Genomic DNA, 105,538 nt, shown 5'->3' on the forward strand with positions numbered 1-105,538 from the left:
TTAATGAGTATCGAATATAGCTCTGAGTTGAGAAGAAACTTAATCAAATTGGTATTAATATCAATTCTATTAAGTTTGCTTTCAAGGGTCAGTTTAAAAGCTTATGCCGCGATATTGATTTTGTGAACAGGTTTAAAAGTATTTAAATCTAAAAAACCAGTAGCTATGCTACTGGTTTTCTCAAATATATTTAACACATATTTAATGGGAGTTAAGCGATAACATTATTTGTGTAACAAACTGGGTATCACTTCTAAATACAGTTAAAAGCAATATTAGGCTGTTGAAACTTTATCTGCTTCTGCTTTTTTAAAGAGGTCTTTGATCTCGTCTTTATTATCGCTGTTATATTTAACACCAATTAAAATTGATCCTTTCTCAATTGCATCTTCATAGTATTTAATTTCATGTTCTGGAATAAAAGCACCAATAACTGCACCAATTGCACCACCCGCTGCTGCGCCTGCGCCACCTGCTGCTAACGCTGCAACCATAGGGCCTGCAACTAGTAATCCTGCACCACCTGTAGCTACTGCACCTACTGTAGTAAAACCAGCAACCAATGCAGCTATTATACCTGTTGATGTAGCTCCAATTACGCTTCCTTCAGCAGCTTTAGTTCCTTCGTCAACAGCAAAGTCTTCTTTAGAGTATGAGTCGTTAGCGACAACACTTACTTCATCAGAAGTAATTCCAATTAACTCTAGCTTTGAAATTGCCATCTTTGCTTTTAATGGGCTTTCGAATAAACCTGTAATTACATTACTCATAATTATTCCTTATTAAATTGGTTATAAAAAATGATTTAGAATCATATGTTCGGTTGTACGCTATTAATAAAGCAACAGCCAAGCCAAGGTATAATTATGCTTACTTTAATTTTCTTAAATATGATTAAACCTTGCTTTTACTGAGCTGTAGAGAATATAAATTTTAAAGATTGTTTTTTAAATTTATATTCTCAAGAGGAATTGAGTTAATTAGTTGAGCTGTTTATGTAAAACTTACGTTAATGGGCGTAAATATTACTTAAATAACCTGAGATCCCTAATTATACCGTAGTACCTATCAGCGTTTAGGGTGAAGAAGAATAAATGAAGTAACTAAAGCGTATAATGTTACTAAGATCTAACGGCTATATAGATAAAATATTATGCCAATTTATTTGCAAATATAACAACTTATGTAATGCTTAATGGAAATTAAAAATATAATAAATCACTTGGGGATACCTATGACATGTCGTTATGTAATTGTTGATGTTTTTGCCGAGAAACTATTTGAAGGAGCACAAATAGCCGTGGTGCTTGATGGAGATACCTTATCGGATGAAACGATGCAAAAAATTGCCACGGAGTTTAATTTATGGCGAACTGTATTTTTAAAAACAGAGAATAATAACAGTAGTTTATCAATCCGTACCTTTAACCATAAACGAGAATTTGATTTTGGCGGTCACGCCACTATTGCAGCAATTTATACCTTAGCTCAACAAAACATTATTACTCTAACTGAAGGAGATAATAACTTTGTTTTAACCGAAGCTTGTGGTGATATTAACTGCACCGTAAGTATTAAAAACAATGAAGTTGTTTTTAATAAATTTGTTAGCCAAACCAAGTTAGTAATCGATCGTTTTACTCCAACACTTGATGAGTTAGCAAGCATACTTACAGTGAAACCTGAACAACTAAAGGTTGAAAGTTTTCATCCAATGCTAGTTGCGTCGCATGTACCCTATTTATTTATCCCTGTGGATAACGTGGCAACATTAGAGTCTGTTCACTTTGACTACAAAGCTTGGGCAGCTTCAACAGCGCCAGCAACTTTTGCTAATGCGATATTTCTCTTCACCACTAGTACTCAAAACGAGAAATTATATTTTCATTGCCGCTTACTTGGCCCTAACTTTTCAATACATGATGATCCACCTATTGGTGCTGCTATTCCTGCCTTTTCAGGTTACTTGAATCAATTTATCAAACAAGATTTACCGTTAAAATTTACCGCGCAACGTGGTAGTGAAGCAAGACGTGTAAGTGTGATTGAAGCTGGGCTTTTGTCAGTAGTTGAGGATAATGTAGAGGTTAGCATTGGTGGTAATGCCATATTAGTAGCTGAAGGAAAGTTATACCTTTAATGATAGTTTTAGTGATAGCTTAGGTTTACAGCGTCATCACTGTTAACCTAACCGATTAGACTCAGGATTGACGAAACACCAGTAATAAATACATAAGAAAAGCGACTTCTATATGAGTAAGTCGCTTTTTTGTTATTGAAAATTTTGTCCTGAAATGAGAATTAGCTACTAAGGCTATCCCACTAAATCATCAGGTAACTTTAAGATTATTCAACCGTAACTGATTTAGCTAAGTTACGTGGTTGGTCAACATCAGTACCTTTAATAATAGCTACATAGTATGAAAGTAGCTGTAACGGTAAGGTGTAAACAATTGGTGCAATAATGTCGTCACAATGCGGTACGTTAATTACTTTCATAGTGTCGTCGCTTTCAAAGTGTGCGTCAACATCCGCAAATACATACATTAAACCACCACGAGCACGAACTTCTTCAACGTTTGATTTAAGCTTTTCAATTAAATCATTTTTTGGAGCAACCACAATAACTGGCATTTCAGCATCAATTAACGCTAGCGGACCATGTTTAAGTTCGCCAGCTGCGTATGCTTCAGCGTGAATGTATGAAATTTCTTTCAGTTTTAACGCACCTTCCATCGCAATTGGATATTGATCACCACGACCTAAGAATAATGCGTGATGTTTGTCGGCAAAATCTTCTGCAAGATCTTCAATTGAAGGCGCTAACGTTAGCACTTCTTCAAGTTTATTCGGTAATGTTTGTAATGAATTAGCAATGCTTTGTTGTTGCTCAATTGGCATACCATGATGCTTACCAATGGCTAAGGTCATCATTAATAAGCCAACAAGTTGCGTGGTGAAAGCTTTGGTTGAAGCAACACCAATTTCTGCGCCCGCTTTGGTCATAAACGATAAATCTGATTCACGTACTAATGATGAACCCGGTACATTACAGATACTTAAACTTGAGGTGTAGCCAATTTCTTTGGCTAAACGTAAAGCTGCTAGCGTATCGGCTGTTTCGCCTGATTGCGATAAGGTTACAATCATTGAGTTTTTAGGCACAAACGATTTACGGTATCTAAATTCACTGGCGATTTCGATATTACACGACACGCCGGCAAGCTCTTCTAACCAGTAACGAGCAACCATACCTGAATGGTAACTAGTACCACAGGCAATTATTTGTACGTGGTCAACATTTTTGAATATTTCATCAGCGCCATGACCAAAAGTGTCGATATTCAGCTCAGTACCTGATAAACGACCTTCTAGGGTGTTACGTACTGATGTTGGTTGTTCGTAAGTTTCTTTTAACATGTAATGACGGTATTCACCTTTATCACCACTGTCGTGCGATACATTAGCTTCTGTCGCTTCACGCTCGACTGGTTCACCGTAAGTATTATAAACCTTCACTTCAAAGCGGCTGATTTGTGCAACATCGCCTTCTTCAAGGTAAGAGAATTTACGGGTAACAGGTAATAATGCCATGATGTCTGAAGCGATGAAGTTTTCGCCTAAACCATAACCGATAACTAATGGGCTGCCAGAGCGAGCAACAATCATGTTGTCTTTATCGCGCTTATCCATAACTACTGTGCCGTAAGCACCTTCAAGTTGCTTAACCGTTTTTTGTACAGCTGCTAATAAGCTATCGCTGGTTTTAAGCTCATGATGAACTAAGTGGGTAATTACTTCGGTATCAGTTTGTGAAACAAATTCATAACCCAAAGCTTGTAGTTTTTTACGTAATTCGTCATGATTTTCAATAATACCGTTGTGTACTACTGCAATGGTGCCGTTTGAAAGATGAGGATGCGCGTTTTCTTCACTTGGCACGCCATGCGTTGCCCAACGAGTATGCGCAATACCAGTACCGCCTGAAATAGGGTTTAGCTCTAGTGCTTTCGTTAACTCTTGTACTTTACCTACACGTTTAGTCGTCAATAATTCATTGTCGTTACTAATAATCGCCACGCCAGCAGAATCGTAGCCGCGATATTCTAATCGCCTTAAGCCTTCTACTAAAATTTCTGATACATCACGTTGCGCAACTGCGCCAACTATTCCACACATAGTTTCGATTCCTTTATGTTTACGCCATGTGACGCAAAATGATTTAATGTTGTTGAGTTTGGTTAAATCTGATTATTAATATTCATTTCAGCTAAAGCTAAAAACAATTTGAAATTATAAGTTAACCTTCGGCGATAATTAAGTTTACGCCTTGTTCAATAAGGGCTGTGCGCATTTCATCTGACAAACCGTTGTCTGTAATTACAGTATGAATTTGCTGCCAGTTTAGTTCTAAATTCGGTATTTTTTTGGTTATCTTGGCTGATTCAACCATCACGATAACTTCTCGCGCCACTTCAGCCATAACACGGCTTAAGCCTGTTAATTCATTAAAGGTGGTAGTACCGCGTTTTATATCAATGCCGTCTGCGCCAATAAATAACTGATCAAAGTCATACGACCGTAAAACCTGTTCGGCCACTTGTCCCTGAAATGCTTCTGAATTTGCATCCCATGTGCCGCCGGTCATCAATAAGGTTGGCTCGTTTTCTAACGCATGTATTTCATTAGCAATACTTAACGCATTAGTCATCACAACTAAACCTTTCTTAGTTGCTAATTCTGCTACTAATGCTGAGGTTGTTTGTCCGCTATCAATAATAATGCGGTTGTGATCACGAATAAGCGTTGCCGCAGACTTAGCTATCAGTAGCTTTTGCTCTGATAGCAAATCAACTTTTGCTTCGGTAATTTCTCTAGGTAATGCAATAGCACCACCAAAACGTCTGAGCAACAACCCGCTATTCTCAAGAGCGGCAAGATCTTTACGAATAGTGACTTCAGAAGTATCAAATTGCTTGGCTAAACCTTCTACACTCACTTCTCCACGGACGTTTAAGTCTGTAATAATGTTATGACGACGTTGTTGAGTATTGCGTTTAGACATGATTTTTTACTTTATATTATTGGAATGATTTCATGATAATTGCTTTCAAAAGCATCATTAATAAAATTTCAATCTGTAGCACTTAGTTTCAAAGTTGTGCGAATTATCTTTCATTTCGAAAGTTATTGCAATTATTGTTTAGTTTCCACCATTAAGTATTAAATTAAATAGAGTAGAAGGAAGAGAAAAGGCTAATCACTAACACTATCTGAATATTACTTATATACTTTGTTAGTATTGCTAAGCACTCGCTTACGTGAGGGCAAATTAACCGTTTTGAGAAAATATGAATATTGTTGTAACACGAACCTTTCTACTCATCTTTAGTTGTTTATTAACGCTATGCTCATCGATGGCGGTTGCAATAGACGTTGTTAAATTATTAGGACCACAATCTGGTTTTGATAACAAAGAAGCACATAAAGATGCCGTTATTAAACGAGCCTTAGAGATTACTATTCCCGAATATGGCGCTTATGAAATAGAAAAAACAAGTCAGTCTGCTGTAACAGGACGTGCGCTTAAAATGATGCAAGATGGCGAACTTGTTAATCTTTGTATAAGAATCGCGAATGAGGAATGGAACCAAAAAACGATTCCAATAAAGCTCCCACTGCGCTTTGGTGTAAATAGTTACCGGCTACTATTAACAAATAAAGTAGATCTACCTAAATTTGCTAACATTCAAACACTTGAAGATCTAAAAAAGTTACGTGTCGGTTTGGGTCGTGATTGGACAATAACTAATGTTTTCAGGGTTAACGGCTTTCAAACAGTAGAATCTTCTAATTTTGAAGGTACGTTTTCAATGTTAGCACATAGGCGTTTTGATTATATTCCTCGCGGTATTAATGAGGTTTTTGAAGAATTATCAAAGCGAAAAGACAATCTTGACACTGTTGTTATTGAGCCAACGCTTGCTCTTGAGTTAAAGCTAGCAACATACGCCTATGTTGCCCCTAATCAACCGCGCCTTGCAAAACGACTTCAATCTGGCCTAACTATGATGCTAGCAAACGGTGAATTACGACAGTTGTTTAATGATTACTATTTAGATGAAATAAAACACGCCGGCATGCGTAACAGAAAAGTTATAAAAATAGATAATCCACTCTTTGTTGACAGTGAGTTACTCGATGATCCAAAATTCTGGTTATCGCCTAACGAGCTATAAATAACACTAGACTTAAAACATAAGAAAAACATTAAGCTGAAAAATAATACTTTATAAGTGAATAAAACCAACTTACTTAAATTGGTTTTATGTGCTATAAAAGTCAGCTAAATTTAATTAATATATTCACTTATTCTTACATTAACATCACAAAAGGATTTCCTATGATGACACTTTCAAATAAAAAATTATTCAAAGTAACCGCTATTGCAGCAGCAATTTCATTATTAACAGCTTGTGGAGGCTCAGACTCAGTAAAAGATGCTGCTGATGTCATTGAAGATAAGATAGATGATCTGATAGACGAAAATAAAACTCTTGAAGGTACCTTTATTGATAGTGCTGTTGCTGGTATCAATTATGAATGTGGTGATAACTCAGGGGTTACAGATGCTGAAGGTAAGTTCGATTACAAACTAGGCGATGCATGTACCTTTAAACTTGGCGATCTTGAATTGGGTTCTATCGCAAACATGACAGTAGAAAGCCCTATCGTAACGCCATTTGATATTGCAGAAGATAGTGAGAAGGCCATAAAAATAGCCTCACTATTACAAACCATTGATGCTGACGGCAATCCTGAAAATGGTATTGACCTAACAAGTTTTGATTCTACTAAGTTAACCGCTGATATTTTAAATTTAAATGGAAACGATTTTTACCAAGAAGTTTGGCAAGTAACTGGTGTTGAAGCAGTAACATTCGAAGCCGCGCAAAAACATATGGAGCAAAGCTTAGCACAATCAAAAGGCTATCATAGTACCGCCATTGAAGACGTAATTAGTAAAGTAGAAGCTGTTGATAACGTTGAGCAACTTGATATAGAAAGTTTCTTAGCAGAGATTAATACTATTTTAGCTACCGATGACGGTAGTAACAAAAATGATATTAACGCATTAAAAGCAATTTTTTCTATTGTTGAAATTTTAAATGACCCTCGCGTGCAAAACCGTATAACACTTTCTAATGACTCAGGTTATACCGCATTTTTGCCGCAAATTATTGATGCCTCATTAAATGCTTCAGACGCAATGTTAAAAGCATCTACAGGCTCTACTGAAGATATTTCAGGCTTATTTTTTGAAATGAGTACGCGTCTTGCTGCAGCTAGTGACACATTAGGTCAAAGCTTTGAAGATCCTAACTATGTTGCTAATTATGGCGCAAAAGCTAATTTAAACTTAACGGCTGAGGCTGCCTATGCAATACAAGCTATAGCGCTAGGTTATTCAAGTGTATTAAGTTATTTTAGTGCTTATAATTATGCATCCGATAGCTATTACCTACCACAGTCATTTGCTAAAGAGCTAGACGTTATCGATTATAGTTACGTTTATGATGTACAGTTGCAGGAATATATTGAAGAGTATAGCGCTAGCACTATTAATGCTGAAGCAGAATATACTACTGCTGAAATTAGCCCTGATCTACTCTACAAAGACGACAACTTTGGCCGTTTACATAGCGATCCTAAATATCTTACTTTAGCGAAAACTAGTTTGATTAAAATCGTTGAAATAGGAAAAAAAGAATATAGTTTAAATAATGATGATACTACTGCTGAACAAGAGAAGAATATTGCAATCATTGATGCCTTTTTAGCTAACTTAAATGCTGAAGATGGCAGTAAATCTCCTATTGATTTAGCAGATTATAGTAACACTGTTGAAGGTAAAGTTAATTTACAGGCATTCTATTCACCTGAAACAGCGCTAGACCGAGATGATTTTAATATTAGCGCAAGCATTGATTGTGGTGATTTAACCTATTCTGAAGACTATTCAAAACTTATGGGTTCTCCGATGTGTTCATCTGGAACATACGTTGATGGTGAGCCTGTAGACTGGGATTCGAGAACTACCCTTGATTACAGTAATAATGATGCTGGTTACAGTGCTACTATGATTTATGCAGTGCCTGCAGAAATTAATATTGATATTGAACCAAAGTCAGAAGCCGTGCTTGATAACTTTATTTTAGAGTGTACAGAAATTGATGACAATGCTGTGAAAAGTGATTGCGTAATAATTGATTAATTTCATCACGCTTTTTGCTTTATGTGCATTACAGCTTACCTCGGTAGCTTTGGCTACTGAGGTAAACTCAGTAATGACAAATACTAAACATAAGTTTTACCGTAAAACAGAAGATAATAGAACCAAACTAAGCTTCGAAATTACCGCAGAACGCTTTATTGAAGACTTTAGCCAACTGAACAAAAAGTCTTACTTCTTATTTTCACACCTCAGCTCAAAGAAAGTCACCACATTTGAACAAGGGACTCTCTACCTTAAAAATAGTCATTTACACTTCAATCAAGCTTTTTGGCATCAAGGAAAGTTAGTATTAAAAGATACCTCAGGCATTATCAACAACCAAAAATTTAATGCCCCCGAAATCCGCTTTAATAAAACGAAAATGGACGTAATAGCCAAAAAGATAACATTAAAAAGCAAAAATAAAATATCACGTAAATTAAATTTCCAACAAACGGTTGAACCTATTACTTACCCTTATCAAAAAGTCTCTTTTTTTAGCCCACCGCAAATACCTTAAGTAGTTTGATTAGCCTGAGATCGGGGTAACGAAATACAGTATGGCAATAATATCAACTGTTTAGAAGTTCACCTCTACAATAGTTTTAATGATTAGTGGTACAAGGGGGGTTGTAGCATTTTGCTTACCCCGAACTCAAGTTGATTACTATACTCGTGAAATTGTAACTAATGGCTCTCTCTCAAGCATTATAAAGTTACAGCACTTGATTACGCTTATCCGTTAAAATAAAACATGATACATATAGCATTTTGTAATATATTGTCACTGCGAGTTAGCTTCGTCTTAACTGCTGTTTAAACTAATTGCGCTATTAACTACCCATAATTAACTTAAAGCTTGGGTAATCAATATAAAGGATTAAATGAATCATGAAAAAATTTCACAAATTAGCAGTCGCAAGTGCTTTTTCGCTTACTTTACTGGCTGGCTGTAATAATACTAACGAGGATACATCCTCTGCTGCGTCGCCAGCAATCAAACCAGTTTCACAACCAGTAACTTTAGGTACAACTGGGCTAACGGCCGAACAAATTAAGTCGATAGCTAAAGAAGCCTACGTTTATGGTTATCCTTTAGTGGACAACTACCGGGTTCAGTATGCTTATTATATAGACAAAGATAGTGCTGACTACAAAGCCCCCTGGAATGAAATAAAGAACATTAACAATGTGTTCACGCCAGCAGATACTACTGTACAAACGCCAAATTCAGATACCCCATATTCATGGCTAGGTTTAGATCTTCGTGCAGAGCCTGTTGTATTATCAGTACCTAAGATTGAAGAAAATCGTTATTACGATATACAAATGTGGGATGCTTATACATATATTATCGGCTACGCTGGTTCAAGAACCACAGGCAACGACGCTAGTAATGTAATGATAGTGGGCCCTAGCTGGAAAGGCGAAACACCTGAAAACATCAAAAAAGTTTACGTTTCTGATACTGACTTTGGTGTTGTTGTGTTTCGTACACAATTATTCGATGCTGACGACATTGACAATGTACGCAAAATTCAAGCTCAATATAAATCACAACCGTTATCTGCTTTCTTAGGTACAACACCTCCTCCTGCAGCACCAGTGATTGATTTTATCAAACCGTTAACCAAGCCTGAACAGAAAACATCACTAGATTTTTTCAATATAATGAACTTCGTGCTTAGCTACAGCCCTGTAGTACCGAGTGAAAAAGCACTAAGATCACGTTTCAATAAAATTGGTATAGGCGCCAACTTGAACTTTGACGCTGCAAACCTTTCACCAGAGATGAAATTGGCCATTGAACAAGGACGTGCAGAAGCATGGAAGGAATTTGCTGGTGGCGTAGAAAAATTAGTTAAAGGAGAAATCACCTCAGGTGATGTTTTTGGCTCTCGTGAATACTTGAAAGACAATTACTTTTACCGTTGGATGGGTACTATTGGCATTTATGGTAATGCAAAAGAAGAAGCTATGTATCCAGTTTACCGCTCTGATAGTGAAGGAAATCCACTAAACGGTGAGAATAAGTACACAGTGACCTTTGCACCAGGTGAACTGCCTCCAGTCCACGCGTTTTGGTCTTTAACTATGTATGACTTACCACAGAGTTTGTTAGTTGCTAACCCAATTAATCGCTATCTTATCAATTCACCTATGTTACCGAACATGAAAAAAGGTAGTGATGGCTCATTAACTCTTTATATTCAACATGAATCTCCTGGTAAAGAACTGGAGTCCAATTGGCTACCAGCACCAAAGGGTCCATTTGCATCGTACATGCGTCTTTACTGGCCTAAAGAAGCTGCACTTAGTGGTACTTGGACTGCGCCAAAAATGTATAAAAAGTAGTTAATGGGTTAATAGGCTGTAGTTTAGAAACTATAATTATTAACACCAGATCCATTAATTAAATGATCGATTTCATACGTAGTAAAAATGGCATTCAAATTAATTTTTGAATGCCATTTTCTTAAAGTATTTAGAAAAACATAGATATTAATCAATAAACACTAAATATTCCCTTAACTTTATTCTCTTTCTTTTGACTTTGAGGAAAATGCCTGCTTATACTATTTTACCCTCGCTACAATCTCTTTTACATCAACGGTGAGCGGTAAAATAAGGGATTAATTAAACTGATTGATGACTCTTTATGAACCGCATTTTGGTATTCATAGAAAGTAGCTGATTTCGTATTTTTCGCATGTACGAATCACTTGCTACCAATCAACTTTACTAAATAACTTCAACACCACTATATTGGAAGATAAGTATGAAAAATAAGATTATTTTTGCATCACTGATTGCATTTGCTGCAATAGGCACTGGATGCCAAGCAACCGCCGAGAAATCAGCCGTTAATGAAGAACCTGTTGTTGGCACTTATACGCAAACGACAAATATTCCTGAAGGAATTTTAACGCCTGATGTAGTAGAAACATCTATTGGTACATTGAACTTTTTTGATGGTACACCAACAACTGAAACCGTGCAGTTGGTTTATGACAACCTAGATCGTTCTCGCGGCGTTGACGCCTTTTTAAAAGGTATTCAAGGTGCATCAGTTAGAGAATTAATTGAAGGACCTAAGGCCATTGGCGCAAACGTAAAATTCAATGACATTCTAATTTTTGAACAGCTACTCGACTCTAAAGAAACCTTTCTTACCGGAAACACTTCTACTTTATACGTTATTCCTTCATTAGACCTGAAAACCAATGGTCCAATGGTTGTTGAAGCTCCTCCAGGATTATTAGGCGGTTTTAACAGTGCTTGGTTTGAATACATTAGCGATATTGGTGTTTTTGGACCAGATAAAGGTAAAGGTGGTAAATTCTTAGTATTACCTCCTGGTTATGAAGGCGATGTTCCTAAAGGTTATTACGTAGTGAAATCTCCAACGTACAAAGTATGGAATTTCATGCGAGTAAATATTGCTGGTGGTTTAGAAAAAGCGGTGAAATTAGCTAAAGAAACTGTAAAAGTTTATCCGCTGTCTATGGCTGATAATATTCCAGAAATGAACTTTGTAAATGGCTCTGAGAATCCATTCAATACAATTCACCACAACGACTTTACCTTCTACGAGGAAATTAATAAAACCATTCAAGAAGAGCCACTTGAAATGCTAGACCCTGAAACACGTGGTTTATTTGCTTCTATTGGTATTCAAAAAGGCAAGCCATTTGCACCAGACGCTAGAATGAAAAAGATTCTAACGGATGCCGTTGCTATTGGTAATGCTACTGCACGCTCAATTGTTTGGTACCCAAGAACTAGCGGTAGTGTTGATAACATGAAGGGTATTCAAATTTACCCAGATACAAACAGTTCGTGGATGATGGGCTTTTTAGACAAGAATGTTTTCTTTAATGGTAAAGATGGTCACACAATGAACAGTGACGCGAGAGACTTCTTTTACTATAGCTATACTGTTGTAACACCTGCCATGGCTGTTTCTATTCCTGGTAAAGGTTCAGATTACGCGGTAGGTTTTGTTGATGAAAACAAAAAAGCGATGGACGGCTCTAAAACCTATAAAGTGACTTTACCTGCTAATGTTCCAGTAAATAACTTCTGGGCATTTACGCTTTACGACACGCAAACAAGATCGCAATTACAAACCGATCAACCTAAACCAAGTGTTGGTAGCCAAACTGAAGGCTTTAAAGAAAATGCCGATGGTTCAATGGATGTATATTTTGGACCTAAAGCACCTAAAGGCTTTGAAGGTAACTGGTTACAAACCATTCCAGGAAAAAGCTGGTTCACTATCTTAAGAATGTATGGACCACTTGAACCTTGGTTAAAGAAAACTTGGCGTCCAAGTGAAATTCAACTTGTTGAATAACTCATAAAATGATTGATTGAGCAGCGTTAAGTTAAAGGCGCTGAACTATAAACATTGAGTTAAGCTAAATAACCTGAGTCCATACATCGAACTCAGGTTAAATATAATGGCATCTAAATTTATTTTTAGGTGCCATTTTTTTAACTCACTAGCCTGAATTGGGGAAAAGCAAAATAAAGACTGCCAATAAAAAAGCGACTGCGTATTGTAAGTGAATTTACAATACGCAGTCGCTTTCTATAATAATGAACTTAGTTACTTCTAATTACTATAAGTTAGACATTAACTATTAGCTATTTTTAACCGGACGTTGCCAACCACTCACATTACGCTGTTTAGCGCGGCCTAAGCCTAAATGGCTGTCTTCAACTGCTTTGGTAATTACTGATCCCGCACCTGTTGTTGCCGAGGCGCCAATAGTTACTGGTGCTACTAATGAACTGTTAGAGCCGATAAAAGCATTGTCGCCAATAACCGTAGTTGATTTATTTACACCATCGTAATTACAGGTAATAGTACCTGCACCAATGTTTACCTTAGCGCCAATTTCAGCGTTGCCAAGATAACTTAAGTGCCCTGCTTTGCTGCCTTTACCTAAGGTAGTTTTTTTCATTTCAACAAAGTTACCCACGTGTGAGTCTTGCTTCATGATTGAACCTGGACGAATACGCGCAAATGGACCAACAGAGCAATCGGCCTCTATAACTGAATCTTCAATAATAGTGTTAGGCTTAATTTCAACATTTTCGCCAATAGTACTATTAATAATAATACAGTTAGCACCAATTACCACGTTATCAGCTAATGTTACCGTACCTTCAAAAATACAGTTTACGTCGATATTTACTTCAGTGCCTGTGGTTAATTTACCACGAACATCAATGCGCGCAGGATCACGTAAACTTGCGCCTGCAATCATTAACTCTTCAGCGATACGTGCTTGATAAGCACGCTCTAACTGAGCAAGCTGCACACGGTTATTTGCACCTTCAACTTCTATTTCGGTGTCAGGGTGGGCTGTTGCTATAACTTTGCCTTCACCGTGTGCTGAGGCAATAATATCTGTAAGGTAATATTCACCTTGCGCATTATCGCTTGATAAATTACTTAACCAGCGTTTTAAATCGCCGCCGTTGGCATATAAAATTCCAGTGTTTGCTTCGTTAATTTTTAATTGCTCTGCACTGGCATCTTTTTGTTCGATAATGCCAACTACTTGATGTTCGCCATTAATTTCTTGACGAACAATGCGGCCATAACCCATTGGGTTGGCTAAATTTACGGTTAATAACGACATGCCGTTTTCAGGCTTAACCGCTAATAAAGCCTGTAAAGTAGATACCTTAGTTAAAGGAACGTCACCGTAAAGTACGAGTACATTTTCATCATCTTTTAAGAAAGGTGATGCTTGGTCAACAGCGTGACCTGTGCCCAATTGCTCTACTTGCTCAACAAATGTTAAATCATCACCAGTAATACGCTGTTGTAATACATCACCACCAAAACCATAAACAACATAAATATTGTCTGCGCCAAGTTGACGAGCACTGTCAATAACATGACCAACCATAGGCTTGTCTGCTATTGGATGAAGTACTTTAGGTAAAGATGAGCGCATACGAGTACCTTTACCCGCGGCAAGAATAACAACTGAAAGTGACATGATAAATCCATTAAATGAGCATAATTGAAGAGCGCACATTGTAACCAAGTTAACGACGCTTTTAAATAAAATGAATAAAATGAATTAAATGATTATAAATAAGTGAATAGAAATCCCACCAAGATTAGGATTTCAATTGGACTTTGTTAATATCAGCGTGAATAAATTTCCGCCTACAACGACAGGTATGTGAAGTAATGGAACTTATCCTTAACTGATAGCTAAGCAAAGTTTCAAAGCCGGTAATTTTAAAACCAGGTAATTGAATGGAATTTAAAACTCCCGCCTCATTTGAGTTACAACATAGGCGGGAACTTGTTTGCGCTTGTTTAAATCTAAAAACTAAACCGCTATTTTCATAATTACATCGTCAGGTTGATATTGGCGAATTAAACTCGCTAATTCTGGCTTACATGAACCACACTTAGTGCCGCATTGTAATTTTTCGCCTAGTTCATCAACACTTGTACAACCTTGTTCAATAGCGGAAATAATACTTTTTTCACCCACACTATAACAACTACAGACTTGCTTACCTTGACTAAACTCCTCACTGGCAATACCAAGCAATAATGATTGAATAGTAGCAAATTCAAGACTTGGTTCGGCAAACACATGATCAAGCCATGCTTGTTCTATTTCCGGCCAACTGTTTGAGAAGTAACTTAAAAAGACTAATTTACCCGCTTGTAAACAAACAACATACGAAAAATCGTCTTGCTCGAACATCATCCATTCACCAGATAAACCGCTAATTTGTTGACTAAACGCCATTGCATCAACAGTTGGTTCATCTAACCCCATTTGATAAGCAGAGCCGTATTCAGTGGCACTTTTCACCCAGAAATCAGCAGTTACATTGGTATCACTAGCAGTATGTACACTAACGTATTGTTTAAATGATTTTTTACTTAACGCAACAGCGCCATGCTTACTTTCAGCTTGTCCTGATAGCGGGTCAACAATGCTTTGATATAACGCACTAACATTTCCGTGTGAGGCAAAACTTTTGTTCCAATGAATTGGCATAAAACATTCGCCAGGGCGTTGTTTATCATCCACTTTTACGTGCGCAATTGCCGCACCTGTACTTGCAGTAATTGACAGCATGTCATCATTTTCAACGGCTAAGTTAGCTGCATCGGTTGGGTGTAAATACAAATACGGTTTGTCAGTATGCGCCGACAGCTTACTTGTTTTACCCGTGCGAGTCATGGTGTGCCATTGATCACGTAAACGACCACTATTTAATAAAAATGGAAATTCAGTTGAGGTACGTTGTACTGGCAACTGTGGTGTAATAGCAATTAACTGGGCTTTACCCGAAGTGGTATTAAATTTTCCGTCAGCATAAACACGAGCACAGCCGTCAGGGTGGCGTGCATTCACGGGCCATTGAATTGGCGTGAGATCGTTATATTCTTTTGCTGTTAACTGAGTTAACCCACTTAAATCAAGTAAGCGTTCGCCGTCATTTTCAAATTGAGTTAATTGCGCATGCTCTTTAAAAACATCACTAACATCATCAAATTCAAAGCCACTAAAGCCCATTTTTTTAGCAACTTCCTGAATAATCTGCCAATCGTGCTTTGCTTCACCTGCAGGAGTTACTGCATTGCGTTGACGAGAAATACGACGTTCTGAGTTAGTTACCGTACCATTTTTTTCTAACCAAGGCGTCGCAGGTAACTTAACATCGGCAAACGCTAGGGTGTCGTTACTGTCTACACAGTCGGAAACGACTACTAATTCACATTTTGATAAAGCTTCGCTAATTTTTTCACGGTTCGGCAAACTTACCATAGGGTTAGTTGCCATGATCCATACTGCTTTGATATCGCCCGAAGCTATTTTGTCGAACATATCAATGGCTTTTTCACCCGCCTTGGTTGCCATAGTAGGTGACTGCCAAAAACGTTGAACTTTGTCTTGATGCTGAGGATTGTCGATATCCATGTGCGCAGCAAGCTGGTTAGCTAATCCGCCCACTTCTCTTCCGCCCATAGCATTAGGTTGACCAGTAATAGAGAAAGGACCTGAGCCTGCTTTACCTATTTTACCACTCGCTAAATGACAGTTAATAATACTCTGACATTTATCAACACCTGACGATGATTGGTTGATACCCATAGAGTAAAAGGTGATCGCTTTTTTACTGCTGCAATATAATTGATAAACGCTTATTAGCGTTTGCTCGCTCACTTCACAAAATGCCGCCACTTTAGTAACTGACCATTGTGCCGCTTCAGCTAATGCCAACTCAAAACCTTCAGTAAATTCAGCAATGTAATGTGTATCTAAACCGTCATTTTCACTTAAATAATTTAATAAACCATTGAAAAATGCAGCATCTGTACCTGGTTTTAATTGAATAAAGTTATCGGCAATTTCACAGGTTGCTGTTTCACGAGGGTCAATCACCACAATTTTCATTGCAGGATTAATTTTTTTAGCGCGCTCAATACGTTGGTATAAAACAGGATGAGTCCAAGCCGCATTAGAGCCAGTAAGTACTAATAAATCAGTTTGCTCAAGGTCTTGATAAGTACAAGGTACTACATCTTCGCCAAAAGCACGTTTATAAGCGGTAACTGCTGATGACATACAAAGACGAGAGTTAGTATCTATATTGCCAGAGCCTATATAGCCTTTCATTAGCTTGTTAGCTATATAATAATCTTCTGTTAATAACTGACCTGACACATAAAAAGCCACAGAATCTGGGCCATGCAGTTTAATAATATCATTAAATTTTTGCGCAACATGATCCGTTGCGTCATCCCAGCTCACTTGTTGTCCCGCAATTTCAGGAGATAACAAACGACCTGTTAAATCAATAGTGTTAAGCAAGTTACTGCCTTTAACACATAATTTACCATTGTTTGCAGGATGATCTGCGGTGCCAATTAAAGACACAGCTTTATTATCAGTTACGTTAATATCAACACCACAACCTACGCCGCAATAGGCACAAGTGCTTTGAATAAGTGACGGCGTACATACTGTAGCGTCAGGTGAAACGTGCGTTGAAGCAGTGCTTACGCTGCTCATACTGAACTCCTCAAACAACTTAACCATAGATCAAGAGAGTTCATTTGAACTCTCTTGTAATCGTATTTACCAAACGAATAACCTGTACTACTTAACTTAATAAAGTATTTGTACTTGTTCGTTTTCGATACGGATCGGATACACCGATATGCTTTTATCTTCTTGCAAACATTTTCCCGTTCTTAACGAGAAGTGTTGCTTGTATAAAGGCGAAGAAACCACAGGCTCGTCTTCAATACTACCAACTATGCCGCGATATAATACATTGGCGTTACCAATAGGATCATAGTTGCCCACAGCATATATTTTCTCTTCACTGTTAGGAATGTGGAAAATGGCAATTTGCTCATCTTCTCCAGCAGCGTTAGCAATTAAGGCACTGATACCAGAATCTGTTACTAGATCAGTTGTATCACAAATAGTTTTCCAAGATTTATCAGTTAATGTAGTCATTGTGGTGCTCTCCTATTACGCTGTTTCTGCAGCTGCATCGATATAAGTTACAGCTATTTTTTCTTCGTCACGTGCCGGACGAATTTGCTCTCGCTCAGTAACAAACTGAATATTGCTATCAGTTTTATCTGAGTTAACAAATGATTTGAAACGTTTTAACGCTTCTGGATCTTCAATGGTTGTTTTCCATTCACATTGGTAAGTACCAACAATATTTTCCATTTTAGCTTCAAGCACTTCGTTAATACCGATGCTGTCATTGATTACTATTTCTTGTAGATAAGCTAAGCCACCTTCTAAGTTTTCTAACCAAGTAGAAGTACGTTGTAAGCGGTCACCTGTTTGTACGTAGAACATTAAAATACGGTCAACGTATTTAACTAAGGTTTCATCGTCTAAATCGGTAGCAAATAAGTCAGCGTGGCGAGGTTTCATACCACCGTTACCTGCTACATATAAGTTCCAACCACCTTCAGTGGCGATAATACCAATATCTTTACCTTGCGCTTCAGCACACTCACGAGTACAACCAGACACTCCGAACTTAATCTTATGTGGAGCACGTAAGCCTTTGTAACGGTTCTCTAATTCGATAGCCATACCAATACTGTCTTTAACGCCGTAACGACACCAAGTAGAGCCGACACATGATTTAACCGTACGTAATGATTTACCATAGGCATGACCTGTTTCAAAACCAGCGTCAACTAACTCTTTCCAAATTGGTGGAAGTTGTTCAACACGCGCACCGAATAAATCGACACGAGCACCACCAGTAATTTTGGTATAAAGATTATATTTTTTAGCTACTTCGCCTAAAACAATAAGCTTGTCTGGAGTGATTTCACCACCAGCAATACGAGGAACTATTGAGTAAGTACCGTCTTTTTGCATGTTACCTAAGTAGGTATCGTTAGTATCTTGTAATGATAAATGGGCTTTTTTCAGAATGTAGTCATTCCAAGCTGAAGCAAGCACTGAACCCGCTAACGGCTTACAAATCTCACAACCTAAACCTTTACCGTGTTTTGACAATAATTCATCAAAAGTTTTAATTTTTTCTGCTGTTACAATGTCGTATATTTCACGACGTGAGTATGCGAAATGCTCACAAATGTCTTTTTTAACTTCAACACCGCGTTTTTCAAATTCGTTATCAGCAACACTTTTAACTAACGCCGCACAACCACCACAACCAGAGCCAGCTTTAGTACAACTCTTAACTTCAGCAACAGTACAAGCACCTGCGTCAATTGAATCAATAATGTCGCCTTTAGTTACGTTATGACACGAACATATACTTGCTGTGGCAGGTAAAGAATCAACACCTAGCGTAGGTTTGTCACTACCCATTGGTAAAATCAAACCTTCTGGCGATTCAGGTAAATCAATACCGTTAAGCATGTATTGTAGTAATGTGTCGTAATCGCCCGTATCACCAATTAATACCGCACCTAACATGCGAGTTTTATCGGCAGATACTACAATCTTTTTATAAACGCCTTCAGGTTGGTTTTCGTAGGTATAAGTTAAAGCTCCTTCGGTTTTAGCATGTGCATCACCAATTGAGCCAACTTCTACACCCATAAGTTTCAGCTTGGTACTCATATCAGCACCAGTAAATTCACCTTCTTCACCAGCAATGTGTTTTGCTGCAACTTTAGCCATGTTGTAACCTGGCGCAACTAAACCAAAGATAAAGTTGTTCCATAACGCACATTCACCAATAGCGTAGATGTTTTCGTCTGATGTTTGACATTGATTGTTGATAACAATACCGCCACGTGCGCCTATTTCTAAGTCAAAGTCACGTGCTAGGTTATCGTACGGGCGAATACCCGCTGAGAATAAAATTAAATCGGTTTCTAGCTCTGTACCGTCGCTGAAACATAATTTATAACGACATGTGTCACCTGCAACAATTTCGTTAGTTGCTTTTGATGTATGTACTTTTACGCCTAGCTCTTCAATTTTTGTACGTAATAAGCGACCACCGCCACCGTCAACTTGCACTGCCATTAATTGTGGTGCAAATTCAACTACGTGAGTTTCTAAACCAAGTTCTTTTACGGCTTTTGCTGCTTCTAAACCAAGTAAACCACCACCAATTACCACACCTACTTTACTTACTTTAGCGCTAGCTTCAATGGCTTCTAAATCTTCAATAGTACGGTAAACTAAACCATGTTCAACATCGCCACCAGGAATTGGCGGAACAAAAGGATAAGAGCCCGTAGCTAGAATAAGTTTGTCGTACTCAAAGGTGTCGCCACTCTCAGTAGTAACTACTTTAGCTGCTTTATTAATGTCGACTACTTTAGCGTTAGTTTTAAAGGTAACACCTAATGCGTCATAATTTTCAGGAGTAGTTAAAGCAAGATCTTCTGCTGTTTTACCTGCAAAGTATGAAGATAAATAAACACGGTCATAGGCTAATCGTGATTCAGCAGAAAGCACTGTGATTTGTGAATTAGCATTTTTTGCCATTTCTTCAACAAAGTGATGGCCAACCATGCCATTACCTACTACAACTATTTTAAATTTTGTATCTGTGCTCATATTGTTAATCCTACTTTTACTTACTAATTCGACAATGAATTAAAATCGCTTAGTTACTCACGGCGCAACGAACTACGATTATTCTCAACATGCCATTAATAGAGCAAATGCGGTGCCAATTTATTTTTTAATTAAATAACAACAGCTTGCATTATAGTGCACTAAATAGGTTCGAGTTTTTGCACTAGGTTGATCATTAGCAGGCACTGACAAGGTGCAAACTGTTACAAAATATAATCGACTGTGTAAAGTGGTTGAAAGCCAATAAAAATAGGAGGTTTTGTTAACTTCTCTATGACTAATAATAGAAAAATCAAAGGAGTGACAGGTTTGTGGCAAATAATTAGCAATTGAAGTATTAAATCAATTACCTTCAAGTGATATGAGTTGGTTTGTATGCTTATTACTAGCAATAATGTAAACGCTATTATAAAAATACTGTTGTGCAAATAAAAAAGGCTACCTTAAATAAGGCAGCCTAGTTTTTGATAATTAACTCAATTAGTAATGCAGCTTGTGCATAACAATCAGGTAATTATAGATAATTACGCAGATTTCTTTCTACGAGATAAACCAATACCTGCTAAGCCTAAACCTAATAAAGCAATTGAAAGAGGTTCTGGAACCGACACTGCAGGAACCGCCAACGCAGTACCACGAAGCACTACATTATCAATAAGTGCACCTTCAAAATTACCTGACAAAAAATCTGTTACATCAGTACTAAATCTAAAAGTAAAAGTACTCAAATCATCTGCGCCAGTAATAGCACCAACTGAAACAGATTCAAAACCTTGTGAACCACCTAAGCCAGTAGTCCAAAGGTTGTTCCAATTTGTACCATTGTTAGACCAACTTAAAGAGAGAGTATCATTACTATCTGATGGCCCTAATTCATCCCAACTAAAATCAATATAAATATCTTTAAATGATTCGGTTGAATTAGCATGAGCTGCTTCTGCATCTACACTAAACCAAATAAAGTCACGTAATCGTAATGCGCCGTTAACGATGGCTACATCATTATTATCATCTTCGATTGTAGACCAACCGTTTCCAACAGTATTACTATCTGCACGGTTAAAGTCATCTTCAAAGATAATTGTCGCTGATGCACTAGCGCAAAAAAGAGTTAATGCTGCTGCGGTAGCTATATTTTTAAATATTTTTTTCATAAGTAAATTCCATTATGTAATGTTATGAATTGTTAGTTTATTTATGTATTTGGTTGAGTCTATAGCTCTTCTCAAATATTGTTCATTCAGTTCCATTTGTTAACATTTAGCTTTTATTAGTTACGACTATCTAAATATTAATTGCGATTAACAGTAGTTCAATCTAAAAACTTTGAAACCTACTTGATAAAAAGCACGAATCAAGCCAAAAAAATTTATACACTAAAAATCAATGGTATAGGTTTTTTGTACAATTAAACTGGTTTGATGTGTAAATAAAACAGACACTTTAAGATGAAATATATCTATGTAATCAGTATGTTAAATATATGTGTTACTTACTACTAAGTAACACAATTTGATAAAGCGAAAAAGTCATATCACTTTGGGTAACCAATAGCGTGAACTGAAGTTAGTAATGACGGTCAGCTACAAGTTTTTTATTCTAAGTCACGATAGTAAATTTTTTCAAAAAATCATTCGCAGGCATTGGTCTGCCAGTAAAGTAGCCTTGAACATAATCGCATTGTTCAGCATATAGATATTGTAATTGCTCTTGCGTTTCAACCCCCTCAGCCAGTACTTTTAGACCTAAAGAATGACCCATATGGATAATTGCTCTCGCAATAGATTTACTGTCTATATCATTTTCAATTTCTGCAATGAAACTGCGATCAATTTTTACTTTTTGAATAGGGAAACGCTTTAGATAACTGAGTGAAGAGTAACCTGTGCCAAAGTCATCCATTGCCAACTGAAAACCAGCATCTTTTAAGTTTTGCATCGTGATAATAGCTTCATCAACATTATCCATTACCGCACCCTCAGTAATTTCTAGTTCGATAAAGCCAGGGCTAACATCTTGTTCTTGTAGAATACGTAACATATTTGAGACAAAGTCTTTACGTCTAAATTGCACTGGCGATATATTAATAGCGATTCTAATGGCTAAAATGCCTGCACTTAAAAAGCGTTTCACTTCTCGACATGCTTGCGCTAGTACCCAATCACCTAACTCATGAATTAAACCGCTTTGCTCGGCAATTGTTATAAACACATCAGGCGGGATCATACCTTTTTCCGGATGATGCCAACGTATTAAAGCTTCAGCGCCTACTAAGGTATTATTGTCGATAGTGAACAGCGGTTGATAGTACAGTTCAAAATGGCCCTGTGTTAATGACTTGATTAAATCAGCCAATATTTCTTTATTTTGCTGTAATTTAGCGTTCATTTCTTTAGTAAAGAAACGAGTGATATTACGACCGTCATTTTTCGCTTGATACATGGCTATATCTGCATTGCGTAATAACTCTTCACTGCTCTGAGCATCCTCAGGATAAATGGTAATACCTATGCTACTGCCAATATGAATATCATTATCGTTAACCATTATGGGTGTTTTCAATAATTTATTGATACGCTGCGCCACAACCATAGCGTCTTCTGCTTTGTTAATTTTGTTGTTTATAAAAGCAAATTCATCGCCACCTAAACGTGAAACTGTGTCTGTTTCTCGGCCAATATCCGATAACATCAGCGCTACTTTTTTTAATAATTCATCACCGGCATCATGCCCCATAGTGTCATTAACTATTTTAAAATTGTCTAAATCTAAAAAGAACACCGCAAATTTTTGAATATGCCGTTTAGCCAGCGCAATAGATTGTTGTAATCGGTCTTGAAATAGCAACCTATTCGGTAAACCTGTTAAAGGATCGTGCAAGGCTAAATGCTTTAATTGATATTCAACTTCTTTACGTTCTTTGATCTGTAATTCTAAATGATGGTTTTTGGCATCGAGCGCCATTTTAGTTTTATTAAAATGATAGGCTAGTAGGCCAAATTCATCTTGCCTGCTGTCATCCAGCATTTTTTTCGGGTTAGCTTTATCTTTTATGGGGTGTTGCAGTTGATTGACCATTTCATACATAGGAACAATCAAGCAACGTCGACAATAGAAAAATCCTAGAAATGCCGCAATAATCATAATACCGATAAGTAGAATTAGAATCAGGTTGGCTACTTTACTTGCACTATCTATCGCTATTTTTTGTGGGGTAACAACCACAATTTTCCATAATGTTTCAGGGATAATAAATACCGACACATGCACTGGCTCATCTAGAATAAAGTCATACTTATTGGTAACTGATACAGTTTTAATATTTTTATGCTCACCTTCATCTCTGAGGATTAACATATTGGCGACAATTAATTCAGCGTCTTGTTGTGATATTTGTTCGCTTTGTTCGGCTATTTTTTCTGCGAGTAGCTTATTCTTGTCTTTTACTGACGTAATTAAACCTAAATTCACCTCCTCCAAAATATCTGCGATAGGTTGAAATAGCTCTAGCTTTTTGGCAAGTTGATTAACGGTAATATATTCTTTGGTATAGTTATCTTTATTGCGACTAGTTATTTTAGTTAATTGTTCATCAGGAAAAGACAGAAACTTATTATGACGGTCAACAGCATAGGCATAGCCGCCTAATTTAGCGCTACTTTCAGCTAGTATGCTTTTAAGTTGCTGTAAACTTACATCAACAGTGGCATTGCCTATAAATTCTTGTTGTTCAAACATTGCAACGGTACAAGTTACCATGGGCGCTAAAGTGTAGGGATCCATATATGATTTAGACCACAAACACTCACCAGGCTTGCTATAACGAGACGGAACATACCATTCTTCAAAATGATAACCGCTACCTGCTAGGTCATTATATTGGTCAAAATATTGTAATTCGCCATTATTATCTCGTCCCCAAAAAAAGCTTCGTTGCTTAACACCTTGAGTAAACTTATTAGGCTCAGGCCATATACCACCACCTACTATAAGATTTTGGCTCTCTTGCAAAGCAAGCATTTGTGGAATAACGCGATCGAATAGTTGTGGATTTTTAGGTAGGTTTTCAGCAACTGTAGCTAAATTGCGAGCTAAGGTTTCCGCAATACTAATATGTAGTGAGATTTCAGACACAATGCGTGAGCCAGTTTCATCAATCAATTCTTTATTTTTACTAATTAGATGATCTTTAGCAACGCGGTCTACCACAATATAAGTAGCGGTAATCATGACTAAAAAAAGTAAGCTCAAACCTAAAGAAAATTTAATTAAAATGGTATTTTTTGATCTTACTTCTGTTCGAATAGAAGACATCCCTTCTCCTTTATTTGTAGCCCTTAAATCTCAACAAAATGTATTATATATTCAGGGGGGGGTATAACCATTTTCTAAGCATAGCAAAGACTTGTCATATCATCGTAAAATAAGTTTATGTATTTTAGAAATAAGAAAGCCATAATCGTTGAGATTATGGCTTTCTATTGATACGCAATGCTTAATTAGTGTAGCTTGAGGCTAATACATTTAAGATTATTCAGCCTCAGATTAGAAATTAATGAACTTGAATAAGCTCAACCGTACCATCTTCTCTGATTTCAGTAATAGAACCCTTTGGTTCCTGCATAAACAGTAAGGTAACAAAACCTACAACCGCTGTTGCAGCAATCACTAAGAAGAATGTTTGGTAACTAACCATAGACAATACAGTTAAATACACAACCGCACCAACGTTACCGTATGCACCAGTCATACCCGCTATTTGACCTGTTAATCGACGTTTGATTAATGGTACTGCAGCAAATACCGCACCTTCACCCGCTTGTACGAAGAACGAACAAGCCATAACAATAATTACTGCTAAAGGAAGTGACCAAGTACTATTAATTGAAGCCATAGCTAGGTAACCCAAAGCTAAACCAGCAGTTAATATTAATAAGGTTTTCTTACGACCATATTTATCGCTCAACCAACCACCACCAGGACGAGACATTAAATTCATAAAGGCGTAAAGTGATGCAAGCATACCCGCATAAACCATATCTAAACTGAACGTTTCAGCGAAGAACAATGGCAACATTGAAACAACCGCCAACTCTGAACCAAAAGTAGCAAAGTATAAAATGTTAAGTACAGCCACTTGTTTGAATTGATATCTGTGAATTTCTGGAACTTCTTTAGTAAATAAATGGCCATTTACTTGGTAAGTTTTCCAAACTTCAAGAATGAATAACAATACCAAAGATACATAAGCGATAATTGTCATAGCGTCTGAAAGTAAACTAACGCCTTGCGGTGATAATTTCCAAGTAAGCAATCCTAACGCACCGTACATTGGTAGCTTCATGATTAATAACAAATAAAAATCGCCAACACTAGTCACTTCCATAGCGCCCGTTTGCTTAGGTTTAAAGTAAGTAGAGCCTTTTGGTGTGTCGGTAACATTAGTGTACCAAATGAAACTAAAACCTAAACTTAGTAAACCTGTTAGGGCAATCGAGTAACGCCAAGCGTCTTCAATACCAAAAGTGCTACCAATATAAAGCGTAACTAGTGGTAATGACATTGCTGCAGCGGCTGAACCAAAGTTACCCCAACCGCCATAAATACCTTCAGCAGTACCTAATTCATTAGCTGGGAACCACTCACTTACCATACGAATACCAACAACAAAACCAGCACCGATAAAACCTAGTAAAAAACGGGCTAATGCTGCTTGTTCAAAGTTTTGCGCAAAGGCAAACATAAAACAAGGAATACTACAAACACCTAAAATAGCTGCATAAGTTAGTCGAGGACCATATTTATCGGTGAGCATACCGACAATAATACGCGCAGGAATCGTTAACGCGACGTTTAATATAAGTAGGGTTTTAATTTCGCTACTGCTCAAACCTAATGTATCAGCTATAACAGCCAATAACGGAGCATGGTTAAACCACACCATAAATGTGATGAAAAATGCCATCCAACTTAAATGCAAAGTTTTCATTTTCCCTGTAAATGACAATAATTTAATACCCGGCTGACTACTCATTGTATTTTTCCTATAAAATGTATATAAATTTAATAAGAGCAAACAAAGTGCCAACTATTTGTTTATTTTTATATCATTAAATATCAACAGCTTAATGTTAAATTATAATTTATTAAATAATATTTTTTGCACTTCAGTGTAGAACTGCACCAAGATCATGCATTGTATTAATTTTTTTACCTTCTATTAACGTTAATATGTTCATTGAGATCGTAAATGACTTTAAATATGTACTACTCTCACCACTAACTTGAGCACTAACTTGAGTAAGATAATTATAATCTTGTATACTTCCATCATCCGAAAAACAGACAACTACCTTGGTTTTTAAATGAATTTTTTATCTCTCTTATTACTCGGAGCAAGCTTAACTTTATTGTCACTTAGCTTAAGTGCTGAAAGTACCAAAAAATCGGCTGCTAGAGATATTAGTCATTTAATTTCTAAAGAAGAATTCCTAACTTATCAAGATGTTGCAGATTTTATTGAACAGTCACCTAAAGTGATGATCATAGTACCTGCATCGGCAGAAGATATTGAAAAATATGGACCACAAGTGGCAAAGTCGTTAACCGGCTCAGACTGCGATAGAGATGGTGAGATGGATGACAACCCAAGGTGTAATGCTGTTTTCTTTAAATTGTGGATGAAATATGCAAAATAGTGACGGTTAACTAAGCTGATTTTGAGTGAGTAATTCTTTTACTGTCGCACTGACGGCGACACAAAAAAAACAGTATAAACTTAACATATAAACCTATTCTGTAACATTTAAAAATCGCGCCATTTCCTTTAGCATTTCTTCATAATAAGGATTATAAGTTAATCTTTGCATAGGTATATCACGCAACAGGTTTATTTGCGTAACCTCTCCTTTATTCACCTGCTTATTATGCTTACAGGCATGATAACTTTCCACGTCGCTAGCATAGTGGCCGCAATTTCGATATTGCCCTTGCACACCATAATGTGGATTATCGGGTGAATTAGTCGTTGAGATATGAGAAACATCAAAAACCTCACTACACAGACGTTCCGGCGAGCATTCAGGTACAATAACCGTCATCACTTCAGTCATGTTTTCAGGCAAATTTTCTTTGTTGCCATAATAAACTAGTACGCTTTGCTTCATCTTCTCTGGGGTTGAGGTTGTCTGTCGCTGTTGAATTAATTCCAAGGTATACTTGGTATCTATGGTTTCGTCATGCTCACTGGCGACTACGAACAATGGAATATGCTGTAATGCTGTATTAACCAACGATTTCTCTGCTGCAACTAAGCTCATTATTCCTTCAACTTGCGCCGCAGCGTTATAGGTAAAAGATTCATACTTAGCAAAGTCAATATCGGCATCTAAGTCAAGCCAATCAACAAATGGAATTAAATCTACGTATTGCGCTAACCATGCTAAATCATTTTTAGCTTTTGACGCAGGAGACCACAAAAACAAGCCTTTAACTTTTTTATCTACCTCTTTTTGTTGCCTAAGGTAATTAAAAATAAGCGCTCCGCCGGTAGATAATCCACCTAAATAAACCGTATCAAAATCATTTAGCGTTTGCTCAATAGCGAAGCTAGTTGCTTGCTGCCATTGACTATATTCAACGCTCAATAAGTCTGAGGGCGCAGTACCATGCCCAGGTAACAACAAGGTACGTACGGTAAAACCTTGTTGATAAAAAAACTGGCTTAAATCATGGAAAGAAAACGGCGAATCAGTTAAACCATGAATTAATAAGATACCTTTGCTGCTTTTACTTTTAACGGTTTGCGTCAACTCATACGGGGCAACGAGTTGACTAACAGTGGGAGTTGCCGACCAGTTATTTTGCTTTGCTAATTGCTGATAGGTTTCAGTAATAATAGGGCAAGGCATGCTAGCGCGTGGGTTTTTATTATTAATTAACTGAGTGGCAGCAGTAACATACTGTTGATAGTTTTCCAGTTTATTAAAATCAATTTCGCGGTCACTATTAACGCTAGACGCCTTGGTATAACGATATTTTCCAGACTCTGTTAACGCAACATAATTATTTTTAATATTTACACAGTCATCTTGTAATTTATTTTGCGATTCAGCAAACGACCAAGTACTAAATAAGTAAGCAAACAATAATATAGACTTAGTGATAAAAAACATGATGACTCCTTGTTCTGATTGTTCAATATATAACGAAAACAGTACCAACAAAACTATAACGACCTTGAAACTCCCGTTTCAAAGCCGTTAAAAATATCAATCCGCACTCTATAGCTTAAATACCGTAGTTTTTACGGTATTCTTTAATACTGGCTAAGTTTGCTGCTAACTCAGGTTGACTCGCAACTTTTTCTTCAAGATAAGAAACAAGATCACCAAGCGTAACAATAGAGGCAACCTGCGTACCAAAATCACGTTCAACTTCTTGAATTGCTGACAACTCACCTTGGCCTTTTTCTTGGCGATCTAAAGCAATTAATACACCTGAAAGCTGTGCACCGTGTACTTTAATAATTTCCATTGATTCACGAATGGCAGTACCAGCAGTAATCACATCATCTACTAACATAATTTTACCCACAAGATCTGCGCCCACAAGTGAGCCACCTTCACCATGAGTTTTCGCTTCTTTACGGTTAAAGCAATATGGCACATCAATATTATGATGATCGTACAGTGCAACTGTTGTTGTTGTCGCAATAGGAATACCTTTATAAGCGGGGCCAAAAACTAAATCATAATCAATTTTTGAGTCAACTAATGTCGCTGCATAAAACCGACCTAAACGCGCTAAATCTCCACCCGTTTTAAACAAACCCGCATTAAAAAAGTATGGGCTAATACGACCAGATTTTAAGGTGAATTCACCAAAGCGTAATACCTGTTTTTCTATCGCAAATTCAATAAACTCGCGTTGATAATCTTTCATGTTTATATTCCTGTTCTTTTTACTTAACTGTTACTTTAGTTATAAGTTTTAGTTATAAGTTTTAGTTATGAGTTAAAGTTTTAACGGTGACTTTAGCCTAAAATGGCGTGACTTAAACTAACGCTGCTTTTTGAATATCGAATAATTCATTAATACCATTTTTAGCTAATTCAAGCATGGCTTGCATTTCTTCAAAGCTAAATGGCTCTTCTTCAGCGGTACCTTGTACTTCAATCAATTTACCTGTGTCAGTCATTACCACATTTAAATCGGTATCTGCTGCTGAATCTTCAGGGTAGTCTAAATCAGCAACTGGTTCGCCTTTGTAAATACCAACCGATACCGCAGCAATCATGTGCTTAAGTGGGTTAGTTTTAATGATATTTTTCGCGCGCATATAGTTCAGCGCATCAACTAATGCCACACAAGCACCGGTAATAGAAGCAGTACGTGTACCGCCATCAGCTTGAATTACATCACAATCGATAGAGATAGTGTTTTCACCTAAGGCTTTTAAATCAACCGCTGCGCGTAATGCTCGAGCAATTAAACGCGAAATTTCTAAGGTGCGACCACTTTGCTTACCTGTTGCAGCTTCGCGGCGCATACGCGTATGCGTTGAACGCGGTAACATACCGTATTCTGCAGTAACCCAACCTTTACCTTGCCCTTTTAAAAAGCGCGGAACACCTACTTCAACGGTGGCAGTACAAATTACCTTAGTTTCGCCAAACTCAATTAATACTGAGCCTTCTGCATGACTCGTGAATTGACGGGTAATGGTAACAGGGCGAATTTGCCCTAATGTTCTGCCGCTTGGACGCATAGCGTGTTCCTTCCAATATAAGGTTTAGTGTAAAAGTTAGTGGAGACTGATAATTTAATTGCGGCTATTATAGTGCCTATAAGATTTATTTGAAATTTTATTTGAAATATAGTTCAGGCAATCAAGGTCATGTTATCGTCTTTTAAAAATTATTTAGAGCCTCAAATGAGATTTATCAACACACTGCTTATCAGTTTATTTATGAGTAACCTAATAGTTACTAGCAGTAACGCGTTAGCTAATAACTCAACAACTGACATTAGTAAAGCCTTACCCATGTACAGTAAGGTTTATGATGATCAACGTGACCCCTTTAAAGACGCTAATGCCGCACTTGCCTTGGCGCAACAAACCAACCGTCAAATACTTATTGAGGTTGGCGGTAACTGGTGCAGTTGGTGTCATAAAATGGATACTTTTTTATCCAACAATCCAGAAGTGTATAACGCCTTACACAGTAAATATGTGTTGTTAAAAATAAATGTTAGCGACAGTAATGAGAATGAAGACTTTATGAAATCACTGCCACCAACACAGGGTTATCCACATATGTATATTTCAACAGCCCAAGGTAAAATGATTTTATCAAAAGATACCGCTGAATTATTAGAAGATAACAATTATTCAAAAGCTCAGTGGTTAAGTTTTTTAGAGCAGTGGTCAGTTCAAAATACCCTTACCCAAACGCCAATAGCCAATAGTACAGCCAACCAATAATAGGTTACCTTTAATGGATTTCACTCAATGCCTGTCATTTTTTGATAAACAATTTAAAACACCAAAGTTTATTGTAAATAAACAGCAAACGGCACAAAGCCGTCGTGTATTTTTAAAATCCGCCGCAGGTATGGGGGTATTAACAAGCTTACCTGCTTTTAGCCTGTCGAAAACAGCACAAACGTCTTTAGATGCACAGGTTAATAACGCGATTAAAACAGATCCTTGGCTAACGCTCGATGCAACCTTAAATCAATTATTACCTGAATCAGAAACTGGCCCAAGCGCTCTTGATATCGCGGCAATCACCTATTTGTACGGAATAATGACGGTTCAACCAACCGAGCAAGATGAAAAAGACTTTATTCTCAAAGGTGTTGGCTGGTTAAACGGTTACGCTAACAGCGAAAAATCAAAGAATTTCGTGTTACTTAGCTTTGATGACAAAGAACAACTGCTTCGTGGTATTAGTAAATCTAGAGCAGGACAAAATTGGTTAAACACCTTACTCAACTATATTCTTCAAGCTATGTTAACGCCACCAAGCTATGGCGGCAATCCTAATGGTATTGGTTGGCAATGGCTAGAACATCAGCCGGGCTTGCCACTTCCTGAGCAAGGTCAACGCTATTTTGAGCTGCCAAACCGAGCACGTATAGACTTAATCAGCCGCGTTGACTATACGCATAAGCGTAAGGTTGCAAACGTTAACCAAGCGGCTCAAGGAACACGAAAAGCATGAGTATGAGCTTAAACACAAAGTACGATATTTGTATTATTGGTAGCGGCGCGGGTGCATCGCCTATTGCACACCAATTATCACTTGCCGGTGCTAAAGTATTGGTACTTGAAAAAGGTCCTTGGTTAACCGAAAAAGAATTTTTTAAAGATGAACTAACCATTAGTGTTCATGACGCTTATAATCCTAAGTTAATCAATGAACAACACGTTATTGAAGAACAATATCTTGATGAAAACAACAAACCTTTTTGGCATGGTGAAAAAACCAGTGACTCTGGCTGGAGTTGGTGGAATGGCAATGTTGTTGGCGGCTCATCAAATTTTATGAGTGGTTATTTTCATCGCTTAAAACCGATAGATTTTCGCTTAAAATCTGAGTTTGGTACAATTAAAGGCGCGAATGTCGCCGATTGGCCGATAAGTTATGAGGAACTTGAACCTTATTACGCCAAAGTAGAACGTGAAGTTGGCGTATCTGGGCGTGTAGTTAAGCACCCTCACCAAGAGCCGCGTTCAAGTGATTTTCCTTATCCGCCAGTAGCCGAATCCCCCATATCATCATGGATAGATAAAGCGGCTGCAGATATTGGTTATCATGCTATTCCCGTACCGCGTGCTATTTTATCTCAACCAGCAATGGGCAGAAAAAGCTGCGAATATTCAGGATATTGCAGCAGTTACGGTTGCTCGTCTGGCGCTAAAGGCAGTGGCCGTGCCGCCTTATTAAATAACGCCGTGGCATCAGGTAATTGCACGATTATCTCTAACGCCAAAGTGTATAACATTGCTAGCGACGAAAATGGCAAAATAACCGGCGTACATTATTACGATAAAATCGGTCGTAAAAAATCAGTGACCGCTAAAATATATGTGGTTGCTTGCCAAGCGGTTGAAACATCTCGATTATTACTATCTTCCAGCAGTAAAAAATTTCCTAATGGTTTAGCTAATAACAGCGGACAAGTTGGTAAAAATTTATTATTTACTGGCGGCGGTGTTGGTGAAGGCGACTTTAATTATGCTGACTTAACCACTGAAAAAGTAAACCAACTCAAAGTAGTAGGTCCTTTTATTAATCGCGCGTTACAAGACTGGTATCAAATTTCAGACAAAAATTTCAACGGTGCTAACAACGATGGTCAAGCTAAAGGCGGTACTATCGACTTTTTGTTTCACCAAAATCCTATTGCTAGATCTCGTGGTTCACAGTGGGGAACCGATCAAAATGGTAACGACCAATTAATTTGGGGGGAAGCATTAAAACAAAACTTAAAACAAGAATTCACTAGCTATAAAACATTACGTTTTGAAGTATTTAACGACTGGTTACCGACCGATGATTGTTTTGTTAGTTTAGATAAAGAAGTAACTGACCAATGGGGCGACCCTGTAGCCAAAGTGCGTATTGGCTATCATGAGCATGATTTAAAGGTAGGTGAGTATTTATCACAAAAAGCTGAGAAACTACTCGAAGCATTAGGTGCTAGCAACATTTCCTCGTCGGTAAGTGGCTCTCCGTCAACAAACTTAATGGCGGGCGGTTGTCGTTTTGGTAATGATCCTAAAACCTCAGTACTCAATAAAGATTGTCGTGCCCATGAAGTAGATAATTTATATGTAACTGACGGCTCATTTATGCCTACAGGTGGTAGCGTACCTTATACTTTTACTATTTACGCCAACGCCTTTCGAGTTGCCGATAAAATAAAAGCGCATTGGCAAAGTATAACTGTGTAAAAAGAAAACGGCTCTAAAGCTACTCTGTCAATTTACCTATTAAATCAACACAACTAACCTAACCACCAATGAATCGGCGCTAATATCGCAAACAATAAAGGTTGATGAACAAGGTATATAATTAAACTATGTTTACCCGGCCAAGCTAGTCGCTGCATTATTGTATTATTTTTGACGTTATTCAATTTAAAAATATCGCGGTTAAGTGAGTTGCTATGAGCTAGAGATATACCCAATAAAACCACCCCTAACCACGGAAAGAAAGCGACATAATCTACGGTATAATTTGGCAAAGAGTCGGTAAAATAAGTAATAGGCCATCGTCTACCTAAGACTCCAGAAAATCCTAAAACAATAATACTAATACCGGTAATTAATGAGAGTCTAGGGTAAGGCACAAATAACAGTGCACATAAGCTAGCAACAAAAATAAAATGTAATACCCCAAAAAACACCCAGTTTTTCGGAAACATTACCAAGGACATTGCAGTAATTAGCCCTGCGCCAATCGCTATTTGGGCTAACCGTTTCAGCAAACTTTGCCAATTAATTTGTTTGCCGTGACTATAAAAAAGCCCGATACCAACACAAAGAAAAAACAAAGTTAAAATAACATAGCGAAATTGTTTCCAACCATCACCATCAGGAATATGCCAAGTAACCCAACCAAAATATCTTAAGTCATAGCAAAAATGGAAAATAACCATCAAGAATATGGCCAGAGTCCGCATTAAATCTACGTTGTAATTTCGCTTTATGGCTGTCATTAATCACCGAGACTTATAAAAGGTTGAAAATACTTGTATACAAGATGTTATTGATACAACTATATAGTATTCGCCTGGGGTTATGAAGTTTTAGCCATGATTAATGAAATACTTATTAACCTGAGTTCGAGATAATCAAACCGTAAAGCCTAATAATATCAACCATTTGAATTCAGGTTTATTACCAAGCTTAACAGCTATTTATCAAGCTTTATCTAGTAGAGATAAAACAAACTGATGAGTAGCTTTTTTTGATGATTCTTTATTTTCTGCTGCTTATTTCAATTTACGTCTGTGACCATTGACGTAGCATATTATGGTAAACGCCCGTTAATTGAATTATTTCAGGACTATCATTCACTTTTGTTCGTAATGACTGAATAGCCATATCCATGTCATATAAAATACTGCGTTTTTCATCACTATTCACTAAGCTTTGTAACCAAAAAAATGATGCCAAACGTCTCCCTTTGGTAACCGGAGTTACATGATGTAGGCTAGTTGAAGGATACAAAATCATATCGCCAGCAGCGAGTTTTACTTTTTGTGAACCAAATGTATCTTCAATGGTTAATTCACCGCCTTCGTACTCGTCTGGCTCAGAAATAAATAAAGTCATTGACAAATCTGTTCTAACTTTTACATGCGTACCAGGTACTTGCCGTATGGCGTTATCAACATGTACACCAAAGTTACCGCCGCCTTGATAACAATTAAATAACGGCGGAAAAATTTTCAAAGGTAAAGCCGCAGACATAAACATATTACTTTTAGCCAATGCCGATAAAATTAAATCTCCCATTTCTCTAACCAGCGGAGAATTTTCGGGGAGTTGTAGGTTATTTTTAGCCTGCGAACTTTGATAACCGGCAGTAATATTTCCGTCTGCCCAATCCGCCGCCAACATTGCTGTTTTAATATGTTTTATTTGCTCTTTACTCAGTACGTTTGGAATGCGAAGTAACAAGGTATGATTCCTCTAAATAAATGAATGAATGAATGAATTAATAAATTAATAAGGTTTTAAAAATGACAAAAATTGACTCTATTTTCATAGAGTCAATTTCAATAATTACGGTAAACCGATTTTTTTAGCTATATATAGTTTCTTTCTTAAAACGAATAACTAGCAGTCAAGCTAAAGTAACGTCCGTCACCTGGTACAAAATGTCCGCCACCAAGCTGGTCAGCATATTTTGCATCTGCTAAGTTTGAACTATTAAACTGCAAGCCAAATTTATCAGTTACTTGATACGATGCCATAAAATCTAACAGCGTGTAACTTGCCGCAAATTCTCTACCACCTGGATCTGAACTGTTATAACGGTCGTCCATGTACTCGGCACCAAAACCAATATCAAACTTCTCAGTTATGTTGTAGTTAACCCATACCGAAGCTGAATTTTCTGGCGTTCTTGGTAGTTGTTGACCAACTTGAACTGCATCGTCACCCGTAGCTTCAGTCACTTCACTCTGTTGATAGGTGTAAGCAGCGGTTACCGATAAATCATCCGTTAGTTGACCTACTGCGCTCAACTCTAGCCCTGTAACTTCTTGTTTACCATCAAGAGTTTCATCGCTCGTGTCGGTTGCAAAAGGGTCATCAGTACGGGCATTATTTTTCTCGGTACGAAACACTGCGGCGCTCAATAATAAATTGTTATCAATTAAGTTCCACTTAGTACCTATTTCATAACTAATGGTTTCTTCTGGGTCTAAGTCTGCCGCATTACCGCTTGTAGACATAGTTAAACTTTCGGCTGCTGGTGTAAATGCATTACCCGCGGCAACATATATACTGCCATTTTCCGAAGGCTTGAATACTACGCCTAAGTTCCAACTTAATACGCCTTCATCAGCGGTTAATTTTGCTGACGGATCACCACCATCTCCTTCTAGATCATAATAATATTCTGTATCAAATGAATCGTAACGTAAACCAGCAGTAATTTGCCATTGCGGATTTATAGTTACTGTGTCAAATGCGTAAATAGCGGCAGTTTTGCCCGTTGATTCATTACTTTTATCGGTACGAGCGTATTGTCCAGTAAAAGGTAGGTGGGCATCAGGGTTATAAAGATCAACCGTTAGGTCTTCTAAGTTATCTGCTACTACATCCTCATAATTCCAACGCTCAAATTTTTCTTGAGAATATTCAATACCCGTAACAACATCATGAGTCATTCCGCCAAGCTCGTATTGACCAACTAAATCCATTTGAATAACAGACATTGAGTTTTTCGTATCACGTGTTTTTTCACCACCTGCATTAATTTCTTCATCTGCGCCGTAAATAGTTACATCATCTACTTTGGTTGAAGTAAAACGTGGTGCGGTTACAATTGACTGTCTTGAAAGGCTACCAGTACGACCTAACACTCTTATTTGAGTTGCTGCTGATAAGTCTTTTTCATATTTAAGTGTAATTGACGAACCTTCAATATCTTCAAAATCACGATAAACATTTCCGTAGAAGTTGCTGAAATCAACTGGCGCTGGGCCGCCTTCATAAGCAGCTAAGTTACTGGCTATGACTCTATCAGGAGTTGTTGAATAATTACCTACCCAAGGAATACCGTAATCAGGCATGTTATCTTGTTGTTGATAATCGGCATTCACGCTAAAGCGAGAATCAGTGCTTAAACCGTAAGTATAAGCAAGTGCGATAGCTGCATTAGAGTTTTCAACTTCGTCACGACCTGGTACATCACCAGCATCAGCTAATACATTCACACGTAAAGCAGAAGTTTCACCAACAACAAAATTACCATCAACTTGCGCACGATAATCACTTTCAGTACCAAGGCGTAAACTAAGATCAGTAAAGTCGTCTAATTTTGCAGACTTAGTTTGCAAGTTAATAACACCACCTGCACCACCTCTACCATAAATAGCTGAGCCAGGGCCTTTAGCTACTTCTATTGCTTCAACGTTATAAGTATCGCGATTATAACCAGCAATATCACGCACACCGTCAATCATCAGGTTGTTACTGGCATTAAAACCACGAATAGACATACTGTCACCCGTAGGTGCTCCACCCTCACCTGCGGCAAAACTAATACCCGGAACATTACGTAGCGCTTGACGTAAATTGTCAACGTTACGATCTTTCATTACGGCTTCTGAAATAACGGTAATAGTTCTTGGTGTATCTACAAGGTCTTGCGTATATTTTTCAGACGTTGAGCGATCCACTTTATAGCTTTTTTCACTTTCAGCTGAAGCAACTGACATATCTAATTCATTAATTTCTTCCGCTTGAACAGCTCCAACTTGTAACGTGGCGGCAATAATTAAGGTTAACGCGCTTAACTTATACCCTTTTTGGCTGGGTGATATCGTCTCTAAGTTGTTCATCATTTATTTTAAACTCCATATGTTGCTTTTAATTTATTTATCATCAGAAATGATTAATTATTATTACTAATCAATATTTTAACTACATTTTCATTTATTTATCATTTACACTTAACTTCAGTATTGTTATTAAAATTTAGGGCAAATACTTTAAATTTCGGACGCATCATAGCAAAGATACAAATAAGATCAAATGATAATCGTTCTTGTTTGCATTATTGTTGCGTTTTATGTATTATTCTCCCGAAATTTAACGCAGACACAGAAAGTTACAAACACACCTGCTGTCGCTATTTAAGTATTAAGGAAAATATTGTGGGTAAAAAAGCGCTTAGCGTCGTAGTAAAAAATATATTAATTGATGGTTTTACATCAAAACTACGAGCTAAATATTTTTCAGTAATGGGTAGTACGTGCGGCTGCTTGTTAAGCTTTTCGGCACTTGCCGTAAACACCGCGCAAATTGAAGATCTAACACAACAATGGTTGGATATTGAAAAACAAAGTGTGCAACTACAAACAAATTGGCAAATGCAACAACCTATATTGCGCCAGCAAATTACCCTATTGAACGAAGAAAAATCCCAATTAACAAAAATGTTGCAGGTAGATAATTCAAGCCAGGCTCAAGTAGAAGTAAAGCGCAGCGAGTTACTGCAACAACAAAACGAGCTTGAGCAGCAACAGCAACAATTAACTAATCAATTAATTGTATTAAATAAACAGTTGCTCAACTTAAACAACCTATTGCCACCACCACTTACGGATGCTTGGCAAAGTGAAGATCAAGTTTTAGATGCTGAACCGACAACATCGCAACAGTTACAAGTAAGTTTGGCTAAATTAGACAAGTTAAATGCTTTTAATCAACGTATATCGATACATGAAAAACCTTTAACGGCACCAAACGGTAATGAAATTTTAGTTAAGCAATTTTACTTAGGCCTAAGCAGCGCATGGTTCACAAGCGCTAATGGCGAATACCGAGGTTGGGGACAAGCGACTGACAATGGTTGGCAGTGGTATTTTGATGAACAATTAAGCGCCGATGCTATTCAGCAGGCTATTGCGATATTTGAAAAGAAACAACAAGCCGATTTTGTTGCTCTACCTATGGTGCTGCAAAACAAGCCTGTTAATACAACCAATGCCCTTGGTAAAAATTCAACTACAACCGAGAGTGCATTATGATCAGCCATATATTGAGTACACTACTACTTAGCAATAAATACAAAAAGCTATGCTTATTAACGCTTTTGTCATTAGCGCCCTTTACTGGGTTAACTGCTGCGTTACCTGCAGATAAACAAGTAAACACCTTATCTGTAATAGAAAGCGAACTGGTTGATAAAATTTCGCAAGCAAAAAATAGGCTTTCAAAAGTAGAACAAAGTGTCACTAAACAGCGTGTAGCGTTAGCTAATAAAATTAACAAACTAGAGCGTGAAGTAATTGCATTACGCAATGAAACTGCCATAGCAACAAGGCTCGCCGACGAAAAAACGCTGAGTATTACCCAACTTGAAGAGCGACTTTCAACTTGGCATCAACAAAATATTTATCAAAAAAACCTATTGCACAGGTATCTGCAAAATAATGCCAAAAATCACACTAACAACAACCAAGTATCGCAGGCTAATTCAGCCACCTTTAACGCTAACACAGGGGTAAGCAACCAATTAGCACGAGTACTTGAATACAATAAACATATTAATCAGCAATTTTATCCACAATGGCAGTCAAATAAAGTGATCATGCCAAACGGTGAAATGGTTACCAACCCTACCTTAACATTAGGGCCTGTTACTTGGTATTGGGATGAAAATTCAGAGCAAGCAGGTTTAGTTGGTAATGACCAAAATGCTGTATTTCAACATAAGGTTTATCTACAAAATAGTGACTCTATGGCGATGTTACGATCTACGCTAAAGGGCGACATAGTTTTTGATCCTACCTTAGGGCAAGCCATCACTCGAGAGCAACAAAGTGAAAGCGTTGTTGATCATGTAATTAAAGGTGGCGTATGGGCCATTCCTATCCTGCTATTTGCGTTATTCGCCATAATTATTGCGTTATTAAAAGTAGTTCAGCTAGCACGACTACCTAAATTTGTTCACTTATCACCATCAGTTTTAGTGTCGATAGTTCGAAATAAATCAGTAAATTCAGAAAATGAGGAAAACATAAGCCCAGATTCACCTAACGCACTTAACGCACTTAACGCAATAAAAGGTATGCAAAAAGCATTACTGGATATAACCACTAACCACTCATTGTCTAGCCAACGAGACGACTTGCTTTTCATCAAGTTGCAAGAGTGCAAACAAACATTAGACAAACGCATAAGCGCCATTGCTATTACAGCTGCAATATCTCCACTTTTAGGGTTGTTAGGTACAGTTAGCGGCATGATAGAAACATTTAAAATGATGACATTATTTGGCTCAGGCGATCCTGAAGTAGTTTCAGGTGGTATTGCGCAAGCATTAGTAACCACCGAATTGGGCTTAGTGGTAGCAATACCTGCGTTAATTTTAAATGCGGTGTTATCACGTAAAGCTAAAGCGTATTACGCAGATTTAGAAAATTTCGCAATTTTAGTCAGTAAATCAGACGAACAGAAAAAGGAGAATTCACATGATTGAACAAATAGCTAACAGCACCATTTGTTGGGTTATTCTGCTACTTGCCCTGTTTACTTATCAACAATTATTTCTTCAATATTTAACAATTGCTAGCTCAACGGTTTGCAATAAAATGAGCACTAATGCCAATAACAGTGCTATTCAACATAACTGTTATAGCCAATATCAGCATGAATTTACTAGCATATTAATTGGTGCTTTACCTTTACTTGGTTTACTCGGCACAATTGTTGGCTTACTACAATGCTTTGCTGGTATTGCTAGCCAAGGAGCTAATAGCCAAGTAATGAGTGCAGGTATTTCTGACGCGCTATTAACGACCCAACTTGGCTTAGTGTGCGCGGTTCCTGCTTGGCTTTTACAAGCTTGGGTACGTACGCAAATACAAAATAAATTGCGCTTAACGGCAGAAAACACCCTGACTAACAATCAACCGGTTAACCATCAAACGGCGAACCATCTAACAGGAAACAAAGAAAACGTGACCCGCGATGAAACAGCAGACAAAAAATCTGCCTATGCCACTACCACTGTTGAGGCTGCTTAATTATGCCCACTCGATTACAACGTAGGCTTGAGCAGCAACACAACGAATCTATTGATATGTCGCCGCTTTTAGACGTGGTGTTTATTTTATTAATATTTTTTATTGTCACCACGGTTTTTGTTAAAGAAACAGGTGTTGAAGTAGACAAACCACAAGCTATGACTGCTCAACAACTTGAAAAAACCGTGATATTACTCGCCGTAACCGATAGCGGTGAAGTGTTTTACGATGCTAGCGCAATTGGCGTAGCAGGCATTCGTGGCACCCTTGAACAATTATTACGTAGCCAAGAGCGCCCTGTTGTTATTCAAGCAGATAAAAATGTGCCTACCCAATTATTGTTAGAAGTAATTGATGAAGCCAAACTTGCTGGGGCTGTTAGTGTTAACTTAGCGGCTTTAGCGCCTTAAGGTTTTTGTGTATGACTCATAAAATGAACCCACAACTTACCGCAAGTTTAGTGAGCTTAATAATTCTGTCTGCGGCATTGTTAATATTATGGATTGGCAGCAATACATCAATAACAATTGAACCTAAAGTGCTAGTGCGCGAAGTGTCAGTTATGCCTGCAACACCGCCACCGCCGCCACCATCGCCAACCCAAAGAGCTGTTGAAACGCCTTTGAATGTACAAGTGCAAGGAGCTGGCCCGGCAATACAAATGTCTTTGGCAGATCCCAAAATACAAATGAACAAACCAGATTCACTCAACATTCCCATGACAGAGCCACAATTTCAATCATTGGAGGTTGACTGGCAAGCGTTTGAGCTGAACGACTTAGACGGTTTACCGTCGTTGTTAACACCTTTAAAAATAAAATTTCCTAAAAGTTTAGAGCGCCGAGGTATTGAACGTGTACTGATAAAGTTAGATGTGGTGATTGATGAACAAGGCAAACTCACCTTAGTGAGCATTATTACTAACCCTCACCCTGAATTAAAACCAGGCATTATGCGCCTACTACGTAATACCCGTTTTAGTCCGCCAAAAAAAGACAATAAGCCTGTACGTGCGCGCTTTATTTGGCCTATAGAAATAACATCTTAAAGAGAACCTTATGCCATATTTACCTTATATTTTTACTAAAGCACCTGCGCTAACTCTCGCGCTATTAATTGCTAGCAGTTGTATCAGCACTAATGTTTTAGCCAGTAATTCAACTACAGAACAGCACAAAAATGCTAATACAGAGTTCAACACAAATATCAAAGTAGTACTGCAACAGCCACAATGGCAATTTTTATTACAAAACCAGCCTCTTGAACAAACCGAAGCGCGTATAGCGCCTAACGAAAGTGGCTTCGCTAAAAGAATTCAGCCGTTACTTGATAAACAAGATTACAACACAGTAATGCAAGCTTTTGCAGAGCGCGATTTAAAACAAGACAGCGCAGCCTTATGCCAGCTACGTGGACAAATTCAATTAATATTAAAAGACTACCAAGGCGCAGAGCAAAGTTTACAGCAAGCACTTACCTTATCGCCTTCTTTAGCATTAGCACACCGCAGCTTAAGCATGGTGTATATGGTTAATAAGTCTTATAAAAAGGCGCAATATCATCTGCAACAATCGATTCAATTAGGTGCTGAAGACGCTCAAGTATTAGGTCAACTGGCTTTTGTTAATTTACAGCTAGGACAAGCAGCTAGTGCCGTTTCGGGTTATCAGCGTGCATTATTTCTAGCCCCTGAAGACAAGCAATGGCAGCAAGGATTACTCTATGCATTGCTCAACAGCCATGCCTTTGACCAAGCACAGGCTTTGCTCGAAGAAATGCTACAAAACGATATGAATAACAGTGAGTTATGGTTGCACCGAGGACAACTCGCATTAAAACAAAATCGCTTAGCACAAGCGATCACAAGCTTAGAAATAGCCTTGATATTAGGTAACAACGACGTTGAAAACCTTGCCACCGCCGCTAAATTACATATTCAAGCAGGAAGCCCAAACCGTGCGGTTGAAATTTTGGTTGATAATTTACCGATATTTTTCGGACAAATCTCTGCTCAAAATACAGCTAAAACCTCAACTAAAGTTACAAGTAAAGCTACAAGTAAAAGCACTGCCACGTCGCAAACAGTTAAGCTGGATATAGACACTGTTGATCAAATAAGTGCGTGGTTGGCAAGCCAACAAAACTGGAATACCCTAGCTTTATTGCTCGATGCTGTTGATAAATCAACACAAGTAAGTCAGCAAAACCAAAATGCGCGACCTCTACCAGCAAAATATCAAGCAAGGTTCGACGTTTATCATGCACAAATGGATATCGCTAACAATAACCTAAGCAGCGCTCAAAAACGTTTAACCAGTGCACTAAATAGCGATCCCACTCATGGCGAAGCTTTACTCAGTTTAGCGACATTACTAAATAGCCAAAACCGCGACGAACAAGCTTTACAATACTTTATACGTGCGCAAGCACTAACTAACTATAAAGAACGCGCTTTACTGGGACATGCGCAACTTGAAATTGATCGACAAAATTATGCTCAAGCCATTACCTTGTTGCAACAAGTGATGCAAATAAATCCTGCTCGGCATGACGTGCTCGCCAATATAAAAACCTTAAAAAGTATCGAACAAAATAATATTTAACCTGGGCTAGGGATAATTAATCCCAGATAATTTTAAGAGCAATTTAAAGAGAAAGAGCTAAATGAACAATCGTTTAGCAAACTCTGTCAATCTAGGCTTTAGTCGGAACATTACTTTACATGAACAAGCTTCTAACCAAACTTCACCGCTGGGTAGGTTTTCCTGTCGGTATTTTATTTGTGATCACTTTTGCTACGGGTTTTCTTACCTCGATTGATGAATTAGCCATACGTTTTAATCAAAGTATGACTGTCGCGCCTCAATCAAACTTGACATTAGAAACAGCTGAATTATATCGCCCACTTAGCTTACAAGAAAATGCCGAAGCATTAGCAACAATAACAACTAAAAATAAAGGCGTAACACGTATTAGCCTGCCTAGCGAGCAAACGCCGTATTATCAATTAGAATCAAAAACTGATCAGTGGTTGTACAGCCTTAACCCACCCTATATTGAAAGCCACATCACCATAGAAAACGATGGTTTTTTTCGTACAGTTTTGCAATTACATCGTAATTTTCTATTAGGAAAAGAGGGCTTTCTTAGTATTCAAGGTAAACATTATGCGGCTTGGGTTGGTTTAATTGCCGTTATTTTAAGTTTAATAGGTTTGTGGCTTTGGTGGCCTAAACGCCGACTCTTTAATATTAAAGACATTTTTCCGCGTGGTAAAAAGCGCAAAAACTTATACGGTAATCACACTTCTGCAGGAGTTATTAGTGTTTTAGCCATCGTTATTTTAGGGTTAAGTGGCGCTTCAATAACCTATAAAGACGTCGCTAAAAACCTATTAGGTGTTGACGTAATCAAGAATAGTAAACCGACAACTACTACAGCCAAAAAAGTGAATAACCAAAGTGCGAATAAAATCGAGAACAGCAATAATTGGGGTAATTGGCTACAAACAGCTTACCAACAAATGCCTGAAGGTTCGGTACTTACAGAAATAAGATACCCAAGAAATAAACGTCAAAAAGAACAATCAAATAACGATAAATCAATAATAAAAGTTAAAAAAGAGCAAACCGCTAAAGTGCTTACTTTTAAATTCATCACTCCAGACAGCTGGCTTGGTTTAGCACACAGTAGTGTTAGTATTAATACCAAAACAGCTGCTGTGGATAAGGTGACTTTATTTAACGACTTCACCACAGGTGAAAAAATATATGCGTTATTAAAGCCTTTACACACAGGTCACGGATTACCGCTTTTCTATGTTTTCATTCAATTCATGTTTGGCTTAATCGGCAGCATTATGGTGGCTACAGGCGTGATAATGTTTATTACCAAGCAGCGGAGAAAAAAGTAAAAAAATTTAATTTGTGATACTTCTGTGAATAAATAATGTCATTATCAGGTCTTATAACTACGAGCTAAATATTGCTGCAAAAACGCAGCTATTTAATTCAATCTTATTTAATAAAAGATTGATAAGAATTTGATATGAAATTGGAGACACAAATGTCCTACAAATTATTGTTATCGAGTACTCTCATATTATTACTTACGGCATGTGGATCGGGTGATAACAACACCTTATCTCCTGGCGCCTCTACTGATAATTCACCCGACGATATAACCCCATCATCTCCAGAAGAAACCGTTTATACCGGTGTATTTTTAGATTCAGCCGTACAAGGTTTACATTACACAACCGCCACACAAAGCGGAACTACCAACGAGCAAGGTGAATTTGATTTTCAAACCGACGAAACAATTACTTTTTCAATTGGTGGTATAACCCTTCCGCCAACGCCAGCAAAATTATACTTAACACCATTATCTTTATATCAAACCGATGATATTAACCAACTGGAAGTGGTTAACCTTATTCGCTTATTGCAAACCCTTGATCTAGATGGTGATGCCAGTAATGGTATTGAAATAACAGAGCAAGCTCATCAATTAGCTACCAACTTAAATATTGATTTTTCAGGCGATGATTTTGATCAACAGGTAGCTGATTTTATCAACCAAGCAGGTAGCGCTCACCAAACATTACTAGCAAATGACGAGGCCATTGCTCATTTTCAATTAACCCTTAACGACATTAATAATAAAGAATTAAACAGTTGTACAAGCACACATGAAAAAATAGGCTACTCAGGTTTCTTTAACACGATATCGCACAATGTTTCTGGCAAAGCGACAATTATTGATGATTGCACTATAGAAATTAGTCAATTTAGTTATGATGGCGGCGGCCCTTTGGTGTATTTTTATGGAGCTACTGACCATGAATATGCTGGTGATAACGCTTTTCGCCTTGGAAATTTATTAACGGGCACCATCTTTAACGACGCGACAATCAGCATTACCCTGCCGCAAGGGAAAAGCTTAGACGATTTAACAGGCTTGAGTGTTTGGTGTGTTGATTTTAATGCTAATTTCGGCCAAATGGAATTTACACCTTAGGTTATCCTTAGTAAACGCATTAGCTTACGTCTTAATACTAGGCTAATTGCTCGCTTATCCTAACCATTAACTGCCCCTAGCTAGGCGCACTAAGATCAGGCATAATCCCAAACAATTTATTTACTTTATAATAACTTTTTTGTTTGGGTATTAACTATGATTTACAGCATGACAGCGTTTTCACGCGTAGAAATTAAAGGTGACTGGGGTAACGCAGTTTGGGAAATACGCTCAGTTAATCAACGTTTTTTAGAAACTTATTTCCGCCTGCCTGAACAATTTCGTGGCATCGAGCCTGTTTTACGCGAACGTTTTCGTAAACAACTTAATCGTGGCAAAGTAGAATGTAACTTACGTTTTAACGCTAATGTTGAAAGCAAAGGTGAACTAGCCTTAAACGAAAAATTAGCACTACAACTTATCGAACACGCCAACTGGATTAATGAACAAACACTTAACAGTCAAGTAAACCCGCTTGAAGTAATGCGCTGGCCAGGTGTTATGGAATCTCCAGAAGCTGACATGTCAGCTATTCAAGCGGAATTAATTGCCGCGTTTGACCAAGCGCTTAAAGACTTCATAGCTGCTCGCGCCAGCGAAGGTGAAAACCTTAAAGTCATGATTGAACAACGTCTTGATGCAATTTCAGCCGAGGCAGACAAAGTACAAACATACATGCCTGAAGTGATTGAATGGCAACGTAACCGAATTATTGAAAAATTCACCGATGCAAAAATAGATTTAGACTCAGGCCGAGTTGAACAAGAGCTAGTGTTACTTGCGCAAAAAATGGATGTAGCCGAAGAGCTTGATCGCCTAAACAGCCATGTGAGCGAAACCAAGAAAATCTTAAATAAAGGTGGCGCTCAAGGTCGTCGTTTAGACTTCATGATGCAAGAGTTTAATCGCGAAGCGAATACCCTTGGCTCAAAATCAATTAACACCGACATCACCGCCAGCGCGGTTGAATTGAAAGTTTTAATTGAACAAATGCGCGAGCAAATTGCCAATATTGAATAGTAAATTATTAATTGTTCTTGTAACTAAAAAACCTCGTTATACGAGGTTTTTTAGTTTTTAACGATGGAGTTAAACGCTTATATATTTAACCCACAAACATTAATACTGATAAGAAACCGATAATCTAACCGTTCTTGGTTCAAGTACGTGGTAGTGAATATCATCAACACCTTCGCCACTAGGATCAGAGCTTAAACGTGAGCCGTAGTAGTAATCTATGTCGTGGTCATCGCTATCAAGTAGGTTGAAAATATCTACTTTGAATACCCAATCATTTACTTCATAACCCGCTCGCATGTTCACTACGGTACTTGGCTCTGAGGTAACTGAACCATCTTCAACTAATGGGCGTTCGCCAAAGTAACGTACTCTGACATTACCAAACCAACCATTGTCATATACTGCACTAACGCCAGCTTGAACCACTTGGTCTATTGCGCCGGGAATTTCATTGCCTTCAATACTAAAGTCACTGAATTCTGCGTTGGTGTAGGCGTATTCTAAATCAGCCGTCCAAATATCTGAAATATGGTAGTAAGCGGTTAATTCTACTCCTTGGCGATCTGAGCCACGACTTGCTTCTGTGCCGCCAGCATCTCCAATAAAGAGTAATTCGCTATCTAGCTCTAAATGCCATAAGGCAATTGAGGTATTTAAGCGGTCGGTGATAAAACCTCGTAAACCAATTTCATAACCTAGTGAGGCAACCAGTGGGTCAACACTTTCTACTGAATCTCCACTAATAGGATCTACTTCAATAGTAGTGCCGCGGGCATCGTTTGAATGGAAGCCTTGGCCAATAGAGAAGTAGCTTTCCCATTCATCATTAAGTGTGTAAATAATGCTAGCTTTAGCAGACAATATTCCGTCATTATCTTTGCCGTCATTTTGAGTTAAGTCAGTGCCGTAGCTATTTTCATCAATTAACGTGTTAACATCAAAGCTGTAATAGTCGTAACGTAACCCTAATACGGTACGGAATTTATTGTTCCATTCAATTTCATTTTGCCAGTATAAACCGATACTTAACTCATCAACTTGATCACTACGTATTGATTCTAAACGTTGTCTGTCTTGCGAATGATACAAACCCACTTCAGCAATATCGTCATAACGAAGATCTAAACCAAACAGGTTGTTCATTGGTTTACCGAAGAATTTGTTGTCTTGTATATACCTGAATGTACCGCCGTAAATATTACGTTCATCACGTTGTTCAAATTGATCGCCGTTGGTTTCATTTTCTAAATAGTAGGTGAAGTTCGACCAAAGCGTCATGTCATAGCCAATAGCATAAGCTGACACATAAAAATTATCATTTTCCCATGACGTACTTAAGCTGTAACGACTTGATTCACCACCTACGGTTTCATCTAACGAGCCAAGCTCATCAATTATGCCGCTATCCACCGCGCGTGTTGGTATTTGGTCAGCGCTGTTCCAGCTGTTGTCATAGCCCATAAAGGTTACGTTAAAATCACCGTCATTTAAGCGACGTGTATGCTTGAGTAATACGTTAACTTTACTTAAATCTTCGTCGATATCTGTCCATGGGCCATCATTAGTATTTAGTTCTAACGCATAAAGCCAATCACCGCCTGCGGCATTAAAGCTGTCTTGATTAACTAAGCGTGCGTAATCATTTTCGCCCAAAGTTAACTCAACAAAACCTTTTTCTGTTTTATCAAGGGTGAACATTTCGGCGCTACCTGCACTGCTAAAGTCACCCACTTCGGCGTAATAAGCGCCCTTTTTATAACTTAGGGATTCAATCGTTTCCGAAATAATAAAGTTAAGATCTGTATAGCCTTGGCCGTGACCATGAGTACGCATATTAACTGGCATACTATCAATGAAGGTAGAAAAGTCAGTACCGTGATCAAGGTTAAAACCTCTTAAAAAATACTGATTAGCTTTGCCTGTACCGCTATGCTGAGTAACTACCATACCGGGTACCAACTCAAGTACATCACCGGTTTTTAATAAAGGTCTTATGGCAATTTCTTCTTGCCCGACTATGCCTTGAGAAGCTGAAATAGCAGAGCCAAGTAAATTAGTATTTCGCCCGGTAACCGTTATTTGTTCTACGTCATTACCCACTGTATTACCTACTGTATTACCTACTGTATGGTCATGATGATTTTCCGAACCAACTAGTTCATTGGCCTGACCTAGTGTTGATAATAATAAGAAGCTACTACAAAATGCTCGTTTCATTTCTATTCCTGTAAAGAGAAAAACGTTGAAAAGTGATGTTATTTTTTGTTGTTTCAAATAAAATATTGAATTAGTTATGATTAGCGTATCAACAGATATGAATACCGAGAATAGGTCGGTTTTACATGGTTTCAAAAATTGCTTCTAAAAATGGCGGTCTTATTGGCTGGCTAGGTATAAAAAGACAAGCATCTTCGACACCCGTATTAGGTGAGCGGGAATTAGCGGTACTTGAAACTTTATGGAACGAACAAACGGAACCAGCACTTTCTGCACAGCAAATTCTTGAAAAACTACCTAACTCAACCATCAGCTTAAATACCGTACAAAGTACTATTGAGCGATTACACCGTAAAAATGTGTTACTGCGAAAAAAACAGGGCCGCGCGTATTTTTATCAAGCGGCGATCAGTAAAAGTGACATTATTCATAATTTGTTAAGTGATATTACTAATGAGTTAGCGCAAGGTGATATGTCGCCAATGATTTCTGGCTTTTTGAAGTTTTTATCAAACGAAACAAAAGAAAATAAACAGTCTGTAATGGATGAGTTAAAAACCTTGCACGCTGAACCCGACATAAAGACTACCGATAAGTCAAAAGATTAGACTCATAAGTTATGTTTTTCACAATCGCCCCTTATATTGAAGCACTACTCGCCTTTTTCACAATCACCTTAATATCGTCTTTGATTAGTGCCTTTAGCTATCGTTATTGCTATGCGTTAATACAACATTTTTCAGGGGCATCTCGGGCAGCAGCTATTTTTATTTATGCTTTATTGGCGCCTGTTGTTGGCTTATGGAGCACAACTTTACTCGTATTCCCTTCGCTCTCGACTCTCATTATTCCAGAACATTGTCATGATGGTGTTTGTAGTTCGCACTCCCCTTCTGTTGCTTTACATTCAGTTATTGGTGGCGGTTTCGCCATTTTATCGACACTTATCATAATCACCTTAATACTCACTTTTTACTTCAATTTACAGCGTTATCAACAACAGTTAACAACGTTAGATAAATTATCTAACGTAGTTAGTGATACAAATTACAAAATTATTGATAACCCTACTTTAGTTGCTTGGAATGCAGGTTTGTGGCGAACTAAAATATTTATATCGCAAGGTTTGAAATCAGCTTTAACAACTGATGAGTTGAACGTGGTGGTTGCGCATGAGGTCTGTCATGGTTTTCAACATGATAATCTGCGTAAATTGATTCTTCTGTGGCTAAGTAAAGTTTGGTTAACGAATAAAGCTCAACTTCGTTATGATTTTAATCTCGCTTGCGAGCAAGCATGTGATTTATATGCCGCCAATGAAGTATCTAGTTCTACTCAAGTAATTAATACCATTGAAAAATATGCAGGGTTAGCTAAAGAGCCCACTATAACTAACTCATATGCTAAACAAAATACCACGCAAACTAATCAGAAAAGCGCTGTACATGGGTATGATGGAGAGGAAGTACGTCAACGTATTAACTTTTTAAATCACCCCATAAAGCAAAGCAATAAAAGTATCACGCTAATGATTGTCTGTGGACTTTTATTCAGCCAAGTAGTGATCTTCACCATGATATATCACTTAGGGTTAGATCACTTTTGGTTAAGCTAAACCGCTAATCAATAGTGCTCGACGATATCCTTAACTGAGGCATTAGCTAAGGCGCATTTCGCTCAGTTGGTGTTTTGGTGAAATCGCCAACCATATTATGCGGATTAACTACTTCGCGGTGATCTTTAGTCGCCTGTGCCCACCAAGTCAGTTGATTAAAAGTTCTACCTAAATAATCAAACCAAGATGCTTGTTCTTCACCTACTTGCATTGAGCCATCTTCAGTAAAAACTTCTTGTGCTTTAGGGATATGAATCATTGCTGAAACGGGTAAACAGCCTAACTCGGCAAGGTAGGTTCGCATATTAACCGCGGCGCGCATTCCGCCCCATTGCCCTGCTGAATAAGTGACAATAGCACTTGGTTTATATGAGAACAAAGAACTTCCAAAATGATTAAGTAAGTTCGCTAATGCTGGGCTCATTGAGTGATTATACTCTGGGCTGATCATAACAAAGCCATCTGCGGCAGCTATTTTATCTGCCAAGCTATTTAATGGTGCAGGGGCTTTACCTGGTAAATAAGAAAATTGCGGTTTGAAAATAGTTTCTAACGGGTAATCAAGCGGGTCTATTAATTCTATTTCATGATCGCTATAACGCTCTTTTAAACATTGCATACATGCTTTTGCTACACGTAAACCAAGACGCGCAGGTTTTGGAGGGGTACTTTCACGCACTGTACCTAAAAAGACGAGAAATTTCATCATTGAACACCTATTGTTAGTTAACCTGAACTCGGATTAATAAATCTTTCTCTAGCAGTTAATTATCCTGATTTCATCGTTAAATTTACTTGCAATAGCCTTGCTATTGACGCGAAATTTGCCTTGAATTAAGAATAATTATCTAGCTAGAGCCGAAGAATAATGTTTTTATTAGTCTATTCAATTAATTAAAATCTCTTAAACCGAGCTCAGGTTAGTTATCGAAATACTACCTTGTGTTATAACATCATAACATTTGCATTCTATTTTAAGGATATTTTCATCATGATCACACTTTCCCAAGAGCAATGCCGCGTTATTGGCGTAATGTTAGAAAAAGAAACCACCACGCCAGAGCAGTACCCCTTATCGTTAAACGGTATTACTACAGGTTGTAATCAAAAAAGTAATCGTGAGCCTGTGATGTCACTAACCGAAAGTGATGTGCAAAATATTGTTGATGAATTGGTACACATGAACCAGCTGATGGTTGATACAAAAGCCTCAACTCGCGTTAATAAATATTTCCATCGTTTTTGTGACACTGAATTCGGCAATTTAAAATTTACGCCACAACAACGAGCTATTATTTGTGTGTTATTACTTAGAGGGCCGCAAACTCCTGGCGAGCTAAGAACCCGTACTAACCGTCTAGCTGACTTTTCTGATGTAAGTGAAGTTGAAGCCACATTAGCGCAATTAGCGGAATTAAATGGTCAATGCTTAATTAAAAAGCTTGCCCGAGAACCAGGTAAACGTGAGTCTCGTTATATACATTTATTAACTGAAATAAGTGACGACTATAATATTGATACGAATTTTGAAAATGTGCTAACAGCAACTGATGTTGACACGCCTACAGAGACACCAGAAACAGGAACGTCAGCAACAAGTCATGACCAACTTAACCAAAGAGTGACCGAGTTAGAGCAGCAAGTAGCACTACTTACTGAAAAATTAACCCGCTTAAATACATTGAATGACACTTATTAATAAGTCGCTGGGCGCATAATGTATAACAGTATAAAATACGCTACAAAATATATGATGGAACTCTAAGCCTTATGGGTAACTCTTTACTGTTACTAAGCTTTTTTATTTTTTCGTTACTCTCTACGTCGGTAAACGCGGAAACAACAAAAATTAAAGAAGAGCAAATCTCCGTTGCTGATAAAAATAATGAGCCTGCAATTACCCTAACTGCGGGGCAACAAAAACAGTGCGCTCAATTTTGTAGTGCAATAACTGCCAATGAAACATATAAGCAACAAGTTAAGCAAAGACAGAATCCTAAATCCAATATTGCTTATGAGTCGGTTGACCCTAAACCTTTACCCGCGAAAAAAAGATGGACAGATTTTTTACCTATTCTAGGAGAAAAATCCCGTGAAGCAGGTTATGTACTGCCGCTGCCAATGGGGATTTCGGTTATTGGTTTAACACAAAAACAACCTTTTACTGTTAATAACATTGCTTTAGAAATTGACGGAAAACCTAATGAAAGAATAAATGATTTAATTGACGAATCTATTGAAGCTAAAAACCTTATAGTAACCAATACCGCCTATAATTTGCGCTTAGACGCGTGGATTTTACCCTTTTGGAATGTTTATGGTGTGCTAGGTAAAGTACAAGGCGAAGCAAATCTTGAATTAGAAGTTGATTTAGAAATACCTACGTTAATATTAACCGCTGCTAATATTGGCAATGGCGCAGCCGAAAAGCGCTGTAACAGTATTGATTTACCATACTCAGGACCTGCACCCGGTAACTGTTTAGTGACGAACAGTGGCTATCCAACTCGTTTAAACTATCACGGAACCGTCACAGGTTATGGCACCACCATTGCGGGAGGTTATGGTGATTTTTTTGGTATGTTTGATGTTAACTTCACCCAAGCAGATATTAATATTGCCGTAAAAAATACTAAACAAACAGTTTATTCTGCCCGTATAGGCTGGAATGGAAAAATTAATAGTTACCATGGTCAATTTTGGGTAGGCGCTATGAAGCAAGATATAAAACAACAACTTGAAATATCATCACCTGAAGCTCCCAAGGTAATTATACTTATAGACCAAGAAGTAAGCTCGCCATTGAACTATCTTATTGGTGGCCAATGGAACATCTCAGAAGAATGGGCACTTATCGCTGAAACAAGTTTTGCCTTTAGTGATAGACAGCAATTTATGATGCAATTAGGTTATCGCTTCTAAAACAAATACCATTTACCTTACCACTGCCAGGTTTTATATTTGGCGGTTCATATCCTATAGCTACACTTAAACGGAACAACTCATGTCAGATAAAGCCAATAATACTGAGAGCCTCACTACAACTCTTACTGATACCGCCAAAGACGCTGCGGAACTTCCAGCCGAGCTCTTACGGACCGAAATAGAATATGCTAATAAAATTTATCAAATAGCGATCGATTTTTTTACACAATACAGTTTTCAATTAGTAGGCGCCTTTTTTATATTTTTATTTGGCTTCTACCTTGCTGGTAAAGTTGCAAAAGGCGTTTTAAAGCTTTGTGAAAAGAAAAACCTTGATGTTACTTTAAGTCATTTTGTTGCCAGCCTGACTAAAATCATAGTAATGATGGTCGTGGTGGTTATTGTGTTAAGTAAAATAGGAATTAGTGTTACCCCATTAGTTGCCGCCATTGGCGCTGCATCTTTTGGTGCTGTATTGGCTTTACAAGGTTTATTATCTAACTATGCTGCAGGTTTTAATATTATTATGACCCGCCCATTTGTGGTTGACGACACCATAGAAATACTTGGGGTGACGGGTATAGTGCAAGAAGTAAGATTGGGTTTTACTCTACTTAAAGATGAAGACGGCGCGTTAATCACCATTCCTAATAAACACATAGTGGGTGAAGTAATGCTAAACTCGCAAAAAGACAGCTTATTAAAATTGTCTGTTGGTGTGTCATACCAAGATAACCCGTTAGACGCTGTTACCCTTATTGAAAACACTTTATCAAGCCTTGATATATATACCGATAAAACTCGCATACAGGTTGGTATTGATGAATTTGCCGATAGTGCTATTACTATTGGCATTAGACTTTGGATACCAACCAATAATTTATATTCGATAAAATATGCGGCGTATAAAGCTATTTACTTAGCGTTTGAGCAAGAAAAAATTACTATTCCTTTCCCGCAACAAGATATTCATATTATTGATAATCAAGTTAAATAACTTGAATTCGAGATAAGCAAAATGCTACAACAGCGCTAATTATGCGTATTTCTGCGTTGTGAAAACTCCCAATAACCAGTTATTGGCTTCGTTTTCTCGCCTTGAACTACGAATAATTAAAACTATTGTAGAGGTGTAACAATAACTAATTGATATTATTAGGTTATACATATTCATTATCCCGAGTTCAGGTTAAATAACTTGAGTTCGGACTAAATACGCATTCGATTAAATGCGTAAATGCCTGAATAAAAATAAATCTGCAATGAATACACCAATACCGTTAAGCGATCTTAACGGTATTTTTATTTGCGGCTTTAGCGTCAAACAGTGCATCTTCAAGGTTATGCAACAAGTCTTGCAAAGTTAATCCTTTTTGCCAAGTAGCAAGCCCCATGCTGCAAGTGATGGTGTCGGTGGTGAAAAGCTGATTAGCGATAATTTCACGTAAATTATTGGCAAGTTCAAACGGTGATTGTATATCATTAGGTAAAACGAGAATAAAATTATCACTATGCCAATGAATGAGTTTTACTTTGTCAGGGATGTTTTTTTGAATAATCACCACTAAACTAATTAATAGTTCGTCACCAACACTTGGCCCATAAGCGTCATTAATTCGTTTAAAATTATCTAGGTTTAACTGTAGCAAGCTAAACCCCTCGCCTGTTTGTATCGCTTTAGAATAACGACGATGTAATATCGCCTGGCCTGCTCGTCTATTTAAAGCGTAAGTGAGTGGGTTTCTTTTTGACAATTCTTCAAAAGCTTTAGTTACTTGGCTTAACTCTACTAATCGGCGGTAGGTAAAAATACCAAGACTTAACGTCAAAGTAGCTGCTAAGGGTAATAATTCATCAAGCTCTAAATATTCATGTGCGTCAACAAAACCAACTAACCACTCAAAGGTGTCAAAATAAATAAAGCAAATAAAAAATACAGCATTTATGCCAAGTAACCATAAAGCATCACTAGTAAAAGCACTTCGATGTAAGTATTTATAATGTAACATTGTTAGCCGTTAGCCCACAGTAATGTATAAGCTTACTATCATTAACTAAAAACGAGCTAAATGCGAGTAGTTTACAATCAATATTGTTCTGATTATGCGTTACACCCATTATGCGCCATAGTAGTTATATGGCTACTATTTTATAAGCACAGCGCCTAGCCCCTGTAATAATATGGCTATCTCGTGTTACGTTGGCAATATCAGTAAACAGCCATTGAAATATCTCTAATTCTGATTGGCAAAAACTGTGGTTTTTAGTCGCTGCGGCGCGAATAGGACAATGATTTTCAATTAACCAAAATACGCCATCATGCTTTTCAACTACGGCCATAAACCCTTCACTACTCCTTAATCTAGCTAAGGTTTGCAGCTTTTCTGCAATACCGTACCTGTCGGCCAAAGCTAACTGATAATTCGATTTTTCTTGCTCTGCTTGACGGGTAATAATTTTTTCCATACCGTCATCACCAAATAAGCTAATTATAGAACCAATTAATGCTACCGATAATTTATCATGGCGATCGGCAAAACGACTATTTCCTTGCGCAGTTAAAGACCAAGAGCGTGTAGGCCTGCCCCTTGGCGCTTTTTCATCTTTAAATATCACATCACCAGAATCTTCCAACCCTTGCACATGCTGTCGTACGGCCATAGTGGTAAAACCTAACTCTTGGGCCATTAATTTTGCGGTTAATGGCCCTTGGGTTTTTAATAACTGAATAATTTTTTCTTGGGTTTTCATTAGGTATTTGCTCAAAATAATGACTGAGTTTATTGCTAGGTATTTTACACTCGTAATGCGTTGCAAAAACAATCTCAAAAGATAAACATACCCTAGTACAACATAACAACTTTAAGTAATTCTCAATATAGCTTAAAATTCACCACTAATTGTTATCATTTCAATATTTAAGGTTTTCATGCGCAAGTTTCATTGGCTTTTAATTTTTCTATTTTTATCCGGTTGTGCCACTTTAGGTGTCATGGAATTTGATAAACTTTATGGCGTTAGCAATGTTGAAAATAGGCTCGATCAACCTAAAGCAACAGCTATACAAACAATGCATTTTAATGACACCATCAAGCCACTTATCGAAAATCGTTGTGTGGTTTGTCATGGTTGTTATGACGCGCCATGTCAATTAAAAATGGAAAGTCGCGCAGGTATTGAACGCGGTGCTAGTAAAGCACAAATTTATGGTGTAGAGCGCTTTAAAAATGCCAAGGTTACTGAAAACATTAGTGATATCCCAGGGTTAACTGCTCATGATTTAAACGCATTACGTAAAGAAGGTTTTTTTCCTATTCTTAATGAGCGCAACCAAACAGAGCAAGCTAACACTCAAGCAAGTCTGTTTTATCAAATGTTACAATTAAAACAGCAAAATCCATTACCAAAGAGTAAATTACTCGGTGATAACTTTGATATTTCACTTAATAGAAGCCAAGAATGCGCGACCATAGAAGAGTTTGAAGATTATAAAAATGATTATCCACTTGGTGGCATGCCTTATGCGCTACCAGGATTATCAACAGCTGAACATACAGAATTAACTGATTGGATAGCCCTAGGTGCTGTTATGCCAGCGCCTATTCCACCAAATGCACAAGAACAAGCAATGATTGCTCGTTGGGAAAAATTACTCAATGGTACATCACCTAAAGAACAGTTAATCGCGCGTTATATATATGAGCATTTATACCTAGCCAATTTATATTTTGATGAGCCACAAACAAGCTACTTTAAGTTAGTACGTTCAAGAACGCCTAGCGGCGAACCAGTAGATCTTATTACTAGCCGTCGCCCATTTTCATCTCCGTATGCAGACGGCAAAACTCAACCGACTCTCAATAAACCAGACGTGTTCTATCGACTGATTAAACATACCGACACTGTTATTGTTAAACGTCATATGCCGTATCCTTTTGGTGACGCCAAGTTCACACGCATCACAGAATTGTTCTATAAACCAGATTATGCGGTAACTAGCCTACCTGACTATGAACTTATTAATGCGTCGAATCCTTTTAAAACTTTTGCCGCGATACCCGATAAATTTCGCTACCAATTTTTATTAGACCAAGCAGAGTTCTCGATAATGAATTTTATCAAAGGTCCTGTTTGTCGTGGTCAAACTGCATTAAATGTTATTGAAGATAACTTCTGGGTATTTTTTCTAAACCCAGATAGTTTTAATCGCTTTAAAACTGAAACATTTCTCAATGATAATGTTAACTTATTACAGCTACCTGCAGGCAGCAGTAATGAGACCTTACCGATATGGTACTGGCGCCAATATGCTAAAGATCAAAAAGAATACATTAAGAATAAATTAAATTATTTGGAGAAACTCAATTTAGATGAGAATGAAATAAACCTTGATTTAATTTGGTCAGGTAATGGCAATCCTAATGCAACATTAACTGTATTCAGACACTTTAATAGCGCTACTGTGGTAAAAGGTTTTGTTGGACCAACACCTAAAACAGCTTGGGTGATCAGCTATCCATTACTAGAACGTATTCATTACTTATTAGTCGCTGGTTTTGATGTTTATGGCACCGTAAGCCATCAACTAGAAACGCGCTTATACATGGACTTTTTACGAATGGAAGCAGAAAGTAATTTCATTATGTTTTTACCTAAAGCACAACGTGAAGCAATACATGCATCTTGGTATGTAGGTACTAATGATGAAATTAAAGACTATATTTTCTCAGATGAGTTTTATCAGACACCTCAAACAGGTATCGATTTTAAAACCACAGATCCTGAAAAAGAATTCTTTAAACTAGTCGGCGAATATACACATAATGCACAAGTGAGCACTTATAATTTAAGCTCATTACCTGAAGATAACACTGACAAGGTTATGGCGGGCTTACGTAAAATACCTAATATCAATGTACATTTATTAGCACAAGTAAGTTTTGTAATGGTCAGTGATGGTGATAAAAATCAGGTTTACTCTTTAATTAACAATACCGCACATACCAATGTTGCAGGACTGTTTTTTGAAGATGACCGCCTTGATCCTAGCGAAGATACTTTAGCTGTTTTACGTGGTATTGTTGGTAATTATCCTAATGCCTTCTTTCAAGTAAACAAATCACAACTTGATCAATTTGTAAGCGCCTTAACAAGTATAAAAACAGAGCAAGACTACAGCGAACTTAAAGACCAATTTGGGGTACGCCGTACTAGTGCTGATTTTTGGTCGTATGCAGACCAATTGCTTATTTGGTATAAAGCTAATCAGCCTAAATCAGCTGGGATACTTGATTTCAATCGCTTAGAAGATCGTTAATTTATTCATTTACGGTCAAGTTGATTGAAAAGTTAACTTAAAAATCAATTGAAAAAACAGTAGAAAACAAGTGAAAACCACAACCTAAAAAGCGGTTGATTGTTAAGGCAGTCAACCGCTTTTTTGTCTCAACTAATTTTTATCTCAACTAATTTTATATCTCAACTATTAGTGCAAATCCAATTAAATATATGCTTTATAGCATCTGAAGATGATTTATTTATTATTTCAATTGGTACTTTATTTGAGCAATTTTTCTTTGTTTAAAATAAATATCCTAACATTCTGAAACTACTATAAATTGTACTCCCCACCAAAAATAAACACTAATGCGAATGGTTATCACTCGTGATCTCATTTGTTTTGATGTATCTTACGCGCAAATGATAATCATTGTTATTAACGAGTAACCAGGTGTATAAATATGGCTATTAAGTGTTTAGCTATTAGTTCTTTTTTAAGTTTTGCTGTTAGCGGGTTTGTTGTAAATATTGCTAACGCTGAAGCCTCAGAACCTACTGAGTCCACTGTTCTCAAGAAAGAATTAACATCGAAAAAGTATAAAGCCAACGAAGTCATTGTTGTCACAGGCACTCGTACACCAAAACTATTATCTAACTCTCCTGTTAAAGTAGAAGTTATCGACCAAGAGCAAGTAGGCTTACTAACTCAAGGTACTATTGCTCAAGCTCTTAATTTTATTCCCGGTGTTGTGGTTACTCGTAACGCTAAAGATGGTTACAACATTCAAATGCAAGGGTTTGACGGCGATAACGTACTTATATTATTAAATAGCCAACCATTAATTTCGCCAACAGGCGCCGCGGTTGACCTTGACCAAATTAGTGCGCAAGACATCAAACAAATTGAAGTTATTCGTGGCGCGTCATCGGTAATGTGGGGCAGCTCTGCTATGGGCGGCGTTATTAATATCATCACTAACAAACCCGAGACTAATCAATTTAACATCGGCTATCAAATTGGTAGTTACACGCAAAATGCTATTGAAGATGATCCTTACGCACAGCAACTACGTTTAGGTGGAACACTGTATGCTGCGGGTTGGCGTTATCAACTTAGCGCATTAGCAAAACAATACCCTGGTTTTGATTATGATAACGACCATAGCTCAACCCCTGCAGGCGATTTAGACAAAACCTTCATTAACTTTTCTACTTCAGGACAAATCAGCACAGTTGAAACATCAATTGCCTATCAATTCTTTGAAGAGAGTAAAAGTAAAAATACTGGACGAATTGCAGGGCAAAGTACCTTAGAAACTTATGTTTCGGAAGTAAAACAGCAACAACTTGACCTTGATTTCAGCAATGAGTTAACCAACCCACACACCAAAACACAGCGCCAATGGCAAATAAACAGCCGCATAATGCAACATGTAGAAGCCAGTGGTCGTAGCGGTAGTTTACGCGATGCTGACATTGGTTTATATGAACTAAATGGCAAGTACATTTGGTCAACTGACAGTTTAGAAGTTGTTTCTGGTGGCTTATTGCATCAAGACACATTAGAACAAACAAAGCGATCTGACGGTAGCAAAGAGGTTCCTGCTACCAGTAAAGAAAGTGCTGAAGCTTTTAGCCAACTGAACTGGATTAATAAAAACAGTCAATATTTATTAGGCTTACGCGTACAACAAGATTCTGATTTTGGGTTTTATTCGGCGTTGCGTGTTAGCGGTATGAATGACTTACTCAGCGATAAAAACAAACTAAAATGGCGTTACGGCATTGGTCAAGGTTACCGCGTACCAACACTAAAAGAGCGCTACTACCAATTTGATCACAGCTCCCTTGGTTACAAAGTTTACGGTAGCGACGATTTAACACCTGAAACTTCGGTAACCGCCAATACATCACTTACCTTTGAGACCAGCTTTAAAGATAGCTTTATGGGTAGTTTTGACTTGAGTAGTGACCTTAATATTTATTACACCCAAGCAGAAGGGTTAATTGATACCGAAGTCGATCCAGAGCGATCTATTATCGAAGATTTAGATATCTCGGTTTATACCAATATCGACCAAGCTATTTTAAAAGGCTTCGACTGGTCGATAGGCGCAACATACACACAATGGGTAAGCCAACTTAACTACAGTTATTTAAGTGCCAAAGACGATGAAGGTATACGCCTAGAAGGACGCCCTACTCACCAAATTAAAGCCAATATAGGTTACACGCCTAGTCGTTTTAACATCAACAGCATGCTGTATTTAGTGTACCAAAAGGGTGAAGCGATACCCGCTGAAAACTACGAAAATGGCACCTTAAATAATGGTTGGTTTACTGTCGATTTTAAAATTAGCCAACAACTAACTAAACATTTTTCATGGCGCTTAACCTTAGACAACCTATTAAATCAACATCAAGACACTAGTGCTGTAAACAACCAATTATTTGATGCTAGACCTGTTAGCAGCCGTTTTGTATCACTTGGGATAACTTACCAGCTCTAATAACTGAGTAAAAAACATAACAAATATCGTACACCATAATTTTATAAACAACTTAAACATTTTAGGAAATTTAACATGAATAACAAATCATTAGTTTTAACGTCACTCTTAGCTACATTAGCCCTAACCGCTTGTGATAGCGACACAATAGAAGAAATTGAAGCCGACATAAAAGATGAGCTTAATTTAAATGACGACGAAACAACAGAAGCAACCATTTACGGCCCTTATTCAACAGGTTCAGTGTCAGAGCCAAGCTTTGTATATTTTGATTTAGAAACAATGAGCGAAGTAAGCTTAACAAAAGAGCAAGCTAAAACTGATACCCAATGGGATTTAGCTTTTAGTCGAAGTGATGTTTACTTAAATAACGCCGATAGTGAAATGCCTGTATCCGTTTACTTTACAGATAAAAACAGTGATTTTTTCGATGCTGATGGTAATGCCATTGCCGATAAATTCCTTAACGCTACACCAGAGAGTGAGCTAGAAGACTTTACAGCGGTAATGTTAAGTGACGTACCAACCGACAGTGAAATGTTCAAATCTGATGAAACCAAAAGTATTATCGCCGATTTTTATGCTTATAACGTAACAACACATCAAGTATCCGCTGATCCTAGCCATGCTTACATTGTTAACTCTGACGATACTTTCTCTAAATTCAAAGCAAGCGCATTAACTACTTCTACTTCAGGTTATGGCATTGCTGCAATTACCTTAACCTACAGCAACCAAACCAGTGCAGATACTGCTTTTGCGGCAACAGAAACCGATCTTGTAGTTGATGCTGCCGCTGCTTGTGCAGGTTTTGACGGTGTTTATGTTGATTTTGAATTAGGTCAAGTAGTTAGTGCGAGTGATGCATGGGACATAAGCTTACCGTGTAATGAAGCTAAAACAGAAGCAAGCTTTGAAATTAACATTGCCGAAGATAGCACTGCGATGCAAGATTTTGACGATTCATTTCCTGAAATTGACCCCGCAGCTATGCGTTATTACGACTTTGAAGAAAACCAATACACAGTACGTGCTTTTGACGAAACACCTTGGACTCAATACGGCTTAAACGGTGGTCATACACTTTGGTCTCAGTACGGTGTTTACATCATCAAAACAGCAACTGCTAGCTACAAACTTCAGCTAACAAGTTACTACAACGCTGAAAACGTTTCTGGCAACATTTCATTCAGAGCAGAAGCATTGAAGTAAGTTGTATAACAACACCATACCTAATTACCTTGATAACTGCTTTGCAAACTATGTAGTTATTAAGGTAGTGAAAAATGTAGTTAGTCATGGTTTTTATATTAAGTGATTACACCATTTGAAGATGATTTATTATTTCAATTTTTATAATCACTAATATCGTAAAAACATCAATAATCGTCCTTATTTAGAAGAGCAACGAGAGCATCTATGATTTATCAACTTGAACAGGCAATGTATCAATTGTCTGAACTATTTATGGCACCGGTACTTATTTTGATTGCCGCATTGTTTATCTACTCCCTGTTTGCCACAGGTCAGTACATCATGCAAACCATTCAACGCAAACAAAACCAACAGCAATTCTATAATCTATTAAATAGCGAACTTGGTGAAAACAAAGCGTTAAACCTAGTAGGCTACCCACTATCGCAACTTGCCAATAATCACCCAAGAGTAAGTAAAGACCAATTAGACGTTAATGCGCTAACCCAACTTGAAGGTGTTCGTAATGTAAGTCGTTTAGCGCCAATGTTAGGTTTAATTGCCACCATGGTACCAATGGGCCCAGCACTTAAAGGTTTAGCCGACGGTAACATTCAAGGTATTAGTGAAAACCTCATCGTCGCTTTTTCTGCGGTAATTTTTGGTTTAGTTATCGCCTCAATTACCTTCTGGATAGCCTGTGTTAAAAAACGTTGGTTAGCCGAAGAGTTAGTCGCATTAACGCCATTATTACAAGAGTCAAAATTACAGGCTCTACAAATGATGAACTCATCTGAATCAACGAATACCAAAAACAAGGTAGAAGCGTCAATTCAAGGAGCGTCAAATGCGGCTGCTTGATGAAGACGAAGGCATCAACCCTGCACTTTCTGTCGTTAACTTAGTTGATGTTTTTTTAGTATTGGTTGCCGCCTTATTAATTGCTATTGCCCAGAATCCAATGAACCCGTTTATGGCGGAAGATGTCACTGTGATCAAAAACGCCGGCAAAGAAGACATGGAAATTATTGTTAAAAAAGGCAATAAAATCGAAAGCTTTAAAAGCGATGGTAAAACTGGCAGCGGTAGCGGTAAAAAAGCCGGAACCGCGTATGAAATGGCCGACGGCTCCATCATTTATGTAGCAGAGTAATAAACTTGCTAGTTGAGCTTTAGCTATACCCCGTAAACAAAGCTCAACTACTTTGATTTCAAGTTGTAATTTATTTCAAAAAAATAAAAAAACAGACGCTTAACTTGAAACTTACTTTACAAATTAACTTACCACTTACCTTATAAATAAGTAACTTATGAAATTTATAGATAATATATCAAACCTATTAACACTGGGCTTACGATCACTCGTTAAGCTCAGTGTTGTATTCAGTCTGATGTTTTCACTGATGCTAACCGCTAACGCGGCAACTGCAGATAACAGTGCTAATACAGCAACAACAGAGGCAACTGCAGCAGAAAATACCACCAAAGTATTATTTATTAGCGGCAGACATTCAAACAAAGCCAAAGTAACATTACTAAAAAAAGCTGCAGATGCTAGCCAAACCGTTACTTGGGATATCAGTCAAAAGTCGTCAAAAGCTTTAACCGACAACCAAAAAACGGCAGAGCTATTTGCACAATACGACCTAGTGATTTTAGACTCGGTATCTGCAAACTCTGCAGTAAAAACCTATGAAAGCATAATGCCAAGCATTGCCATGTTAGCGGCAAGTGGCGCTAACACTAAGTTACTTGCTTTTCACTTGGCAGCTTCAGGCGGATTAAAAGACGTTACAGCCGAGCAATTAAACACGGTTTACACTTATTGGGACAATGCTGGACGCGCCAATTTAACCAACCTATTAGATTATGTTGCTAAAGACGTATTGGCGTTAAATGATGCACAAACCGTTAAAGTAACAGCGCCAATTATCTTTCCAAGCCAAGGTATTTATCACCCAAATCAGCCTAACTTAATGAGCGACTCTTTAGCCAATTATCAAGAGTGGATTGCACCAAAAGAAGGTCAATTGAAAATAGCCTTATTAATGCAACGCGCTTCAATTGAAACCGAACAAACGACCGTAGTAGACCAAACTATTAGCCGCCTTGAAGCTAAAGGTGCTTATGTCGTGCCGTTCTTTTTTGAACTAAGCCCGCGCAGTGGCGATTACTCAAAATTATTACAACTAGACCCAAGCACAAATAAAACTGACGTAGATCTGATAATCAACTTCCGTAACATTCACTGGGCAAGTAAACGTAAAGCTGAATTTGAAAAATTTGGCGTACCTGTTGTACAAGCCTTAACTTATTATGATGGCGACCAAAAAGCATGGGAAGCAAGTGAAGCAGGTATAGCACCAGGCATGATGTCGTTTATGTTGGTATTACCTGAATCAGCAGGTGCAATTGACCCAACAATTGTTGCTGCAATGAATCAAACCACTCATCAAGTTGAAGTGATTGATTATCAATTAGATTTTCTTGTAGAACGCGCAATTAACTACGCTAAGCTTTCGCAAATGCCAAATAGCGATAAAAAGCTAACAACTATGTTTTGGGGCGATCAAGACATGGGAGCATCATTTTTAAATGTGCCTGAAAGTTTAGCCTCTATTAGTAACCGTTTAAACGATGAAGGCTACAGCATCGAAAAAGTAGACGCGCAATATTTTATTGACCGCGTAGACCCGATTTTAAACCCTTTCTACCGTGACTTTGAATTAGAAGCTTTATTAGAAAATGATCTAGCAGAGTTATTACCAGTACCAGAATACAAGGCATGGTTAGCGACAATTCCGCAAGCAACCGTTGACAGCATTAATGCACAATGGGGACAACCAGAAGATAACTTCATGGTAGTAAATCGCGATGGCGTACATTACTTTATTATTCCGCGTATTAAAAACGGTAATATGCTGATTTTACGTCAACCGCCTCGTGGTGACAGTGCTGATAAAGAACAAAGCCTATATCACAACACTAAAATACCGATGAACCATTATTATTTAGCAGCGTATTTTTATGCGCGCGAATATTGGAACAGCGATGCCTTTATCCATTTAGGTACGCACGGTACTCATGAATATTTACCGGGTAAAGACCGTGGTTTATCTCGTTACGACGGTGCTAACTTATCAACTGGAACTTTACCGGTTATGTACCCTTACATCGTTGATGATGTAGGTGAAGCTATGCAGGCCAAACGTCGTGGTAATGCCGTAACTATTGGTCATATGACACCGCCATTTGCAGCAGCAGGCTTACAAGGTGTAACTGCCGATATGCATACCTTAGTAGACCAATATCGTCATATTGATACCGGTGGTGTAAAAGAAAAAACCAAACAGCAGATTATCGACTTTTGTATCAAAGAAAACTTATGCAAAGATTTAAACTACGAATTAGCACAAATTAATGAAGATTTTGATACCTTCTTAGAAGACTTACACAGCTATTTAGAAGAATTAGCGGCCTCTAACCAACCACTTGGTTTACACAGCTTTGGTGAATTGTCTGAGCAACGTTTAATTATTTCAACCGTAGGTCAAATGCTAGGCACTGAATTTTTAAGCGTTGCTTCTGAGTTTGAAAAAGATCATTACGAGATTGAAGACGAGCACGACCATCATCATAATGACGAACATAGTGATGAGCACAAAGGTGAACACAGTGATGAACATGCTGATGAGCACAGTGATGAAAAACATGAGGAAGGTAAAGCCAAAACTCATGACGATATTTCTGATGGTTTAATGCATTTTGTAAAAGAAGATTTAGAACAAACAGCAGGTTACAAAACACTTCGTGACTATGTTATTAATGCTAATGACACTGACTTTAACGATCTTAATGACGAAATAAAACCTTTCATTTTACAAGCGCAAGAATACTATAAAAATATTGTCAGCATCCAAGAGTTAGACAACTTAGTTGCGGGTTTAAATAACCAATATATTGCCCCTAAAAATGGTGGTGATCCAATTCGTAATCCAGCATCACTACCAACAGGTTTTAACTTAATTGGTTTTGATCCATCACGCTTACCAACCAAAGCCGCTTATGAGCAAGGTAAAGAATTAGCCACCGAAGTTATTGCAAACTACTACCAAAAACATGGTCAATACCCAGACAAATTAGCGTTCTCGTTATGGTCGGTAGAAGCCATGCGTCATTACGGCGTACTAGAAAGTCAGGCACTTTACGCTATGGGTATTAAACCTAAATGGAGCCCTGACGGACGCGTAATCGGTACCGAAATAATTCCTTACAGCGAACTTAAACGCCCGCGTGTTGATGTTGTATTATCTGCAACAGGTTTATACCGTGATGCATTTCCAAACGTGATGGCAATGCTTGCTAAAGCAATTAAAGAGCTGACTGAATTAAAAGAAGAAAGTAACCCACTTTGGCGCAATTACATTAGAGAAAATAGCGAAAAAGTTAAAGCGCAATTAGTTGCCGAAGGCGTAGAAGAAGACGAAGCAGAATATTTATCAAGCATTCGTATTTTCTCAAATACTTTTGGTGATTATGGCTCAGGTGTTGATGGCCCAATCATGAACAGTGATACCTGGGAAACAGACAAAAAAATTGCTGACAACTACCTAGCAACTATGGGTAAACATTTCGGTGCTGATACCTCTCGTTGGGGCGAAGAGGTTGATAACCTCTACGCTAAACAGTTATCAGGTACTGACGTTGCCTTATTCGCACGTTCATCAAACCTATACGGCATGATCACCTCAGACGACCCATTTGAATATTTTGGTTCATTAGCCTTAGCGGTTCGTAATATTGACGGCAAAAGTCCTGAAATGATGATCAGTAACTTACGTAATACCAAAAAGGTAAAAATGGAATTAGCCGCAGATATGCTTGCTAAAGAATTACGTACTCGTAACTTCCACAAGCGTTGGATCAGCGAGATGCAAAAAGAAGGTTACAGCGGCGCGGTTACTATGTCGGGCAACCTAAACAACTTCTGGGGTTGGCAAGTAGTTGACCCTGACGTTGTACGTGACGACCAATGGGACGAGTTTGCTGACATTTACGTAAACGATAAGCTAGAGATGGGTCTTGATGAATGGTTTGAACAAGTAAACCCGAAAGCGCTCGCCAACATGATGGAACGTATGCTTGAAGCTGAGCGCAAAGACTACTGGGAAACTAGCGACGAACGTTTAAAGTCTATTGTTGAGAAATACATTGAACTTGTTGAAAAATACGACCTTATTGTAATGAACGATGCAGTACGTGAACATGCCAATGAATTAGCCGCAGGTTTTGGTTTACAACCACTGCAAAATGCTAAAACAATGCAAGACATGACAGCACAAAAAATCAAACAAAAAGAGTTAAATGCGCAGCAAGCACAAGCCAACGAAGCCGAGCAAGTTGAAGGACAAAAACTTGAAAAGCAAAACAAGCAAGATGACGTAGAGCCTGATAACTTTGTTTGGCAAGCTCTTGGCGCTATGTTGTTCATCATCCTTCTAGGTGGTTTTTACCAAAGGCGCAGCGGAAAACGTCCTATAAGTATAAGCTTAAACATAACGAAATAAATGTTCACTTAGCTTTTAACATTAGCGTTAAGTCACTTAATGGCGATAATTTACTGGTAATGTACCAGAAAAATTATCGCCATTTTTTCGTTACAATAAAATGATGCTTGCTGTAGTTTTGCTTTGTTTTATTTTAAAGCCTTCTGGTACACTGCTAACAACAACTGTAGCCAATCGGGATTCAAATGAAGAATATAAACTTGTTATTAACTAGTAGCTTATTCATTGGCGTATTAGCTAGTTGTACTGGCGATAGTAACGAAAAATCTGCAAAAACTGTTAATCCAATCTCTGGCACAACGTCCTACACTACTCATAATATAATTAAAAAGGCGGTTTATCCTGTGACAAAAAAAGGCTCTGTAGTTGATAATTATTTTGGTACTGACGTTGCTGATCCGTATCGTTGGTTAGAAGATGATCGCAGCAAAGAAACAGGCGCTTGGGTTATAGCAGAGAATAATGCGACATTTGATTACTTGTCGCAAATTCCTTATCGCGAACAGCTGAAAGCACGATTAACTGAACTATGGAATTATGAAAAAATAGGCGCTCCCTTTAAAAAAGGTGACTATACCTTTTTCTATAAAAATAACGGCTTACAAAATCAATATGTTATTTATCGCCAAAAAGACGGTGGCCCTGAAGAGGTATTTTTAGATCCAAACACTTTCAGCAAAGATGGCACCACCTCAATGGGACAATTAACGTTTTCAAAAGACGGTTCTATTGCCGCTTACTCTATTTCTGAAGGCGGTAGTGACTGGCGAAAGATAATTATTATTGATGTTGAAACCAAAAAAGTATTAGATACGCCACTGGTAGATATAAAATTCTCGGGGATCTCTTGGTATAAAAATGAAGGGTTTTATTACTCAAGCTACGACAAGCCTGAAGGAAGTGAGTTATCAGCAAAAACCGACCAACATAAGCTTTATTATCATCAATTAGGTCAACCACAAAAAAACGACAAAGTTGTGTTTGGCGATACGCCAGAGCAAAAACGTCGATATGTCGGCGGTACAGTGACTGAAGACGATCGATTTTTACTTATCTCTGGGGCAAAATCAACATCAGGTAACGACCTTTACCTTAAAGATTTAAACAAAGTTGATAGCCCATTAGTGACCATTACTGAAAACCTTGATGCTGACACTAGCATTATTGAAAATGAAGGCGACACTCTCTTTTTAGTCACTAATTTCAATGCACCAAATAAAAAGATTATTAGCGTCAATGCTAAAGCGCCAACACCTGATAAATGGGTCGATTTTATTCCTGAAACTGAATATGTATTAAGTGCTTCTACAGGCGGTGGATTCTTTTTCGCCGAATATATGATTGACGCAATTTCTAAAATTTACCAATACGACTATCAAGGTAAAGCAATACGTGAAATAAAGTTACCTGGTGCAGGCAGCACTACGACTATTAAAGGTGATAAAGATCAATCAACGTTATATTACTCATTTAGTAACTACAAAACCCCTGGCACCATTTATAGCTACAATAGTGAGAATGGCGAAAGTGACATTTACCTAAAGTCTGGCGCTAAGTTTGATAGTGATGAGTATGAGTCGAAACAAGTCTTTTATCCATCAAAAGACGGCACTAAAATTCCGATGATAATTACCTACAAAAAAGGTATTCAACTTGATGGTAATAACCCAACAATTTTATATGGTTACGGTGGTTTTAATATCAGCTTAACGCCGTCATTTAGTGTTAGCCGAGCTATTTGGTTAGAGCAAGGCGGTATTTATGCAGTGGCTAACTTACGTGGCGGCGGCGAATACGGTAAAGAATGGCATAAAGCGGGCACCCAACTTAACAAACAAAATGTGTTTGACGACTTTATTGCTGCAGGTGAGTATTTAATTGCGCAAAACTATACATCGAGTGAATACCTCGCAGTTAATGGTGGTTCAAACGGCGGTTTACTAGTTGGCGCGGTAATGACCCAACGTCCAGAGCTAATGAGAGTTGCTTTGCCTGCAGTAGGTGTTTTAGACATGCTTAGGTATCACACCTTTACCTCGGGTGCTGGCTGGGCATACGATTACGGCACAGCTGAGCAAAGCAAAGAAATGTTCAATTATCTAAAAAGTTACTCACCAGTACATAACGTTAAAGCTGGGGTGAGTTATCCAGCTACTTTGATCACCACAGGCGATCACGATGACCGCGTAGTTCCAGCACACTCATTTAAGTTTGCTGCAGAGTTACAGGCTAAACAAGCCGGTGATGCACCAACACTCATTCGTATTGAAACCAATGCTGGTCATGGCGCAGGCACACCTGTTTCGAAAACTATTGAACAATACGCTGATATTTATGCGTTCACTTTGTTCAATATGGGCTTTACTGAACTACCTAAATAAACCAGCTCCATTAAATAGCTGGTTTATTATATACATAGAAAAATAGTCAAATATAAGGCATTTATTTTAGTAACTAGTAGTTCTAATTATTAAATAAATAACGACCTAGTTGGCTATTTTTTCAAGTACAAATGATCACAAATTTAATGCGGTTAATATTAAGCAAACCTGCAAGTTGAATGAATTTAACGACGCTTATTAAACGTTTTATTTAACGCTGAAAAATCATCAACTCGGTAGCCTTCTTCCACTGAAATATTAAATGTTTTATCGGCAATGATACGATCTTGATATTCAATTACGATGCGCCAAGGGCCAACTTTATCATCAATTGGCTCCCATATAGTATCACCTAAGAAAAAGTCCCAATCGTTTGTTTTAACATAAACTTCATCTTCAAAAGGTGCCATTACCTGCCCTTTTTTATCTAAGACATCTGGGTGATAAATAATAAAATTTAATTTACATCCTTTGCCTTTTTTAACATTGATTATATAACCAAACTCAATGTCTACTTCAGCCGGAATTTCAGTTGTAAACTTTTGAATTTTTGGTAAATCTTTGGAATTTGCATCCCATTCATTATAAATCCCGTAACTCTTCATTGAAAATTCTGGTTTAATTTTAGCCATATTTAAAATTACTTTTTATAACCTTCATTCTTTAACCATGCTCTTTGATTAGTGCCAAGAAAGGTTGCCCGTAACGTGATAATTTAACATCACCAATACCGCTAACGCTGAGCATTTCTCTAGATGTTTTTGGTTTTATTCTTGCTAATTCTGACAAGGTTGCGTCATTAAATACAATAAATGGTGCTATGTCTTCACCATCAGCAATTGCTTTACGCAATTCACGTAGCTTGGCGAACAAGGCGCGATCGTAACTTTTTTGCGGAGCTTTTTGCTGCCAGTAACTGGCTTTTTGTAAACGTGGACTGGCTAACATTAAAGGCACTTGTGCTTTTAATACAGCACCTGACGCTTGCGTTAAACACAAGGTTGATTGCTGCTCTATATCTTGCTGTAAATAACCTAGATGAATAAGCTGCCCAATAATTGAAAACCAGTAACCTGCGGTTTTACCTTTGCCAATACCGAAGGTAGATACTTGCTCATGCGCTAACTGCTTAATATTATCGTTAATATCCCCACGAAGTACGGCAATAACATGATTAATATCACCTTGTTGATCAATACGGTATACACATGACAATACTTTTTGTGCTTCAATCGTACCGTCAAACATACTTGGCGGATCAAGACAAATATCACAGTTGCCACAGCCCTTTTCAGTGTATTCAGCAAAATAGTTCAGCACCACTTGGCGACGACAAGTTTGCGCGCCAATAAAAGCATCCATTGCCGCAAAACGTTGCATTTCAACATTAACGCGCTGTGGATTATCCCCCTCGCTAATACGTTTTTTAATGCGATTCACATCTTTGTCATCTACCAAAAATAAAGCTTCGGCGTTTAAACCATCACGCCCTGCTCTACCTATTTCTTGATAATAAGATTCTAACGTACGTGGTGGCTCGTAATGAATAACATAACGGACATTGGGCTTGTTAATACCTAAACCAAAGGCTACAGTTGCCACTACAATTTGAATATTGTCTTTAGTAAACCCTTCTTGCACAATTGAGCGAATTTCATTTTCTAAGCCCGCGTGATACGCCGCACAATTAATGCCGCTCGCCGCTAAATATTTCGCTAATTTTTCAACCTGCCAACGACTATTACAATAAATAATACCGCTGTCTTCACCTTTTTGCTTTATATAACCCAATAACTGTTTCTCACCATTATATTTAGGTGCAAGGGTAAAGCGAATATTAGGTCGATCAAAACTATCAAGGTGAATATATGGGTTTGGCAACGCCAGCTGATTAAGAATATCTTTACGCGTGGTAACGTCTGCCGTAGCAGTTAATGCCATTACCGGTACATGAGGAAAATTTTGCTTTAAACACTGCAACTTGGTGTAGGCAGGCCTAAAGTCATGTCCCCACTGAGAGATACAATGTGCTTCATCAATGGCAAATAAACTTAACGGTAATTGGCTTAGGCTTTGTAAGAAGTAGTAATTTGTTAACCGCTCAGGTGCAACATAGAGTAATTTAATTTCGCCGTGCGCTAAGCGATCAAAAATATCGGTTATTTCGCTTTGTTCTAAACTCGAGTTAATAAAAGCTGCAGGAATACCTTGGCGAGTTAAGCCGTCAACTTGATCTTTCATTAAAGCAATTAACGGCGAAACCACCACGGTAACACCAGGCAATAATACCGCAGGTAATTGATAGCAGAGTGATTTTCCACCACCTGTAGGCATTAAAACAAGTGAATCTTGCCCGTGCATTAAGCTGTTGATAATTGCCGCTTGACCTTGACGAAAGCTTTCATAACCAAAATGATGTTTTAACGTATCAAGTAATAAGGTCATGTTTTCGCTACTAATATCTGTTTCAGAATTCGTTAGAGCATTGTTTACAGCACTTATTGCTGCGCGGCTTTGATTTTGATTGTTATCAACAGAGGGATTCAAGGAGGTTACGACTATTTTTCTTAGGAATAATACCGCTATTTTAACTCAGCAAAGCTGTGAAAGCCTAGCACTGAAAACGTTTTTTTATGGACCGTGATATTTAAAGACTGATATTCACTCTAAAAATATAGCTAGTGGCAGGTATATTCATATACATCATTGATGTATATGAATACTGATATGTATCAGAAAAAATATTTCTAATCTTCTAACTCAGCCCCAAACACTACCACTTGATTTCGACCATTTTCTTTCGCGCTATGTAAGGCGTTATCTGCATCATTCATTTGTTTTGATATAACCTCGGTACTGTCAAAAACAGCGCCAATACTTAACGCTATTGAAAGGGAATGATCTCCTGCAATGATATTTGATACGGCAATTTCGCGTCTAAAATCGTCTAATTTATTATATAAATTATCAACATCTAAACCATGCAGTAAAACCGCAAATTCCGCTCCTCCTAAACGAGCGGTAAGCCCAGAGCCAAAGTGCTTGCGAATATAGAGAGCAATAATTTTTAATACCTGATCACCAATATTATGGCCATAGTTATCATTAATTCGCTTAAAAAAGTCGATATCAATTACCGCTAAACAGTAGGGTACTTTTTTATCTATGTATTCTTTAATACGTCTTTCGGCATTATTAAAAAATGAACGACGATTAGCAAGTTCGGTTAAATAATCTATGTTGGCAGCATGCTGAATTTTAGAAATGTTATTCAAACTTTCTATGTTTTGCGTGATACGACAGTAAAATTCTTCAGGGCAAAAAGGTTTACGAAGAAAATCATCCGCGCCATTTTTAATAAATCGAGCCGAGTGAATACCATTACTAGCGCCAGAAATACCAATAACCGCAAGCTGTTCTCGCGTGTAAATACGGCGAATTTGGTTAGTTAGTTCAATACCGCCCATCACTGGCATTTCCATATCAGTAATGACCATTTTAATATTTTTATGGTCTTTTAATCGCTCTAACGCTTCCGCACCATTATTAGCTGTAACCACGGTAAAATTACGACGCTTTAATAATTCAACTATGTGTCTTCGCGCAGAAGATGAGTCATCAACCACTAAAATAGTACTGTTATGATTAACCTGTTGCCAATGTAAAATACGCTTTAAATACAGAAAAGCTTGGCTATTTTCTTTGGGGATATAATCAATAACAGGTTGGGCAAGAATTTTTTGACGGGTTTCGTCATCCATTTTACCGGTCATCACTAGGCTAGGAATACCATGAGATAATACATATGATATTGCCTCGCCGTCATTCGCATCGGGTAAAGCATAATCAATAGTTGCGGCAAAAAAGTTTTTATCTGTTGCTAAAATACTTTTTACTTGCGCTAAATTGGAAGCAATCACTACTTCAAATTTTAGTGATTGCGCTATTTGTTTAATAACGGTCGCAATAGGTTTACTGTCTTCTACTACTAATAATCGTTGAGACATCACATTACCTTTTTATTATATTTTTTATTGATGTGGGAGCGACCGATAAGTAATTAACTTTTTGCGTAAACAATACTGCTCGACGACAGGTTAACTACTACAGCGCTTGTAGGTTAGCATACTCCACCACTAACCACTTGCTACCAACCTCTTCAAAATTCACTTGAATTCGTGACTGAGCGCCACTGCCCTCATAGTTAAGTACCACACCTTCACCAAACTTGGCATGTTTCACCCGTTGCCCTAATTTAAAGCCTGTATTCTCAAAGGTTTCATGGGTAAAGGTATTGGAAAACTTACCAACACTACTTGGTCGTGTTACTTGCGATTGCATACGAATTTCTTCGGTACATTCTTCAGGTAATTCTCGTAAAAAGCGGCTCGCTTTATGAAATTTTTCTTGTCCATATAAACGACGACTTTCAGCGTGACATAAGTATAGCTTATTCATTGCCCTTGTCATGCCGACGTAACATAAACGTCGCTCTTCCTCTAATCGACCGATATCTTCTTGCGATTGTTGCGATGGAAACATACCCTCTTCAAGACCCGCAATAAACACTAAGGGAAACTCTAACCCCTTGGCTGAGTGCATAGTCATTAACTGTACTGCAGCTTCAAAATCATCCGCTTGCGACTCACCTGACTCTAAAGAAGCATTGGTTAAAAAGGCCGTTAACTTAGTTTGCTCTTCTTCAAGTTCAGGATCGCCAACAAACTCTTGGCAAGCAGTAACTAATTCGTTTAAGTTTTCTATGCGCTGTTCGGCACGTTCACCTTTTTCAGCTTGATACATGGCTTTTAAACCACTGTTATTAATAATATGGTTGGCCTGTTGGTCTAAGTCTAAATTAGCGGTATCATCTTCTAATTGTTCAATAAGTTGCATAAAACCTGTGATAGTTTTCGCACCGCGACCTTTTAATTGTTCTGCTTGAATTAATTGCTGACATGCTTGCCACATAGTTACTTCTGCGCCACGTGCTGCATCTCTAACAATGGATAACGTTTGATTACCAATACCACGAGTTGGCGTGTTAATCACTCGTTCAAAAGCTGCGTCATCATCGCGGTTATTGATTAAACGCATATAGGCTAGCGCATCTTTAATTTCTTGGCGTTCGTAAAAACGATGACCGCCATAAATTCTATAAGGTAAATGTGCTTGTAATAACGCCGCTTCAAGTAAACGTGATTGCGCATTTGAGCGATACAAAATGGCTATTTCATCAAGCTTTCCGCCATCGTCTTGCCATTGTTTTATACGTCCGGCAATAAAGCGTGACTCGTCAATTTCATTAAACGCTGTGTAAATTGATATTTTTTCTCCAGCATCACCATCAGTCCACAACTCTTTACCCATGCGGTTACTGTTATTACCAATTAACTGGTTAGACGCTTTCAAAATGTTGGCGGTTGAACGGTAATTTTGTTCTAAACGAATAGTTTGTGCGTCATCATATTCACGAACAAAGCGCTCTATATTTTCAATTTTTGCGCCACGCCAGCCATAAATAGATTGATCATCATCACCCACAATCATCACTTTACTACGCGCTTTGCCTAACATAGTTAACCATGCATATTGAATCGCGTTAGTATCTTGAAATTCGTCGACCAGAATATGACCAAATCGTTGTTGATAATGATCTAACAATGCCGGATTATTTAACCATAACTCATGAGCACGTAATAATAATTCAGCAAAATCGACTAAACCTGAACGATCACAGGTTTCTTGGTAAGCTTTGTATACTTTAAGGAATAGTTCTTCGGTTGGATCAAACTGTGCATCAATATGGCGTGGGCGTAATCCCTCATCTTTCATACCGTTGATATAAAGCGTAAATTTTTTAGGTGGCCATTTTTTTTCATCTAACTCAAGCGATCGAACAATTCGTTTAACCAAACGCTGCTGATCATCACTATCAAGCACTTGAAAGCTTTGTGGTAATTTAGCTTCTTGAAAATGCATACGCAATAAACGGTGCGCTAAACCATGGAAAGTGCCAACCCACATACCATGCGTATTACCATGTACTACTTGCTCAACCCGGGCACGCATTTCTGCCGCTGCTTTATTGGTAAAAGTTACCGCTAAAATACTGTGCGATGAAACCCCTTCAACTTGCATTAACCAAGCAATACGTTGCACTAACACTCGAGTTTTACCACTTCCTGCGCCAGCTAAAACCAGCATATTCTGCTTTGGTGCAGCAACAACATCACGTTGTTTGTCGTTAAGAGAGTCGAGTAATTCTGAAACGTCCATAGGGTTAAACCTTTATTTATACTGATTGAAAATAATTAATCGTATTGAAGTAAATTGATGAAGTAGTACTAAATAAAAAGCAAAAGTATATCACTCTTTATATGAAGCTGTCGCCATATGCTGTTTATTTTTACAGTACATAGTAACTAAGGTAAGCATAGTCTTATTTTTAAAGAGTTCTTTAAGACCAAGTTAGAATATAACTTAAATTAATAAGGCTGAAAGATCTTCCACGCGCGTTAATTCAATATGCGGTATTTGGTTTAATTTTTTACCAATACCATATTGTGGTAAATAAGCGGTTTGGCAACCCGCATTAAGGGCGCCATAAATATCAGCAAAACCACAATCACCCACATGTAATAACTGTTCTGGTTGAATAACTAACTGCTGACAAACCAAGTCGAACATGTCTGTTGCAGGTTTCTGTTTAAGTAAGTACTCACACTCTTTGTTGTTTCGGTAATCTTGATAACCCGCATGGTAAATATGCTGAAAGTAATGATCAATACCTAATGCTTTGGTATCAACGTTACCATTACTGATAGACACTATTGGGAAAACTTTACTTAAACTTTCTAGTAAATCGTGTGTTACTTGCGGCACAGTAAAGTCACTACGTAGTAAAATAAAGTAATCTAATCCTGCTTGCGCTTCTTGTTCTGCGACATCGGCAGCAATATTGTGCGCCAGAAAACCTAAACGGTAGGTCTCATATCTTATTTTTACCACATCGTGAGTAATTTCAGGCTGTGCTTGTACTACTTGCTCACGGTAAGGCGACCAAAAAGTACTATTAAATTTTTGTTCAGTGTCGAATGTTAGCTCAGGTAATAAAGTCGCAAATTTTTCCGCAAAATAAGCATTCATCTTTTTTTCAATGACTAGCATTACTGGACGGTTGTTATACAAAGTATCATCAAGATCGAAGCTAATCGCTTTGATTTGAGTTAAACGTCGGTAAATTTGCATCGTATAAATTCCTTAGTTAAAAGCTTAAATAAACGGCCAAGTAAAAGGATTAAATCGCTAAGTGTTGGTGTAATAATTTAGCTACTAAACGTTTAAATTGACTAAGTAACAAAGTATCCATACGAGGATCAAAATGTTGTGCATCTTCACTATTAATCGCGAGAAAACCAATTACTTGTTCATCGTGGCTTAACTTTATTAACACAACTGAACCTGAACATGGCTGTGAAAAAATAAGATTCTGCTCACTTTCTTGTAAACGACCAAAGTAATAATCATCATTAGTTAAGCGATTTTGCATCACCCCAGTACAGTCATTGGTTGATAAGCTTGGGTGTGTAAAGTCTACTTTATCACTAGGCGATAACCATAATTTAAAAGCTGAGAGTGATAATAATTCAGTGGTAGTTTGATGCAAACAATCAAGTAATTCTTCCGCTGATTTACAATCAAGTAAACGTAAATATAAATCACTATACAACACAAACAACTGCTCATTATGATTAGCCACCGACATTAACTGGGTAATTTCATCTTCTAAGCCATGTACTTTTTGGCGTAATTGTTGTTGCTGACGCTCAACTAAAGATACAGTACCACGTTGTTCATCATTAAGGCGTAAACCTGTCATTAAACTATTGTTACGATTAAAAAATTCGGGGTTATCTTGTAAATAACTCACCACTAACTCGTCGGTTAATGGTATTTCGTCGCTGTTAATGGCTTGTTGTAAATCATTCATTGTGCTGGATTCTTTGGTCATGAGAAATGCTTACTAAAATAAAAAAGGCTGATATAAATAGAATGTTAATTGACTATTTATTGTGATGATCAGTTTAAATTGATATTTGTCCATCATAGACATGTGTTGCTGGCCCAGACATTTTTACTGGATGACCAGGTCCTTGCCAGTAAATACGTAACTTGCCGCCAGGTAACTCTACGGTAACTTGTTTACCTAACTTTTTCTGCATGTAGCCAATAACCACCGCCGCACAAGCGCCACTGCCGCAAGCCATAGTTTCTGCTGCGCCACGCTCATAAACACGTAATTTAATATAATTAGGTGCAACAATCTCCATAAAGCCAATATTAGCATCTTCAGGGAAACGTTCGTGTAACGATAATTCTTTGCCGAGCGTTTCAACTGGTGCATCTAACACACTGTCTACGGTAACCACACAATGTGGGTTACCCATTGACACTACGCCACATAAAACCGTTTCGTTTTCACTGCGAAGAATATAAGTACCTTCGGCTTTTTGCGCAGTAAAAGGTATTTTACTCGGTTCAAATTGTGGCACAGGCATAGTGACTGAAATATTGCCATCACGTTCAATATTTAAATTCATTTTCCCAGTAGCCGTAGATACTTTAATTTTGTGTTTATTACATAAACCTTTCATCCGCACAAATTTGGCAAAGCAGCGCGCGCCGTTACCGCACATTCCTACTTCACTACCATCAGCATTATAAATGCGGTAATGAAAATCTAAATCAGGGTCGTAAGGAGGTTCAACGACAAGCAATTGATCAAACCCAACACCAAAATTTCGGTGGGCAAACTTAGCGATTTGTTCTGGCGATAAAAAAACATTTTGCGTGACATTATCAAGCACCAAAAAGTCGTTACCTAAACCATGCATTTTAGAAAAATTGACTAGCATTATTGTGGCTCTAATTCTTGAACGGTTGATGGACCCGTTTCTGATTCATATACTGGCTTTTCTTTGGTTTGACCTGCCTCTAAACTTTTTGGCATATCTGACGGAGCAACCAAGCCTTCTAACTCGTTCCAGCTTTGTTCAGTATTTTTTTCTTCGTTTAGTTCTTTGCTTTCGCTGCTATTTTCTGCCGCAGTTGCATCTGAAGAAACGGGCTCAGGCGGTGTTTGATATAAAGGGCCTTTTATACCACAAGCCGTTAAAAAAAGAGTCGCAGAAAAGGCCAGTAAAAGTGATTTAAGAGATAACTTAAAATGTAAATAACGAGAAGTATTGCTACACATGATGATTTTTGCCGTGAATTTCGTTTAAAGCATAGTTTTAAACCATGCTCTATCTATATTTTTTTTGTCTGATTACTATTATACTCACATGCTTATAAACAATTATACCAATTATGATAAGTTTATTTTCGAATAAAGAGTCAATAAAACCTTGGTTAATTTAGCGTTTAACTGATGGTTTAGCTAAGGGCTTAACTTAAGTTTTCACTTAAGGTTTAACTAAGCCGAATAACTTTCTTTAAAGGACAGGCAATGAACGATAGCCAATACAACATAATAGCCGAAGATTTACTTCTAGCGGTAGAAGAAGCCATTGAAGACTCTGGCGTTGATATAGATTACGAAGGTGTCGGTGGATTATTAACGCTGACCTTTAAAAATGGCACTAAAGTTATTATTAACAAACAAGCTCCGTTAAAAGAAATATGGGTCGCCACTAAATTTAATGGTCACCACTTTGCTTACACCGACGGTGTTTGGATAGATAAACGCGGTGGTGATGAGTTTTGGGAATTTTTATCAAAAGCCGTCAGCATACAAGCTGAAACTGAATTAACACTTGCTGCAGAGTAACAAGCTTACATTTGTACAAATAAGTTTTCACCCTATATTAAATCTGAAAAGATTAAATCGAACAGCATTAAATAAACCGGATATAACAAATGAATAACACCACAGTACGCATTGCTACCCGTAAAAGCGCCCTCGCCTTATGGCAAGCAGAATACGTAAAAGCACAACTTGAACATTTTCATGCCGGTATTACTGTTGAATTAGTACCCATGACCACTAAAGGCGATGTTATTTTAGACACGCCATTAGCCAAAGTTGGTGGTAAAGGGTTATTTGTTAAAGAACTTGAAGTTGCCATGCTTGAAGATCGCGCAGATATTGCAGTGCATTCAATGAAAGATGTTCCAGTAGAATTTCCTGAAGGTTTGGGTTTAGAAGTTATTTGTCCGCGTGAAGATCCCCGTGATGCTTTTGTTTCAAATTCTATTAAATCATTAGCCGATTTACCTGAAGGTGCCATTGTTGGTACTTCAAGTTTACGACGCCAGTGTCAATTAAAAGCAAATCGCCCCGATTTAGACATTCGAGATTTACGCGGTAATGTAAATACTCGTTTGCGCAAATTAGATGACGGTGAATACGACGCCATTATTCTCGCTGCTGCAGGTTTAATTCGTTTAAAAATGAGTGACCGTATTCAACAATTTATCGAACCTGAAGAAATGCTTCCCGCCAATGGCCAAGGCGCTGTAGGTATTGAATGTCGTAGTGATGATGAAAATATTAAAACCTTATTAGCTCCATTAGAATGTAGCGCAACTCGTATACGTGTTTTAGCTGAGCGAGCAATGAACAGAGCCTTGCAAGGTGGCTGTCAGGTTCCTATTGGTAGTTACGGCGTAATTTCAGCAGATGGGAAAGACCTTTATTTACGCGGTTTAGTTGGTGCAGTAGATGGCAGTGAAATGATTGAAAGTGAAATTACCGGTCCTGTTGAAGACGGTGAAATTCTTGGTAATAAACTAGCACAAGAGTTACTTAGCCGTGGCGCAGATAAGATATTAACGCAAGTTTATGCTGATAATGACATCTAAAGCGATTAGTTAGCTTGATACCTTATTCAAAATAACTTGTTCAAAATTGTTTAATAATAACTTAAGAGTAAGACCTAAAGTTAATGACTTACTTAACATCTAAAAAAGTACAGCCTAAACCAGAACAACTAGTGAGCAACTCGCAAGAAACAATGCTTGATGCTCGCGCAGGTGAGCCACTTAAGGTGTTAATTACTCGCCCCAAAGCCAAAGCCGAACAACTTGCCATATTACTGGCAAACAACGGCATAAATAGTGTTAGCCAAACATTATTTGATTATCAAGCAAACGCTTGCGCTAATGCCATAAGCCAAGCGATAGAAAATGCTGAAACACTTATTTTTGTTAGCGCTGCAGCGGTTGAGTTTGCTAATGCCAGCTACCCGTTAATTAATTCTTTGCTAACAAGTCAGCAGGTAGATGATAGCGAATTTAATAATTCGAATGATGAGCCAGACTCCGAAACAAAAACCACACCTAAAATTACACTTAAAATAACGCCAAAAACAATTTTTGCGGTAGGTAATGCCACTAAACAAGCCCTACTTGCTTTAGGTATTAGCAATATAATATCGCCGCCAGCAGAACAAGAACACAGCGAAGGTTTGCTGAAACTCCCGCAATTAGCTAATGTAATTAATGATAAAATACTTATTATTAGAGGGAATGGCGGTCGTGAGCATATTGCCAATACATTACGCCAGCGCGGTGCAAATGTTAATTATATTGAAAGCTACCAACGTGTTTGGCGAACATTACCAATAAATACCGCGAAGCAATGGCGAGCACAACAAATAAACTGTATTGTCGTTACTAGTAACGATATATTATTAGCATTATATAAATATTTAGTAAGCGCAACCGACCCAACAGATAACTATTGGCAGTCTCAATGTTTATGGGTAGTCATTAGTGAGCGCATTGAAAAAAATGCAAAAGAGTTAGGCTTAGCTCAAGTTATAAATACTGGTAGCGCTAATTCACAAGTACTATGCAATAAGCTGCAAACACTTTCTTGATAGCTAAACTTAATCAGAAAACCGCTTAAGTTTAGCTATCAAATAAATAACAATGTAAAAAACATGGAATTGAGAATTATGTCGGATAAAGAAGTTTATAAAAACACACTATCGGCTAATGGTATTTCTGAAAAGAAAAATACCGAAAAGGATACTGCGGATAAAGTAACTGAAAAGGTAACGGCTACCGATAAACAATCAAGTAGCGATAAAGCTCCCAATGCTAGCACTACAAAAAATTCCGTTTATAAAACACCTTCATCGTCCGTAAATAAAACCAATAATACTGCCGAGAAAAAACCTGGTAAGAAAACAGCTATTCTCGCCTTAGTTGTTGCTTCAATAAGTATTTGTGGCTCTGTTGCTCATTATGTTTGGCAACAGCAACAAACTGACTATCGCTTTGCGGCATTAGGTCAAAAAAATCAACAAGCAATAGAGCAAAACCAAGCGCTGCTTGAAAATAGTTTAACGGCTGAATTTAATCGCCAACTCAAGCAACAATTACAACAGCAAAACCAAGCAACTAGCTTGTCACAAAAAGAAGCCAAACAAGCTCAAATAGATACCGAAAACCAAATTGCCCAATTAACGACACAACTCAGTAAAATAGAACAACAAGTTAGTCAGCGTGACCCAAGTGATTGGTTACTTCACGAAGCAGATTACCTAGTGCGTGTAGCAGCACGAACCATGTGGCTTGAAAAAGACACCAAAGCCGCTATTAGTTTATTACGTGATGCTGACAATCGATTAAAAGAGCTTGACCAGCCTAAGTTTTTATCAATTCGAGCATTAATTAATGAAGATATTGAAGAGCTAGCATTAATGCCTGAATTAACTGTTCAAGAAGCAATTTTGACTTTAATGGCATTGAACAAACAAATACCTAATTTAACCTTAGCTGGGGTTAATTTAGCAGAAGCGCTTGATGCGCCGAAAGAAGACTTTACCCTATCAAATGATATTGGTGATTGGCGCTCAAATCTTGCTAAAACCTGGGACAAATTTTTAAAGGACTTTATTACCGTTCGCCGCAGAACTGGTATGGTTGAACCGCTAATGTCTCCTGATCAACAACAACACTTAAGACAAAATTTAAGCCTTAAAGTACAATTAGTTGAATGGGCGGCGAGCGAACATAAAAAAGAAATTTATCAACAAACCCTGTTAGATATTCAACAATGGCTAAATGAATTTTTTGATATGAACGCTACCATTAACAAAAATTTCTATAACGCTATTGAACAGCTTAAAGGCGAAGTTATTTATTACAATTATCCAAACGATTTACGCTCATTAGTGGCAATAAAACGCTTACTTCAAGATACTAAACAAGGTTTACAGCGCCCAGTTAATAAATCAGAAAGTAAAGTAAGAGGCGAAGCAATTAAGCCACCAATGGACAAGCCTCAAATTGAAGACCGACGAGCTGCTGAGAAAAACGTGACAGGAGATCAACAATGATCCGTATTATCATTGCCTTAGTTATCTTTCTTGGCGCAATGGCAATTAGCCCACTGTTAATTGATGAAAAGGGCTACATTCTCATTGCGATGGGCAACACCACTATTGAGTTAACAGTTTTATCTGCCGGCATAATGCTTACCCTGTTGTTTATTGGCCTTATCTTTGGTTTAAAAATATTTCGTGGCACATTGAATTTCAGTTTTGGGGCTTGGAATAAAATGGCTTTTGCAGGGCAGCGTAAAGGTATCGCAAACTTCAACAAAGGTCTTGCTGCCTATATGCTTGAAGACTTTAGCCAAGCTGAAGAGCTCTTCGCGAAAAGTGCTATTCCGTCGAAAAGAAAACAAAGTGCTTATTTACTGGCAGCATCGGCTTCAGCCAAGTTAGAACTCGACAGAAATACTAATCATTATTTAGCGCTTCTTGAACAAGAAACCATGAAGCTTGATGATGTTGGTTTAGAAAGTGTGTTAGTAAACATCAAATTATTAATGAACCAACATAAACCAGAAACTTACGCCAAAGCACGAGAAATTATTGATGAACATCATAAGCAAATAGGTCACGATAGTCGGTTATTATCTCTTGAAATTGATTTGTGTATTATCGAGCAACGTTTCGCTCAAGCAATCGATTATTTAACTGCTGCACGAAAAAGCAAACTTATTACTGATGAAACAATATTAACTTGGGAAGCAGCTGCTTATTACGGTAGTTTTAAAGAAAGTATTAAACGCCACGACACTAATGACTTGCAAGATAATTGGAATGGATTAGGTCGCAAAATTAAACAGCGCGAAGCGGTAGTACTGGCTTACTGTAAAGTATTGGCTGAAAACAACATTGTTGAAACATTAAATGACATTTTAATACCTATTTTTAAAAAGTCCGCGAGTGGTGAGTTTCTAAAAACAATCCGCGATTTACCAATACTGCATGCCGATAAACTTATCGCCCTTGCACAAAAACAGCTACAGCAGAATATTCACAGTGGTAAATGGTTAAGTTGTTTAGGACATTTGGCACTGAACAGTGGCCAATATTCGCTAGCTGAAAAGTCATTTCTTAGCTTAATAAAGCTAGAAGAAAAAGAATACGGTAGACAATACGACAAACAAGATTTACAAGCGCTAGCAAAAGCTTACAGTAAACAAAGTTTATATCAAGCGGCTGATGCTACGTGGTTAAAAGCGAGTAGTTTATAAGAACAGTTGTCACTACCCACATAGGCAACGTTATGATAAAAAGATATTTATATAACCTAAAGCCAACCTCTTCAAAGTGTCCTGTTGGGGAGCCATTGTTTTTAAATTATTTATTTCAATCTAAATTACCAACTACACTCCCGATAAGTACCTCGGGAGTGACAATTTCGCTATAGACAACCCTACTATCAGCACTTGTCTTTTGGCGCGCCTTCATCACACTTTTTACATTTCAACTCATGCCCCAACATGCTTTTTCGCCCGCTAGGTGAAGTAACCCAAAGTCGATTAATAAAAGGAGGTTTGTGTCTCACATGCTGAAAATGGCCGCAGCTTAACTCTGCAACCCAATGATGTTCTTCGTCTTGATGATACCCACAAATAGCTTGTTTCATACTTGGTTCATACTTGGTTCATAACTTAATTGATAGCTTAATTGATAACTTGGTTCATTGATTCGGTCATATCTTGGGTAATAGCTTTCTTCCGGTAGACAAAAAATGTACCCAGTCACTACGGTTGCGCTTTGTACTTTCATTAACAGCAAGCTGATAGTTATAGGGCACTTTAATGTTTTGAACTCTCCATGCTCCGTTAATTTTTTCAACTATCGAATAAGACGCATGATAACTATAATTTTCCATAGAATGAATCACAGGCTCATCATCGGTATAAGCTTGTAGCCCTACACTTCCGGGGTTTACAACTAATTGGCTACTACTTAAGTTTACTGCTCTTGGCGTGTGGGTATGACCACAACAAATGAGTTTCGAGCTTTGACCCGCTAACAAATCTATAATCTCACTATCTGAGCGCAGCATCGCATGGCCTTGACTGACATCCTCTAACAAATAAATCAAATCACTTTTTGGCGTGCCATGACAAAAATATACCTCGTCATTTACTTGTTTATCAAAAGGTAATGATTTCATCCAATCTAAAGGTTTAGCGCCTAAATCATCTAAAATGAATTGCATGGTTGGATTGGCTTCAATTTCTGCTTGGGTAGATTCATATATCTGGCGATCTTGATTACCTGAAATAGTAACAAACTCATGCTCCATCAATAACTCAAAGGTCGCTTTGGGCGCTATAGGACCATAAAGAATATCGCCAAGGTTAGCTTTTAGATCTACAGAATGTTTTGCTACATCTTTGAGAACCGCATCGAGTGCGTAAACATTGCTATGGATATCTGATAATAAGGCTATTTTCATTTAATCATTGCCGGGGTATTCTTTTATATAACGAGTAATATCTTCAGCTGTTGCTAACGAGAATTCCAGTGTTGACAGAGTACTTTGATTACCAAAACTATAGACCCCGTTACCTTTTGAAGTGAAGGTAATATTTTCCACATAACTACTTTCAGCAGCAATAGAAAGCATAATAGGGTAATTTACAACTGAAGGATCACCTTCATACTTTTTCGCCACGTAAGTTAAATCATTCATGCCTGACCACACGACAAATGCAATTTCATTATTTGAAATTTTGTAAAAATGACCATTTACAAGTTCAATAAAAACTATGTTTTTACAAATATCAATTTGTTGTGTTGAACCATGACAATTATTTTTAGTAATTTTATATACACCAATTATATTTTCTGTTTTATTGAACGACGAACATCCGAATATGAGTATGCATGTAAATGCTACAAGTAATATTTTATGATACATTTCAACCTACCAAGAGTAATCTAGAGTAATTCTTGTTTTACTATCAACCCATTCGTATATGGCTTTAGCATCACCCATTTCGACATGTATACACCCTCCTGTAGGACCTCCGTTACCAGAAAATGTCGCTGGATTAGGCCATTCATGAATAAAAATGCCACGTTGCCCCCAAATTAATATTGAAAAGTTCATGACGCATGGCAATGTTACCCCTTCATAGTCACAAACATATTCTTGACTGAAATATGGATTAACTTTTGTTCCTTTTTTTAAAGGATCAATCGTCATATCGACAGGGTACTTTAAACCTTTTTTCCCAAGACATTTGAAAGTTTTATAGCCTTTACACTCTAACTTCCCTTCACCTAACTCATTAAATTTAATGTGTATTCTTTTCATTTTCTATCCTTGTAAAAATAAGTATTTAAAAGCTAGCTAACAACTTATTATTGATAATTTTTATCAATAATATCCGTAAGTAACCACATAATTAACACTGAAACTACTTATTTACAATATTTTGAAACAAAATACCTAATTATTATTTACTTCGAAAATAACACTTTAAATTCTTTGGTTTTATCTTCACCATCTAAGCGTGAAAAGTTAATCAGTATGTCGTCTTTACCATCGCTATTTAAATCATTCACCACAACCTGTTTGCCATTTTTAGGCAATTGAGTGTCATAACTTACCGTATGTCGCTCAAAGTATTTTTTATCTTTCGTTGGTAGTTTAGCGAAGTAAACTTTTAACTCTTCGTCGTCATCAGACAAAACTAGATCTTTTAAGCCATCGCCGTTTAAATCGGCTAATTCAACAACGCCATTACCACTTTTTCCTGAGCTTAGGCTAAAGGTCAGTTCAACATCTTTATGGATAATAGCTTTAGCTGGAAACTTATCTGCATCGTCCATTTTAAAAATGTATACATCTTGGTCGATTGCACCGCTGACTAAAGCGCCGATAATTTGTGTTAAGCCAATATCAAAGCCAGCCAGTAACACTTCAAGTTTGCCGTCATTATCAATATCTACCAGTTCAAATTCCGTTAACGTGCCATCTTCATGAATTACGCTATCAGCTTGTAGTGCATAACTTAAAATACCGTTATTGTTTTTACCAAGATAGATTTCATAGTCGTTAACGCGATCAAGAACACCAGAAGCTTTGGTATAACGCACCACCATATCAATAATGCCATCGGCATTAACATCACGAAGCTCTTCAAGCTTGCGATACTCTAAATTACTTTGATCGAGTTGTTCGCCACTTTCATCACGCTTTGTCCACCAATCAATACCACTGATACTATTGTTAATATCAACCCGAGTGTTTTTGCTATGAAACTGACTATTTTCTCGTTGCGGATAAACTGCTATTTCACCATCTTCGATAATAAATATATCTATTTTTTTATCAAAATTAACATCGGCAAAATATAGTTTAGTTTCGGTATAAGTAGCACCATTTGAGAAAACACGTATATTAGGTTTTATTGGTAAGGATTGCTTATCAAAGCTGCCCAAACCTTGGCCGATAAAAATATGCGCTTTAGCAAAATCGGCAATAACAACATCATCAAAAGCATCATTATTCAAATTTTGAATAAAATCTCCTCGGCTGATGAAGTTTACTTGCTCTTGCACATATAAAGACGCAAGACTGGTGAGTTTTTTGAATTTTGTATTTTGATAAATAGCTAAAGTGTCAGCTGATAGGAAGTAGATATTTTGTACTTTGGGTTTAATTACTTTACCTAACTCTTTATCCGGCTCTGTACCTGATTTATTAGTTTGATTTTTCATTAATGGATTAGATAAGGTATGAGTGAGCGGTTCGCTTAAATCAAAACGATAGAATTGCTTAGGTATAATCGCTTGTTCAACAATTACATATTCATTTTTATCACTGTCTAAATGATAAATAATTAGCCAGCGATTACCTTTTTCATCAACAGAAAAGGTAACTAATTCTTTGCCGTTATCTGGGAGTACGTCTGCGGCAATAACTTCTTGGGTTAGTTGATAAGGTGACTTAACGATGATTTCGTTAAAATCAATATCATCTGCTTTACTCGAAAATGCAGTAAGTAACGTTACGCAACTAAGGCTAAGAAACAGAGAAAATATATGTTTATTATTAAACAATAACGCTTTCTTCATAAAGTGAGATCCATATCAAAGGAGAAATTTAAGTTTTAGCTTTTATTGCTATAAGTAGAACATTAGAAAAACACTTAGTTCCTTAGCGCCAGCTTAAATTATCGACTGGCACTTATCATGAGTTGCTTAGCGCTTTACTTATTTATCAACAATCGACTTAGCTGTAACCCACATAATCGGCTTGTAATTTCTTAGCCTGAACTTATTCGGCCGCTCATCATGAGCGACTTAGCATTTTCCACAAAAAATCGGCTTAGCTATAGCCTACATAGTCTGCTTGTAATTTCTTAGCCAACATTGCGCTCATCATTGCTCTTAAGGCCGCTGGCTTCACTAATTTACGCATATAACCCACATCATAACTTTTGGCTTTTTCTTCAATACCTTCTTCTGTAGTTGCCGTAATTAATATAGCAGGCAAGGTATGATGACATTGACTACGCAAATCTTTAATTAAGGTCAAACCGTCAACTTGTTTGCATTGCGAGTTGTCTGATTCGATACATGCTTGGTTGTCAGTTAGGTTTTCGGTTAGCTTCTCTGTTACGTAGCCTAATTGATAATCCACCAGTAATATATCTATTTCATTACTGTGATTAGCAAATTCAGTCAGGGCAGTTTCTCTAGAGTCTGCGGCAAGAATATTACATTGCCACGCAGAGAGTAATTCAACCATACCGCTTAGGACATCAGGATCATTATCGATGCATAAAACGGTGATGTCCTTTAAAGCAACGCTAAAGCTTGGTGCGCTTATTGGTTTACTCTTTATTATCGGTTTAGCTTGCTCTACTTGCACAGAAAATTTACAGCCTTGCATTGCTTTAGATTGCAGGCTTAATGTATGCCCCAACAACTGCGCTAAGCTTTGCGTAATATTTAAACCTAAACCAAGCCCTCTGCCAGTATTGTTTGAAGTATTCAATTGAGTAAATTGTTCAAATACCAACACTTGTTTTTCAACTGGAATACCAGGACCATTATCAAGGACTTGAATAGTGACTTGGTTGTTAAAGACTCTAGCGCCCAATAAAACTTTACCTGGGCTTGCATAACGAAAAGCATTACCAACAAGGTTTTGAATAATACGCCTTAATAAATGTCGGTCTGATTTAATCCATACTTTACTCGCCACTAAGCGAAATTCTACCGATTGCTCAACCGCCATTGCAGCAAACTCTTGCTCTAAATCATCAAATAAATCATTCAACGCAAAAACTTGTATATTAGCTTTGATATTACCGCTCTCTAAACGCGCTATTTCAGCTAAATCAGCCAATAGATCGTTGGCTGCTTTTAATGACCTGTCTATATTATCCACTTGTCGTTGTTGCACAGGCGTTAAGTTTGTTTGCTCTGACAATGCCGATGTAAATAGTCTCGCTGCTTCAAGCGGTTGCATTAAGTCATGACTACAAGCTTTTAAATATTGGCTTTTTTTCAGATGCGCTTGCTCGGCTTTTTCATGGGCTTTAGCCAGTGCTTCATTAGTTTTTGCAAGCGTTAAAGTTCGCTCATAAACCCGTGTTTCAAGATCAAGGTTAGCCTCTTTAAGCACTTGTTCTGCTTGGCGATAAGCTGTGATATCTGAAAACATCATCACAAACCCCCCACCCGGTAACGGATTACCTTCAATTCGAATAGTTTGTCCCGATGCTTGTTGACGCTCTGAGCTGTGTGGACTGCCTTGACGTAAATAATCTAAGCGACGATTTACTTGTGATTCTACCTCGCCAGCGCCACATAAGCCGCGCTGTACGTTATGACGAATAAGATCGGAGATTGGTGCTCCTATATAAATAAGGCTTTCGGGATAGTTAAATAAGTCTAAATATTTTGTATTCCACGCCACTAAGCGCAATTCATCATCAATAATCGAAATACCTTCACTGGCATTTTCAATAGCACTTTGTAATAGATTTTGTGAAAACTCTTGTCGCTCACTCGATGCTTCTTCAACCAATACGGCCAGTTCATCGAGTGCGATATCTCGACCATCTAACGCTGAAGATAGCACTAAACGCGCAGAAGAAGATCCCATAACTGTCGCCAGCGTATTCTCGGTATGTTGTAGCAGTTTTTGATTGTAAGTAACGTTACCTAATGCCTTTTTATCATGGGTAGACAGAAAGTAAGTAAAACTCACTTGGGCTTTTTTAAGACCGACAAAACGTGACGATAATAGCTCTAACTCTTGTACATCAAGTTGTCTTTTGTTTTCTATTTTTAATAACTTTGGTGATTGCCATTCAAGAAAAAGAGATGCCTGCACGCGCTCTTGCACACTTTGTCTACTAATTTGCGACAATGCCCACATAACAATAATATTTGCGCCTAAACTAAATAAGGTAGCGGTGGTTTTTACTGGTAAAAAACCTTCTGCGAAAGGTGATGGATATAAGCCAAATTGAGGCAAAAAGTTAAGTGATAACCACAGGATAAAACCAATTAAAATACCAGCATAAACCCCCATTAAACTAGCGCGTCGCCAATAAAACGCAGCTATTAAGGCGGGAGTTAACTGCGCAAATGCCCCAAAAGCAATTTCCCCTAATGATGAAAGCGTATCTGGCGAAGCCATAATAAATACACCGTAACCCAATAAAATCACAAATAAAGCAAGTATTTTCCTAATATTTAATAAACGCTTTCTAAAGTTATCATAATCAGTTTGCGCTACTTTTTGACGACGATAAAGCAGCGGAAAGACAATTTCATTACTGAGCATGGTGCTTAATGCAATAGCAGAAATAATGACCATTGAACTTGCTGCCGAAATAGCTCCCAAAAAGGCAAACAAAACTAGCCATCGTTGCTGGGTTACATCAGGAAGAAACAATACATAAGCATCAGAAGGTACGCTATTACCTAATAACATTTGTCCAGCTAACCCTAAAGGTGCAGCAAAAAAACCAAAGACTAATAAATACAAAGGAAATACTCGTCGGCTAAGCCAAGTATCTTTTTGATCTTTTAATTCAACAACCATCACTTGAAATTGGCGTGGTAATGATAAAAATGCCGCCATAACAATTACTAGCATGGCAATCATTGAAGTAACATTGTCGGTTGTTAATTGTGTCTTAAGCAAAGCGCTCGCATCAGCTTGCCGCCAAATATCTGCTGGTGAGTCAAACAAAACGAAACAAACAAACAATCCCACAGCTAAGAAGGCAAATAACTTTACGAGTGATTCAAAGGCAATAGCCAGCATTACACCAGGATGGCGCTCAGTTACATCTATATGCCTAATACCAAATAATACGGTAAATACTGCCAATACCAAACTTACCGCTAAACCGATATGCCAACTATTTAAACTTTGGTCTATTTGTAATTGCTGAAATGAATACACCATGGCTTTTAGCTGCAAGGCAATGTAAGGCATAGTGCCAACTAAAGCGACAACAGTGACCATAATAGCGAGATTATGAGATTTACCAAAACGAGCTGCGAGTAAATCAGCAATAGAAGTTAGATGTAATTTTAAACTGACACGGATAATCCGTTGTATAAAGGGCCAAGCAAAAACAAAAAGTAAAATCGGCCCCAAATAGATAGGTAAATGAGACAGTAAGTTGGTTGATGCCTGCCCTGTTGTGCCAAGAAAACTCCAAGAAGTACAATAAACGCCTAAAGTGAGCGCATAAATAATACCTTGGCTTTTTTTAGCCAGTTGATGTCGATATCGATCACCTAAAAAAGCGATTAAAAACAATAAACCAATATAAACCAAACTTAACAGCACTAATTGCCAATTAGGAAACATAAATACCCGATATTTTTATTGTTATGGAATGCCATGTAAAATAGGCAAATTTTTCAATTCAGGATTAATATACCTAAGGGATTCAATAATAAACAGATTATAGTGAAAATATTTGATAGAATAGTGTGAAACCAAGGGGTGCACTGTTATTTGAGGTTCAACTATTTGAATGCTCAATTAATCTGCTGCTGAGATATATACCCTTTGAACCTGGGCAGTCCATCCATTTAATTGATGAACTGGCATAGGGATGGTTAACGATAAATATTTTCATTCATCAAAAATACCTTCCATGTGCGCCCCGCCACTTATTTTTTGTTAATGAGATTTTTATGACGTTCACCAAATCCGCTATTTATTTAGCTATTTCCGCCACTACTTTTAACTTGACTGCATTCGCTGAAGAACAAAAAAATACAGCAATAAACAGCACAGATAAATTAGAAACCATTACGGTTACCACTGATTTTCGTGAACAAAACTTACAAAAAATTCCTACCTCAGTATCTGTATTAACAGAAATAGAAATAAAGCAACGTAATGCCCAGCATCTAGAAGAGCTGATTGCCATTAGCCCAAATGTTAACTATGCCGGTGGCTCACAACGTGCCCGTTATTATCAAATACGTGGTATTGGTGAGCGCAGTCAATTTCAAGAAACTATTAACCCGTCAGTTGGAATGCTTATTGATGATGTTGATTTTACTGGTGTTGGTAGCATCGCGACATTATTTGATGTAAACCAAGCTGAAGTTTTTCGTGGCCCTCAAGGTACGCGATTCGGTGCTAACGCAATTGCTGGTATGATTAATATTACCACCAATGCACCAACAGAAGATTTTGAAGGCGCAATGCAATTAACCGCCGGAAATTATAACACTTACGATTTAGGTGTTGCTTTATCGGGCCCTGCTAGCGATGCAGTTAATTATCGTTTTGCGGTAAATAAGCATACTAGTGACGGTTTCATTGAAAACGTTTATCTTGATGCCGATGACACTAATAATCGAGATGAATTATCAGTACGCGGTAAATTAGCAATAGAGGCTTCTGAAGATTTGACTATTGATCTTGCTGGCTTCTACTTTGACTTTAAAAATGGTTACGATAACTTCTCTTTAGATAACACCAGACAAACCTACTCAGACGAGCCTGGTTTTGATACACAAGAAACCAGTGCTTTATCGGCAAAATTCACCTATGAAGGTTTCGATACTGCCACGCTTATCGCTATTTTTAGCGGTGCTAATTCTGATTTAGCTTACGGCTATGACGAAGATTGGGCATACGGTGAGTATGAATGGATGGATGATGAGGATGGCTACATACCTGACCCATGTATTACACCTACAGGTTGTTTAGCTGATGTAGACGGTTACTCTTCTACCGATCACTATTTCCGTAATAAAGATGTATTTACCACAGAGTTACGCCTTTTATCAAATGAAGGGCAAGAAATATTTAATGGAACCACTTCATGGGTAACAGGTGTTTACTTTAAACAAGACGATGAAGATCTTACCCGTAAATATACTTATTTATCGGCCGATTTCAACTCAGAAAATAAAAGTCAAAGTATCGCACTTTATGGTGAATTGAACTCTCAATTAACAGAGCGTTTATCATTAATCACTGGTTTACGTATTGAAAACCGTACTGCTGATTATAATAATTCAGATGCTTTTGATGATGATATATCTGACACTATGACAGGCGGTAAGTTAGTACTTAGTTACCAGCAAACTGAAGATACCCTTTGGTACGGTTCAATCAATAGAGGTTACAAAGCTGGTGGGCATAATACCGATGGTAGTTTACCTGAAGAATTACGTAGCTTTGACCCTGAATACTTAACCAACTATGAAATTGGTTATAAAGTCGCGTTACTTGATAACGATGCTTATATCCGCACCTCTGTTTTCTATATGGATCGTGAAGATATGCAAGTTAAAAGCTCGAAAACCATTCTTCGCAGCGACGGCAGTTCTGAGTTTATTAGCTATCTAGGTAATGCTGCTACAGGTAGCAACTATGGTGTTGAAATAGAAGGCGCTTGGCATATAAACAACGAAATAAATGTATATGGTTCTTTGGGTTTACTCAAAACTGAATTTAATGATTTTATTAACGCTGACGGCCAATCATTAGATGGGGAAGAACAAGCTCATGCACCTAATTATCAGTTTAACGTAGGCATTAATTATCAGCCGACTGATCATTGGTTATTTAACCTTTCACTAGATGGTAAAGATGAATACTACTTCTCTGATACTCGTTACTATGACGGCGCAGCTATTCCTGATGCAGATATAAAGTCAGACCCTGTTACTATGCTTAATGCATCAATATCGTACTTACAGGATAACTGGCAAGTAAAACTTTGGGGGCGTAATTTAACTGATGAAGAATATGAGAACCGTGGTTTTTATTTCCCTAATGATCCACGAGATGGTTATACTCCTAAAGCATATACCCAACTTGCTGAACCGCTAGTGTTTGGGGCTACGTTAGATTATCAATTTTAAGTATGTTTGAATTATTAATACTTCTTGTATTCAAGTAACGTTTAAAAGAGACGGATCTCTTTTATATTTATTAATAAATTAACCCAGAAAGGTAAGTTATGAAAATATCGATTGAATTAAGTTTATATCCATTAGCAGAAGAGCAATACAAAACTGAAATTTGGGCTTTTATCAGAAGATTACGTTCTGTAGAGGGTTTGCAAGTGATCACTAACGGTATGAGTACCCAGGTATTTGGCGATTATGATCTTGCTGTTTCAAATGTTATGGCTGAAATTAAACATGTACATTCAACCACTGGGGCTGCTGTATTTGTTTGTAAATTTATTAATGGTGATCGTTCAGAAGTTGAAGCGGAAAGCTAATGTCAGAAATAATTAACAATGTATCAGCGTACTTTTCACACCTACCTTGGCTTGAGTTAATCGCCATGTTGTTGTCACTTGCTTACGTAATATTAGTCGCTAAAGGTAATATTTGGTGCTGGCCAGCAGCTTTTATAAGTACGGCTATATACACTGTTATATTCTTTGATGTTAAATTATTAATGGACAGTGCATTAAGTGCTTATTATCTATTAATGGCAGTTTACGGCTATTGGCAATGGTCTAATCCGGTAACTAGAGACGACAGTCGCAACGATGAATTACCCATTACCAGTTGGGCGTTAAGTTTACATATTAAAATATCTTCTGGGCTAGTGGTAATAACCTTAGCTCTTGGTTATTTGGTTGATAATTACTCTTCTGCTAGCTTTCCATATTTGGATACTTTTACTACTGTTTTTGCGGTATTTAGTACTTATTTAGTTACCCAGAAAGTATTAGAAAACTGGCTCTATTGGATTGTTATTGATCTTGTTTCTATCTATTTATACATTGAAAAAGGTTTAATACCAACTACCGTATTGTTTGTTATCTTTGTTGTTATTGCTTGCTATGGTTATATAAAATGGTTACGAAGTTACCAAGTAAACTCCGATGATTTAGAGTCTACAACCGTTAGTTAAATCTCAACCTAACTACTACCTCCGAATAATTATCACTTAACCCTAGAGATTATAATGCCACTTAGAACCTCGGAATTGACTGCCCTGCAAGCCCTTCCTTGTTTTAATGGCATTTTAGATATTACACTGCTATCTGAGGGATTGAGCCATACTTGCTACAAGGTGGTAACGATAAACCAAACTTTTTTTGTCAAAAAACTGCATACCGCAACTGCTAACAAAGAAGTATTTTGTAGTATTATTTCCGCAAAACTGAAACTAAGTCCTATCGTTATATATCATGATGATATGTGGTTAGTTACTGATTTTATCGATAGCATCGCGGTTGCAAATAATTACGCAAATAGTAGTGCACACTATAATAACAAGAAACCTCTCGCTCTCTCACTGATGTCACAGTTACATCAAATAAAACCCATTGAATATATATCTGAGAAATTTAATAACCTAACCATTTTAGATATTGCGGCAACTGTTGAAGACTTATTAGCTTGTAATAACGCCTTAACAACTCAACAACGGACGATAATAGGAGAAGCAACTCAGATTATAGATGCATCAATTGCTAGCCAAAAATCGCTTTCAGGAACCATTGACGTGCTTTGTCATGGTGATATTAATTACAGTAATATCATTACTGATATTCAAGGGAATTCTTGGTTAATTGATTTTGAATGCGCCCAACTAGCGCCTATTGAATTCGATATTGCGATGTTTATTGCTGTTAATAATATTGCCGTTGATAAGCTTGACGAAATAATTAACGAATACCTAAAGTTAGTACCTAAGCATAATGTTAATACAAGTTTAGTTCTTTGGTACGCTCTCGCTAGTTTGCTAATTAACGCATTATGGTACTTGAGTCAAATAAGCGACTTAATACCATCCGCTTTGCAAATAAAATTTACAGTCTTAGCTAAACAACAAATATCTACTTTTGACCAGTTATCTATTCAAAACTCAATTAATACACCCAGCCTATTATCGCTATTAAGAACGAGTCTCAAGCATTAATAAATTTTGGTATTGGTATTGTCCATAAATTACAGACATAAAAAAACCGCGTTACTCAAAAAGCAATGCGGTTTTTATTATCAGTATCTGTATTCACTTTTTTAACAAAAGTCACTAAACCTGATTGTATTAGCTTTTTTTACTACTCGCTTGAATAACACGTAATTGTGCAACCGCACGAGCTAAATCTGCAGCAGCTTTTGCAAAGTCAACATCTCCGCCATTGGCGTTCATGTGTTCTTCAGCGCGTTTCTTAGCTTCTTGAGCAGCTTGTTCATCTAAATCATCTGCACGTGTTGCAACATCAGCTAACACGATAATACTATTTGGTTGAACTTCTAACATACCACCTGAAAGATAAATAACTTCTTCGCTATCATCTTTTTTGGTGATTAGTGCCATACCAGGTTTCAGTGAGGTCAGTAAAGGTGCGTGACCAGGCATAATACCTAGCTCACCTTCACTACCTGTGATCTGTAGTGATTTAATGCTACCAGAAAATAAACTTTCTTCTGCACTTACTACACTCAGATTTACAGTTAATAATGCCATTTGACTCGACCTCTTTATACTGTAAGTACTTCTACTAAGCAGAAGTACTTACTAGATGATTACATCTTGCTAGCTTTCTCGATAGCTTCTTCAATACTGCCAACCATGTAGAACGCTTGTTCAGGCAAGTCATCATAATCACCAGCTAAAATGCCTTTGAAGCCTGCGATGGTATCTTTTAATGAAACATATTTACCTGGTACGCTGTTAAATACTTCAGCAACGAAGAACGGTTGAGATAAGAAACGTTGGATCTTACGTGCACGAGATACCGCTTGCTTATCTTCTTCAGATAACTCATCCATACCTAAGATGGCGATGATATCTTTAAGTTCTTTGTAACGCTGTAATACTGTTTGAACGCCACGTGCTGTTTCATAATGTTCAGTACCAACTACTAATGGATCTAGTTGACGTGAAGTAGAATCAAGTGGGTCGATCGCAGGATAGATACCTTGCGAAGCAATATCACGGCTTAATACAACTGTTGCATCTAAATGCGCAAAAGTAGTTGCAGGGCTAGGGTCAGTTAAATCATCCGCAGGTACGTATACCGCTTGGATTGAAGTGATTGAACCTTTGTTAGTTGAAGTAATACGCTCTTGTAGTAGACCCATTTCTTCAGCAAGTGTTGGTTGGTAACCAACGGCTGATGGCATACGACCAAGTAGTGCTGATACTTCAGTACCTGCAAGTGTATAACGGTAAATGTTATCTACGAAGAATAATACGTCACGACCTTCGTCACGGAATTTTTCAGCCATAGTTAAACCAGTAAAGGCAACACGTAAACGGTTTCCTGGAGGCTCGTTCATTTGACCGTAAACTAACGATACTTTATCAAGTACGTTAGAATCGTTCATTTCGTGATAGAAATCGTTACCTTCACGTGTACGCTCACCAACACCAGCAAATACTGAGTATCCACTATGTTCGATTGCGATGTTACGGATAAGCTCCATCATGTTTACTGTTTTACCAACACCAGCACCACCGAAAAGACCAACTTTACCACCCTTAGCGAATGGACAAACTAAATCGATTACTTTGATACCTGTTTCTAACAATTCGTTAGACATTGATTGTTCAGCGTAAGCAGGTGCCTCGCGGTGAATAGACCAACGGTCTTTTTCGCCAATAGGACCAGCTTCATCAATTGGCTCACCAAGTACGTTCATGATGCGACCTAAAGTCTCAACACCAACTGGAACTTGGATTCCTTGACCTGTATTTTCTACATTCAGTCCACGACGCAAACCGTCTGAAGTACCCATTGCAATTGTACGTACAACGCCGCCACCAAGCTGCTGTTGAACTTCAAGTACTAAACCTGCAAGGTTACCTTCAGTTACTTTTAATGCGTCATATACCTGAGGTACGGCATCTTGTGGAAATTCAATATCCACAACTGCGCCAATTATTTGGACGACTTTACCTGTACTCATGTTTATTCCTCTTAATTTAAGTTAGCTAAGCTCAGCTTGAACTAACTTTTCTTTAAATTACGAAATTGTTATCAGATTAATTCGTTGCCGAACTATTCTTTTTACCCTACCGCAGCTGCACCAGCAACAATCTCACCCAATTCTTGAGTGATTGAAGCTTGACGCGCTTTGTTGTAAACCAATTGTAGATCGTCGATTAAATCACCCGCGTTGTCAGTTGCAGCTTTCATTGCAACCATACGAGCTGCTTGTTCACAAGCAATGTTCTCAACAACACCTTGGTATACTTGAGACTCAACATAACGAACTAATAACTGGTCTAACAATACGTTAGCATCAGGTTCGTATATATAATCCCAACGATGACTAATTGCTTCGTCATCTGATTTAGGTAGAGGTAACAATTGATCAATTGTCGGTTTTTGCGTCATGGTATTAACAAACTTGTTATACACAACGTATAGTCTATCAATTTCACCGTTATCATAAGCTTCAAGCATTACCGAAACACTACCAACTAAGTCGGTTAGTGAAGGGGAATCACCTAAACCTGATACTTGTGCAGTTACTTTAGCGCCCATGTTGTTGAAAAATGATGCGGCTTTTGCGCCAACAACACCAAACTCAACTTGAGCACCTGATGCTTGCTTTTCAGCAGCATCAGCAAGTACTTTCTTAAATAAATTCATATTTAAGCCACCACACAAGCCACGGTCACTTGAGACGACAATATAGCCAACACGCTTAGCTTCACGTTCAACCATATAAGGGTGACGATATTCTAAGTTACCAAGCGCGATATGACCGATCACATTTCGTATATTTGTCGCATATGGACGAGAGGCTGCCATGCCATCTTGCGCTTTACGCATTTTACTAGCGGCAACCATTTCCATAGCGCTTGTGATCTTTTGAGTATTTTTAACACTCGCAATCTTGGTTTTTATTTCTTTACCAGCGGCCATGACTCTTCTCCGAAAACGTTACTTAATTAAAGACTGAATTACCAGCTTTGAGTAGACTTGAATGACTCAAGCACTTTATTCAAACTATCTTCAATATCTTTATCGTAGTTACCGCTTTCGTTGATAGTAGCCATCAACGCTGCATGCTCAGTATTTACATACTCATGTAACGCAGCTTCACAATCAACAATCTTATCGATCGCAACGTCGGCTAAATAACCTTTTTCTGCGGCAAATAATGATATTGCTGTTTCAGCAACCGTTAATGGGCTGTATTGGTTTTGCTTCATTAATTCAGTTACACGTTGACCATGTTCTAATTGAGCACGAGTCGCGTCATCTAAATCTGATGCAAATTGAGCAAAAGCTGCTAATTCAGCATATTGTGCTAATGCCATACGAATACCACCACCAAGTTTCTTGATGATTTTCGTTTGCGCAGCACCACCAACACGAGATACAGAAATACCAGCGTTAACAGCAGGACGAATACCTGAGTTAAATAAGTTAGATTGTAAGAAAATCTGACCATCGGTAATTGAGATTACGTTTGTTGGTACGAAAGCAGATACATCACCCGCTTGCGTTTCAATAATTGGTAATGCAGTTAATGAACCTGTTTTACCTTTCACTTCGCCGTTTGTGAATTTTTCAACGTATGCTTCGTTTACACGAGCAGCACGTTCTAATAAACGAGAATGAAGGTAGAAAACGTCACCTGGGTATGCTTCACGACCTGGCGGACGACGTAAAAGTAATGAAATTTGACGATAAGCAACTGCTTGCTTAGATAAATCATCATATACGATTAGTGCATCTTCACCGCGGTCACGGAAGTATTCACCCATTGAACAACCAGCGTATGGTGCTAAGTATTGTAATGCTGCAGCTTCAGAAGCTGATGCAACTACTACAATAGTATTTGATAACGCGCCATGTTCTTCTAAGTTACGAACTAAGTTCGCTACTGTTGAAGCTTTTTGACCGATAGCAACATAAACACATTTAATACCTGTGTCTTTTTGGTTGATGATAGCGTCAATTGCAATCGCTGATTTACCGATTTGACGGTCACCAATGATTAATTCACGTTGACCACGACCGATTGGAATCATAGCATCGATAGACTTAATACCAGTTTGTACTGGTTGGTCTACTGATTTACGTTCGATAACACCTGGTGCAATAACTTCTACAGGAGAGAAGCCATCATTATCAACTGGGCCTTTACCATCAATTGGTTCACCAAGAGTGTTTACTACGCGGCCTAATAAACCACGCCCTACTGGCACTTCTAAAATACGACCAGTACCTTTAACTTTTTGGCCTTCCGCTAAATCAGCGTAAGGACCCATTACTACCGCACCTACCGAATCACGGTCTAGGTTTAACGCGATAGCATAACGGCTACCAGGAAGTTCGATCATTTCACCTTGCATTACATCGGCAAGGCCATTAATACGAATAATACCATCTGTTACAGAAACGATAGTACCTTCGTTACGAGCTTCGCTGACAACGTTAAACTGTTCAATTCTATTCTTGATCAGTTCAGCGATTTCAGTGGAATTCAGTTGCATGCTCTGTTCCCTTATCTAAGATTGTAGTGTTGTTGCTAAGCGGTTCAATTTACCTTTTACGGAACCATCTATTACCATGTCACCAGCTTGAATAATCAAACCAGAAACGATACTCGCATCAACAAAACAATTAAGCTTTACTTTACGTGCCAAGCGCTTTTCAAGCGCGGCGCTAATTGTTGTTTTTTGCTCTGCAGTTACTTCTACAGCAGAGGTTACATCCACAGTTACTTCTTGATCTAGTTCAGCCTTTAGGGCAATAAACTGTTCAAGTACTTGTGGTAGCACCAACAAACGTTCGTTACTTGCCATTACTTTTAAAAAGTTTTGACATTTGCTATCTACTTGCTCACCACAAACATTAAAAAATAATATTTGTGCTTGCTCTACTGAAGCACCGCCAGAGATATAACCAATAATGGTTTCATCTTTAGCAACTTCAGCTGCAAAAGTTAACTGGCTTAACCAGCTATCAACTGCATTAGCTTCAACAGCAAAATCGAACGCTGCTTTAGCGTAAGGACGAGCAATGGTTGTCAATTCAGACATAGCTCTTTCCTCTTAAAGTTCAGCGACGAGTTTATCTAAGATGTCGCTATGTGCAGCGGCATCAATTGAACGCTCGAGAATTTTCTCGGCACCAGCTACAGCAAGAAGTGCAACTTGTGCGCGTAATTCTTCTCTAGCTCGGTTACGTTCAGTTTCTATTTCCGCATGACCAGCAGCTAAGATACGTTCTTTCTCAACTTGTGCTTTGCCAGCAGCTTCTTCAACAATTTTAGCTTCATGTTTTTTAGCGGCATCAACAATAGATGCAGCTTGAACTTTAGCTTCTTTAAGTTGAGCTGTAGCTTTCTCTTGAGCAAGCTCAAGATCTTTTGCAGCACGGTCTGAAGCGGCAAGACCATCAGCAATAGTTGCTTGACGTTCTTCAATGGCACCGATAATTGGTGGCCACACATACTTCATACAGAATATTACAAATACGACAAACGCAATTAATTGGCCAACTAAGGTCATATTAATATCCATTGTGCGTACCTCCTATCAATTATTCGTTTAAAAAAAAAGTGGTGAAATTAACCAATTTTAACGAATAAGATGTATAAACCAATAGCAACACCGATCATCGCGATAGCATCGATAAGACCAGCTACGATGAACATTTTAACTTGTAGTTGTGGTGCTAATTCTGGTTGACGAGCAGCAGATTCTAAGAATTTACCACCTAAAAGACCAAAACCGATAGCAGTACCAAGAGCACCTAAACCAATTAGTAAAGCCGCTGCAATATACATTAAGCCAAAGTTTTCCATTTTTATCTCCGATTGTTTAAAGTTAAAGTTTAAAAATTTCTTTTTTGATAAAGAAGGTTAATTCTCAATTGAGATTTATAACCACCTTAGTCAAATTTAGTACTATGGGCATCCTACCCTTCACCCTAGGGCCGACCTCAGTCGTTTAAATTCTTTCCAGAAGAATTAGTGATCTTCGTGCGCTAAACTAAGATATACAATAGTTAGCATCATGAAAATAAACGCTTGTAATGGGATTACCAACAAGTGGAAGGCTGCCCATAAAAAATGCACTGGTAATTGGAATAAACCAATAGTCGCAATAAGCAAGAAGATTAACTCACCTGCATATAAGTTACCAAATAAACGTAATGCTAATGATAAAGGACGCGCTAGCATTGTTACTGTTTCAAGAATAAAGTTTACTGGGTATAGTGACCAATGACCGAAAGGCTGAGTCGTTAGCTCTTTCATAAAGCCACCTAAGCCTTTCACTTTGATTGAATAGTAGATTATTAATATGAATACACCTAATGCTAAACCAAAAGTAATATTTGGATCCGCTGTCGGAACTGGTTTCATATAAATGTCAGCTAAAGGCATACCCGTAACCCAATGAATTAGATGCGGTATCAAATCAACAGGAACCCAATCCATTGCGTTCATTAATAGAACCCAAACAAATATAGTCAAACTTAATGGGGCTATTAACGCATTTTTGCCATGAAACGTGCTTTTAACACTTTCATCAACAAAACCAACAATCATTTCAATTGCACATTGAAGCTTACCTGGCACGCCAGGAGTTGCTTTTTTAGCAACTGAACGAAAGATTGTTATAAAAACCAAACCCATGAATATAGACCAACCGATTGAATCTAAGTGAACAGCCATAAAGCCTTCACCTACTTTCAAGTTCGCTAGATGGTGTGTAATATATTCTTGGCTGGTTAACTCAGCACCTGATGACATATTAATTTCCCAATTATTAAAGTTTAAAAAAATAGTAGTAAATTACCGCTGCTGCTTGATAATAAAAGGCGTTATTATCGGTAGAGCCATAACCAAACAAAATAGGCTAAAAAATGGAAGTGGACTTATAGTTACAAACTTGAGGGTTAACCCAAGAAGTACGGCCATTATTGCCATTTTTTGCTTTACGCCACTAAAAAAAGATTCTACAACCTTCTTGGACGATCTCGCACCAGCATATTTGAATGCTTTATATGCGAAAAATAAATTAGGAATTATCCCAACAATCCCACCTAGCAAGGCAGACTTTGCAGATTCAACACCCCAAAATATATATATTATTAGTATAACAATCAGTGAAATTACCGTGATCAAAGTAGTTTGCATATACGCAAATCGTCTACCTGGTTTTGTAAGTTCATTAGCCATAATTAAATATTTCAATATACGACTTTATTCGTATGTCACACTGTTTTTTTAAAGTAAAAACTTTAAGTCTAAAAACTTTCGCAAGTATACTTAACTTGTCTATTATTGCAAGATATAAGGGCAAAGTACGCCCTATATTTGTGCGATTTATTCTAAATATTCATCAAACACATGTTTTAGCTAATAATCAAAGATACTGCAGGTATTATCAATCTGAAGCAAACGAAATATTGATCAAAAATGTAAAAAACAAGATAAATACTTATCCACAAATTAATTCACCCCATGAATATTACACAAACATAAGTCACACTATTATCAACGCTGTTGCGTTTCTTATATATAAAGTAACAACTGATTAACCGAACAATAGTTAGAACTTGCTTAATTAGCCCGAATAAATTCCCCTACAAAAATTCAATCACCAGAATTATTACAACCTATAGTACAACTGTAGAAGGCTGCCCTGCAGGCGAAAAGATTAGAGCACCAAAATACTTTATGTCTTGGATATTCATCAATACGTTAAGTTAAGCAACAACCAAAACTATGTTTTTTTGTCACCTGCAGGGCAGCTTCCTACGTGGTATTTTTTAATGCTAAAAAACAAAAAAGCCCGCAACATTGATGCGAGCTTTTCAGAGTTCACACTCAAATTAGAAGTGGAGAATGTCCTACAGCACGACGTAGGAGGCTGCCCTGCAGGCGAAAAGATTAGAGCAACCTGAATATTTTATGTCTTGGATATTCATAAATACGTTAAAATTAAATAACAAACATAAACTACATTTTTTGTGTCTCCTGCAGGGCAGCTTCCTACGTGGTATTTTTTAAATGCTTTAAAGCAAAAAGTTTGAATATTTGCAACCTACAGCACGACGTAGGAGGCTGCCCTGCAGGCGAAAAGATTAGAGCACCTGAATGTTTATGTCTCGTATATTTATCTATCAATAAGTTGAGTTAAGTAACAACAAAAAACTACGTTTTTTGTGTCACCTGCAGGGCAGCTTCCTACGTGGTATTTTTTAAATGCTAAAAAGCAAAAAGCCCGCAACAATGTTGCGGGCTTTTCAGAGCTTTCGCTCAAATTAGAAGTCTAGCAATGTCCTACTCTCACATGGGAACTCCCACACTACCATCGGCGCAACTGCGTTTCACTTCTGAGTTCGGAATGGATTCAGGTGGG

Annotated in this window: 83 protein-coding genes and 1 rRNA gene; 40 read left to right on the forward strand and 44 right to left on the reverse strand. The window is 37.7% G+C overall.

Features of this window, described 5'->3' with window-relative positions; genetic code table 11:
* Window positions 1-275: 275 nt before the first annotated feature.
* Window positions 276-770: a hypothetical protein gene (locus CWS31_RS12580; RefSeq protein WP_101342606.1), complete on the reverse strand. Its 495-nt coding sequence runs from the start codon at window positions 768-770 to the stop codon at window positions 276-278.
* 464 nt (window positions 771-1,234) lie between these two features.
* Here CWS31_RS12580 and CWS31_RS12585 point away from each other — a divergent pair, with 464 nt between their 5' ends.
* Window positions 1,235-2,140, forward strand: a complete 906-nt coding sequence (locus tag CWS31_RS12585; protein ID WP_101342607.1) for a PhzF family phenazine biosynthesis protein — start codon at window positions 1,235-1,237, stop codon at window positions 2,138-2,140.
* A gap of 206 nt (window positions 2,141-2,346) precedes the next feature.
* Here CWS31_RS12585 and glmS read toward each other — a convergent pair whose 3' ends face one another.
* The gene (glmS, locus tag CWS31_RS12590) at window positions 2,347-4,179 is read right to left on the reverse strand and encodes a glutamine--fructose-6-phosphate transaminase (isomerizing) (RefSeq protein WP_101342608.1); all 1,833 of its coding nucleotides are present in this window, start codon (window positions 4,177-4,179) and stop codon (window positions 2,347-2,349) included.
* A gap of 121 nt (window positions 4,180-4,300) precedes the next feature.
* Entirely contained in the window at window positions 4,301-5,065 is a 765-nt protein-coding gene (locus CWS31_RS12595; RefSeq protein WP_101342609.1) for a DeoR/GlpR family DNA-binding transcription regulator, read from the reverse strand.
* A gap of 286 nt (window positions 5,066-5,351) precedes the next feature.
* Here CWS31_RS12595 and CWS31_RS12600 point away from each other — a divergent pair, with 286 nt between their 5' ends.
* The 5 genes from CWS31_RS12600 (at window position 5,352) to CWS31_RS12620 (ending at window position 12,632) form a co-directional block, all read left to right on the forward strand.
* A complete protein-coding gene (locus CWS31_RS12600) occupies window positions 5,352-6,239 on the forward strand; it encodes a type 2 periplasmic-binding domain-containing protein (protein ID WP_148747763.1) in 888 nt (295 codons plus the stop codon).
* A gap of 164 nt (window positions 6,240-6,403) precedes the next feature.
* Entirely contained in the window at window positions 6,404-8,275 is a 1,872-nt protein-coding gene (locus tag CWS31_RS12605) for a hypothetical protein (protein WP_148747764.1), read from the forward strand.
* Window positions 8,276-8,348: 73 nt separating this feature from the next.
* Window positions 8,349-8,795: a hypothetical protein gene (locus CWS31_RS12610; RefSeq protein WP_148747765.1), complete on the forward strand. Its 447-nt coding sequence runs from the start codon at window positions 8,349-8,351 to the stop codon at window positions 8,793-8,795.
* Window positions 8,796-9,166: 371 nt separating this feature from the next.
* A complete protein-coding gene (locus CWS31_RS12615) occupies window positions 9,167-10,630 on the forward strand; it encodes a DUF1254 domain-containing protein (RefSeq protein WP_101342613.1) in 1,464 nt (487 codons plus the stop codon).
* A 424-nt stretch (window positions 10,631-11,054) separates the two neighbouring features.
* A complete protein-coding gene (locus CWS31_RS12620) occupies window positions 11,055-12,632 on the forward strand; it encodes a DUF1254 domain-containing protein (protein ID WP_101342614.1) in 1,578 nt (525 codons plus the stop codon).
* A gap of 289 nt (window positions 12,633-12,921) precedes the next feature.
* Here CWS31_RS12620 and glmU read toward each other — a convergent pair whose 3' ends face one another.
* From glmU to CWS31_RS12655, 7 genes are all read right to left on the reverse strand, one after another.
* Complete coding sequence (glmU, locus tag CWS31_RS12625; RefSeq protein WP_101342615.1) at window positions 12,922-14,295, reverse strand: bifunctional UDP-N-acetylglucosamine diphosphorylase/glucosamine-1-phosphate N-acetyltransferase GlmU; 1,374 nt, start codon at window positions 14,293-14,295, stop codon at window positions 12,922-12,924.
* 342 nt (window positions 14,296-14,637) lie between these two features.
* Window positions 14,638-17,346 (reverse strand): nitrate reductase, encoded by a 2,709-nt coding sequence (locus CWS31_RS12630; protein ID WP_101342616.1) that lies wholly within the window; start codon window positions 17,344-17,346, stop codon window positions 14,638-14,640.
* A gap of 96 nt (window positions 17,347-17,442) precedes the next feature.
* Window positions 17,443-17,799 carry a nitrite reductase small subunit NirD gene (nirD, locus tag CWS31_RS12635; protein ID WP_101342617.1) on the reverse strand — a complete coding sequence of 119 codons (357 nt, stop codon included), beginning with the start codon at window positions 17,797-17,799 and terminating at the stop codon, window positions 17,443-17,445.
* Window positions 17,800-17,814: 15 nt separating this feature from the next.
* Window positions 17,815-20,358 (reverse strand): nitrite reductase large subunit NirB, encoded by a 2,544-nt coding sequence (gene nirB, locus CWS31_RS12640; protein WP_101342618.1) that lies wholly within the window; start codon window positions 20,356-20,358, stop codon window positions 17,815-17,817.
* Between the two features lie 545 nt (window positions 20,359-20,903).
* Complete coding sequence (locus CWS31_RS12645; protein WP_101342619.1) at window positions 20,904-21,533, reverse strand: PEP-CTERM sorting domain-containing protein; 630 nt, start codon at window positions 21,531-21,533, stop codon at window positions 20,904-20,906.
* Between the two features lie 445 nt (window positions 21,534-21,978).
* Window positions 21,979-24,693: an EAL domain-containing protein gene (locus tag CWS31_RS12650; RefSeq protein ID WP_101342620.1), complete on the reverse strand. Its 2,715-nt coding sequence runs from the start codon at window positions 24,691-24,693 to the stop codon at window positions 21,979-21,981.
* A gap of 238 nt (window positions 24,694-24,931) precedes the next feature.
* The gene (locus CWS31_RS12655; RefSeq protein ID WP_101342621.1) at window positions 24,932-26,413 is read right to left on the reverse strand and encodes a NarK family nitrate/nitrite MFS transporter; all 1,482 of its coding nucleotides are present in this window, start codon (window positions 26,411-26,413) and stop codon (window positions 24,932-24,934) included.
* Window positions 26,414-26,744: 331 nt separating this feature from the next.
* Here CWS31_RS12655 and CWS31_RS12660 point away from each other — a divergent pair, with 331 nt between their 5' ends.
* Window positions 26,745-27,077 carry a hypothetical protein gene (locus tag CWS31_RS12660; protein ID WP_101342622.1) on the forward strand — a complete coding sequence of 111 codons (333 nt, stop codon included), beginning with the start codon at window positions 26,745-26,747 and terminating at the stop codon, window positions 27,075-27,077.
* Window positions 27,078-27,170: 93 nt separating this feature from the next.
* Here the strand turns inward: CWS31_RS12660 and CWS31_RS12665 are convergent, their stop codons facing one another.
* The 3 genes from CWS31_RS12665 to rph form a co-directional block, all read right to left on the reverse strand.
* Entirely contained in the window at window positions 27,171-28,553 is a 1,383-nt protein-coding gene (locus CWS31_RS12665) for an alpha/beta hydrolase (protein ID WP_101342623.1), read from the reverse strand.
* Between the two features lie 115 nt (window positions 28,554-28,668).
* Window positions 28,669-29,322, reverse strand: coding sequence for an orotate phosphoribosyltransferase (gene pyrE, locus CWS31_RS12670; RefSeq protein WP_101342624.1), 654 nt, complete (start codon window positions 29,320-29,322; stop codon window positions 28,669-28,671).
* 112 nt (window positions 29,323-29,434) lie between these two features.
* Window positions 29,435-30,148 (reverse strand): ribonuclease PH, encoded by a 714-nt coding sequence (gene rph / locus CWS31_RS12675; protein WP_101342625.1) that lies wholly within the window; start codon window positions 30,146-30,148, stop codon window positions 29,435-29,437.
* 201 nt (window positions 30,149-30,349) lie between these two features.
* Between rph and CWS31_RS12680 the strand changes: the two genes are divergently transcribed.
* Genes CWS31_RS12680 through CWS31_RS12690 form a run of 3 tightly spaced genes read left to right on the forward strand, consistent with a single transcriptional unit; the run spans window position 30,350 to window position 33,343 of the window.
* Window positions 30,350-30,865: a thioredoxin family protein gene (locus tag CWS31_RS12680; protein WP_246143515.1), complete on the forward strand. Its 516-nt coding sequence runs from the start codon at window positions 30,350-30,352 to the stop codon at window positions 30,863-30,865.
* A 13-nt stretch (window positions 30,866-30,878) separates the two neighbouring features.
* A complete protein-coding gene (locus tag CWS31_RS12685; RefSeq protein ID WP_101342626.1) occupies window positions 30,879-31,607 on the forward strand; it encodes a gluconate 2-dehydrogenase subunit 3 family protein in 729 nt (242 codons plus the stop codon).
* Window positions 31,604-33,343: a GMC family oxidoreductase gene (locus CWS31_RS12690; protein WP_246143517.1), complete on the forward strand. Its 1,740-nt coding sequence runs from the start codon at window positions 31,604-31,606 to the stop codon at window positions 33,341-33,343. The genes CWS31_RS12685 and CWS31_RS12690 overlap by 4 nt, the downstream gene beginning before the upstream one ends.
* A gap of 53 nt (window positions 33,344-33,396) precedes the next feature.
* On the opposite strand, the gene CWS31_RS12695 is transcribed toward CWS31_RS12690, so the two are convergent.
* The 3 genes from CWS31_RS12695 to CWS31_RS12705 form a co-directional block, all read right to left on the reverse strand.
* Window positions 33,397-34,110, reverse strand: a complete 714-nt coding sequence (locus tag CWS31_RS12695) for a heparan-alpha-glucosaminide N-acetyltransferase (RefSeq protein ID WP_101342627.1) — start codon at window positions 34,108-34,110, stop codon at window positions 33,397-33,399.
* A gap of 286 nt (window positions 34,111-34,396) precedes the next feature.
* The gene (locus CWS31_RS12700) at window positions 34,397-35,077 is read right to left on the reverse strand and encodes a Fe2+-dependent dioxygenase (RefSeq protein ID WP_101342628.1); all 681 of its coding nucleotides are present in this window, start codon (window positions 35,075-35,077) and stop codon (window positions 34,397-34,399) included.
* 146 nt (window positions 35,078-35,223) lie between these two features.
* Window positions 35,224-37,473 carry a TonB-dependent receptor gene (locus tag CWS31_RS12705; RefSeq protein WP_246143519.1) on the reverse strand — a complete coding sequence of 750 codons (2,250 nt, stop codon included), beginning with the start codon at window positions 37,471-37,473 and terminating at the stop codon, window positions 35,224-35,226.
* Window positions 37,474-37,785: 312 nt separating this feature from the next.
* Here CWS31_RS12705 and CWS31_RS12710 point away from each other — a divergent pair, with 312 nt between their 5' ends.
* The 9 genes from CWS31_RS12710 to CWS31_RS12750 all read left to right on the forward strand — a co-directional run bounded on the left by CWS31_RS12710 (window position 37,786) and on the right by CWS31_RS12750 (window position 46,701).
* The gene (locus CWS31_RS12710) at window positions 37,786-38,661 is read left to right on the forward strand and encodes a DUF3450 family protein (RefSeq protein WP_101342629.1); all 876 of its coding nucleotides are present in this window, start codon (window positions 37,786-37,788) and stop codon (window positions 38,659-38,661) included.
* Complete coding sequence (locus CWS31_RS12715; RefSeq protein ID WP_101342630.1) at window positions 38,658-40,115, forward strand: MotA/TolQ/ExbB proton channel family protein; 1,458 nt, start codon at window positions 38,658-38,660, stop codon at window positions 40,113-40,115. Before CWS31_RS12710 ends, CWS31_RS12715 begins: the two co-directional genes overlap by 4 nt.
* A complete protein-coding gene (locus CWS31_RS12720; RefSeq protein ID WP_101342631.1) occupies window positions 40,108-40,662 on the forward strand; it encodes a MotA/TolQ/ExbB proton channel family protein in 555 nt (184 codons plus the stop codon). Before CWS31_RS12715 ends, CWS31_RS12720 begins: the two co-directional genes overlap by 8 nt.
* 2 nt (window positions 40,663-40,664) lie before the next feature.
* A complete protein-coding gene (locus tag CWS31_RS12725; RefSeq protein WP_101342632.1) occupies window positions 40,665-41,072 on the forward strand; it encodes an ExbD/TolR family protein in 408 nt (135 codons plus the stop codon).
* Window positions 41,073-41,083: 11 nt separating this feature from the next.
* Window positions 41,084-41,710, forward strand: a complete 627-nt coding sequence (locus tag CWS31_RS12730) for an energy transducer TonB (protein WP_101342633.1) — start codon at window positions 41,084-41,086, stop codon at window positions 41,708-41,710.
* 10 nt (window positions 41,711-41,720) lie between these two features.
* A complete protein-coding gene (locus CWS31_RS12735; RefSeq protein WP_101342634.1) occupies window positions 41,721-43,265 on the forward strand; it encodes a tetratricopeptide repeat protein in 1,545 nt (514 codons plus the stop codon).
* Between the two features lie 119 nt (window positions 43,266-43,384).
* A complete protein-coding gene (locus CWS31_RS12740) occupies window positions 43,385-44,575 on the forward strand; it encodes a PepSY-associated TM helix domain-containing protein (RefSeq protein ID WP_101342635.1) in 1,191 nt (396 codons plus the stop codon).
* A gap of 152 nt (window positions 44,576-44,727) precedes the next feature.
* Entirely contained in the window at window positions 44,728-45,681 is a 954-nt protein-coding gene (locus tag CWS31_RS12745; protein WP_170252869.1) for a DM13 domain-containing protein, read from the forward strand.
* Between the two features lie 156 nt (window positions 45,682-45,837).
* Entirely contained in the window at window positions 45,838-46,701 is an 864-nt protein-coding gene (locus tag CWS31_RS12750) for a YicC/YloC family endoribonuclease (RefSeq protein WP_101342637.1), read from the forward strand.
* A gap of 99 nt (window positions 46,702-46,800) precedes the next feature.
* Here the strand turns inward: CWS31_RS12750 and CWS31_RS12755 are convergent, their stop codons facing one another.
* Entirely contained in the window at window positions 46,801-48,918 is a 2,118-nt protein-coding gene (locus CWS31_RS12755) for a TonB-dependent receptor (RefSeq protein WP_101342638.1), read from the reverse strand.
* 125 nt (window positions 48,919-49,043) lie between these two features.
* Here CWS31_RS12755 and CWS31_RS12760 point away from each other — a divergent pair, with 125 nt between their 5' ends.
* Together CWS31_RS12760 and CWS31_RS12765 are read left to right on the forward strand one after the other, a co-directional pair.
* Complete coding sequence (locus CWS31_RS12760) at window positions 49,044-49,526, forward strand: BlaI/MecI/CopY family transcriptional regulator (protein WP_101342639.1); 483 nt, start codon at window positions 49,044-49,046, stop codon at window positions 49,524-49,526.
* Window positions 49,527-49,537: 11 nt separating this feature from the next.
* The gene (locus tag CWS31_RS12765) at window positions 49,538-50,533 is read left to right on the forward strand and encodes a M56 family metallopeptidase (protein WP_101342640.1); all 996 of its coding nucleotides are present in this window, start codon (window positions 49,538-49,540) and stop codon (window positions 50,531-50,533) included.
* Window positions 50,534-50,579: 46 nt separating this feature from the next.
* Here the strand turns inward: CWS31_RS12765 and CWS31_RS12770 are convergent, their stop codons facing one another.
* Entirely contained in the window at window positions 50,580-51,239 is a 660-nt protein-coding gene (locus CWS31_RS12770; RefSeq protein WP_101342641.1) for an NADPH-dependent FMN reductase, read from the reverse strand.
* A gap of 285 nt (window positions 51,240-51,524) precedes the next feature.
* Here CWS31_RS12770 and CWS31_RS12775 point away from each other — a divergent pair, with 285 nt between their 5' ends.
* From CWS31_RS12775 to CWS31_RS12785, 3 genes are all read left to right on the forward strand, one after another.
* Entirely contained in the window at window positions 51,525-52,232 is a 708-nt protein-coding gene (locus CWS31_RS12775; RefSeq protein WP_211355833.1) for a YceH family protein, read from the forward strand.
* 71 nt (window positions 52,233-52,303) lie between these two features.
* On the forward strand, window positions 52,304-53,455 hold the full coding sequence (locus CWS31_RS12780; protein WP_101342642.1) for a hypothetical protein: 1,152 nt from the start codon (window positions 52,304-52,306) through the stop codon (window positions 53,453-53,455).
* An 82-nt stretch (window positions 53,456-53,537) separates the two neighbouring features.
* Entirely contained in the window at window positions 53,538-54,455 is a 918-nt protein-coding gene (locus tag CWS31_RS12785; protein ID WP_101342643.1) for a mechanosensitive ion channel family protein, read from the forward strand.
* A 283-nt stretch (window positions 54,456-54,738) separates the two neighbouring features.
* Here CWS31_RS12785 and CWS31_RS12790 read toward each other — a convergent pair whose 3' ends face one another.
* Window positions 54,739-55,467: a GGDEF domain-containing protein gene (locus CWS31_RS12790; protein WP_101342644.1), complete on the reverse strand. Its 729-nt coding sequence runs from the start codon at window positions 55,465-55,467 to the stop codon at window positions 54,739-54,741.
* A 124-nt stretch (window positions 55,468-55,591) separates the two neighbouring features.
* Window positions 55,592-56,209, reverse strand: a complete 618-nt coding sequence (locus CWS31_RS12795; RefSeq protein ID WP_101342645.1) for a helix-turn-helix transcriptional regulator — start codon at window positions 56,207-56,209, stop codon at window positions 55,592-55,594.
* Window positions 56,210-56,450: 241 nt separating this feature from the next.
* Between CWS31_RS12795 and CWS31_RS12800 the strand changes: the two genes are divergently transcribed.
* The 7 genes from CWS31_RS12800 (at window position 56,451) to CWS31_RS12830 (ending at window position 70,390) form a co-directional block, all read left to right on the forward strand.
* Complete coding sequence (locus CWS31_RS12800) at window positions 56,451-58,775, forward strand: fatty acid cis/trans isomerase (protein WP_170252871.1); 2,325 nt, start codon at window positions 56,451-56,453, stop codon at window positions 58,773-58,775.
* A gap of 424 nt (window positions 58,776-59,199) precedes the next feature.
* The gene (locus tag CWS31_RS12805; RefSeq protein ID WP_101342647.1) at window positions 59,200-61,248 is read left to right on the forward strand and encodes a TonB-dependent receptor plug domain-containing protein; all 2,049 of its coding nucleotides are present in this window, start codon (window positions 59,200-59,202) and stop codon (window positions 61,246-61,248) included.
* A 75-nt stretch (window positions 61,249-61,323) separates the two neighbouring features.
* On the forward strand, window positions 61,324-62,460 hold the full coding sequence (locus CWS31_RS12810) for an HmuY family protein (RefSeq protein WP_101342648.1): 1,137 nt from the start codon (window positions 61,324-61,326) through the stop codon (window positions 62,458-62,460).
* Between the two features lie 207 nt (window positions 62,461-62,667).
* Complete coding sequence (locus tag CWS31_RS12815) at window positions 62,668-63,303, forward strand: MotA/TolQ/ExbB proton channel family protein (RefSeq protein ID WP_101342649.1); 636 nt, start codon at window positions 62,668-62,670, stop codon at window positions 63,301-63,303.
* Window positions 63,290-63,595: a DUF2149 domain-containing protein gene (locus CWS31_RS12820; RefSeq protein ID WP_101342650.1), complete on the forward strand. Its 306-nt coding sequence runs from the start codon at window positions 63,290-63,292 to the stop codon at window positions 63,593-63,595. The genes CWS31_RS12815 and CWS31_RS12820 overlap by 14 nt, the downstream gene beginning before the upstream one ends.
* Before the next feature lie 157 nt (window positions 63,596-63,752).
* A complete protein-coding gene (locus CWS31_RS12825; RefSeq protein WP_101342651.1) occupies window positions 63,753-68,009 on the forward strand; it encodes a cobaltochelatase subunit CobN in 4,257 nt (1,418 codons plus the stop codon).
* Between the two features lie 185 nt (window positions 68,010-68,194).
* Window positions 68,195-70,390 (forward strand): prolyl oligopeptidase family serine peptidase, encoded by a 2,196-nt coding sequence (locus tag CWS31_RS12830; RefSeq protein WP_101342652.1) that lies wholly within the window; start codon window positions 68,195-68,197, stop codon window positions 70,388-70,390.
* A 185-nt stretch (window positions 70,391-70,575) separates the two neighbouring features.
* Here the strand turns inward: CWS31_RS12830 and CWS31_RS12835 are convergent, their stop codons facing one another.
* The 8 genes from CWS31_RS12835 to lptM all read right to left on the reverse strand — a co-directional run bounded on the left by CWS31_RS12835 (window position 70,576) and on the right by lptM (window position 79,649).
* Window positions 70,576-71,022 carry a DUF3859 domain-containing protein gene (locus CWS31_RS12835; protein ID WP_101342653.1) on the reverse strand — a complete coding sequence of 149 codons (447 nt, stop codon included), beginning with the start codon at window positions 71,020-71,022 and terminating at the stop codon, window positions 70,576-70,578.
* A gap of 31 nt (window positions 71,023-71,053) precedes the next feature.
* Window positions 71,054-72,835 carry a DNA helicase RecQ gene (gene recQ, locus CWS31_RS12840; protein ID WP_101342685.1) on the reverse strand — a complete coding sequence of 594 codons (1,782 nt, stop codon included), beginning with the start codon at window positions 72,833-72,835 and terminating at the stop codon, window positions 71,054-71,056.
* Window positions 72,836-73,137: 302 nt separating this feature from the next.
* Complete coding sequence (locus tag CWS31_RS12845) at window positions 73,138-74,397, reverse strand: diguanylate cyclase (RefSeq protein WP_101342654.1); 1,260 nt, start codon at window positions 74,395-74,397, stop codon at window positions 73,138-73,140.
* 97 nt (window positions 74,398-74,494) lie between these two features.
* On the reverse strand, window positions 74,495-76,669 hold the full coding sequence (gene uvrD / locus CWS31_RS12850) for a DNA helicase II (RefSeq protein WP_101342655.1): 2,175 nt from the start codon (window positions 76,667-76,669) through the stop codon (window positions 74,495-74,497).
* A gap of 204 nt (window positions 76,670-76,873) precedes the next feature.
* Complete coding sequence (locus tag CWS31_RS12855; protein ID WP_101342656.1) at window positions 76,874-77,641, reverse strand: HAD-IA family hydrolase; 768 nt, start codon at window positions 77,639-77,641, stop codon at window positions 76,874-76,876.
* 49 nt (window positions 77,642-77,690) lie between these two features.
* A complete protein-coding gene (locus CWS31_RS12860; protein WP_246143522.1) occupies window positions 77,691-78,404 on the reverse strand; it encodes a DUF484 family protein in 714 nt (237 codons plus the stop codon).
* Between the two features lie 73 nt (window positions 78,405-78,477).
* On the reverse strand, window positions 78,478-79,308 hold the full coding sequence (dapF, locus tag CWS31_RS12865) for a diaminopimelate epimerase (RefSeq protein WP_101342658.1): 831 nt from the start codon (window positions 79,306-79,308) through the stop codon (window positions 78,478-78,480).
* Window positions 79,308-79,649, reverse strand: a complete 342-nt coding sequence (gene lptM / locus CWS31_RS12870) for an LPS translocon maturation chaperone LptM (protein ID WP_101342659.1) — start codon at window positions 79,647-79,649, stop codon at window positions 79,308-79,310. Before lptM ends, dapF begins: the two co-directional genes overlap by 1 nt.
* A gap of 252 nt (window positions 79,650-79,901) precedes the next feature.
* On the opposite strand from lptM, the gene cyaY reads away from it, so the two are divergent.
* The 5 genes from cyaY (at window position 79,902) to CWS31_RS12895 (ending at window position 84,950) form a co-directional block, all read left to right on the forward strand.
* Window positions 79,902-80,222 carry an iron donor protein CyaY gene (gene cyaY / locus CWS31_RS12875; protein ID WP_101342660.1) on the forward strand — a complete coding sequence of 107 codons (321 nt, stop codon included), beginning with the start codon at window positions 79,902-79,904 and terminating at the stop codon, window positions 80,220-80,222.
* 89 nt (window positions 80,223-80,311) lie between these two features.
* Complete coding sequence (hemC, locus tag CWS31_RS12880; protein WP_101342661.1) at window positions 80,312-81,256, forward strand: hydroxymethylbilane synthase; 945 nt, start codon at window positions 80,312-80,314, stop codon at window positions 81,254-81,256.
* Between the two features lie 83 nt (window positions 81,257-81,339).
* The gene (locus CWS31_RS12885) at window positions 81,340-82,275 is read left to right on the forward strand and encodes a uroporphyrinogen-III synthase (protein WP_246143524.1); all 936 of its coding nucleotides are present in this window, start codon (window positions 81,340-81,342) and stop codon (window positions 82,273-82,275) included.
* Window positions 82,276-82,353: 78 nt separating this feature from the next.
* Window positions 82,354-83,742, forward strand: a complete 1,389-nt coding sequence (locus CWS31_RS12890) for a uroporphyrinogen-III C-methyltransferase (RefSeq protein WP_246143526.1) — start codon at window positions 82,354-82,356, stop codon at window positions 83,740-83,742.
* Entirely contained in the window at window positions 83,739-84,950 is a 1,212-nt protein-coding gene (locus CWS31_RS12895) for a heme biosynthesis HemY N-terminal domain-containing protein (RefSeq protein ID WP_101342663.1), read from the forward strand. Before CWS31_RS12890 ends, CWS31_RS12895 begins: the two co-directional genes overlap by 4 nt.
* A gap of 188 nt (window positions 84,951-85,138) precedes the next feature.
* On the opposite strand, the gene CWS31_RS12900 is transcribed toward CWS31_RS12895, so the two are convergent.
* From CWS31_RS12900 to CWS31_RS12925, 6 genes are all read right to left on the reverse strand, one after another.
* Window positions 85,139-85,345 carry a DUF3565 domain-containing protein gene (locus CWS31_RS12900; protein WP_101342664.1) on the reverse strand — a complete coding sequence of 69 codons (207 nt, stop codon included), beginning with the start codon at window positions 85,343-85,345 and terminating at the stop codon, window positions 85,139-85,141.
* A 66-nt stretch (window positions 85,346-85,411) separates the two neighbouring features.
* Window positions 85,412-86,167, reverse strand: coding sequence for a metallophosphoesterase family protein (locus CWS31_RS12905; RefSeq protein ID WP_101342665.1), 756 nt, complete (start codon window positions 86,165-86,167; stop codon window positions 85,412-85,414).
* Entirely contained in the window at window positions 86,168-86,632 is a 465-nt protein-coding gene (locus CWS31_RS12910; RefSeq protein ID WP_101342666.1) for a hypothetical protein, read from the reverse strand.
* A 6-nt stretch (window positions 86,633-86,638) separates the two neighbouring features.
* Window positions 86,639-87,031, reverse strand: coding sequence for a L,D-transpeptidase (locus tag CWS31_RS12915; protein WP_101342667.1), 393 nt, complete (start codon window positions 87,029-87,031; stop codon window positions 86,639-86,641).
* Window positions 87,032-87,177: 146 nt separating this feature from the next.
* A complete protein-coding gene (locus CWS31_RS12920; RefSeq protein ID WP_101342668.1) occupies window positions 87,178-88,797 on the reverse strand; it encodes an FG-GAP repeat domain-containing protein in 1,620 nt (539 codons plus the stop codon).
* 253 nt (window positions 88,798-89,050) lie between these two features.
* Window positions 89,051-92,566, reverse strand: coding sequence for a hybrid sensor histidine kinase/response regulator (locus CWS31_RS12925; protein ID WP_101342669.1), 3,516 nt, complete (start codon window positions 92,564-92,566; stop codon window positions 89,051-89,053).
* A 332-nt stretch (window positions 92,567-92,898) separates the two neighbouring features.
* Between CWS31_RS12925 and CWS31_RS12930 the strand changes: the two genes are divergently transcribed.
* From CWS31_RS12930 to CWS31_RS12945, 4 genes are all read left to right on the forward strand, one after another.
* A complete protein-coding gene (locus tag CWS31_RS12930) occupies window positions 92,899-95,091 on the forward strand; it encodes a TonB-dependent receptor (RefSeq protein WP_101342670.1) in 2,193 nt (730 codons plus the stop codon).
* 98 nt (window positions 95,092-95,189) lie between these two features.
* Window positions 95,190-95,456, forward strand: a complete 267-nt coding sequence (locus CWS31_RS12935; RefSeq protein WP_101342671.1) for a hypothetical protein — start codon at window positions 95,190-95,192, stop codon at window positions 95,454-95,456.
* On the forward strand, window positions 95,456-96,100 hold the full coding sequence (gene pnuC, locus CWS31_RS12940) for a nicotinamide riboside transporter PnuC (protein ID WP_101342672.1): 645 nt from the start codon (window positions 95,456-95,458) through the stop codon (window positions 96,098-96,100). The genes CWS31_RS12935 and pnuC overlap by 1 nt, the downstream gene beginning before the upstream one ends.
* Before the next feature lie 54 nt (window positions 96,101-96,154).
* A complete protein-coding gene (locus tag CWS31_RS12945; protein ID WP_101342673.1) occupies window positions 96,155-97,114 on the forward strand; it encodes a phosphotransferase in 960 nt (319 codons plus the stop codon).
* Between the two features lie 129 nt (window positions 97,115-97,243).
* Here CWS31_RS12945 and CWS31_RS12950 read toward each other — a convergent pair whose 3' ends face one another.
* The 10 genes from CWS31_RS12950 to rrf form a co-directional block, all read right to left on the reverse strand.
* Window positions 97,244-97,666 carry a F0F1 ATP synthase subunit epsilon gene (locus CWS31_RS12950; RefSeq protein WP_101342674.1) on the reverse strand — a complete coding sequence of 141 codons (423 nt, stop codon included), beginning with the start codon at window positions 97,664-97,666 and terminating at the stop codon, window positions 97,244-97,246.
* Window positions 97,667-97,725: 59 nt separating this feature from the next.
* Window positions 97,726-99,111 (reverse strand): F0F1 ATP synthase subunit beta, encoded by a 1,386-nt coding sequence (gene atpD / locus CWS31_RS12955; protein ID WP_101342675.1) that lies wholly within the window; start codon window positions 99,109-99,111, stop codon window positions 97,726-97,728.
* 101 nt (window positions 99,112-99,212) lie between these two features.
* Entirely contained in the window at window positions 99,213-100,076 is an 864-nt protein-coding gene (gene atpG, locus CWS31_RS12960; protein WP_101342676.1) for a F0F1 ATP synthase subunit gamma, read from the reverse strand.
* A 38-nt stretch (window positions 100,077-100,114) separates the two neighbouring features.
* A complete protein-coding gene (gene atpA / locus CWS31_RS12965) occupies window positions 100,115-101,656 on the reverse strand; it encodes a F0F1 ATP synthase subunit alpha (RefSeq protein WP_101342677.1) in 1,542 nt (513 codons plus the stop codon).
* Window positions 101,657-101,671: 15 nt separating this feature from the next.
* A complete protein-coding gene (atpH, locus tag CWS31_RS12970; protein ID WP_101342678.1) occupies window positions 101,672-102,205 on the reverse strand; it encodes a F0F1 ATP synthase subunit delta in 534 nt (177 codons plus the stop codon).
* Window positions 102,206-102,217: 12 nt separating this feature from the next.
* Window positions 102,218-102,688, reverse strand: coding sequence for a F0F1 ATP synthase subunit B (gene atpF, locus CWS31_RS12975; protein ID WP_101342679.1), 471 nt, complete (start codon window positions 102,686-102,688; stop codon window positions 102,218-102,220).
* A 47-nt stretch (window positions 102,689-102,735) separates the two neighbouring features.
* Entirely contained in the window at window positions 102,736-102,972 is a 237-nt protein-coding gene (atpE, locus tag CWS31_RS12980) for a F0F1 ATP synthase subunit C (RefSeq protein ID WP_011040932.1), read from the reverse strand.
* 165 nt (window positions 102,973-103,137) lie between these two features.
* Window positions 103,138-103,923 carry a F0F1 ATP synthase subunit A gene (gene atpB / locus CWS31_RS12985; RefSeq protein WP_101342680.1) on the reverse strand — a complete coding sequence of 262 codons (786 nt, stop codon included), beginning with the start codon at window positions 103,921-103,923 and terminating at the stop codon, window positions 103,138-103,140.
* Window positions 103,924-103,965: 42 nt separating this feature from the next.
* Window positions 103,966-104,352, reverse strand: coding sequence for an ATP synthase subunit I (locus CWS31_RS12990; RefSeq protein WP_101342687.1), 387 nt, complete (start codon window positions 104,350-104,352; stop codon window positions 103,966-103,968).
* 1,094 nt (window positions 104,353-105,446) lie between these two features.
* A 5S ribosomal RNA gene (gene rrf, locus CWS31_RS12995) occupies window positions 105,447-105,538 on the reverse strand; the annotation flags it as partial.

Origin of the sequence: Colwellia echini (assembly GCF_002843355.2) — a bacterium.
Classification (GTDB): Bacteria; Pseudomonadota; Gammaproteobacteria; order Enterobacterales; family Alteromonadaceae; genus Colwellia; species Colwellia echini.

Excerpts from the sequence above, each read along its gene's own strand:
- CWS31_RS12755 (WP_101342638.1), bottom strand. The coding sequence starts at position 48,918 with ATGAAACGAGCATTTTGTAGTAGCTTCTTATTATTATCAACACTAGGT.
- CWS31_RS12605 (WP_148747764.1), top strand. The coding sequence starts at position 6,404 with ATGATGACACTTTCAAATAAAAAATTATTCAAAGTAACCGCTATTGCA.
- CWS31_RS12740 (WP_101342635.1), top strand. The coding sequence starts at position 43,385 with ATGAACAAGCTTCTAACCAAACTTCACCGCTGGGTAGGTTTTCCTGTC.
- CWS31_RS12860 (WP_246143522.1), bottom strand. The coding sequence starts at position 78,404 with ATGACCAAAGAATCCAGCACAATGAATGATTTACAACAAGCCATTAAC.
- glmU (WP_101342615.1), bottom strand. The coding sequence starts at position 14,295 with ATGTCACTTTCAGTTGTTATTCTTGCCGCGGGTAAAGGTACTCGTATG.
- CWS31_RS12630 (WP_101342616.1), bottom strand. The coding sequence starts at position 17,346 with ATGAGCAGCGTAAGCACTGCTTCAACGCACGTTTCACCTGACGCTACA.
- CWS31_RS12785 (WP_101342643.1), top strand. The coding sequence starts at position 53,538 with ATGTCAGATAAAGCCAATAATACTGAGAGCCTCACTACAACTCTTACT.
- CWS31_RS12780 (WP_101342642.1), top strand. The coding sequence starts at position 52,304 with ATGGGTAACTCTTTACTGTTACTAAGCTTTTTTATTTTTTCGTTACTC.
- CWS31_RS12820 (WP_101342650.1), top strand. The coding sequence starts at position 63,290 with ATGCGGCTGCTTGATGAAGACGAAGGCATCAACCCTGCACTTTCTGTC.
- hemC (WP_101342661.1), top strand. The coding sequence starts at position 80,312 with ATGAATAACACCACAGTACGCATTGCTACCCGTAAAAGCGCCCTCGCC.
- CWS31_RS12845 (WP_101342654.1), bottom strand. The coding sequence starts at position 74,397 with ATGTCTCAACGATTATTAGTAGTAGAAGACAGTAAACCTATTGCGACC.
- CWS31_RS12745 (WP_170252869.1), top strand. The coding sequence starts at position 44,728 with ATGTCCTACAAATTATTGTTATCGAGTACTCTCATATTATTACTTACG.
- CWS31_RS12805 (WP_101342647.1), top strand. The coding sequence starts at position 59,200 with ATGGCTATTAAGTGTTTAGCTATTAGTTCTTTTTTAAGTTTTGCTGTT.
- CWS31_RS12830 (WP_101342652.1), top strand. The coding sequence starts at position 68,195 with ATGAAGAATATAAACTTGTTATTAACTAGTAGCTTATTCATTGGCGTA.
- rph (WP_101342625.1), bottom strand. The coding sequence starts at position 30,148 with ATGCGTCCAAGCGGCAGAACATTAGGGCAAATTCGCCCTGTTACCATT.
- uvrD (WP_101342655.1), bottom strand. The coding sequence starts at position 76,669 with ATGGACGTTTCAGAATTACTCGACTCTCTTAACGACAAACAACGTGAT.
- CWS31_RS12580 (WP_101342606.1), bottom strand. The coding sequence starts at position 770 with ATGAGTAATGTAATTACAGGTTTATTCGAAAGCCCATTAAAAGCAAAG.
- CWS31_RS12765 (WP_101342640.1), top strand. The coding sequence starts at position 49,538 with ATGTTTTTCACAATCGCCCCTTATATTGAAGCACTACTCGCCTTTTTC.
- CWS31_RS12935 (WP_101342671.1), top strand. The coding sequence starts at position 95,190 with ATGAAAATATCGATTGAATTAAGTTTATATCCATTAGCAGAAGAGCAA.
- CWS31_RS12900 (WP_101342664.1), bottom strand. The coding sequence starts at position 85,345 with ATGAAACAAGCTATTTGTGGGTATCATCAAGACGAAGAACATCATTGG.
- lptM (WP_101342659.1), bottom strand. The coding sequence starts at position 79,649 with ATGTGTAGCAATACTTCTCGTTATTTACATTTTAAGTTATCTCTTAAA.
- CWS31_RS12690 (WP_246143517.1), top strand. The coding sequence starts at position 31,604 with ATGAGTATGAGCTTAAACACAAAGTACGATATTTGTATTATTGGTAGC.
- CWS31_RS12680 (WP_246143515.1), top strand. The coding sequence starts at position 30,350 with ATGAGTAACCTAATAGTTACTAGCAGTAACGCGTTAGCTAATAACTCA.
- CWS31_RS12930 (WP_101342670.1), top strand. The coding sequence starts at position 92,899 with ATGACGTTCACCAAATCCGCTATTTATTTAGCTATTTCCGCCACTACT.
- CWS31_RS12815 (WP_101342649.1), top strand. The coding sequence starts at position 62,668 with ATGATTTATCAACTTGAACAGGCAATGTATCAATTGTCTGAACTATTT.
- CWS31_RS12905 (WP_101342665.1), bottom strand. The coding sequence starts at position 86,167 with ATGAAAATAGCCTTATTATCAGATATCCATAGCAATGTTTACGCACTC.
- cyaY (WP_101342660.1), top strand. The coding sequence starts at position 79,902 with ATGAACGATAGCCAATACAACATAATAGCCGAAGATTTACTTCTAGCG.
- atpB (WP_101342680.1), bottom strand. The coding sequence starts at position 103,923 with ATGTCATCAGGTGCTGAGTTAACCAGCCAAGAATATATTACACACCAT.
- glmS (WP_101342608.1), bottom strand. The coding sequence starts at position 4,179 with ATGTGTGGAATAGTTGGCGCAGTTGCGCAACGTGATGTATCAGAAATT.
- atpG (WP_101342676.1), bottom strand. The coding sequence starts at position 100,076 with ATGGCCGCTGGTAAAGAAATAAAAACCAAGATTGCGAGTGTTAAAAAT.
- CWS31_RS12835 (WP_101342653.1), bottom strand. The coding sequence starts at position 71,022 with ATGGCTAAAATTAAACCAGAATTTTCAATGAAGAGTTACGGGATTTAT.
- CWS31_RS12735 (WP_101342634.1), top strand. The coding sequence starts at position 41,721 with ATGCCATATTTACCTTATATTTTTACTAAAGCACCTGCGCTAACTCTC.
- CWS31_RS12770 (WP_101342641.1), bottom strand. The coding sequence starts at position 51,239 with ATGAAATTTCTCGTCTTTTTAGGTACAGTGCGTGAAAGTACCCCTCCA.
- dapF (WP_101342658.1), bottom strand. The coding sequence starts at position 79,308 with ATGCTAGTCAATTTTTCTAAAATGCATGGTTTAGGTAACGACTTTTTG.
- CWS31_RS12895 (WP_101342663.1), top strand. The coding sequence starts at position 83,739 with ATGATCCGTATTATCATTGCCTTAGTTATCTTTCTTGGCGCAATGGCA.
- CWS31_RS12715 (WP_101342630.1), top strand. The coding sequence starts at position 38,658 with ATGATCAGCCATATATTGAGTACACTACTACTTAGCAATAAATACAAA.
- CWS31_RS12760 (WP_101342639.1), top strand. The coding sequence starts at position 49,044 with ATGGTTTCAAAAATTGCTTCTAAAAATGGCGGTCTTATTGGCTGGCTA.
- CWS31_RS12800 (WP_170252871.1), top strand. The coding sequence starts at position 56,451 with ATGGAATTTGATAAACTTTATGGCGTTAGCAATGTTGAAAATAGGCTC.
- CWS31_RS12650 (WP_101342620.1), bottom strand. The coding sequence starts at position 24,693 with ATGTCTTCTATTCGAACAGAAGTAAGATCAAAAAATACCATTTTAATT.
- atpH (WP_101342678.1), bottom strand. The coding sequence starts at position 102,205 with ATGTCTGAATTGACAACCATTGCTCGTCCTTACGCTAAAGCAGCGTTC.
- CWS31_RS12615 (WP_101342613.1), top strand. The coding sequence starts at position 9,167 with ATGAAAAAATTTCACAAATTAGCAGTCGCAAGTGCTTTTTCGCTTACT.
- atpA (WP_101342677.1), bottom strand. The coding sequence starts at position 101,656 with ATGCAACTGAATTCCACTGAAATCGCTGAACTGATCAAGAATAGAATT.
- CWS31_RS12885 (WP_246143524.1), top strand. The coding sequence starts at position 81,340 with ATGACTTACTTAACATCTAAAAAAGTACAGCCTAAACCAGAACAACTA.
- CWS31_RS12920 (WP_101342668.1), bottom strand. The coding sequence starts at position 88,797 with ATGAAGAAAGCGTTATTGTTTAATAATAAACATATATTTTCTCTGTTT.
- CWS31_RS12790 (WP_101342644.1), bottom strand. The coding sequence starts at position 55,467 with ATGTTACATTATAAATACTTACATCGAAGTGCTTTTACTAGTGATGCT.
- CWS31_RS12705 (WP_246143519.1), bottom strand. The coding sequence starts at position 37,473 with ATGATGAACAACTTAGAGACGATATCACCCAGCCAAAAAGGGTATAAG.
- recQ (WP_101342685.1), bottom strand. The coding sequence starts at position 72,835 with ATGACCTTATTACTTGATACGTTAAAACATCATTTTGGTTATGAAAGC.
- CWS31_RS12825 (WP_101342651.1), top strand. The coding sequence starts at position 63,753 with ATGAAATTTATAGATAATATATCAAACCTATTAACACTGGGCTTACGA.
- CWS31_RS12950 (WP_101342674.1), bottom strand. The coding sequence starts at position 97,666 with ATGGCATTATTAACTGTAAATCTGAGTGTAGTAAGTGCAGAAGAAAGT.
- CWS31_RS12795 (WP_101342645.1), bottom strand. The coding sequence starts at position 56,209 with ATGAAAACCCAAGAAAAAATTATTCAGTTATTAAAAACCCAAGGGCCA.
- CWS31_RS12915 (WP_101342667.1), bottom strand. The coding sequence starts at position 87,031 with ATGAAAAGAATACACATTAAATTTAATGAGTTAGGTGAAGGGAAGTTA.
- CWS31_RS12660 (WP_101342622.1), top strand. The coding sequence starts at position 26,745 with ATGAATTTTTTATCTCTCTTATTACTCGGAGCAAGCTTAACTTTATTG.
- atpD (WP_101342675.1), bottom strand. The coding sequence starts at position 99,111 with ATGAGTACAGGTAAAGTCGTCCAAATAATTGGCGCAGTTGTGGATATT.
- nirB (WP_101342618.1), bottom strand. The coding sequence starts at position 20,358 with ATGAGCACAGATACAAAATTTAAAATAGTTGTAGTAGGTAATGGCATG.
- CWS31_RS12890 (WP_246143526.1), top strand. The coding sequence starts at position 82,354 with ATGTCGGATAAAGAAGTTTATAAAAACACACTATCGGCTAATGGTATT.
- CWS31_RS12610 (WP_148747765.1), top strand. The coding sequence starts at position 8,349 with ATGACAAATACTAAACATAAGTTTTACCGTAAAACAGAAGATAATAGA.
- CWS31_RS12595 (WP_101342609.1), bottom strand. The coding sequence starts at position 5,065 with ATGTCTAAACGCAATACTCAACAACGTCGTCATAACATTATTACAGAC.
- CWS31_RS12600 (WP_148747763.1), top strand. The coding sequence starts at position 5,352 with ATGAATATTGTTGTAACACGAACCTTTCTACTCATCTTTAGTTGTTTA.
- CWS31_RS12750 (WP_101342637.1), top strand. The coding sequence starts at position 45,838 with ATGATTTACAGCATGACAGCGTTTTCACGCGTAGAAATTAAAGGTGAC.
- CWS31_RS12990 (WP_101342687.1), bottom strand. The coding sequence starts at position 104,352 with ATGGCTAATGAACTTACAAAACCAGGTAGACGATTTGCGTATATGCAA.
- CWS31_RS12855 (WP_101342656.1), bottom strand. The coding sequence starts at position 77,641 with ATGCAAATTTACCGACGTTTAACTCAAATCAAAGCGATTAGCTTCGAT.
- CWS31_RS12945 (WP_101342673.1), top strand. The coding sequence starts at position 96,155 with ATGCCACTTAGAACCTCGGAATTGACTGCCCTGCAAGCCCTTCCTTGT.
- CWS31_RS12685 (WP_101342626.1), top strand. The coding sequence starts at position 30,879 with ATGGATTTCACTCAATGCCTGTCATTTTTTGATAAACAATTTAAAACA.
- CWS31_RS12720 (WP_101342631.1), top strand. The coding sequence starts at position 40,108 with ATGATTGAACAAATAGCTAACAGCACCATTTGTTGGGTTATTCTGCTA.
- CWS31_RS12665 (WP_101342623.1), bottom strand. The coding sequence starts at position 28,553 with ATGTTTTTTATCACTAAGTCTATATTATTGTTTGCTTACTTATTTAGT.
- atpF (WP_101342679.1), bottom strand. The coding sequence starts at position 102,688 with ATGGATATTAATATGACCTTAGTTGGCCAATTAATTGCGTTTGTCGTA.
- CWS31_RS12620 (WP_101342614.1), top strand. The coding sequence starts at position 11,055 with ATGAAAAATAAGATTATTTTTGCATCACTGATTGCATTTGCTGCAATA.
- pyrE (WP_101342624.1), bottom strand. The coding sequence starts at position 29,322 with ATGAAAGATTATCAACGCGAGTTTATTGAATTTGCGATAGAAAAACAG.
- CWS31_RS12810 (WP_101342648.1), top strand. The coding sequence starts at position 61,324 with ATGAATAACAAATCATTAGTTTTAACGTCACTCTTAGCTACATTAGCC.
- CWS31_RS12645 (WP_101342619.1), bottom strand. The coding sequence starts at position 21,533 with ATGAAAAAAATATTTAAAAATATAGCTACCGCAGCAGCATTAACTCTT.
- CWS31_RS12925 (WP_101342669.1), bottom strand. The coding sequence starts at position 92,566 with ATGTTTCCTAATTGGCAATTAGTGCTGTTAAGTTTGGTTTATATTGGT.
- CWS31_RS12655 (WP_101342621.1), bottom strand. The coding sequence starts at position 26,413 with ATGAGTAGTCAGCCGGGTATTAAATTATTGTCATTTACAGGGAAAATG.
- CWS31_RS12695 (WP_101342627.1), bottom strand. The coding sequence starts at position 34,110 with ATGACAGCCATAAAGCGAAATTACAACGTAGATTTAATGCGGACTCTG.
- nirD (WP_101342617.1), bottom strand. The coding sequence starts at position 17,799 with ATGACTACATTAACTGATAAATCTTGGAAAACTATTTGTGATACAACT.
- CWS31_RS12725 (WP_101342632.1), top strand. The coding sequence starts at position 40,665 with ATGCCCACTCGATTACAACGTAGGCTTGAGCAGCAACACAACGAATCT.
- CWS31_RS12730 (WP_101342633.1), top strand. The coding sequence starts at position 41,084 with ATGACTCATAAAATGAACCCACAACTTACCGCAAGTTTAGTGAGCTTA.
- atpE (WP_011040932.1), bottom strand. The coding sequence starts at position 102,972 with ATGGAAAACTTTGGCTTAATGTATATTGCAGCGGCTTTACTAATTGGT.
- CWS31_RS12910 (WP_101342666.1), bottom strand. The coding sequence starts at position 86,632 with ATGTATCATAAAATATTACTTGTAGCATTTACATGCATACTCATATTC.
- CWS31_RS12775 (WP_211355833.1), top strand. The coding sequence starts at position 51,525 with ATGATCACACTTTCCCAAGAGCAATGCCGCGTTATTGGCGTAATGTTA.
- pnuC (WP_101342672.1), top strand. The coding sequence starts at position 95,456 with ATGTCAGAAATAATTAACAATGTATCAGCGTACTTTTCACACCTACCT.
- CWS31_RS12585 (WP_101342607.1), top strand. The coding sequence starts at position 1,235 with ATGACATGTCGTTATGTAATTGTTGATGTTTTTGCCGAGAAACTATTT.